This window comes from Clostridium algoriphilum (genome assembly GCF_020443705.1).
GTDB classification, from domain to species: domain Bacteria; phylum Bacillota; class Clostridia; order Clostridiales; family Clostridiaceae; genus Clostridium_AD; species Clostridium_AD algoriphilum.
In genome coordinates, this window is record NZ_JAIZZK010000005.1 from 57,672 (window position 1) to 173,014 (window position 115,343).

Annotated in this window: 110 protein-coding genes, 7 tRNA genes, 2 riboswitches and 1 other annotated feature (1 of these 120 only partly in view); of the genes, 99 read left to right on the forward strand and 18 right to left on the reverse strand. The window is 31.0% G+C overall.

The genetic code is table 11. The features are described from left to right. The first annotated feature begins 93 nt into the window (after positions 1–93). The 6 genes from LGK95_RS06225 (at position 94) to LGK95_RS06250 (ending at position 7,501) form a co-directional block, all read left to right on the forward strand. The gene (locus LGK95_RS06225; RefSeq protein ID WP_226123321.1) at positions 94–1,161 is read left to right on the forward strand and encodes a mannose-1-phosphate guanylyltransferase; all 1,068 of its coding nucleotides are present in this window, start codon (positions 94–96) and stop codon (positions 1,159–1,161) included. A gap of 404 nt (positions 1,162–1,565) precedes the next feature. Beyond that, the gene (locus LGK95_RS06230; protein ID WP_226123322.1) at positions 1,566–2,963 is read left to right on the forward strand and encodes a beta/alpha barrel domain-containing protein; all 1,398 of its coding nucleotides are present in this window, start codon (positions 1,566–1,568) and stop codon (positions 2,961–2,963) included. Positions 2,964–3,015: 52 nt separating this feature from the next. Beyond that, a complete protein-coding gene (locus LGK95_RS06235) occupies positions 3,016–4,950 on the forward strand; it encodes an aconitate hydratase (RefSeq protein ID WP_226123323.1) in 1,935 nt (644 codons plus the stop codon). Positions 4,951–4,954: 4 nt separating this feature from the next. Beyond that, positions 4,955–5,968 carry an isocitrate/isopropylmalate dehydrogenase family protein gene (locus LGK95_RS06240; protein WP_226123325.1) on the forward strand — a complete coding sequence of 338 codons (1,014 nt, stop codon included), beginning with the start codon at positions 4,955–4,957 and terminating at the stop codon, positions 5,966–5,968. A 193-nt stretch (positions 5,969–6,161) separates the two neighbouring features. Next, on the forward strand, positions 6,162–6,842 hold the full coding sequence (locus tag LGK95_RS06245) for a pseudouridine synthase (protein WP_226123327.1): 681 nt from the start codon (positions 6,162–6,164) through the stop codon (positions 6,840–6,842). A 113-nt stretch (positions 6,843–6,955) separates the two neighbouring features. Continuing rightward, positions 6,956–7,501 (forward strand): NADH peroxidase, encoded by a 546-nt coding sequence (locus LGK95_RS06250; protein ID WP_226123329.1) that lies wholly within the window; start codon positions 6,956–6,958, stop codon positions 7,499–7,501. A 49-nt stretch (positions 7,502–7,550) separates the two neighbouring features. On the opposite strand, the gene LGK95_RS06255 is transcribed toward LGK95_RS06250, so the two are convergent. After that, positions 7,551–7,877 (reverse strand): DUF1540 domain-containing protein, encoded by a 327-nt coding sequence (locus LGK95_RS06255; protein ID WP_226123332.1) that lies wholly within the window; start codon positions 7,875–7,877, stop codon positions 7,551–7,553. 606 nt (positions 7,878–8,483) lie between these two features. Between LGK95_RS06255 and LGK95_RS06260 the strand changes: the two genes are divergently transcribed. Then, the gene (locus LGK95_RS06260) at positions 8,484–8,930 is read left to right on the forward strand and encodes a hypothetical protein (protein ID WP_226123334.1); all 447 of its coding nucleotides are present in this window, start codon (positions 8,484–8,486) and stop codon (positions 8,928–8,930) included. Between the two features lie 52 nt (positions 8,931–8,982). Here the strand turns inward: LGK95_RS06260 and LGK95_RS06265 are convergent, their stop codons facing one another. Then, on the reverse strand, positions 8,983–9,765 hold the full coding sequence (locus tag LGK95_RS06265; RefSeq protein ID WP_226123336.1) for a 3'-5' exonuclease: 783 nt from the start codon (positions 9,763–9,765) through the stop codon (positions 8,983–8,985). 319 nt (positions 9,766–10,084) lie between these two features. On the opposite strand from LGK95_RS06265, the gene LGK95_RS06270 reads away from it, so the two are divergent. From LGK95_RS06270 to LGK95_RS06285, 4 genes are all read left to right on the forward strand, one after another. Continuing rightward, the gene (locus tag LGK95_RS06270) at positions 10,085–12,244 is read left to right on the forward strand and encodes a DNA topoisomerase III (RefSeq protein ID WP_226123338.1); all 2,160 of its coding nucleotides are present in this window, start codon (positions 10,085–10,087) and stop codon (positions 12,242–12,244) included. A gap of 190 nt (positions 12,245–12,434) precedes the next feature. Further along, complete coding sequence (locus tag LGK95_RS06275) at positions 12,435–13,157, forward strand: CAP domain-containing protein (protein WP_226123339.1); 723 nt, start codon at positions 12,435–12,437, stop codon at positions 13,155–13,157. 207 nt (positions 13,158–13,364) lie between these two features. After that, positions 13,365–13,817: a pyridoxamine 5'-phosphate oxidase family protein gene (locus LGK95_RS06280; protein ID WP_226123341.1), complete on the forward strand. Its 453-nt coding sequence runs from the start codon at positions 13,365–13,367 to the stop codon at positions 13,815–13,817. 44 nt (positions 13,818–13,861) lie between these two features. Beyond that, on the forward strand, positions 13,862–14,704 hold the full coding sequence (locus LGK95_RS06285; RefSeq protein ID WP_226123343.1) for a CPBP family intramembrane glutamic endopeptidase: 843 nt from the start codon (positions 13,862–13,864) through the stop codon (positions 14,702–14,704). Between the two features lie 106 nt (positions 14,705–14,810). Here the strand turns inward: LGK95_RS06285 and LGK95_RS06290 are convergent, their stop codons facing one another. Both LGK95_RS06290 and LGK95_RS06295 read right to left on the reverse strand, forming a co-directional pair. Then, complete coding sequence (locus LGK95_RS06290) at positions 14,811–15,083, reverse strand: spore coat protein (protein WP_226123345.1); 273 nt, start codon at positions 15,081–15,083, stop codon at positions 14,811–14,813. Between the two features lie 22 nt (positions 15,084–15,105). Further along, positions 15,106–15,315 carry a hypothetical protein gene (locus LGK95_RS06295; RefSeq protein ID WP_226123348.1) on the reverse strand — a complete coding sequence of 70 codons (210 nt, stop codon included), beginning with the start codon at positions 15,313–15,315 and terminating at the stop codon, positions 15,106–15,108. Positions 15,316–15,602: 287 nt separating this feature from the next. On the opposite strand from LGK95_RS06295, the gene LGK95_RS06300 reads away from it, so the two are divergent. The 5 genes from LGK95_RS06300 (at position 15,603) to larB (ending at position 21,100) form a co-directional block, all read left to right on the forward strand. After that, complete coding sequence (locus tag LGK95_RS06300; RefSeq protein ID WP_226123349.1) at positions 15,603–16,634, forward strand: glycosyltransferase family 4 protein; 1,032 nt, start codon at positions 15,603–15,605, stop codon at positions 16,632–16,634. Between the two features lie 4 nt (positions 16,635–16,638). Then, entirely contained in the window at positions 16,639–17,628 is a 990-nt protein-coding gene (locus tag LGK95_RS06305; RefSeq protein ID WP_226123350.1) for a lysylphosphatidylglycerol synthase transmembrane domain-containing protein, read from the forward strand. A 67-nt stretch (positions 17,629–17,695) separates the two neighbouring features. Beyond that, positions 17,696–18,880 (forward strand): glycosyltransferase family 4 protein, encoded by a 1,185-nt coding sequence (locus LGK95_RS06310; RefSeq protein ID WP_226123351.1) that lies wholly within the window; start codon positions 17,696–17,698, stop codon positions 18,878–18,880. 131 nt (positions 18,881–19,011) lie between these two features. Further along, positions 19,012–20,301, forward strand: a complete 1,290-nt coding sequence (gene larC / locus LGK95_RS06315) for a nickel pincer cofactor biosynthesis protein LarC (RefSeq protein ID WP_226123352.1) — start codon at positions 19,012–19,014, stop codon at positions 20,299–20,301. A 52-nt stretch (positions 20,302–20,353) separates the two neighbouring features. Then, positions 20,354–21,100: a nickel pincer cofactor biosynthesis protein LarB gene (larB, locus tag LGK95_RS06320; RefSeq protein WP_226123353.1), complete on the forward strand. Its 747-nt coding sequence runs from the start codon at positions 20,354–20,356 to the stop codon at positions 21,098–21,100. 92 nt (positions 21,101–21,192) lie between these two features. On the opposite strand, the gene LGK95_RS06325 is transcribed toward larB, so the two are convergent. Continuing rightward, the gene (locus LGK95_RS06325) at positions 21,193–22,323 is read right to left on the reverse strand and encodes a glycosyltransferase family 4 protein (RefSeq protein ID WP_226123354.1); all 1,131 of its coding nucleotides are present in this window, start codon (positions 22,321–22,323) and stop codon (positions 21,193–21,195) included. A 211-nt stretch (positions 22,324–22,534) separates the two neighbouring features. Here LGK95_RS06325 and LGK95_RS06330 point away from each other — a divergent pair, with 211 nt between their 5' ends. The 4 genes from LGK95_RS06330 to LGK95_RS06345 are packed head-to-tail and all read left to right on the forward strand — an operon-like array spanning position 22,535 to position 25,671. Beyond that, on the forward strand, positions 22,535–23,545 hold the full coding sequence (locus tag LGK95_RS06330; RefSeq protein WP_226123355.1) for a CotS family spore coat protein: 1,011 nt from the start codon (positions 22,535–22,537) through the stop codon (positions 23,543–23,545). A 4-nt stretch (positions 23,546–23,549) separates the two neighbouring features. Then, positions 23,550–23,789 (forward strand): hypothetical protein, encoded by a 240-nt coding sequence (locus LGK95_RS06335; RefSeq protein ID WP_226123356.1) that lies wholly within the window; start codon positions 23,550–23,552, stop codon positions 23,787–23,789. A gap of 29 nt (positions 23,790–23,818) precedes the next feature. Continuing rightward, positions 23,819–24,583 (forward strand): hypothetical protein, encoded by a 765-nt coding sequence (locus LGK95_RS06340; protein WP_226123358.1) that lies wholly within the window; start codon positions 23,819–23,821, stop codon positions 24,581–24,583. 32 nt (positions 24,584–24,615) lie between these two features. Continuing rightward, a complete protein-coding gene (locus LGK95_RS06345) occupies positions 24,616–25,671 on the forward strand; it encodes a CotS family spore coat protein (RefSeq protein WP_226123360.1) in 1,056 nt (351 codons plus the stop codon). Positions 25,672–25,757: 86 nt separating this feature from the next. Here the strand turns inward: LGK95_RS06345 and LGK95_RS06350 are convergent, their stop codons facing one another. Next, a complete protein-coding gene (locus LGK95_RS06350; protein ID WP_226123362.1) occupies positions 25,758–26,888 on the reverse strand; it encodes a glycosyltransferase family 4 protein in 1,131 nt (376 codons plus the stop codon). Between the two features lie 139 nt (positions 26,889–27,027). On the opposite strand from LGK95_RS06350, the gene LGK95_RS06355 reads away from it, so the two are divergent. The 14 genes from LGK95_RS06355 (at position 27,028) to rho (ending at position 42,264) form a co-directional block, all read left to right on the forward strand. Beyond that, positions 27,028–28,032, forward strand: a complete 1,005-nt coding sequence (locus tag LGK95_RS06355; protein ID WP_226123364.1) for a CotS family spore coat protein — start codon at positions 27,028–27,030, stop codon at positions 28,030–28,032. Between the two features lie 141 nt (positions 28,033–28,173). Beyond that, positions 28,174–29,088, forward strand: a complete 915-nt coding sequence (gene yabG, locus LGK95_RS06360) for a sporulation peptidase YabG (RefSeq protein ID WP_226123366.1) — start codon at positions 28,174–28,176, stop codon at positions 29,086–29,088. Between the two features lie 195 nt (positions 29,089–29,283). Further along, positions 29,284–29,541: a Veg family protein gene (locus LGK95_RS06365; protein ID WP_226123368.1), complete on the forward strand. Its 258-nt coding sequence runs from the start codon at positions 29,284–29,286 to the stop codon at positions 29,539–29,541. Positions 29,542–29,896: 355 nt separating this feature from the next. Beyond that, complete coding sequence (locus LGK95_RS06370; RefSeq protein ID WP_226123370.1) at positions 29,897–31,459, forward strand: DUF3794 and LysM peptidoglycan-binding domain-containing protein; 1,563 nt, start codon at positions 29,897–29,899, stop codon at positions 31,457–31,459. A gap of 321 nt (positions 31,460–31,780) precedes the next feature. Continuing rightward, on the forward strand, positions 31,781–32,623 hold the full coding sequence (gene ispE / locus LGK95_RS06375) for a 4-(cytidine 5'-diphospho)-2-C-methyl-D-erythritol kinase (protein WP_226123373.1): 843 nt from the start codon (positions 31,781–31,783) through the stop codon (positions 32,621–32,623). A 278-nt stretch (positions 32,624–32,901) separates the two neighbouring features. Continuing rightward, positions 32,902–33,531, forward strand: a complete 630-nt coding sequence (gene spoIIR / locus LGK95_RS06380) for a stage II sporulation protein R (RefSeq protein WP_226123374.1) — start codon at positions 32,902–32,904, stop codon at positions 33,529–33,531. A 74-nt stretch (positions 33,532–33,605) separates the two neighbouring features. After that, on the forward strand, positions 33,606–34,976 hold the full coding sequence (ypeB, locus tag LGK95_RS06385) for a germination protein YpeB (protein ID WP_226123376.1): 1,371 nt from the start codon (positions 33,606–33,608) through the stop codon (positions 34,974–34,976). A gap of 234 nt (positions 34,977–35,210) precedes the next feature. Next, positions 35,211–36,242, forward strand: a complete 1,032-nt coding sequence (locus LGK95_RS06390) for a D-alanine--D-alanine ligase family protein (protein WP_226123378.1) — start codon at positions 35,211–35,213, stop codon at positions 36,240–36,242. A 37-nt stretch (positions 36,243–36,279) separates the two neighbouring features. After that, on the forward strand, positions 36,280–37,263 hold the full coding sequence (locus tag LGK95_RS06395) for a tRNA 4-thiouridine(8) synthase ThiI (RefSeq protein WP_226123381.1): 984 nt from the start codon (positions 36,280–36,282) through the stop codon (positions 37,261–37,263). A 14-nt stretch (positions 37,264–37,277) separates the two neighbouring features. Continuing rightward, complete coding sequence (locus tag LGK95_RS06400; RefSeq protein ID WP_226123382.1) at positions 37,278–37,697, forward strand: DUF1934 domain-containing protein; 420 nt, start codon at positions 37,278–37,280, stop codon at positions 37,695–37,697. 159 nt (positions 37,698–37,856) lie between these two features. Beyond that, positions 37,857–38,144, forward strand: a complete 288-nt coding sequence (locus LGK95_RS06405) for a ribose-5-phosphate isomerase (protein ID WP_226123385.1) — start codon at positions 37,857–37,859, stop codon at positions 38,142–38,144. Between the two features lie 302 nt (positions 38,145–38,446). Further along, entirely contained in the window at positions 38,447–40,051 is a 1,605-nt protein-coding gene (locus LGK95_RS06410) for a CTP synthase (protein WP_226123387.1), read from the forward strand. Positions 40,052–40,259: 208 nt separating this feature from the next. Further along, a complete protein-coding gene (locus LGK95_RS06415) occupies positions 40,260–40,616 on the forward strand; it encodes a hypothetical protein (RefSeq protein WP_226123389.1) in 357 nt (118 codons plus the stop codon). A gap of 178 nt (positions 40,617–40,794) precedes the next feature. Next, a complete protein-coding gene (gene rho, locus LGK95_RS06420; protein ID WP_226123391.1) occupies positions 40,795–42,264 on the forward strand; it encodes a transcription termination factor Rho in 1,470 nt (489 codons plus the stop codon). A gap of 166 nt (positions 42,265–42,430) precedes the next feature. On the opposite strand, the gene rpmE is transcribed toward rho, so the two are convergent. After that, a complete protein-coding gene (gene rpmE, locus LGK95_RS06425; protein ID WP_226123393.1) occupies positions 42,431–42,649 on the reverse strand; it encodes a 50S ribosomal protein L31 in 219 nt (72 codons plus the stop codon). 183 nt (positions 42,650–42,832) lie between these two features. Between rpmE and LGK95_RS06430 the strand changes: the two genes are divergently transcribed. The 10 genes from LGK95_RS06430 (at position 42,833) to upp (ending at position 50,481) form a co-directional block, all read left to right on the forward strand. Next, positions 42,833–43,417 carry a thymidine kinase gene (locus LGK95_RS06430; protein WP_226123395.1) on the forward strand — a complete coding sequence of 195 codons (585 nt, stop codon included), beginning with the start codon at positions 42,833–42,835 and terminating at the stop codon, positions 43,415–43,417. 2 nt (positions 43,418–43,419) lie between these two features. After that, positions 43,420–44,325 (forward strand): DUF1385 domain-containing protein, encoded by a 906-nt coding sequence (locus tag LGK95_RS06435; RefSeq protein WP_226123397.1) that lies wholly within the window; start codon positions 43,420–43,422, stop codon positions 44,323–44,325. 97 nt (positions 44,326–44,422) lie between these two features. Next, the gene (gene prmC, locus LGK95_RS06440) at positions 44,423–45,277 is read left to right on the forward strand and encodes a peptide chain release factor N(5)-glutamine methyltransferase (protein ID WP_226123516.1); all 855 of its coding nucleotides are present in this window, start codon (positions 44,423–44,425) and stop codon (positions 45,275–45,277) included. Positions 45,278–45,400: 123 nt separating this feature from the next. Beyond that, positions 45,401–46,483 (forward strand): peptide chain release factor 1, encoded by a 1,083-nt coding sequence (gene prfA / locus LGK95_RS06445; protein ID WP_226123399.1) that lies wholly within the window; start codon positions 45,401–45,403, stop codon positions 46,481–46,483. Between the two features lie 52 nt (positions 46,484–46,535). Beyond that, a complete protein-coding gene (locus LGK95_RS06450; protein ID WP_226123401.1) occupies positions 46,536–47,111 on the forward strand; it encodes a hypothetical protein in 576 nt (191 codons plus the stop codon). A gap of 90 nt (positions 47,112–47,201) precedes the next feature. Further along, on the forward strand, positions 47,202–47,930 hold the full coding sequence (locus LGK95_RS06455; protein ID WP_226123403.1) for a ZIP family metal transporter: 729 nt from the start codon (positions 47,202–47,204) through the stop codon (positions 47,928–47,930). A gap of 70 nt (positions 47,931–48,000) precedes the next feature. Beyond that, on the forward strand, positions 48,001–49,047 hold the full coding sequence (locus tag LGK95_RS06460; RefSeq protein WP_226123405.1) for an L-threonylcarbamoyladenylate synthase: 1,047 nt from the start codon (positions 48,001–48,003) through the stop codon (positions 49,045–49,047). A gap of 54 nt (positions 49,048–49,101) precedes the next feature. Continuing rightward, positions 49,102–49,284, forward strand: a complete 183-nt coding sequence (locus LGK95_RS06465; RefSeq protein ID WP_226123407.1) for a hypothetical protein — start codon at positions 49,102–49,104, stop codon at positions 49,282–49,284. Positions 49,285–49,374: 90 nt separating this feature from the next. Further along, a complete protein-coding gene (rpiB, locus tag LGK95_RS06470) occupies positions 49,375–49,824 on the forward strand; it encodes a ribose 5-phosphate isomerase B (RefSeq protein ID WP_226123409.1) in 450 nt (149 codons plus the stop codon). A 27-nt stretch (positions 49,825–49,851) separates the two neighbouring features. Then, complete coding sequence (upp, locus tag LGK95_RS06475) at positions 49,852–50,481, forward strand: uracil phosphoribosyltransferase (protein WP_226123411.1); 630 nt, start codon at positions 49,852–49,854, stop codon at positions 50,479–50,481. Positions 50,482–50,550: 69 nt separating this feature from the next. Here the strand turns inward: upp and LGK95_RS06480 are convergent, their stop codons facing one another. Both LGK95_RS06480 and LGK95_RS06485 read right to left on the reverse strand, forming a co-directional pair. Then, entirely contained in the window at positions 50,551–51,096 is a 546-nt protein-coding gene (locus tag LGK95_RS06480) for an NADH peroxidase (RefSeq protein WP_226123412.1), read from the reverse strand. A 317-nt stretch (positions 51,097–51,413) separates the two neighbouring features. Next, positions 51,414–52,109 (reverse strand): Crp/Fnr family transcriptional regulator, encoded by a 696-nt coding sequence (locus LGK95_RS06485; RefSeq protein WP_226123413.1) that lies wholly within the window; start codon positions 52,107–52,109, stop codon positions 51,414–51,416. A gap of 139 nt (positions 52,110–52,248) precedes the next feature. Here LGK95_RS06485 and LGK95_RS06490 point away from each other — a divergent pair, with 139 nt between their 5' ends. The 19 genes from LGK95_RS06490 to mreB all read left to right on the forward strand — a co-directional run bounded on the left by LGK95_RS06490 (position 52,249) and on the right by mreB (position 69,709). Further along, the gene (locus LGK95_RS06490; protein ID WP_226123414.1) at positions 52,249–52,977 is read left to right on the forward strand and encodes an ATP-binding protein; all 729 of its coding nucleotides are present in this window, start codon (positions 52,249–52,251) and stop codon (positions 52,975–52,977) included. Between the two features lie 220 nt (positions 52,978–53,197). Continuing rightward, a complete protein-coding gene (locus tag LGK95_RS06495) occupies positions 53,198–53,686 on the forward strand; it encodes a deoxycytidylate deaminase (RefSeq protein WP_226123415.1) in 489 nt (162 codons plus the stop codon). 51 nt (positions 53,687–53,737) lie between these two features. Beyond that, on the forward strand, positions 53,738–54,766 hold the full coding sequence (locus LGK95_RS06500; protein ID WP_226123416.1) for an MraY family glycosyltransferase: 1,029 nt from the start codon (positions 53,738–53,740) through the stop codon (positions 54,764–54,766). Between the two features lie 72 nt (positions 54,767–54,838). Further along, positions 54,839–55,966, forward strand: coding sequence for a non-hydrolyzing UDP-N-acetylglucosamine 2-epimerase (gene wecB, locus LGK95_RS06505; protein WP_319001906.1), 1,128 nt, complete (start codon positions 54,839–54,841; stop codon positions 55,964–55,966). A gap of 655 nt (positions 55,967–56,621) precedes the next feature. Further along, positions 56,622–56,996, forward strand: a complete 375-nt coding sequence (locus tag LGK95_RS06510; protein ID WP_226123417.1) for an ATP synthase subunit I — start codon at positions 56,622–56,624, stop codon at positions 56,994–56,996. Positions 56,997–57,000: 4 nt separating this feature from the next. Beyond that, positions 57,001–57,681 (forward strand): F0F1 ATP synthase subunit A, encoded by a 681-nt coding sequence (locus LGK95_RS06515; protein ID WP_226123419.1) that lies wholly within the window; start codon positions 57,001–57,003, stop codon positions 57,679–57,681. 33 nt (positions 57,682–57,714) lie between these two features. Then, positions 57,715–57,957, forward strand: a complete 243-nt coding sequence (atpE, locus tag LGK95_RS06520; protein ID WP_226123421.1) for an ATP synthase F0 subunit C — start codon at positions 57,715–57,717, stop codon at positions 57,955–57,957. 60 nt (positions 57,958–58,017) lie between these two features. Continuing rightward, positions 58,018–58,503, forward strand: coding sequence for a F0F1 ATP synthase subunit B (locus LGK95_RS06525; protein WP_226123422.1), 486 nt, complete (start codon positions 58,018–58,020; stop codon positions 58,501–58,503). A 1-nt stretch (position 58,504) separates the two neighbouring features. Next, positions 58,505–59,038, forward strand: coding sequence for a F0F1 ATP synthase subunit delta (locus tag LGK95_RS06530; protein WP_226123423.1), 534 nt, complete (start codon positions 58,505–58,507; stop codon positions 59,036–59,038). A gap of 15 nt (positions 59,039–59,053) precedes the next feature. Beyond that, entirely contained in the window at positions 59,054–60,571 is a 1,518-nt protein-coding gene (gene atpA / locus LGK95_RS06535; protein WP_226123424.1) for a F0F1 ATP synthase subunit alpha, read from the forward strand. Positions 60,572–60,665: 94 nt separating this feature from the next. Beyond that, positions 60,666–61,520 (forward strand): ATP synthase F1 subunit gamma, encoded by an 855-nt coding sequence (atpG, locus tag LGK95_RS06540; protein WP_226123425.1) that lies wholly within the window; start codon positions 60,666–60,668, stop codon positions 61,518–61,520. Positions 61,521–61,535: 15 nt separating this feature from the next. Then, positions 61,536–62,933 carry a F0F1 ATP synthase subunit beta gene (atpD, locus tag LGK95_RS06545; protein WP_226123426.1) on the forward strand — a complete coding sequence of 466 codons (1,398 nt, stop codon included), beginning with the start codon at positions 61,536–61,538 and terminating at the stop codon, positions 62,931–62,933. Positions 62,934–62,977: 44 nt separating this feature from the next. Beyond that, positions 62,978–63,376, forward strand: coding sequence for a F0F1 ATP synthase subunit epsilon (locus LGK95_RS06550; protein WP_226123427.1), 399 nt, complete (start codon positions 62,978–62,980; stop codon positions 63,374–63,376). 358 nt (positions 63,377–63,734) lie between these two features. After that, positions 63,735–64,454, forward strand: a complete 720-nt coding sequence (locus LGK95_RS06555; protein WP_226123430.1) for a YwmB family TATA-box binding protein — start codon at positions 63,735–63,737, stop codon at positions 64,452–64,454. A 27-nt stretch (positions 64,455–64,481) separates the two neighbouring features. After that, positions 64,482–65,747, forward strand: a complete 1,266-nt coding sequence (gene murA, locus LGK95_RS06560; RefSeq protein WP_226123432.1) for a UDP-N-acetylglucosamine 1-carboxyvinyltransferase — start codon at positions 64,482–64,484, stop codon at positions 65,745–65,747. A gap of 320 nt (positions 65,748–66,067) precedes the next feature. Beyond that, positions 66,068–67,129: a stage II sporulation protein D gene (gene spoIID / locus LGK95_RS06565; protein ID WP_226123434.1), complete on the forward strand. Its 1,062-nt coding sequence runs from the start codon at positions 66,068–66,070 to the stop codon at positions 67,127–67,129. Positions 67,130–67,388: 259 nt separating this feature from the next. Next, positions 67,389–68,174, forward strand: coding sequence for a M23 family metallopeptidase (locus LGK95_RS06570; protein WP_226123437.1), 786 nt, complete (start codon positions 67,389–67,391; stop codon positions 68,172–68,174). 120 nt (positions 68,175–68,294) lie between these two features. Further along, the gene (spoIIID, locus tag LGK95_RS06575; protein ID WP_226123439.1) at positions 68,295–68,549 is read left to right on the forward strand and encodes a sporulation transcriptional regulator SpoIIID; all 255 of its coding nucleotides are present in this window, start codon (positions 68,295–68,297) and stop codon (positions 68,547–68,549) included. Between the two features lie 125 nt (positions 68,550–68,674). Continuing rightward, positions 68,675–69,709 (forward strand): rod shape-determining protein, encoded by a 1,035-nt coding sequence (gene mreB, locus LGK95_RS06580; RefSeq protein WP_226123441.1) that lies wholly within the window; start codon positions 68,675–68,677, stop codon positions 69,707–69,709. A gap of 127 nt (positions 69,710–69,836) precedes the next feature. Here mreB and yyaC read toward each other — a convergent pair whose 3' ends face one another. Then, positions 69,837–70,391: a spore protease YyaC gene (gene yyaC, locus LGK95_RS06585; RefSeq protein ID WP_226123442.1), complete on the reverse strand. Its 555-nt coding sequence runs from the start codon at positions 70,389–70,391 to the stop codon at positions 69,837–69,839. A 339-nt stretch (positions 70,392–70,730) separates the two neighbouring features. On the opposite strand from yyaC, the gene LGK95_RS06590 reads away from it, so the two are divergent. From LGK95_RS06590 to LGK95_RS06655, 14 genes are all read left to right on the forward strand, one after another. Next, a tRNA-Thr gene (locus tag LGK95_RS06590) sits at positions 70,731–70,805 on the forward strand. Between the two features lie 5 nt (positions 70,806–70,810). After that, a tRNA-Tyr gene (locus LGK95_RS06595) sits at positions 70,811–70,895 on the forward strand. A gap of 24 nt (positions 70,896–70,919) precedes the next feature. Then, a tRNA-Val gene (locus tag LGK95_RS06600) sits at positions 70,920–70,995 on the forward strand. Positions 70,996–71,027: 32 nt separating this feature from the next. Further along, a tRNA-Thr gene (locus LGK95_RS06605) sits at positions 71,028–71,102 on the forward strand. 5 nt (positions 71,103–71,107) lie between these two features. Next, positions 71,108–71,192 (forward strand) — tRNA-Tyr (locus LGK95_RS06610). A gap of 105 nt (positions 71,193–71,297) precedes the next feature. Beyond that, positions 71,298–71,398, forward strand: a riboswitch (SAM riboswitch). Between the two features lie 83 nt (positions 71,399–71,481). Next, positions 71,482–72,657, forward strand: coding sequence for a methionine adenosyltransferase (metK, locus tag LGK95_RS06615; protein ID WP_226123444.1), 1,176 nt, complete (start codon positions 71,482–71,484; stop codon positions 72,655–72,657). Between the two features lie 293 nt (positions 72,658–72,950). After that, positions 72,951–75,191, forward strand: coding sequence for an SF1B family DNA helicase RecD2 (recD2, locus tag LGK95_RS06620; RefSeq protein ID WP_226123446.1), 2,241 nt, complete (start codon positions 72,951–72,953; stop codon positions 75,189–75,191). 36 nt (positions 75,192–75,227) lie between these two features. After that, positions 75,228–76,256 carry a hypothetical protein gene (locus LGK95_RS06625; RefSeq protein ID WP_226123448.1) on the forward strand — a complete coding sequence of 343 codons (1,029 nt, stop codon included), beginning with the start codon at positions 75,228–75,230 and terminating at the stop codon, positions 76,254–76,256. Between the two features lie 125 nt (positions 76,257–76,381). Continuing rightward, positions 76,382–76,909: a ComF family protein gene (locus tag LGK95_RS06630; RefSeq protein WP_226123450.1), complete on the forward strand. Its 528-nt coding sequence runs from the start codon at positions 76,382–76,384 to the stop codon at positions 76,907–76,909. Between the two features lie 475 nt (positions 76,910–77,384). Further along, positions 77,385–77,936: a ribosome hibernation-promoting factor, HPF/YfiA family gene (hpf, locus tag LGK95_RS06635; protein WP_226123452.1), complete on the forward strand. Its 552-nt coding sequence runs from the start codon at positions 77,385–77,387 to the stop codon at positions 77,934–77,936. A 219-nt stretch (positions 77,937–78,155) separates the two neighbouring features. Continuing rightward, positions 78,156–80,657, forward strand: coding sequence for a preprotein translocase subunit SecA (secA, locus tag LGK95_RS06640; RefSeq protein ID WP_226123454.1), 2,502 nt, complete (start codon positions 78,156–78,158; stop codon positions 80,655–80,657). A gap of 120 nt (positions 80,658–80,777) precedes the next feature. Further along, positions 80,778–81,891, forward strand: a protein-coding gene (gene prfB / locus LGK95_RS06645) for a peptide chain release factor 2 (protein ID WP_226123456.1) whose coding sequence is annotated in 2 segments (ribosomal slippage) — positions 80,778–80,855 and positions 80,857–81,891 — 1,113 coding nt in all. Because the reading frame shifts where the segments join, the coding sequence is not laid out codon by codon here. Between the two features lie 174 nt (positions 81,892–82,065). Further along, entirely contained in the window at positions 82,066–83,550 is a 1,485-nt protein-coding gene (locus LGK95_RS06650; RefSeq protein ID WP_226123458.1) for an alanine/glycine:cation symporter family protein, read from the forward strand. 204 nt (positions 83,551–83,754) lie between these two features. Further along, positions 83,755–84,519, forward strand: coding sequence for a MerR family transcriptional regulator (locus tag LGK95_RS06655; RefSeq protein ID WP_226123461.1), 765 nt, complete (start codon positions 83,755–83,757; stop codon positions 84,517–84,519). Positions 84,520–84,584: 65 nt separating this feature from the next. Here LGK95_RS06655 and dhaS read toward each other — a convergent pair whose 3' ends face one another. From dhaS to LGK95_RS06670, 3 genes are all read right to left on the reverse strand, one after another. Beyond that, positions 84,585–85,160, reverse strand: a complete 576-nt coding sequence (dhaS, locus tag LGK95_RS06660; RefSeq protein ID WP_226123463.1) for a dihydroxyacetone kinase transcriptional activator DhaS — start codon at positions 85,158–85,160, stop codon at positions 84,585–84,587. A 251-nt stretch (positions 85,161–85,411) separates the two neighbouring features. Further along, positions 85,412–86,848 carry a proline--tRNA ligase gene (proS, locus tag LGK95_RS06665; RefSeq protein ID WP_226123465.1) on the reverse strand — a complete coding sequence of 479 codons (1,437 nt, stop codon included), beginning with the start codon at positions 86,846–86,848 and terminating at the stop codon, positions 85,412–85,414. Between the two features lie 287 nt (positions 86,849–87,135). After that, the gene (locus LGK95_RS06670; RefSeq protein WP_226123467.1) at positions 87,136–88,476 is read right to left on the reverse strand and encodes a M28 family metallopeptidase; all 1,341 of its coding nucleotides are present in this window, start codon (positions 88,474–88,476) and stop codon (positions 87,136–87,138) included. Between the two features lie 199 nt (positions 88,477–88,675). Here LGK95_RS06670 and LGK95_RS06675 point away from each other — a divergent pair, with 199 nt between their 5' ends. Both LGK95_RS06675 and LGK95_RS06680 read left to right on the forward strand, forming a co-directional pair. Continuing rightward, positions 88,676–90,838, forward strand: coding sequence for a Tex family protein (locus LGK95_RS06675; RefSeq protein WP_226123469.1), 2,163 nt, complete (start codon positions 88,676–88,678; stop codon positions 90,836–90,838). 64 nt (positions 90,839–90,902) lie between these two features. Continuing rightward, a riboswitch (FMN riboswitch) is annotated at positions 90,903–91,016 on the forward strand. 89 nt (positions 91,017–91,105) lie between these two features. Further along, entirely contained in the window at positions 91,106–91,741 is a 636-nt protein-coding gene (locus tag LGK95_RS06680) for an ECF transporter S component (RefSeq protein ID WP_226123471.1), read from the forward strand. An 83-nt stretch (positions 91,742–91,824) separates the two neighbouring features. Here the strand turns inward: LGK95_RS06680 and rimI are convergent, their stop codons facing one another. Genes rimI through tsaE form a run of 3 tightly spaced genes read right to left on the reverse strand, consistent with a single transcriptional unit; the run spans position 91,825 to position 93,435 of the window. Then, the gene (gene rimI, locus LGK95_RS06685) at positions 91,825–92,274 is read right to left on the reverse strand and encodes a ribosomal protein S18-alanine N-acetyltransferase (protein ID WP_226123472.1); all 450 of its coding nucleotides are present in this window, start codon (positions 92,272–92,274) and stop codon (positions 91,825–91,827) included. Next, positions 92,267–92,980 carry a tRNA (adenosine(37)-N6)-threonylcarbamoyltransferase complex dimerization subunit type 1 TsaB gene (gene tsaB, locus LGK95_RS06690; RefSeq protein ID WP_226123473.1) on the reverse strand — a complete coding sequence of 238 codons (714 nt, stop codon included), beginning with the start codon at positions 92,978–92,980 and terminating at the stop codon, positions 92,267–92,269. Before tsaB ends, rimI begins: the two co-directional genes overlap by 8 nt. Further along, positions 92,977–93,435 (reverse strand): tRNA (adenosine(37)-N6)-threonylcarbamoyltransferase complex ATPase subunit type 1 TsaE, encoded by a 459-nt coding sequence (gene tsaE, locus LGK95_RS06695; protein ID WP_226123474.1) that lies wholly within the window; start codon positions 93,433–93,435, stop codon positions 92,977–92,979. Before tsaE ends, tsaB begins: the two co-directional genes overlap by 4 nt. A gap of 193 nt (positions 93,436–93,628) precedes the next feature. Here tsaE and LGK95_RS06700 point away from each other — a divergent pair, with 193 nt between their 5' ends. From LGK95_RS06700 to LGK95_RS06760, 13 genes are all read left to right on the forward strand, one after another. After that, a complete protein-coding gene (locus LGK95_RS06700) occupies positions 93,629–94,249 on the forward strand; it encodes a CBS domain-containing protein (RefSeq protein ID WP_226123475.1) in 621 nt (206 codons plus the stop codon). 134 nt (positions 94,250–94,383) lie between these two features. Next, positions 94,384–94,459 (forward strand) — tRNA-Trp (locus LGK95_RS06705). Between the two features lie 31 nt (positions 94,460–94,490). After that, positions 94,491–94,566, forward strand: a tRNA-Trp gene (locus tag LGK95_RS06710). A 111-nt stretch (positions 94,567–94,677) separates the two neighbouring features. Next, complete coding sequence (locus tag LGK95_RS06715; protein ID WP_226123476.1) at positions 94,678–95,658, forward strand: NAD(P)/FAD-dependent oxidoreductase; 981 nt, start codon at positions 94,678–94,680, stop codon at positions 95,656–95,658. Positions 95,659–95,853: 195 nt separating this feature from the next. Beyond that, positions 95,854–96,119, forward strand: a binding site (T-box leader). 153 nt (positions 96,120–96,272) lie between these two features. Continuing rightward, positions 96,273–97,184, forward strand: a complete 912-nt coding sequence (gene cysK, locus LGK95_RS06720) for a cysteine synthase A (protein WP_226123477.1) — start codon at positions 96,273–96,275, stop codon at positions 97,182–97,184. Between the two features lie 186 nt (positions 97,185–97,370). Next, entirely contained in the window at positions 97,371–97,955 is a 585-nt protein-coding gene (gene epsC, locus LGK95_RS06725) for a serine O-acetyltransferase EpsC (RefSeq protein ID WP_226123479.1), read from the forward strand. Between the two features lie 14 nt (positions 97,956–97,969). Further along, a complete protein-coding gene (queG, locus tag LGK95_RS06730; protein WP_226123481.1) occupies positions 97,970–98,962 on the forward strand; it encodes a tRNA epoxyqueuosine(34) reductase QueG in 993 nt (330 codons plus the stop codon). Positions 98,963–99,000: 38 nt separating this feature from the next. Further along, positions 99,001–99,708 carry a lysophospholipid acyltransferase family protein gene (locus LGK95_RS06735; protein ID WP_226123483.1) on the forward strand — a complete coding sequence of 236 codons (708 nt, stop codon included), beginning with the start codon at positions 99,001–99,003 and terminating at the stop codon, positions 99,706–99,708. A gap of 143 nt (positions 99,709–99,851) precedes the next feature. Beyond that, entirely contained in the window at positions 99,852–100,487 is a 636-nt protein-coding gene (gene nth, locus LGK95_RS06740) for an endonuclease III (RefSeq protein WP_226123485.1), read from the forward strand. Positions 100,488–100,577: 90 nt separating this feature from the next. Next, complete coding sequence (locus tag LGK95_RS06745) at positions 100,578–101,168, forward strand: DUF1836 domain-containing protein (RefSeq protein ID WP_226123487.1); 591 nt, start codon at positions 100,578–100,580, stop codon at positions 101,166–101,168. A 33-nt stretch (positions 101,169–101,201) separates the two neighbouring features. Continuing rightward, a complete protein-coding gene (pepT, locus tag LGK95_RS06750) occupies positions 101,202–102,428 on the forward strand; it encodes a peptidase T (RefSeq protein ID WP_226123489.1) in 1,227 nt (408 codons plus the stop codon). 345 nt (positions 102,429–102,773) lie between these two features. Then, a complete protein-coding gene (locus tag LGK95_RS06755; RefSeq protein WP_226123491.1) occupies positions 102,774–104,090 on the forward strand; it encodes a S1C family serine protease in 1,317 nt (438 codons plus the stop codon). A gap of 138 nt (positions 104,091–104,228) precedes the next feature. Then, a complete protein-coding gene (locus LGK95_RS06760; protein WP_226123492.1) occupies positions 104,229–104,420 on the forward strand; it encodes a hypothetical protein in 192 nt (63 codons plus the stop codon). Between the two features lie 121 nt (positions 104,421–104,541). Here LGK95_RS06760 and LGK95_RS06765 read toward each other — a convergent pair whose 3' ends face one another. Further along, a complete protein-coding gene (locus tag LGK95_RS06765) occupies positions 104,542–106,533 on the reverse strand; it encodes a fructose-1,6-bisphosphatase (RefSeq protein WP_226123494.1) in 1,992 nt (663 codons plus the stop codon). Between the two features lie 468 nt (positions 106,534–107,001). On the opposite strand from LGK95_RS06765, the gene LGK95_RS06770 reads away from it, so the two are divergent. The 3 genes from LGK95_RS06770 (at position 107,002) to LGK95_RS06780 (ending at position 109,689) form a co-directional block, all read left to right on the forward strand. Then, entirely contained in the window at positions 107,002–108,018 is a 1,017-nt protein-coding gene (locus tag LGK95_RS06770; protein WP_226123496.1) for a MarR family winged helix-turn-helix transcriptional regulator, read from the forward strand. Positions 108,019–108,224: 206 nt separating this feature from the next. After that, positions 108,225–108,794, forward strand: coding sequence for a LemA family protein (locus tag LGK95_RS06775; protein WP_226123497.1), 570 nt, complete (start codon positions 108,225–108,227; stop codon positions 108,792–108,794). 94 nt (positions 108,795–108,888) lie between these two features. After that, positions 108,889–109,689 (forward strand): TPM domain-containing protein, encoded by an 801-nt coding sequence (locus LGK95_RS06780; RefSeq protein WP_226123518.1) that lies wholly within the window; start codon positions 108,889–108,891, stop codon positions 109,687–109,689. A 72-nt stretch (positions 109,690–109,761) separates the two neighbouring features. On the opposite strand, the gene LGK95_RS06785 is transcribed toward LGK95_RS06780, so the two are convergent. Continuing rightward, on the reverse strand, positions 109,762–110,373 hold the full coding sequence (locus tag LGK95_RS06785; protein ID WP_226123499.1) for a DUF4230 domain-containing protein: 612 nt from the start codon (positions 110,371–110,373) through the stop codon (positions 109,762–109,764). A 257-nt stretch (positions 110,374–110,630) separates the two neighbouring features. Between LGK95_RS06785 and LGK95_RS06790 the strand changes: the two genes are divergently transcribed. The 4 genes in view from LGK95_RS06790 to LGK95_RS06805 are tightly spaced (at most 12 nt apart) and all read left to right on the forward strand, a layout consistent with a single transcriptional unit that may run on beyond the window. Beyond that, a complete protein-coding gene (locus tag LGK95_RS06790; RefSeq protein ID WP_226123500.1) occupies positions 110,631–112,406 on the forward strand; it encodes a proton-conducting transporter transmembrane domain-containing protein in 1,776 nt (591 codons plus the stop codon). A 12-nt stretch (positions 112,407–112,418) separates the two neighbouring features. Then, a complete protein-coding gene (locus LGK95_RS06795) occupies positions 112,419–113,348 on the forward strand; it encodes a respiratory chain complex I subunit 1 family protein (protein WP_226123501.1) in 930 nt (309 codons plus the stop codon). A gap of 11 nt (positions 113,349–113,359) precedes the next feature. Further along, positions 113,360–113,971: a hydrogenase gene (locus LGK95_RS06800; RefSeq protein WP_226123502.1), complete on the forward strand. Its 612-nt coding sequence runs from the start codon at positions 113,360–113,362 to the stop codon at positions 113,969–113,971. A gap of 11 nt (positions 113,972–113,982) precedes the next feature. Continuing rightward, positions 113,983–115,343, forward strand: partial view of a proton-conducting transporter transmembrane domain-containing protein gene (locus LGK95_RS06805; RefSeq protein ID WP_226123503.1) — the 5' portion only. 100 nt of this gene lie beyond the right edge of the window; only the first 1,361 of its 1,461 coding nucleotides appear in the window; it begins with the start codon at positions 113,983–113,985; the stop codon falls past the right edge of the window.

Below are 115,343 nucleotides of genomic sequence, written 5' to 3' on the forward strand. Positions count from 1 at the left end.
AGAGTAAATGTAATGTAACAACATTATAAATTATTTTCACAACATAGGCATATGTTTCATAAAATAAAATGAGTAATAATTTGGGGTGGTATTTTGTTATACGTACTAATATTAGCAGGTGGGAAAGGAACAAGACTTTACCCACTATCTCGTGCACAAAACCCTAAGCAGTTTTTGAATATTATTAATAATAAGAGCTTTTTAAGAAGCACTGTGGATAGAATAAAATGTTTAGTTGGCAATGAAAATATCTATGTAGTTACTAATGAAGAGTATTTTGAAAAAATTTGTAATGAGCTACCAGAAATCAACAAATCGAATATATTTGTTGAACCTAGTAATAAAGAAACTGCTACTTGTATTGGTCTATCTGCTGCCAAACTATTAAAACAGGATAAGGAAGCAACCATGATAGTGCTACCTTCTGATCATTATATAGAAAATGAAAAGGAGTTTAAAGAAACTGTTTTGCAAGGAGTAGAAATTGCTAATAAGAAAAGAGGGCTAGTCACCATAGGTGTACAGCCCACAAGACCAGAAACTGGTTATGGTTATATAGAAATGGGAGATAGGGTAAATGGTGATATGCCTACCTTTAAAGTAGAAAGATTTTTAGAAAAACCTAATGCTGAAGTAGCTAAGGATCTCTTATTAAAAGGAAATTTCCTTTGGAACAGTGGTATGTTTGTATGGAGAGCAGATGTGTATTTGCGTGAGATGGATAAATATTTACCTAAGATGTATAAGCGTTTAATGACTATATATCAAGCATTAGAAACTGATGAAGAAAGTGATACGATTAAAGAACAGTACAATGAAATAGATGGAATTTCAGTGGATTTTGGTATAATGCAGAAAACTAGAAAGGCATTTGTTATAAAATGTGAGTTTGTGTGGGATGACATTGGAACATTTGCATCGCTTTCAAGATTTTTAAACAATTTACGTGGTAACAATGTTTTAGGTAATACATTTATGGAAGAGAGTGAAAACTGCTCAGTATTTGGTAAAGATAGACTGATAATTGGTTTTGGTATAAAAGACCTTATAATTGTTGATGCAGGTGATGTTATATTAGTTATGGATAAGAATAAGGATCAAGAAATTAAGCATTTGGTTAATGAACTAAAAGAATGCGAAGAAACTGAAAAATTCATATAAATTAATTTTAATAGGTTCCACCCATAGGTGGGGCTTATTTATGTCATGTAAACTTAGGACATAGAATACATAAAACAAAGATTGTAGATAAAATTAAATCAGAAAAAATTAAGTGATAAATACAAGGAGCATACCAAGGCTAGTGGTTTAAAGAATGATATAGCAATAATCTCATATTAAAGTATGAATAAGTGAACTGTTAATAGGTTTATTTTCCATGTAAAATATTATTAAGAAAAATGATGGGTATACACTACGAGATTGCAATATATCTTTACAAAACTATTTAAAAGCTATATAATTAGCATTAAATTGAAATTTAAATATGGATAAGAGTCATAAAGTTTGGAATTATATGCAGCAGCTAAAGATGCAAATAAGGGGGAAAAGGGGGAAAATAAGAAATGAAAGACGTTCAATCAACAAATAATAATAATCCTAAAAGGGCAATAAGTAAATTTAGGTTGAAAAATGTAGAACATCCTAAGTTGTTTAAAGATATATTCCCATACTCAGAAATTCCTAAGATCGTTTTTGGTAAGGAACAGATTCCAATGTCTATACCTGAGGATATTTGGATTACGGATACTACATTTAGAGATGGGCAACAGTCTATGGATACCTATACTGAAAAGCAGATAGTTAAAATATTTGACTATCTACATAGACTTGACAATAATTCTGGTATAATTAGACAAACTGAATTTTTTCTATATACTGAGAAGGATAGAAATGCTGTCAAGAAGTGTTTAGAAAGAGGATATAAATTTCCAGAGGTAACTTCTTGGATAAGAGCAAACAAAGAAGATTTTAAGTTGGTTAAGGATATGGGACTTAAGGAAACCGGAATGCTTATGTCGTGTTCTGATTATCATATATTCAAAAAACTCAATAAAACAAGGCAAGAGGCTATGGATTTATATGTATCACTGGTGGAAGAGGCTATAGAAAATGGTATAGCTCCAAGATGTCATCTAGAAGATATAACTAGGGCTGATTTTTTTGGATTTGTAATTCCACTAGTACAAAGACTTATGGAAATTTCCAAAAAATCTGGTATTAAGGTAAAGATTAGAGCCTGTGATACATTAGGACTTGGATTACCATACTCAGGGACAGAGCTACCAAGGAGTGTACAACATATTATAAATGGATTGATAGTTTATGGTGGAGTCCCTTCAGAATATCTTGAGTGGCATGGACATAATGATTTTTATAATGTAGTTCCAAACGCTACAACAGCATGGCTTCATGGATGCTCTGCTATAAATACTTCACTTTTTGGTATTGGTGAGAGAACAGGTAATTGTCCACTTGAAGCTATGATTATAGAGTATGGTCAATTAAGAGGGAATGTAAAAAACATGAATCTTAAGCTAATAAGTGAAATTGGTGAATACTTTGAAGGCGAGTTTAAATATAGTATTCCACCTAAAACACCATTTGTAGGTAGTGAATTTAATGTTACGAGAGCGGGTATACATGCAGATGGAATATTAAAAGATGAAGAAATATATAATATTTTTGATACTGAAAAAATATTAGGTAGGCCAATAGTTGTTGCAGTTAATGAACATTCAGGGCATGCAGGTATAGCAGCATGGGTTAATACTTATTTTAGATTAAAGGATATAGATAAGATAGATAAAAAAGATAAAAGAATTAATATTATGAAAGATTTGGTAGATGAGCAATATGAGACAGGAAGAACAACTGTAATGAAAAGTGAAGAACTAGAATTAATTGCAAAGAAGATCATTCCACAGTTAAGTGTAAAAGGACAAGACACGGAAGCTTGTTGATATAGGTTAGATATTGTAAGTTCTATTTATATATAAAAAATGGAGGGATATCATGGCATATACTGTTGCGCAAAAAATAATTAAAGCACATTTAGTTAAGGGCGAAATGATTACTGATAGAGAGATAGCTATTAAGATAGATCAAACCTTAACTCAAGATTCTACAGGTACAATGGCGTATCTTCAATTTGAAGCTATGGGGATTGATAAAGTTGAAACTAAGAAATCTGTTGCATATATAGACCACAATATTTTACAAACTGGTCCTGAAAATGCAGATGATCATTTATATATACAGACTGTTGCAAAAAAACATGGCATATATTTTTCTAAACCAGGTAATGGGATATGTCATCAGGTTCATTTAGAAAGATTTGGTGTTCCAGGAGAAACTTTACTTGGATCGGACAGTCATACCCCCACTGGTGGAGGAATAGGAATGCTTGCTATAGGTGCAGGAGGACTAGATGTTGCTGTTGCAATGGGTGGTGGAGAATATTATATAACAATGCCTAAAATTGTTAAGGTTAATTTAACAGGAAAGCTTAGCCCTTGGGTTGCAGCTAAGGATATAATACTTGAAGTATTAAGACGTTTAACAGTTAAGGGTGGAGTCAACAAAATATTTGAATATGCAGGTGATGGACTAAAAACTCTAAGCGTACCAGATAGAGCAACTATAACAAATATGGGTGCAGAGCTTGGAGCTACCACTTCATTGTTTCCTAGTGACGAGATAACGCATAAGTTTTTAAAAGCTCAGGATAGAGAAAAAGATTTTGTAGAGCTTAAAGCAGACGATGGAGCAGTATACGATGAGACAGTTGAAATAGATTTAAGTAAAATAGAGCCTCTTGTTGCTTGTCCTCATAGTCCAGATAAGGTAGTTCTTGTATCATCTTTAAAGGATATAAAGGTAGACCAAGTGTTAATAGGAAGTTGCACTAATTCATCTTATGTTGATATGATGAAAGTTTCAAAAGTGCTCTTAGGTAAAACTATACCCGAGGATATGTCACTTGCTATTGCGCCGGGTTCAAAGCAAGTTTTAAATATGTTGTCTAAAAACGGTGGACTTGGAGATATGATTGATGCGGGTGCAAGAATACTCGAAAGTGCATGTGGTCCATGTATAGGAATGGGTCAAGCTCCTTCAACAGGTGCAGTATCACTTAGAACATTTAATAGAAACTTTAAAGGAAGATCTGGAACGGTTTCTGCGAATGTTTATATTGTAAGTCCAGAAGTTGCAGTTGCATCGGCACTTACAGGACATATAACAGACCCAAGAGAACTCGGTGAGGCAATTATTGTACCAATGCCAGAAGAATTCTTGATTAATGATAATTTAATAATAAGCCCAGCTGAAGACGGCAAAGATATAGTGGTAAAAAGAGGCCCTAATATAAAGCCATTCCCTAAAGCAAAAGAGTTAATAGGAAATGTGGAAGGTAAAGTTCTAACTAAATTAGAGGATAATATTACAACGGATGATATAATGCCATCTAATGCTAAATTACTTCCATTTAGATCTAATATCCCATACCTTGCAGAGTTTTGTTTAACACCTAGCGATGCAGAATTTCCAGCTAAGGCTAAAAAATATGATGGTGGAATTATAGTAGCAGGTTCAAACTATGGTCAAGGATCAAGTAGAGAACATGCAGCACTTGCACCGCTTTACTTAGGTATTAAATTCGTTCTTACAAAATCATTTGCTAGAATTCATAAGGCTAATTTAATTAATAATGCTATAATACCATTGGTATTTAAAGATGTTAAAGATTATGAAAATATAGATATGATGGATGAATTAGTTATTGAAGATGCTGCTGAGCAGATTAAAAAAGGCGTAGTTATTGTAAAAAATATAACAAAAGGGTCTGAGTACATAACTTTACCTGAAGTAACGCAAAGAGAAAAAGATATGCTTATACACGGCGGATTAATAAACCTTATGAAAAACAAGAGAAAAGGAGGGGTTTAAAACTATGAAGCATAATATAACACTTATACCCGGTGATGGAATAGGACCAGAAGTAACATCAGCTGCCGTTAAGATATTAGAAAAAAGTGGAGTAGAAATTAACTGGGAAACAGTACGTATGGGTGCGGAAGTTATAGAGGAGTTTAACACTCCTATTCCTTCCTACGTTTTAGAAAGCATTAAAAAGAATAAAGTTGCACTTAAAGGACCTGTAACTACACCTGTTGGTACGGGGTTTAAAAGTGTTAATGTTACATTAAGACAGGAATTAGATCTATATGCTAATATAAGGCCGATAAAAACACATGAAGGTGTTCCATCAAGGTTTGGAGATGTAGACTTAATAATAGTTAGAGAAAACAGTGAGGATTTATATGCAGGTATAGAGCATATGATTACAGAGGATATTGCTGAGAGCATAAAGATAATAAGCAAAAAAGCTAGTGATAGAATAGTAGAATATGCTTTTAAATTAGCAAAAGAACAAAATAGAAAAGAAGTTATAGCTGTTCACAAAGCAAATATTATGAAGCTTTCTGATGGACTATTTTTAAGATGTGCAAGAAACGTAGCAAGTAAATATAAAGATATAGCTTTTGGAGATGTTATAGTTGATGCTATGAGTATGAAGCTTGTAATGAATCCAGAAAAATATGATGTGCTTGTTATGCCTAACCTGTATGGAGATATACTCTCTGATATGGCAGCGGGTCTAGTTGGAGGTCTAGGACTAGTTCCAGGTGCAAATATTGGAGAAGAAGGTGCAGTTTTTGAGCCGGCTCATGGATCGGCTCCAGATATAGCCGGGCAGAACATAGCAAACCCAACTGCCTGTATTCTATCTAGCGTAATGATGCTAAGATATATAGGAGAAGTAGATGCGGCAGATAAAATAGAGAAAGCCGTGGAAGCTGTTTTAAAAGATGGAAAACATTTAACTTGTGATTTAGGTGGCAACACTGGAACTCGCGAGTTTACCCAAATCGTCATTGATAAGATGGAAGAACAAACCAATTAATGTTTGTAAAATTTCAACATATATCAAAAAATAACTCATGAGCAGATTGCTTATGGGTTATTTTTTATAGAAAGATGTTATAGTAATATAAAGTATAACGTTTATAACATGGTTTAAAATGCAAATGCATTCGGTATAATAATTGGAATGGAATTTATATTTTAGGTGAGTAGTGAAAGGATAAAGATTTATTATGAGAATAAATAAACTTTTTAGCAATTATGGTATTTGTTCAAGAACTGATGTTAATAGACTTGTAGAGGAAAACAGGATAATAGTAAATGGAAAACTTTGCTTGCCTGGACAGTGGGTAGAAGTAGAGGATAATATTCTCCTTGATAATGATAATATTAAGGCGAGAGATAAGATTTATATTGCACTAAATAAACCAGCGGGTATTACTTGTACTGCAGAAAAGTCAGTAGAAAGCAATATAATTGATTTTATAAATTTCCCGGGGTATATTTTCCCGGTTGGTAGATTGGATAAAAATTCTAAGGGATTAATATTAATGACGAATGATGGTGAATTGGCGAATAATATTCTAGAGTCTAAAAATGAACATGAGAAAGAGTATATAGTAACTGTGAATAAGCCTTTTGATGACTTTTTTATTAAAGGAATGTCTGAAGGTGTTCAAGTTTGCGCAGTTATGACTAGACCTTGCAAAGTCATTATGGTTAGTAATGATACTTTTCGTATTATTTTAACCCAAGGACTAAATAAACAAATTCGCAGAATGGCAAAGGCTTTTGGATATACAGTTATAAGCCTTGAACGAACTAGAATTATTAATATAAAAATAAGTGGGATAGATGTTGGATCGTGGAGATACCTTACCGAGATCGAGGTAAGTGAATTAAGTAATCTCTAGACCGAATATGTTGGTTATAAACCTACTAAAATTAATTTTATAATCTTTGACTAAAATATATAAAAAAGGAAAATACTATATTGATTAAAGTATGTTTCCTAGGAGGATTATAAATGAAAAGATTTGTGTGCACCGTATGTGGATATATACACGAAGGAGAACAGCCACCGAAAGTATGCCCGATTTGCAAGGCTGATTCAAGTAAATTTAATGAGGTAAAAGATAATTTAATATGGGCAGATGAACATAAAGTTGGTGTTACAGCAGATATTGATAGTGAGATTATTGATGACTTAAGAGCTAATTTTATAGGCGAATGCACAGAAGTTGGTATGTACCTTGCTATGTCTAGGCAGGCAGATAGAGAAGGCTTCCCAGAAATTGGCGAAGCATATAAAAGAATTGCATTTGAAGAAGCAAATCATGCATCTAGATTTGCAGAGATTTTGGGCGAAGTGGTAAAGCCTAATACTCAGGAAAATTTAAAGGCACGGGTTGAGGCAGAGTATGGAGCATGCGCTGGAAAGAAAAAGCTTGCAGACCTTGCAAAAGCGAAAAATCTTGATGCTATTCATGATACAGTACATGAAATGTGCAAAGATGAAGCAAGACATGGAAGAGCCTTTAAAGGACTATTAGATAGATATTTTGAAAAATAGATAAAAGTAACCTCTTAGTATAGATACTAAGAGGTTACTTTTATAAAACCTACTGTTTATCTGGTTTGAAAGTACAGCAGTCGGTTTCTGTATAGAGATTAACTGAATCACCATTAACATCTATAGATTCAGCATTACAAAGGTTGTCAGCGTTATAGGTGCAAGTACCTACGTTACAGGTAATTGCATTACATTCATTACCTTTATCATTAATGTTATTTGTAAGTTTGCTATAAAGTTTAACATCCATAAATGTAGCACAACAAGTGTCATCATTTTTTTTTGCGCTTTTTCCACCTACATTAATTATGTTAGCAAAACATGTGTTATCATTGTTATGGGAGCAATTTGCAACACCGCAGTTAATCTTTGACATTATATCTCCTCCTTAATGTATCTACTAAGAAGTTTAACCATAATGAAAAGAAAATATCTATAATTCAGATTTTAATATTGTTTAAATAAATAATATTAAGATTTATTTAGAATTAAGCGCTATTACTTCTATGAATGTGGTATAATGAAAATAATGTAGTAAAATAAACATGTGTGTTCTAGAGAAAATTGAGTTGTTAATAAAAAATTAGGGAATATTGAAGTTATATATAATTTAAAATCCCTTATAAGGCATGAAAAAAATAGGCTAGTATGCTGACTGGTTATTTTTTTAAGATGCCTAATTAGAAGAAAGAGGTGTCCTATCATAAAAAACGGAAATGAAAACAAAACAGAAATTAAAACAGAAACTACTAAAGTTGAAGTTAAATTAAACAAATATCAGACGCTAGAAGAAATTACATTTTTAAAAATAGTTAAAAAAGATGGCACAACCATTGATTGTAAAATAGATACTGAGGATTTACAAAGGGTACTCGAAAAAGGTCGTTGGTTTGCAGAGTGGAATAAGGATTTTAATAATTTCTTAGCACAAAATCTAGGTAGTTATTATATCGAAGAAAAGAAATATAGAAGAAAGCAAAGTTTGCAATCATTTATATTAGATGTTCATCCAAAAGCACCTGTAAGACATATTAATGGAGATACTCTAGATAATAGAAAATCCAACTTAGAAGTATATGATCAAAACACAAAGAATAGTTATGAAGCATTAGATGAAGATTCTGTTGCTGTAATATTAAGAGACAGATATGGTAAAGAGAAATCAAGAACAATAATTGATAAAGAAGATGTAAATAGAGTAGTCAACAATGGTTATACATGGGTCCTATTTAAGAAAGACATGGAACCTTATGCTGTAGCAAATACTCCTGAAGGAAAAATTTATTTAAATAGATTTATAATGGGTACAACTGAAGACATGGTTACTCATCCTATAAATCTTAATACATTAGACAATAGAAAAGCTAATCTAGAGAATAAAAATGCTAATGTAGAAGATGTTAAATTAAATGAAGAAACAGAAAACTAATAAATAATAAAATTTATAAAGATCAGTATAGGAAATAGCGCTATACTGATCTTTATTTTTTTAATTTCGGATCAGAAACAATATTAATTTGAAACTGGTTTGTTTTACCCATAATGTATGCTAGTTTAATTATTGATTTTTCATCAACAGTCATTTCGCGCTCAAACATTTTTTCAAATTGTTTTGTTAAGTTGTGAAAGTCTATTTTGTAATTTTGAGTTTTAGATCTCTCTAACAATGGACGTTTATCATGATTATATATGCTAGTTTTAATATCTGCGTTGTAAATTTTCTTAAATACTTCTGCAGTATAATAAGCATCATTTAAAGCATTATGGAACTTATTTTCAATAGGTACTTCTAGTAACTCGGTTGCATTACTCAGCCCGATATTAATTCCTTTTTTGCAGTTGAGTGCATTTGATGCATAGGACTGAATGTTAATGAATTCTGTAGGAACTATGGTGGCATCTAATTCATAGTATTCAATATTCCTAAATAGTTCTTTTATATCGGCTACTCCCCATACGCATAGTACGTTTTTATCAGCTTCAATGAATTTTGAGAAATTTTCATACATTTCTTTTAAAGATTTACCTTTATCTAATTCATCCATTGTTATGCCAGTAAGTTCTTTTACAAAAGGGTTAAGAGCAGGATATATTTGAGGTTTTACTAAAATATCAAGAGTTCCTATTGTTTCTAAATTATTATTTAGTTTTACAGCTCCTATTTGAATTATTTCAAAAGGACATTTAGGGTTTATTGTATTTTTAGTTTCTTTTGAAAAATTATATCCTTGGTTAAATTCTAAATCAAATACTATATAATTCATTTAATTACCTCTAAACTTATATTATTATATTATGGATTTTAATAATGTATATTATGAATTTAAATAATATATATTATGAATTTAAATAATATATATTATGTAGTATATCATTTATGACAATAAAAAACATCTCCATTGCTATGTCTTTAACAACAAAAATTGAACATTACATATAAAGTGGTTTATAATAAGTATAGTTACAATATTATATATTTTAGATATTTACATCTACTGGTATTATAATTTTTTAATAAAAATAAATAAATAGAACTGGGTAAATCTCAGTAAATTATTTAATATATGAGAGGAAGTTTTATGAATGGGAAAAATATTAGTGCTTGCAGAAAAACCGTCAGTTGGACGTGAATTAGCAAAAGTCTTAAATTGCACTCAAGGTGGAAATGGATACTTAATGGGGGCAAAGTATATTGTGACTTGGGCACTTGGACATCTTGTAACACTAGCTGGCCCAGAAGACTATGATCAAAAATATAAAAGCTGGAAAATGGAAGATCTCCCTATGTTACCTAAAGATTTAAAACTGGTAGTTATTAAGGAAACTTCTAAGCAATATAAGATTGTGCGCGAACTTCTTAAAAGAGCTGATGTAGATGAGCTTGTTATTGCAACAGATTCGGGGCGTGAGGGAGAGCTAGTTGCGCGTTGGATCATTCAAAAGGCAGGATTTAGAAAGCCTATTAAGAGGTTATGGATCTCCTCTCAAACTGAGAAAGCAATAAAGGACGGATTTGCAAATCTTAAACCTGGAAAAGATTATGAAAACTTATTTTGGGCAGCGCAATCAAGAGCAGAAGCAGATTGGTTAATAGGACTAAACGTAACTAGGGCATTAACTTGTAAATATAATGCTCAATTGTCGGCTGGAAGGGTCCAGACACCTACTTTAGCACTTATTGTTGATAGAGAAAATGAAATAAAAAAATTCATTCCAAAGGATTACTGGACAGTAAATGGTAAGGTAAATGGTTTTACAGTTCATTGGGCAAGTAAAAACGGAGACTCACGTACATTTGACAAGCAAAAGGCAGAAGAAGTCGCAGCTAAAGTAAACAATCAAATGGGCACCGTCGTAGAGCTAAATAAAGCATCTAAAAAAGAATTGCCTCCACTTGCGTATGATTTAACTGAGCTTCAAAGAGATGCAAATAGAAAATTTGGATTTTCAGCAAAACAAACTCTTAATATAATGCAGAAATTATATGAAAATCATAAGATATTATCTTATCCAAGAACAGACTCTAGGCATATTACTACAGATATTGTAGCAACGCTCATGGATAGGTTAAAGAGTATAGCGATAGGACCATATGAGAAAGCGGCTAGAAGCATAATAAAAGGTAGAATACACACTACAAGTAGACTTGTGGATAATAGCAAGGTATCAGATCATCATGCTATAATTCCAACAGAGCAGCATGTAGATTTATCAAGCCTTAACAAAGAAGAAAAAAGCATTTATGACTTAGTTGTAAAAAGATTTTTAGAAGTTCTAAGTCCAGCGTTTGAGTATGAGCAAACTACTGTGAAAATAAAGGCTAAGGGTGAAACTTTTTCTGCAAAAGGAAAAATAGTTAAGTCAAAGGGCTGGAAAGAAATAAGTAGTTCTAATGAAAATGAAGACAAAGATCAATCTCTACCACCGATAAATAAAGGTGAAGAAGTTAAACTTACTTTAGTTAAATCTGTAAATGAGAAAACAAAGCCACCTGCTAGATATAATGAAGCAACATTACTTACAGCTATGGAACATCCAGGAAAAGATATCCAGGATGAAAGTCTTCGAGAAGCTTTGGATAATACTTCAGGACTTGGAACACCAGCAACAAGAGCAGATGTTATTGAAAAATTATTCAACATCTTTTATATGGAGAGAAGAGGTAAAGAAATTTTTCCGACCTCAAAAGGAATACAGCTAATAGGTTTAGTTCCTGAGGAATTAAAATCGCCTGAACTTACCGCTAAATGGGAAAAGCAGCTTCAACTTATAAGCAAAGGAAAAGCTAATTCTATGAATTTCGTAAAAAGTATGAGGGAATATGCAGTGAAGCTTGTGAAGAACGTTGTAGCTTCAAGTGAAATATATAAGCATGACAACGCTACAAGAGTTAAATGTCCTGAGTGTAGTAAATATCTCCTTGAAGTTAACGGCAAAAGAGGGAAGATGCTCGTATGCCCAGATAGGGAATGTGGATATCGTAAGGGTGTATCACAAATTTCTAATGCACGTTGTCCTACTTGTCATAAGAAAATGGAGATTAGAGGCGACGGGGACAATAAAATATTCGTTTGTGGTTGCGGTTATAGAGAAAAGCTTTCAGCCTTTAACAAACGCCGTGAATCAGAAAAAAGTGCTTTAAATAAAAAAGATGTTAGTAGATTTTTGAATCAGCAGAATAAGAAGGATGAACCTATAAATTCTGCTATGGCAGATGCTTTTGCCAAGCTTAATTTAAAATAGTAAGAAATAAGATACAAAGGGTTTAGTAAAACAAAAACGACAGAATAAGTACAAATATGAGCAATTACGACATAATATTACAAAATAACCATGAATAAAAGATGCGAATACCTCACTTAGATGATAGTATGGGTATACAAAGAGAAAAACTTACTTTGTATATTAAAATTAGGAAGGTGAGGTACAAAAGATGAAGAAAAATTTAAGAACACTAATATTAACTTTAGGTATTTTAGCAACAACAGGAATAGGTTCAACGGTGTATGCTCAAGATGTTAACACCACTAATTGCACAATTAAGGCAGGAGAAAGTATACAACAGATATGCGCTAAGTATGGGGTTAAAGCTTCAGATTGTTTAGTTGTTAAATCTCAGGTAAATACTCCTTGCAAGGCAACACCTGCAAAAGCGACACCTACAAAGGCGACACCTACAAAAGCAGCACCTGCAAAAGCGACACCTACAAAGACGGCAGCTACAAAAGCAGTGCCTACCAAGGCAACAACTGCACCAGCTACGACAGCAAATAACAAATTAGAAAAAGAAGTAGTAACATTAGTTAATAAGGAAAGAGCAAAACAAGGACTAGCTTCTTTAAAAGATAATTCACAGCTTGCGAGTGTAGCTAGAACTAAGTCGCAGGATATGGTAGATAAAAACTATTTCGATCATACATCACCAACTTATGGCTCACCTTTTGATATGATGAAACACTTCGGTATTACATATACAGCAGCTGGTGAGAACATTGCAATGGGTCAACAAACCGCATCTTCAGTAATGAGTTCTTGGATGAATTCTCCAGGGCACAAAGCTAATATTTTAAGTAAGGATTTTACTGAAATAGGAGTTGGAATAGCAAAAGATAAAAGCGGAGCTATTTATTGGACTCAAGAATTTATAGGAAAATAAATAATCGAGTATTAATCTGTGTTTCTAAGTATTGGGTTTTCCAATATAAGAGACACAGATTTTTTTGTGTTAAAAACTAATTTAATTGGATAGTAATAGATGTTATCTATAGAAAAATTTGCATTAAGTTAATATAATAATGTATAAAATGTATGTTACACTTAGAAATACGATATGAGAAAGTGAAGTGAAGATGTAATGAAATCAATGAGAAGAGTTGAAAGGCAAATGAGTGAGGTGGAAGCCCTTGAACTTTTAGCAACGAGCGAATATGGTATATTTGCTACCTGCACAGAGGAAAATCAACCTTATGGAGTACCATTAAGTTATGTGCTTATAGACAGAAAAATATATTTACATTGCGCAAGAGTCGGAACTAAACTAGATAATATTATTCTAAACAATAAGGTTAGTTTTACAGTCGTTGGTAAAACAAAGATTTTACAAGATGAATTTAGTACAGAGTATGAAAGTGTCATAGTATTTGGACGCACAACATTTCTAAAGGACGAAGAAAAAGATAAGCCTCTAATGGAGTTTATAAGAAAATATAGTCCTGAATTTATAGAAGAGGGACGGATATATATAGATAAAGCTAAGGTAAAAACTACATTGATTAAAATAGAAATATGTAGTTTAAGTGGAAAGCATAGGGTATAAATAATACGTATATGCGTATAAATATAAATAGAAAGTGTGATTAAATGGAATTCTTAGAAAACTTAGAAAATGGAAGCACAAATATTAAAAAAATGGGAATTGTTAAAGCTCTATTTGTAATGTTTCTATCAATTTTATTGGAAGTATTTGGTCAAGTACCAGAAGAGATTACAGATTTATTCTCTGGGAAATATGAAAAAGCACTCCCCTATGTAATTTTTGTTTTTGGTGTATTGGTTAAATATTATGTTGTTATCATTTTACTTAAATGGCTTAGCAATAAAGAAATTGAACAAAAACCTAGATATTACTTAAATCTTGCAAGTTTTCTCAATGCAACACTTATGGTTATAGCCTTTCGTATAATATTTGATAACAGTTTAACTTTGTGGATAGGTTCAATATCTATACCAAATATTATCAATGAAGGATTTAATGAGTTTCGTGTTTCGTCAATTATATCTATATTTAGTGTTATGATTGTAGCACCTATATATGAAGAAATTATTTTCAGAGGAATATTGTTAAGAGGAATGGCTAAAAAAATTAATCCTAATATAGCAATTGTAGTATCTGCATTATTGTTTGCAATAGTGCATATAAATATTCCTCAAGGTATAAATGCATTTTTTCTAGGACTTGTTCTTGGATTTATATATTTAAAATCAGGATCAATTTATTTAAGTGTGTTTTCACATTTCGTAAATAACCTTATGGCACTTTCGGTTTCTTCGTTTTTTTCATCAATAGGAGGAAAGTATGCTATTGGAATTCACGGAATGTATTTAATTATAGGAGTTATATTTTTAGTCATAGCTTTCAGTGGACATAATCAAAACAAAATTAAGAATAAATCCGATATATATAAAGAATTTATGGAAATTTAAATATTATTAACTAGAAATGTAAAATGTATTAAATATAATTTTATAAGTACATAAAAAACCTCTAACATATTTATATGTTAGAGGTTTTTTAATATAATAAAGATAATTATCTTAATTCATTCATTAGTTGGTTAGCTTCATTTTTTAATTGTTGCACTTCGTTATCTGCAGCATCTTTTGTAGGATACCAGCCCTTTTGTTTCATAGCATCAAATATCATATATTGTATATTTTGATTATTTTTAAAATTATCAATTAATACGTTTCTTAAATTTGCGCAAGAAGATTCGGTTATCCCTGTACTGTACGCTGTAATAGATTGTTTCTCAGTAGCAAGCAAATCCTGCATTAAATCTTTTTCAGTCATTCCTGTATTCATGTAATATCCCTCCATTTATATTTTATTTGTGAGAATCAAGGTAAGTTTTTAATGTATTAAAATTCTGTTTATGAGTTTGACTAGCTTCATTGCAAAGATTCTTTAAATTCTGATCTGCGCATTGTGAACCATATTCATTAAATTTTTTGTTAAGCAATGACTCATACCCTAATTGATCTTTAATTACTTTTAAGTTGTTACTTTCTAATTGTTTGTTTTCATTATTCATCATATCCATTACCTCCAGTCTTTTTTAAAATATCACAAGAGTATTATCTACTTTTTACATTAGAAATATGAGTGGTAAAATAATGAAAATAAAACATATAATTAAAATATACCTTACACATAATTATTTAATGTTAAAATAAAAAAAGTTGGGCAAAATTAATTATAAACAGGTTTTTATAGCTAAATGGTAAAATTTAAGAAAACTTTAAGGTAATATTAATCAATACTTAATAAAAATAGAGTACAATAAATGTATTAACAAGGTTATATTAGATAGGAGTGACTATTATGCCTACTATAAATATGCTATCATCAGCAGATAAAATCAAAGGTCAAGGGGTAGGTTCAGCTTACTTAGAGCAAGTAAATCTAGTCCAAAATGGATTAGATAAAGAATATAAAGTAGTAATAAATAAAAGAGCAAGAACCGAAATAATGCATTATCATACTATTGACTTCAAGCATTATTTAAGTATACCTTTTGCTAAGAGAAAAGGTGTAACTGTGGGGTATGTACATTTTTTGCCAGAAACTATTGAAGGTAGTATTAAGTTGCCTAGATTTATTGAAAAGATTTTTTATAAATATATCATAAGTTTTTATAACGGTATGGATTATTTAGTTACTGTTAATCCTAACTTTATACCTAAGCTTGAGGCATACAATATTGATAAAAAGAAAATCACGTATATTCCTAATTATGTTTCAAGTGAAAAATTTTATAATATCACTAATGAGGATAAACTTATTGCAAAACAAAAACTTAATATTGCAAAGAATTCTTTTGTTGTTCTTGGAGTAGGTCAGATACAAACAAGGAAAGGCGTCATTGATTTTATTAATATAGCAAAAAAGCTTCCTGAAGTACAATTTATTTGGGCTGGTGGTTTTTCTTTTGGGAATATTACTGATGGATACAAAGAATTAAAAAACGAAATGGATAATGCACCAAAAAATATATTATTTACAGGGATAGTTGACAGAGATTTGATGAATGATATATATAATGTATCAGATGTTTTATTCATGCCATCTTACAACGAGCTTTTTCCTATGTCAATACTCGAAGCAATGAATACCTACACTCCGATATTATTAAGGGATTTAGAACTATATGAGGATATACTATTTGATTATTACTTGAAAGAGCATGATAATGAAGGATTTATAAGTGCAATAAAAAAACTAAAAAATGATTCGAGTTATTATGAGAATGCTAAAAACAAAGCTATAAGAGGACATAATTTCTATTCAAAAGAGAGTGTACTTGATATGTGGAAAATATTTTACAAAAAGGTTTGGAGAATAAAGGGCAGGTAAATTAATGAAAAATTATAAACTTAATTTTTTTATAGGAATTGGTTCTGGGATTATATTTATTTTGCTCATTATATTGTCGCACGGTTGGGTGGATTTAATTCATCAAATAAAAAATTTGCAAATTCGATGGATAATTGCAGCAATATTTTCAATGGTGTTGTATTGGATATTTGAAGCCAAAACATTGCAAAGTATTATTTTTTTAATTAAAAAAGACTATAAATTTAAAAAAGCATTTAAAGTTACTATGATAGGACAGTATTTTAATTCAATTACACCATTTGCATCTGGTGGCCAGCCAATGCAGTTATATGCACTTACAAAACAAGGACTTGGGGCAGGTAATTCAGGGTCGGCACTTATGATTAAATTTATTATCTATCAAACAATATTAACTATTTACTCATTAATTCTTATATTCTGGAAAGCTAGTTTTTTTAAAAGTAAGATGAGCAACTTGTTTTATTTAATAGGGATAGGATTTATAGTTAATGCAAGTATAATTATATTCCTTGTTATATTTTCTAAATATCGTAAATTAACACATAAATTAATATTAGTTTTATCTAAGATATTAGGGAAATTTAAATTAGTAAAAGATACAAACAAAATTCAAACGCATATTAATAATAATTTGGATCAGTTTCATGATAATATGGAGATAGTAAAACACAGTAAACGATTGTTAATTAAACCTGTTTGTTATACAACATTTCAATTAACCATAATTTTTATTATCCCTTATTTTATTTATCTTAGTTTTGGTATGAGTTATGCTAACATAGGTAGCATGATAGCTGGAACTGCATTTGTAATGATGTTAACAGCGTTTATACCATTGCCTGGTGCCGTTGGTGGAGCAGAGGGGGCATTCTATATGTTTTTTAGTTTGTTTTTCGCATCTAATAATATAATGGCTGCTATATTATTATGGAGATTAATTACATTTTACTCCTGTATAATCTTTGGTTTTTATGCGTTTATGAAAGATTAAGGGAAATAATAATGCATATTAAATAGAGAATTTTTAAATAAATTATAGTATTTAAAGGGGAATGATTATGAATATTGGAATTTTTAGTGATACTTATTATCCGCAAGTGAGTGGGGTAGTTACGTCAACTATGATACTAAGAAATGAGTTAATCAGACTTGGGCATAATGTAACCATCATTACAGTTACACACCCGGATGTAGAGGAGCAGGAAGGCATCATTAGATTGCCTAGCATACCGTTCTTCTTTTTACCTTCTCAAAGAGTTGGGATGATATATTCACATAAAATTATGAATAAAATAAAAAAACTAGACCTAGATATAATACACACACAAACAGAATTCAGCATAGGTATATTTGGAAGAATTGTTGCAAAAAGGTTAGATATTCCTGTTGTTCACACTTATCATACTATGTACGAGGATTATATTCATTATGTATCACGTGGTATAATGCTTAAGCCTGCTTCTCAATTTGCAAAGAAGGTAAGTAAACTATATTGTAGAGATTGTAGTGCGATAATAGTACCAACAATAAAAGTAAAAGAGGCATTAGAGCAATATGGTTTAAGAAGACATATAGATGTAATACCTACAGGGGTTAATATTGAACCATTCGAAAGAAGTAATTATGATGAACAACTTATCAAAAATGAGAAGAAATCTTTTGGAATAAATGAAAATGAACCAGTGATATTGTTTATTGGGCGTATTGCAAAAGAAAAAAGCATAGATGTAATTATAAATAGTATGAGTGAATTAACAAAAAAAATAGCGAATTGTAAATTGCTCATTGTAGGTGATGGCCCTGAACGTGAAAATCTAGAAGTGTTAACTAAAGAGCTAGGAATTTCAGAGTCTGTTGTGTTTGCGGGTGAGAAACCCTGGGCGGATATAGGCAAATATTATCAAATGGGAGATGTGTTTGTAGGGGCATCACTTACTGAAACCCAAGGTTTAACATTTGCTGAAGCTATGGCAGCACAAGTTCCTGTGGTGGCCAAATATGATAAAAATTTAGATGGTATAATAAATGACAAAATTAATGGAAGAGTTTTTTATAATGATGAAGATTTAGCTGGAATATTATTCGGCATCTTAAGGGATAAAGACGGGCGCGATCTTATGGTAAAAAATGCTTACAATGGAATAGAACCATTATCATCTAAGTGTTTTGGAGAAAATGTTGAAAAAATCTATATGGAAGTTGAAAAACAAAATTATATGTTAGCAAATCAAAAAGTAACGTAATTAATTTATGAGAAGAGAGTTGTAAAAACAATTATCTTCTTTTTATTTTAATTTTTTTTATATATATTTATTTTATAATTTTTATTTATTTGGTACAATTAAATAAATACAAAAGAAATGGAGTAGATGAAATGAAAATACTATATTATGATTGTTTTTCTGGTATTAGTGGTGACATGAATTTAGGAGCATTACTAGATTTAGGTATAGATAAGAAGTATTTAATTGACGAATTAATCAAACTAAATTTAGATGGATATGAAATAAAAGTATCAAGAGGGATAAGAAAAGGAATAGAGGGTACTAAGGTAGATGTAGTTTTACTGGATCATCAGCATGATGAAGGTGTTCCTCATCATGAACATAATCACGATGAGGATGAAGCTGCGCACTTTCATGAAGATGATAACCATAGCAATCATCAGCATCGAAATCTTAAAGATATAAAAGAGATTGTAGAGGTCAGTGATTTAAGCTTAAAAGTAAAAGAACTAAGTATGAAAATGTTTATGAAAATCGCTCTAGCTGAGTCAAAGGTTCATGGAAAGCCATTATATGAAATTCATTTTCATGAGGTAGGAGCTGTAGACTCCATTGTAGATATAGTAGGGGCTGCTATTTGTTTGGATTATTTAAGTGTTGATAAGATAATGAGCTCGTCAGTTGAACTCGGTGGTGGGTTCGTTAAGTGTGCTCATGGACTTATACCAGTGCCAGCACCTGCTACTGTCGAAATATTAAAGGGAATTCCAGTAAAACTTGGAGCGGTTCTCTTTGAAACCACAACACCTACAGGAGCAGCAATTCTCGCAGCAAATGTGGTTGAATTTAAAGATAACAATAATTTTATAATAAATAAAATAGGATATGGCATAGGTAATAGAGATACTGAAATCCCTAATGTACTAAGAGTTATGTTAGTAGAACAAGAAAATAAGGAAGTGAAATATATAAATAAATTGGAAGGAGTATATAAAGCCAAAGATGTTAATGAAATATTTGAGCATATTATTGAATGCAATATAGATGATATGAATTCAGAATTATATGAATTCATCATTGATAAGCTTTTTAATGAGGGAGCCTTGGATGTATATTTAACTCCAATTATTATGAAAAAAGGAAGACCAAGTATAAAAGTAAGTGTTTTGTGTAAGGATGAAAAAGTGGATAAGATAAAAGAAATTTTATTTAGAGAAACTACTACATTTGGTATTAGAAGTTTTAATGTTAATAAGACAAAACTTCAAAGAAAGTTTATTAAAGTAAGTACTAGTTATGGTGAAGTTACAGTCAAAGAAGCTTACTATAAAGGTGAAAAAATAAAAAGTAAATTGGAGTACGAAGAATGTAAGAAGATAGCTCAAAGTTTAGGATTTCCTATAAGTAAGGTATATAATCAATTAAAAAACGAAATATAAATTAGGTTTGTATGCTACAAAATAAACGTAAAGATAAAAAAGGTGGGTATATATGAATTCAAAAGAAATGAAAATATTTCTTAAATCTATTAAAAATGGTGATATATCCATTGAAGATGGTATGGATAAATTAAAAGATTTCTCCTATTCAGATTTAGGATTTGCAAAAATAGATAATCATAGAGAACTTAGAGTTGGCTACCCAGAGGTTATATATTGTGAAGGTAAAACTGTGGAGCAGATAAAGGACATTGTTAGTTTAATGATTACTAAGGATGTAAACATTCTTGGAACAAGGGCATCTGGGGAAATGTATGACGGGGTAAGGCAGGTCTGTGATGATGCCGAGTACAATGAACTTGCGAGAACAATTGTAATTAAGAGGAAGGACGTTGAAATTCAAAGTACTTATATCGCATTAGTAACAGGAGGAACTTCTGATATACCGGTTGCAGAAGAAGCTGCAATTACTGCAGAAATTTTTGGGAACAAGGTCGAAAGGATTTATGATGTGGGAGTAGCAGGCATACATAGGTTATTTGAGAACCTAGATGTTATAAGGCGTGCTAGGGTAGTAATTACAGTGGCGGGAATGGAAGGTGCTTTAACAAGCGTTGTCGGAGGATTAGTTGATAAACCAGTTATTGCTGTTCCGACAAGTGTAGGATATGGAGCTAGCTTTAAAGGGCTTGCTGCACTTTTAAGTATGTTAAATAGTTGTTCTAGTGGAGTTAGTGTTGTTAATATTGACAACGGCTTTGGAGCAGGATATTTAGCAAGCATAATTAATAAATTATAAATTATAAATTATAAATTATAAATTATAAATTAAATATTAAAGAAGGCTTGCATATTAATTATGCAAGCCTTCTTTAATGTAAACTAATTATATTAAGAAGTAGATCCAGAATTGTGTATGCTGTCATACACTTTAAGGGTGCTACGTGCAGTATTTTGCCATGAGAATTCTTTGGCTCTTATCAATGCCTTAGAACTAAGTTCTGTTCTTAAACTTTCATAACTTAACAAATTGCCTATTGCGTTAGATATTTCTGAAATATCATATGGATTAATTAAAATTCCGCCATCACCAACTACTTCTGGGATAGATGTAAGACTAGAAGCGATTACGGGGGTGCCACAGTTCATTGCCTCTAGAGGTGGTAGTCCAAAGCCTTCGTAATAAGACGGATATATGAAAGTATCACAGCAGTTATAGAATAGAGGTAAATGATCCTCAGGTACATAACCAGTAAAAATAACATTAGATTCCATTTTTAATTCATTTGTAAGTTTTACTAACTTTTGATCAGGGTCTTTATAGTCACCTACAATAACTAAATCATATTTCTTATTTAAATCCTTATATACTTTAGAAAAAGCAATTATGGCAGATGAGATATTCTTTCTTTCGCTGAAACCACCTAGGTAGAGTATAAATGGATTTGCTAAATTATATGCTTTCTCTAGAAAATTTTTACAATGACATTTGTCTAAAGGCATATATTTTTTATCAGCAGCCAAGGGAGTTACAAAAACCTTACGCTCATCTATTGGAAAGAATTTAAGAATATCCCTTTTGGAAAATTCAGATACTGTTATTATTCCATCTGAACCACCTATAATTATTGGCATCTCTTTTAAAAACTTAAGCAAATATCCTTTGCCGACTGTCTCTGGCATAACGTATGGAATTAAATCATGTATAGTGACAATTTTTTTGCAAGTTATTTCTTGCGAGAAACCTATGCCGTTTTGGGGCATATGATATACGTCTATGTTTTCTTTTGTAATATTTTCTGGGAAATAGTAGTCTTCAAAGAACCTTTGGTGTTTTTTAGAGGTCATTACTACTTTGCAGTTATCTTTTTTTATGCTCTCATAATTATTACCTGACCAAAAAACATGGTAGTCATTAACGACATCTATGTTAAGTAAATTTTTCAGTACATTTTCTGTATAAGTTCCTATACCAGTGCCGCTATATAAATTGATGCCCCTAGCATCAATTGCAATCTTCATAGGTTTCACTCCTTAATATTATTAAAAAAACCCTATACTCAATGAAATCATTTAAAAAACTCTTCACTTATTTATTAAATTTATTTAAAAGATAATATATATTAATATATTATTTTAACTTAAAAAGTGTGCTATATGAGCAAATATAATTAAGCACAAATTATTCAAGAAGTTCATATATTGCAATAGAACAATATTTTGGAGGCATGACTTGGAAATCCAGGAATTAAAGGAGATAGTAAAGGATAATTATTCTCTTTCTATTAATAATATAAAAAAAATAAAGAATGTTTGTAAAATAGAAAGTAAAGAGGGTATGTACTGCTTGAAAATCATTAATTATGAGTTTAAGCATTTTCTATTTATTGTTGGTGTTATAGAACATTTACAAAACAATGGTTTTCAAAATATACCGAAAATTATTCCTACTAAATGTAATGAGAAGTATATAAAACTTGAAAACAAATATGCTTATTTAACGCCTTGGGTAGACGCAAGAGAATGTGATTATGATAATCCAGAGGAAATAAAATTATGTTCATCTAAACTTGCACAGCTCCATATAAAAAGTTTGAATTTTAAAGTTAAACCTGATATGAAACCTAGAATAGCATGGCTTAAATGGATAGAAACTTTTAGGACTAGAGAAAATGAGATATTAGATTTTAAAAGAAGAATAAGTGAAAAAGAGAATAAGACTACATTTGATAATAACTACTTAAAGATAATGCAGGATGAGTTTGCACGGGGTAATAGATCGATAGACAATCTGTGTAAAAGTAAATATATTGATAAGATGAAAGAGGAAATTAAACATAGGGGATTCTGCCACCATGATTATGCTCATCATAATGTATTGATGGAAAAAGGTGGAGGAATCAGCATTATTGATTTTGATTATTGCATTTTAGATACTCATTTACATGATTTAAGTAGCCTTCTGATAAGAAGAATGAAAAATGGCAAATGGAGCCTTGAAAACGCACTAACTATAATGGATGAATATGATGCTACAAATTTAATATATAGGAGTGATATAGAAGTGATGGCAGCATTTATGGAATTCCCCCAGGAATATTGGCAAATAGGTATTCAATATTATTGGGAAAAAAAGAATTGGGGAGAGGAGTTTTTTTTGAAAAAGCTTGAAAAGATGCAGGAAGATATAGTAGAAAAACAAATTTTTATTGAACAATTTAGAAAAATAAAATATGGGAGGTAATATTATGGGAAAGAGTAGAAAAGATATGGGCGCGGATGATATTGAAAATGAGAAGAGTGAAATTGAGAAAATGGAAGTACAAGAATCCTCTGTAGAGGATTATGATATGAAACTTGATAATATGAAAGAAGAAGTAAAAAAGCTTAAAAAAATAAGAAGAAGGCAAAAGAAACTTAATGAGTTAGAATTTCAGCAAAGAGAGATATTAAAAAAGATGGACAAAAATCGTAAAAGAAATAAATAAAGTAATAGATTGAATTTGAGGTGGTGCGAGTGGCAATAAGCATCTATAATGATTTTTCTGACTATATGGTGTTTAAAGGTATCAACAATGTAGATGTAATTGATTTTGAGTATAAAAATATAGAATTAGAAATAATTGAAAAATTAGTAATAAGGCAATTTGGCGCTATTTATGCTTTTCATAAAAAATCTTTAGGTTTTGATGGTTACCTCAGGAATAGGCTAAATAACAATACAGGAAAAACAATAGAAGAATATAAAATCTCTGTTAAAAAGCTTTCTTGCGATATAAATAATATTAACAGAGAGGTACCTAAAAATGCTTACGAAAAATTAATTATTAAATATGGGGACGAAATTATTATTAGAGGGGAAGAATGCATTAAAACTGTATATGGTGCAAATTATTTAGAAATTTTAACAAGAAGCATGAGGCGAGGTGAGATATGCCTAGGAAACACATCTTTCCGGAACCTTAGACAAAATAATTCTATTGAAGTGGTTAGTTTTGAAAATTGCAGTTACAATATGGTGGAAATGGATTGTTTCTTTCTACTTAGTAAACTAAAGAGAAAAGGGTTAAACCTTAATTTTCATAAGTTAGCAGAGGAGTTCTGCTATATCGAAGGATTGGATAAGTCTAGCTTGAAATTTTTATTAGCAGTAATATCTTACCCTCATGAATTCATGAAATGTTGCAATAGGTATAGATCAGGTAAAAGGATGTGGCATGAGGATAGGTTTTCTGAGAAAATTATAAAAGCGATAGTTCAAGATGGAAAATCTTTGTTGTAAAGCAGTTAAGTTAGAATTAGAGAGGTGACGATATGTTAGATATTAGATATAAAGATAAGGCGTATTTAAGTAAATATGATTTAGATGTAAATTTATTTAACGAATTTGACCTAGTGGTTTATGATGTTATTCCAGTAAGAAAAGTATTTATACTTAATACTGACAAAGGTGATAAGGTTTTAAAAAAAGTTAACTATAGTATAAAGCAGCTCGAATTTATTAATTACGGTATTGAGTATATTAAAAATAATAATTTTAATAGAATCATTGAATTTGAAAAGACTAAATCTAACCTTATATATGTCCTTTGGAAAAGTGATATATATTGTATAATGAATTTAGTAGAGGGCAGAGAATGTGAGTATAGTAATCCAGTGGATGTAATGCTTACGTCTAGAGCAATAGCTGAGCTTCATAAAGCTTCACAAGGGCTTATAGATGAGGATGCATTTAAAAAGCTACTCCAGACTAATGAGCAGCGATACTCATGTGGTAAAATGATAGAAAATTTCAGTGAAAAATTAAAGGAACTCATGTTTTTCAAAAACATAGCAACTTTAAATGAAAATAAAAATGAGTTTGATTGTATATTTTTAGAACATGTACAATATTATGAGGAAAATATAATAAAAAGCATAAATATACTTAAAGGTTCGCAGTATTACAATTTATGTAAGGATAAAGAGAAAATAGTATTTTGTCACCATGACTTGGCTCATCATAATATATTAATTCATAAGGAAGAAGTATATTTCCTAGATTTTGATTATGCAGTTATAGATTTAAAGGTACATGACATTTGTAATTTCACAAATAAAGCTATCAAAGATTTCTGTTACGATATAGACAAATGCAACAGTATATTAAGCGAATATACATCAATAAATCCATTAGATGATAGGGAAATTAAGGTATTATATGGAATGCTTAGCTTTCCAGAGGATTTTTACAGTATATCTAGAGATTACTACACAAGAAAAAAACAGTGGAGTGAACAAATATTCTTGAGTAGATTAAAAAAGAAAGTAGAATATAAAAAAGATAGAGAAGAATTTTTGGAATCCTTTAAAGATTATTATAATTGTTAGTTAAGAAGCCCCCATAATGTTAAATACACTATGCGGGGCTTAAATTTTGAGGATTTGAAAGTAAAAACGCTTTGAAGTAAAGGCATTTATTTAAATTTTCCTAGTATATTTTGATATGCAAGTAGAGTATCTGCAGCTGTATGTTCCCAAGTTAGTGTCGAGGCTCTTTCTAATCCTTTAGTTATAAGGGAATGTCTCAAATCATCATCATTAAGCACATTATACATTTTTTCACTTAATTCATTAACATTATATGGATCTACAAGTAGAGTTGAGTCCTTAACTATCTCAGGTATTGAGGTAACATTTGATGTGATTACAGGCACTCCACAAGCCATTGCTTCAATTGGTGGTAATCCAAAACCTTCGTAAAAAGAAGGATATACAAAAAGCTCACAAGCATTATACATGAAGGGGATATGGTTCATAGATATAAACCCTGGAAAAATTACTTTATCTTCAATATGCAGATCTTGTGCTCTTTTTTTATAAATATCGTATGATTTACCTTTGTTACCTGCAACAACTAATTTAATATCTCTTTTTAGTTTTGGTAGGAGTAAGCTAAAAGAATTAAGTAATCCAAGAATGTTTTTTCTAGGGCTAAATCCTCCAATATATAGAATATAGTCACCTATAATAGAGTAATTATCTTCGATGATAGACTTACTAAGATTTTTATTGTAAGGTTTATAAATATCCTCACTAGCTAAATAAGTAACATATATTTTATCCGGTGGAAAGTTAAACGCCTTAACAATATCCTGCTTTGAATACTCTGATACTGTAATTATACCGTCACATAATGGAATAATATTAGGTAATTTCTCATTAAATATTTTTAAATATTGTTCACCAACTGTATCTGGCATTTTATAAGGAATAACATCATGCAGTGTGATAACGAAAGGACAATCTTTATTTGTTGGCAGTCCAATACCATTTTGAGGAACGTGGTATATGTCCATAGACTTGTCTATTAATGGGTTAGAGATATTCACCTCATTCCAAAAATTATTCTGATTAACTTGCTTTATATTATTTATATGGAAATTTTTTTTAAAAGGTATGTCTAATTTACAATCATCTGGGACAAAAAGCAAATAATCATTGTAATTGTCAATTTTATTTAAAGAGTGAATCAGTTGGTAAGAATATGTGCCTATACCAGTTCCTCTATACCATTTTGCTGCTCTAGCATCAATTCCAATTTTCATTTTAAGACTCCTTAAACACTAATTTAATATATCAATATATTTTATTATATTAAAAGAGAGCATAAATGTTGTTAAAATATACAAGTATTTATTCTAAAATAAAATATTAGTAATATAAATTATAAGGGGGGTGAGTAATATGATGAGGGAATTTGAAATCGAAAGACAATATGGCATTAAAATAGAAAGTATACGTCCCAACAAGGGAGTGTATTTTCTGAAGACAAATGACGGAGCTAAGTGTCTAAAGAAAATCAGTTATGGGACACAAAAACTTTTGTTCGTTTACGGAGCCAAAGAGCATCTTGCAAATAATGGATTTGACAAGGTTGATAGATATTTTTTGAACACTGAAGGAAATCCTTATGCATTAGTTAATGAAGATATTTACACACTGTCGACGTGGATAGATGGTCGTGAATGTGACTTTAACATTGAGGAGGAGTTAGTTGAAGCTTCAAAAAACTTAGCTTTGATGCATATTGCGTCAAAAGGGTATGATCCGCCAGAAAATAGTAAGCTAAAAACAGATCTTGGAAGATGGCCACATTTGATGGAAAAACGAATAAAATCCTTTGATAAGATGCAAAGCATGATTAGGAAAAAGAAGAATAACAAAACTGATTTTGATATGAATTATATAAGAAGTATGGAATCTCAAAAAGAACTAGGCAAAAGAGCTATGGCTATATTAGATGACTCTAGGTACTTTGATATATGTAGGCTAACTGAAGAAGAAAAAGGGTTTTGTCACCATGATTATACTTATCATAATATTATTATTGACAAAAATAATGATGTTAATATAATTGATTTTGATTATTGCAAAAGAGAAGTAAAAGCATACGATTTATCTAATTTTTTAATCAAAATGCTTAAAAATCAGGATTGGGACATAAAATATGCTGAAATAGTATTAGAGGCATATAGCAGTGTAAATCCTTTGTCAGAAGAAGAGTACAGACTTATATATGCATTTTTAGTATTTCCACAACGATATTGGAGACTTTGCAATAGATATTATTATAATGAAGTCACATGGATTCAAAATACCTTTAACAAGAAGATGGAGGAGTTAATTTCTGAAAAAGAAAAGTTTATGGTATTTATTGAAGATTATAAAAGGGTATTTAATCAGAAGTAGTGTCAACAATGCTATTTATAGCATGCGACATACTATTTATTAAAGTTATGTAAATATAATTTTTACATAACTTTTTTTATGCTCACCTATTATCTATATTTTCATAATATATATTATGAGTCTAATTATGGAGGTGGCATTGTGAAAATAGGAGACGTTGTTGTAAGGAAATCTTACGGTGGTGACATTACCTTTAAAATTATAGATATTGTGGCAGGTGATAATACTTATACGTATTTACTTAAAGGAATAAATCTAAGGATAGAAGCAGATTGTTTAATAGAAGATTTGGAATTAGTATCAGAAGACATCGTTTTTGAAATTGATAAGGTGTTTAATAAGAAGGTAAATGCATCAATTAAAAAGATATTAATGAGTAGAAATGGAGGAACAAGAGGTAATAGGCCAGCGGCTATAGATCTTAAAGGAAAGATTAAAGAGATGCAATTAAAACAAGAAAAGTATAAAGATTATAAAAATAAAGATATGATGTTTGGAAGACCAGGGAAAGTATTACACGTTGATGGGGATGCAGAATATTTAGAGGTTTGCTTAAAAACATATAAGCAACTATCTTTAGATGCTGTAGGTAGAGTAATATCAGAAAAAAATCAACCGAGTGAAATAGTAAATTTAGTCAAAGAGGTTAAGCCAGATATAGTCGTAATTACAGGGCACGATGGCATGGTAAAAGGGATAAAAGATTATATCAATTTAGATAACTATAGAAACTCAAGGTACTTTGTAGAGGCTGTTATGGCTCTTAGAACCTATAATAGTAACTATGATGATTTGGTAATATTTGCAGGAGCATGTCAATCCTGTTATGAGGCAATTTTAGATGCCGGTGCTAATTTTGCTAGTGCTCCGAACCGCGTCTTAATTCATTGCTTAGATCCTGTTTTAGTTTCTGAAAAAATCGCATATACAAATATAGAAAGTGTTGTAGCTATAGAAGATGTTATACAAAACACCATAACAGGAATTACAGGTATAGGTGGATTACAAACTAGGGGTAAGTATAGAGAGGGATTTCCTAAGTCACAGTATATATAAAAAATGGTATGGAATTATAATGTATTAAACTTATGCAAGCTAAAGGCTCATAAACTAAATAAAAATTAGTTAGATGTAGAAAAATCCATTAAAATGCATTTTCTTAAGAAAAAATCAATATTGACAAGATTGTTATAGTAGTGATAAAATATTTAGTTTGCTTGACAAAAAAAAATATATAGGGTATAATATAAAATGTGGAAAGAGGTGTTTGCTTTGGAAAAAATAAATGTATTGACTTCAATAAAAGATGAAATTGAAAGTCATGTTGGCGAAAGAGTAACATTAAAAGCTAATGGTGGAAGAAGGAAGATTCTTGTAGATAATGGAGTTATCGAAAAGACATATCCAAACATTTTTGTTATTAGACTAGAAAAAGACACCCACAGGACAGTGACGTATAGTTATTCAGATGTTTTGACAAAAACGGTTCAAATAGTTTTTGCAGGATAAGGCGATACTGTATTATAGTATCGTTTTTTATATTTATATATTAATCTTAGATTAAGAGAGTAGATAACAAGCCAGTTATAATAGTAAAGTTGCTTGCTACTTATTTTTATGTGTCGTATATAAGATTAACAAAGCATATATTATTTAAAATGCATTTAGTTAGCAATAACAGTGCGTTTTACATAATATATGCTTTTGTTTTTTTGATTTGAAAAATATGATGAATTTTGCAATACGAATTTTAAAATCAAATATCATATTATGGACACTATTTATATATATATTATATAGTAGGTATTTTAGGAGGGTAACAACCCATAAATGCTACCCCAATAAAAATACGAGGAGGTATAATATGGAAATTAATTTAATAAGAGAGAACATAGAATATGAACAACTGTTAGGAGAAAATACTGTTGATACAGTGGTGAAAGAAGAATTTGTAATACCGGATACTCATCCAGATGTTAAGGAAATTCTTATGCTAGATGTCAAGGCACTTATAAACTCAAAAGAAATAATAGAGGATAAGGTATACTTAGAAGGGCAAATTCAATATAATGTAATTTACATTACAAAAGATCAAGAACGATCAGATGTTGAAAATGTTGTATATAGCTCTAAATTTTCAAATACAGTAGATATAATGGGCGCAATGCCTGAGATGCTTTGTGATACTGAATGTTTTGTAGAACATATGGAATGCAGAATAGTTAATGAGAGAAAAATATGTTTAGAGGGAATCTTAAAATCCAAATCAGAGGTATATAAAAATTTCAGTTTTCAGATAGTTAAGGATATCGAAGCAGTTAAGGATGTTCAATATCTAAAAAATCCTACTAGCATAGACAAAGTTATAAGGAATTTTACTGGGGAGCTTATAGGAAAAGCTAATATAAAAATTCCAATGGAAAAACCAGAAATAGCTAAAGTTATAAAATATGATGTTAATATTCATAAAAAAGAAGTTAAACTGTATGATGGTAAAATTCAAATTAATGCTTATGCATTTATTAATATGATATACAAGGGTAAAGATAGCAGAGAACTAATATATATTGAACATGAAGTTATGTTAAACAAAGAGTTAGAATTTGATGATGTAAGCTCGAATATGGACAATTTTACAGAATTTAAGGTAGAAGCTATGGAGTATGACATTAAGGAAGATGATTTAGGAGAAAAAAGAATTATTGACGTAGAGTTTATGATAAATACAAATACAAGAGCTATGCACAAAGAAGAAGTGGATATGATTGAAGATGTATATTCACCTACTACAAAACTTGATATGGATAAAAAAGATTTTGATCTTAATATAATGCAAGGGCAATTACTAACTGAGACATTAGTTAGGGGAGACATAGAATTAGATAATAACAAGGCAAAACCTAGTAAGGTCATTATGTGTAATGCTAGTGTTTGCATAACGGATAAAAAGGTAATTGAGGATAAGGTTATAGTAGATGGTATAATGAATGTAACAGTATTATACAGAAGTGATGATGAAGAAAAATATTTATCAGCTGTTTCTGAAGAAATTCCTTTCAGCTGTGGAGCTGATATATTAGGCGCTAAAATTAATATGAGTAGCATGTGCAAGGTTGCGCTCGAGAATATAAATGTAGATATTGAGGCAGGAAATATGGCTGTAAGAGCTGTAGTCAAAGTGTATGCACGTGTAAACTATATGGTGCAAAAGAAATTTTTAGTTGATGTTTACCCAGTTGAAGGAGAAGCACCTGAGAAAAAAGCTAGTATTACTATTTATGTGGTTCAGGTTGCAGATACCTTATGGAAAATTGCTAAGAAATATAATACTACAATACAAGAAATTGCAAGAGTAAATCAAATAGAAGATACTAATGTTATAAAAGTTTCGCAAAAACTTATAATACCAGGTAGAATAGTTATATAAAAATAAAACCTGGTCTAATTATAAATCAATCGTACAATTATTATATCGTAATAAAACTCTCATGTGTTATAAAAACACATGGGAGTTTTATTATTTTTGGGCTTTTTATTTTGAATTATATGTAGCAATATTAAATTTGTTGTAATATACTATTTTTAATAAGAACATTTCACAAGCAGAGGACCATCTTATATAAGCCTCAAAATATATTAAGTTGGATTAATCAATTATTATTTGGGTTGCTTTAGAAATTTTTAATTGAGCCGTATTTGTGAATTAGGCCATTTTGGTGGATGCTTAATAAAGAGTTGGAGGAAGATCATGTTAGTAAAAGCTTATGGAAAAATAAATATATCTTTAGATGTAATAGGTAAAAGAGAAGATGGATATCATTTACTTAAAATGATTATGCAAAGCGTAGATTTATATGATTCTATGTCCTTTAAAAAATGTAATAAGGGTATTAATTTAAGTTGTAATAAGCCGTACATACCTATAGATGATAAAAATTTGGTGTATAAAGCTGCAAAACTTTTTATGGATACTTATGATATTCATGAAGGTATAAATATATATCTTAGAAAAAACATTCCCGTAGCGGCGGGTATGGCAGGTGGAAGTGCAGATGCGGCAGCTGTTTTTAAAGCACTTAAAGAAATATTTAAAGTAGATGTAGATGATAATGAACTTATGGATTTAGGGGTGAGAATCGGTGCAGACGTTCCTTATTGCATAGTGGGGGGGACCGCCTTGTGTGAAGGAATAGGTGAAATTATTACACCATTAAAACCTTTCAAAAATTATATCTTAGTATTGGTTAAGCCTAATTTTGGGGTATCTACTAAGGAGGTTTTTAAAAATTTAGATATTAGTAAAATTTTTAAGCATCCGGATACAGAAGCATTAATAAAAGCTATAGAACAAGAAAAATTACAGGAAGTATGTAACAGCATGAAAAATCTACTTGAAAATGTTACGTTAAGAAAATATCCAGTTCTCAAAAGAATAAAAGAAGACATGGTTAAAATGGGTGCAATGGGTTCAATGATGAGTGGGAGCGGACCAACAATATTCGCTTTCTTTGATGATATGTTGAAAGCTCAAAGATGTTATGACAAATTTAAAACCCAATATAAAGAAGTATATATAACTAGAACAATATAAGCAAAATTTTATAACAAGAAATAAGAACGTGTAGGATCCTTTGTGGATTTTGCACGTTTTTATATTTATATTCATTTGTTAAGTGAATATTTTTTGCAAGTGTCGTAAAAACTAGTTAGAGAAAAGTATAATTAAAAAATATTAATGTATAAGTTTTTTTAAAATTTACATTATTTTACTAATTAAAATAATGTGGCAGGAGAAAAGTAAATCGGTGAATACAATTACATAATATGGTAATAATATTAATATAAATTATTGTATCTGGGGGGGTAAACATGAAAAATTTTATATTAACAAGTATTACTATAATAATTATAATTTCTATAGCTTTAAATGGAAATAATGCACCTGTGAAAGCCAGTCAAAGTGATATAGCTGGTAAACTTATAAGGTTTCATGTAATAGCTAATAGCGATGATAAAATAGATCAAAAGTTGAAATTAAAAGTAAGAGATTCCGTTTTAAAGTATATATCACCCAAACTTAAGAATTGCACAAGTATAGAAGAGTCAAGAAATGTTTTAAATAAAGAAGATAAAAATATTAAAAAAATTGCAGAAACTATAATAAAAAGAAATGGGTATGAGTACTCAGTAGCGACTGCTCTTTCAAAGGAAAACTTTCCAGTTAAAACTTATGGAAATATAACTTTGCCTCAAGGTGAATATGAAGCTTATCGAATAGTAATTGGAACGGGAAAAGGTCAAAATTGGTGGTGTGTTATGTTTCCACCATTATGTTTTGTAGATATTACAAAAGGAGATGTGTCCTACCAAAAAACAGAAAAAGAAATGAAAACAGTTCTATCAGATGATGAGTACAACTTGGTTAATAATACAGAAACCAGTAAAAAAATAGTTGTTAAATTTAAACTAGGAGAAATTTTTAGTGAATTATTTGGTTAGAAAAACAAAAGACTACTATGAGAATAATAATTGATAGTTGTTATCTACTCGTATAAATACCAGGAGGGAAATATATGAAAATGCTAAAGAAAAGAATTTTGTATACAAGTATTGTAACTATAATTGTTGTGTTTTCAACTACTTTTGCTATATTAATGTTTTTGGAGAGGTTAGATTATAGAAATTATCTTCAAGGTCAATATAGTAAGAATATGTATGATCTTGTTAGTTCTGTACAAAATATAAGAGTAAATTTAGGAAAGTCAGCTATTGTCGGCTCTAGAGAACAAAGCATTATAGCCTTTGAGGAAATCTTTAGATATTCAGCCACTGCAAATGATAAATTGCATTCGCTACCACTTGACCAACAAGTAGTTGGGAATACTAGTAAATTTTTGACTCAAGTAGGGGATTACTGTTTTACGTTAGCAAAGGCATCATCCGAAGGAAAAGAACTTGATAATAAAGAATATGATAAAATTGATGAATTGGAGGCACAGTCATATACACTTCAGGAACAATTAAACGGAGTGCTTTCTGGAATAAATGAAGGGAATGTAAAATGGGGAGAAATCAGAAAAAAAAGTAGTGGTGTATTTGCAAAAGCTGGGGATGATCTTGTAACTGAAAAATTTAATGGTATTCAAAAGCAAATAGTTCAATATCCAGCATTAATTTATGATGGCCCTTTTTCTGATAATATATTAGAAATAAAGCCTAAGGTAATGTCCCAAAAAGAGGTAAGTAAAAATGAAGCAACTAAAGTAATAGAAAACATGTTTGGAGCAGATAAAATCGTAAGTATTGAATATAAGCCACAAAAAGGGAAGACTACAATACCTGCATATACATTTTACGTAACATTTAAAGGAAAAGAGAAAAGTGAAGATAAGACAGTAATAGAAGTAAGTAAAAATGGAGGCAAAATAGTATATTTATTAGAGAATAGGGCCATAGGAAAACCAACTTTGGATATTAAGAAAGCAATAGAAGGTGGAAGTAAGTTTATTAGTAAAATAGGTTATAAGAATATGGAACCTACTTATACGTTAAATTATGATAATACGGTGGTAGTAAGTTATGTATATAAACAAGGAAATGTATCAATTTATCCAGATCAAGTTAAGCTTAAAATTGCACTAGATAATGGTAGTATTTTAGGAATTGAGTCTGAAAAATTCCTAGTATCCCATGTTGAAAAGAGAGAGTTGCCAACACCGAAAATAACTGCATTAAAAGCACAAGAAAAAGTTGGAAAGAGGCTAAAAATAAGTAAAGTTAGTTTGGCAATTATTCCTACGGAGACTAATAAGGAAGTTTTGTGCTATGAATTTTTAGGCTCATATAAGGGAAAAAACTTCATAGTATATATTGATGCGAGTACTGGGTATGAGCAAAGAATAATAGAAATAATAGACACCCCCAATGGAAAATTAACTATTTAGATAAGGGAGCTAAAAAGGATATATGTTCATATAATGAACATATATCCTTTTTTATTTTAGTTGCGTTTGTAATTTTAAGAGTGTTATTATAGAAGTGAAGTTTTAAAATAAAGAGTAATAGATAAAGATTATATAATATTAAAAAATTTAACAAAGTTAATATTAAATTTCTTAGTAAACTTGTGATTTTATTATTCATAAAATAGTTATTATGGTTATAAGGAGAGGGCGTCAATGAAAAAGAAAATAGCAATATTATTTGGTGGACAGTCCACAGAACATGAGGTTTCGAGAGTATCGGCAACATCAGTATTGAAAAATATTGATCAAACAAAATATGATATATATCCGATAGGAATTACTAAGGAAGGTCTATGGTTTGAGTATACTGGTAAATTGGACAATATAGAGAGTGGAGAATGGGAAAAGGACGAATATTTTAAAATACCAGATGGTCAAAAGATTATCTTTAATAAAGAAGTAGATGTAGTATTTCCAGTGCTTCATGGTTCGTTTGGAGAAGATGGAACTATCCAAGGTATGTGTAAAATATCTAATATTCCGTGCGTAGGTCCTGGGGTAATGTCTTCTGCTATTTGCATGGATAAAATATATACAAAATTTTTACTGGAAAAATTCAATGTGAAACAAGCTGATTATGTGGTAATAAATGCGCATGAGTATAAGGAAAATAAGGACATAATAATAGATAAAATAGATAAAAAATTGGGTTATGATGTATTTATCAAACCATCCAATGGAGGTTCTTCTGTAGGTATAACAAAAGCACATAATAAAAGCGAATTAATACTTGGAGTAGAAGAAGCGTTAAAATATGATAGAAAAGTTTTAGTTGAAGAGGCCATAAATGCAAGAGAAATTGAGGTCGCTATACTCGGTAATGATTATCCTAAGGCATCTATCCCAGGAGAAGTAATTCCAGCAAAAGAATTTTATGATTATGAAGCTAAATATAATAGTGAAGCATCTAAGCTTTTGATACCTGCATCGCTATCTGATGATAAATTACAAAAGGTTAAAGAGGAAGCTATAAGAATTTATAAGATACTTGATTGTGCTGGCATGGCAAGAGTGGATTTTTTAGTTGATAAAGAAACAGAAGATGTTTATTTAAATGAAGTAAATACTATACCGGGCTTTACTAAAATAAGCATGTACCCTAAAATGTGGCAAGCTACAGGGAAAACATATGTGGATCTTATAGATGAGCTTATTGAATTAGCTATAAACAGAAATAATAGATAATATATTTATTAAATTACAGTAAGAAGGGAGAAGTTTTATGACAACAGCTTTGGCTATGATTTCTGGAGGCCTTGATAGTACACTAGCGGCAAAGATTGTAAAGGATCAAGGGATAGAAGTTATTGGGATATGCTTTAAATCTAATTTTTTTGATGAAAAAAATGCATTGAAAATGGTAAAACAAATAGATATACCGTTAGAAGTTGTAGATTTTTCAGATGAACATTTTGAAATGGTAAAGAGTCCGAAACATGGGTATGGTAAAAACATGAATCCTTGTATTGATTGCCATGCTATGATGATGAGATATTGTGGACAATTATTAGAAAAATTTCATGCTGATTTTATCATAACAGGGGAAGTTTTAAACCAAAGGCCTATGTCTCAAAACAGATCAGCCTTAGACATAGTGAAAAATGAATCGGGTATAGGACATAAAATCTTAAGACCATTATGCGCAAAGAATCTTAATCCTACTCAAATGGAGATAGATGGTTTAATAGATAGAGAAGCTCTTATGGATATAAAAGGAAGAAATAGAAAGGTTCAGATGGAGATGGCAGAAAAATTTGGTATTCTTGATTATCCATCACCTGCTGGTGGATGTAAACTTACGGAGCCTAACTATTCTTTGAGACTTAGTGACCTATTAGAACATAAAGAAGATACATCTAAAAAAGATCTAGAATTATTAAAAATAGGAAGACATTTCAGAAGATCTAAAGGTGCTAAAATAATATCTACAAGAACGGAGGAAGAAGGAGAGCTATTAGAACAGCTTTTAACCCAGGAAGATTTAATGTTTATAGCTAAGGACTATAATGGTACAACGGTTGCTATAATCGGCAAGGCAACTGTCCAGGACATTGATTTTGCAGCAGGAATAACGGCGAGATATTGTAAGGGGAAGGATGAAAAAATTATAACTATTAGTTATGGTGGATATGGTCATCTTCAAGATAGGTTTATAGATATAAAACCTTTAACAGATGAAGAACTAAACAATTATATTTTAATATAGCGAGGTGCAAGTTAATGAAAAAAAATTCAATAATTTCAGTTGTTAGCAGACAATCTGATAATGAAGATGAAGGTGAGTCAATTGAAGTGGTGACTCCCGGTAAGTTTTATAAAGAAGATAATTGTTATTATGCAGTATACGAAGAGACTGAAATATCAGGAATGGAGGGGACTACTACTACATTTAAAATTGAGGAAGAAAAGTTTACACTTATAAGGACTGGAACTACTAATACTGAAATGAAATTCAAAAAATATGTAAGAGACTTAACTTTATACAATACACCTCATGGAGCCTTAGATCTTACAGTGGACACAAAAGATTTAAAAATGAACGTTGATAAAAATGGCGGAGATGTATTTATAGATTATGATATGATAATAGGAAACCAACAAGTTTTAAGTACAACTTTGCAAATAAACATTAAAGCATAAAAAATGAAGGCTATGTTATATATAACATAGCCTTCATTAAAATAACGTTATTGTGTATGAAAAATTTATATTATAATTTTATTCTAATGATAGTTTTTATTAATTATTGTCAATAATTTAATTAACGAAACAATGTATATAGAATTTAGGAGTGGTTTAATGTTAAAAAATATTGATTATGATAAGATAATAGAAGCTATTTGTTATGTGAAAGGTATAAAAAGGCATGAATCATTAAAGATATCAAAAGATAGAGAGTGTAAATATATTTTGTTTTTATTGTTAAAAAAATATAAGTGTGGGGATGCAGAGAGCGTTTATAAGAAATTTCTAATTTCAAGCAAAAGAGCTGTTAATTATGGTTTGAAAAAGGCAGAGGAACAATTTTTTATTAATAAGGAATTTAGAGAAATGTATTTTGAAATAGAAAATGTATTGAAGGAGTAAAATAAAATGTATGTTAAAGATTTAAAATTTAACTTAATAAAATTTAAAAAGAAAAGAAAAACAAAAAAAACACTGGTGAATGAATAAAAAGTGTGATAAGATATTAATATTGTTTTTAAAAAAACCTATACCATTATATTTATAGGGTAATTTCTATTATAAAATTGTAAAGAACATTTGTCAAGCTATTTAAAAAATATTAATATAAACTCTTTTAAATTTTACATAGTCATATATCAACAATATTAGAAGAAAAAAGATTAACAACTTACAATGAGCAATAAAACATAGGAGGAGTAATGATGAGTACTAAGTACATATTTGTCACTGGTGGTGTAGTTTCATCTCTAGGAAAAGGAATAACAGCAGCTTCACTCGGGAGGCTTTTAAAAAATAGAGGACTAAGGGTTTCTATTCAAAAATTTGATCCATATTTAAATGTCGATCCAGGGACTATGAGCCCATATCAACATGGAGAAGTTTTTGTTACAGACGATGGAGCAGAAACAGATTTAGATTTGGGTCATTATGAAAGATTTATTGATGAAAACTTAAGTAAGAGTAGTAATGTAACTACTGGAAAAGTATACTGGTCAGTTATATCAAAAGAGAGAAGAGGAGATTTTTTAGGTGGTACAGTACAAGTAATACCACATATTACTAATGAAATAAAAGAAAGAGTCTATAGAGTAGCTAAAGAAAAAGATGTAGATGTTGTTATAACTGAAATTGGTGGAACTATTGGAGATATTGAATCTTTACCGTTTTTAGAAGCTATAAGGCAGGCAAAATATGAAGTAGGAATAGAGAATGTTTGCTTTATACATGTTACATTAATACCATATTTAAGAAAAGCTGGAGAGCTTAAAACAAAACCTACTCAACATTCTGTAAAAGAACTTAGAAGCATAGGTATTCAACCAGACATCATTGTATGTCGATCTGAAAAGGAAATATCTGCAGATATGAAGGCTAAAATTGCCATGTTCTGTAATCTGGAAGCAGATTCTGTAATTCAAAATTTGGATGCTGAAAATTTATATGAAGTACCACTTATGCTACATAATGAAGGATTAGATACCCTAGTTTGTAAAAAACTAAAATTAGACTGTCATGAAATAGATAATAGCGCATGGATTAATATGGTAGAGAGATTAAAGAATTTATCAGGAAATGTGAAAATAGCACTAGTCGGAAAATATGTAGAACTTCATGATGCTTATATTTCAGTGGTTGAGGCATTGAGTCATGGAGGGCTTTCTAATGACACTAATGTAGAAATTAAATGGATAAATGCTTGTGATGTAACATTTGAGAATGCAAGTGAAATATTAGGCGATGTTGACGGGATATTGGTTCCAGGTGGATTTGGTGACAGAGGAATAGAAGGTAAAATTCAGGCAACAAAATATGCTAGAGAAAATAAAGTACCATTCTTCGGGATATGCCTTGGGATGCAGTGTGCTGTTATAGAGTATGCAAGAAACGTAGCAGGACTAAGTGGAGCTAATAGTTCAGAAATTGATGAACAAACTAAGTATCCAGTAATAGATTTAATGCCTGATCAAAAGGATTTAGATGAAAAAGGGGGCACTATGAGACTTGGATTATACGCTTGTAAATTAACAAAAGATTCTAATGCTCATGAAGCGTACAGTGATGAAGTGATATATGAAAGACATAGACATAGATATGAATTTAATAATGAATATAGAAAAGCAGTAACTGATGCAGGACTTATCCTTACAGGAACAAGCCCAGATGAAAGATTAGTTGAAATAGTTGAGATTAAGGATCATCCTTGGTTTGTTGGAGTTCAGTTTCATCCAGAACTTAAATCTAGACCTAATAACCCACATCCGCTGTTTAGTGAATTCGTTAAGGCAGCGATTGAACATAAAAAATAATATATTTGAAGGGCTACATTAAGTACTAGTAGCCTTTTATTTTTTTTGTCGTGTATTAATTATTTATATATTATAAGCTATTACATTTTCATAAATAAAATTGCATATAATTTCAAAGAAAAGTAGCAGGAATTTAATTAAATTTATAGAATTTATTAATTAACACTGCAATGAAATTAAATGGATTTAGAATATGGAGGTGAAGTAATTGATATTCGATACTAATATTGCTATGGCTTTAAAGAATTCTAGTGGTGAGTACAAAATTTGTGAATTTACGATATTTGAGATAGAGAGTATGCAAACTGTATTTCCCTCTATAGACGTTAAAGTCCATAAAGGAAATGAAATAGTAATTGTGGTTAAGTGCTCACTATGTGGTGAAAAGCATTTTTATTATTATGACATTAACGAACTTTTAAAAAGGAATATGGTAATAGGAGGATGTGAGCAATTAGCTCTGCCTATTTTCTTGATTGGGAAAAATCATAAAGTTATAGAAAAAGTAATTGAATATAGGAAGAATATAAAGAAAATATACACTTTAATTCAAGAGAAATGGTAAGTGATAATTGGTTGCTACTATGCAATTTTAATATAGTGGATTAAAAATGTTAAATAGGATATAATTAGAATAATATATCATTTCAAGAAAATTCATTGGATAGTAAAATCGTTTTTAAATTCCCATGATATTTATTAAATAGATATTATATATGAAATACCCTTCGGAGGTGCACATTTTGATAAATAAAGATATCGAGAATATGACAGTAGTCGAGCTTCGGGAACATTCTAAAGAACTCGGCATTAAAAATATTTCAAAACTTAAAAAAAGTGAATTAATTGAGGAAATAAAGAAGCTAACGCCAGTTTCTATGCAAAAAGATGGGGTTACCTTAAGAGAAAAGATCAGTCCTAAAAGCACTTCTACTGTTGAGAACAATATTACAGAAAATTCGGAAAAGCAAGTCGAAACAAAACCAATTCAAGAGCCAAAAGTAATCAAAAATGAAGACATTGATACAGGCTTTAAAAATCAAAATGAAAATAAAAAAGAAAAATTGCAAGAAATGATAAATGAATCAGGCTCAGCAAGAGGAGTTCTAGAAATAATTGAGAACAATAGTTATGGTTTCTTAAGAGGAAATAATTATTTATCAGGTCCTGATGATATTTATGTTTCACCATCTCAAATCAGAAGATTCAACCTGAAAACAGGTGATGAAGTAGAAGGTAAAGTTAGAATACCTAAGGAAGGTGAAAAGTTTAAAGCTTTATTGTATGTACAAGGAGTAAATGGAGAAAATCCTGATAGAGCTGTGGGCAGAAAACCTTTTGAAAGATTAACTCCTATATACCCTACACAAAGATTGACATTAGAAACAAATGCAGCTGACTTATCTTCAAGAATGATGGATATAATTTCACCTATAGGTAAAGGGCAAAGAGGCATAATTGTAGCACAGCCAAAAGCAGGAAAAACAACACTTCTTAAAAAGATTGCTAACAGTATCTCTATAAATCACCCAGAAGTAAAATTAATTGTTGTTTTAATAGATGAAAGACCGGAAGAAGTTACTGACATGCAGAGATCAATTAAAGGCGAAGTAATTTATTCAACTTTTGATGAAGAACCAGATCATCATACAAAGGTAGCTTATATGGTACTTGAAAGAGCTAAAAGAATGGTGGAACAAGGTCAAGATGTAGTTATTCTATTAGATAGTTTAACTAGGCTTTCTAGAGCGTATAACCTGACTGTAACCCCATCGGGAAGAACTTTATCTGGTGGATTAGACCCTGGCGCACTTCTAATGCCGAAGAAATTTTTTGGTGCAGCTAGAAACATTGAAGAGGGTGGAAGTCTAACTATACTCGCAACTGCTTTAGTAGAAACGGGAAGTAGAATGGATGATATGATTTTCGAGGAATTTAAGGGTACAGGCAATATGGAAGTTCACTTAGATAGAAAACTTCAAGAAAGAAGAATATTCCCAGCGATAGATATATACAAATCAGGAACAAGAAGAGAAGACTTATTACTTACTAAAATTGAGATGGAGACTATATATAGTTTAAGAAAGATAATGTACAGGGAGGGTAATGCACTAGGCGTAACAGAAAAACTCCTAAATATATTATCTACAACTAAGAGTAATGAGGATTTTTTAGAAATGATAAATAAGAACTTTGAAGTATTAGCTAGGTAATGTAGATTTAAATAGGTATTATAAATTATTTTAACGACATTCAATATGATGATATAATTGCTGCCTTATCTTATTAAGTGTCGTTCTACTTATTAAGTGGATTAATATAATTTATATTTATATATAAAAAAGTGGAAAAGATAATTAAATCTTTTCCACTAATATATTATTCTACATCTTCATTTTTTATGTTAAATTTCTTCATGAATCTATCAACTCTTCCACCAGCATCAATATTCTTTTGCTTTCCAGTGTAGAATGGATGGCAATTAGAACATACGTCTACTTTAAGTTCTTGTTTAGTAGATCCTGTAATAAAAGTGTTTCCACATGCGCATTTAACAACTGTATCTTTATGGTATTCTGGATGTATTCCTTCTTGCATATTTTTCACCTCTTTCAAAATAAATATATACCCGTATTGTCAACTATTCAATTTTATCATATAATTAATAATTAAGTCAATAAGAATTATATTAAATTTTACTTTAATTTATAATATATTTTTGATAAAATATATATAGTTGGATTTTTTTAAAACATTGATTAACAAATTGGAGGTAAAAGTATGTACGGACCCAAAGATCATGGTTGGATTGAAGTCATTATAGGACCTATGTACAGTGGAAAGTCAGAGGAACTTATACGTAGGATAAGAAGAACCAACATTGCGAAGCAGAAAGTACAAGTGTTTAAACCTCAAATTGACAATAGATACAGTAATACAGATGTTGTTTCTCACTGTGGAGCCAAGGTAGAAGCGGTTCCTGTTAAGGATAGCTCTCAAATATTAGAACTCTTAGATGCAGATACACAAGTTGTTGCCATTGATGAGGTGCAGTTTTTCGATAAAGATATAATTAGTGTAATTACGACACTCGCAGATGACGATAAAAGAGTAATATGTGCAGGGTTGGATATGGATTTTAAAGGAGAACCTTTTGGGCCAATACCACCACTTCTAGCTATTGCAGAATTTGTGGACAAAATTCAGGCTATTTGTGTTGTGTGTGGTAACCCCGCAACTAGAACTCAACGTTTAATAAATGGAAAACCAGCAAGATATGAAGATCCCATCGTTTTAATTGGAGCTACAGAATCCTATGAAGCTCGGTGTAGGAAATGTCACATTGTTCCTAGGGAAGGGGTGTAAATATGGCTAAACATATTAATGTTGGAGGTCAGGCAGTTATTGAAGGTGTTATGATGAGAGGAAGTAATGGCATTGCCACTGCCGTGAGAACTGCGCAAGGAGAAATAGTTGTTGAAACAAATATTTATACATCATATACCAAAAAGAATAAATTATTAGGTTTACCAATAATAAGAGGATTTATTTCTTTGATTGAGTCCTTAGTTATAGGTGTAAAGACTTTAAATTATTCTGCTTCTTTTTTTGAAGATGAAGAGGAACCCTCAAAATTGGACAAATGGATAAAAAAAATGTTTAAAGAAAAAAGTAATGATGTAATAATGGGAATATCCCTTGTTATTTCGCTAGCTATATCTATAGCACTATTTTTTATTTTACCTACAATAGTTGCTAATCTTTTTAGTAAAATGGGTGCAAACACAATGGGTATGAATATTGTAGAAGGAGTTATCAGAGTTCTGTTATTTTTAATATACGTGTATCTAATAGGCAAAATGGAAGATATTAAGAGAGTATACCAATATCATGGTGCGGAACATAAAACAATATTTTGCTATGAAAACGAGGTTGAATTAACTCCTGAGAATGCAGCTAAATTCGGCAGACTACATCCAAGGTGTGGTACAAACTTTTTGTTCCTAGTTATGATAGTTAGTATAATAGTGTTTTCTTTAACAGGTTGGAATTCGATTGGGGAGAGAATAATGTACAGGATTGTGTTGCTTCCTTTAATTTCAGGGGTAAGCTATGAAATTATTAAATGGATGGGGAAAAGTGAAGGCTCTTTAGCTAAAATCCTTTCTTATCCAGGACTGAAGCTACAAAATCTAACTACAAGAGAACCGGATTTATCTCAATTAGAAGTGGCAATAAAAGCTCTTAAAGTAGCAGAGGGTATTGTGGATTAGCTAAAGAAAAATATAAATATAAACACATTACGTTAATTATGAATGTAGTCGGTAGAAAATTAATAAAGGCGGAAAATATGAATGAAGGTGTTAAATAATTAATATAGGAGAAATACTTCGAGAGGCATATGGAATTTTAAAAAAAGTTGAAATTGAAAGCTATATATTAGATTCGCAGCTTTTGTTATGCAAGGTTTTAAATAAGGATAAATTGTTCATAATGATTAATAGAGATTTTAATATTGATAAACAACAGGAAAATGAGTTTTTAGGGTTGATTCAATTAAGAAAAGATAAAATGCCTATAAAATATATCCTTGGGAAATGTGAATTTATGGGTATGGATTTTATAGTAAGGCCAGGGGTTTTAATACCGAGGCCTGATACAGAAATATTGGTTGAGGAAGTAATAAAGCATATAAAAGAGAACGGTTATATTGATATATGCGACGTCTGTAGTGGAAGTGGAGCTATTGGCATTGCGATAGCTGAATTCATTAAAGATGCCAATGTGTCGCTGTACGATATATCTCCAGAAGCTTTAGCTGTGTCGGCATTAAATATAAAGAAATTCAACTTATCTGTTAGGGTTAATGAGGAGGTTAGTGATTTATTACAAGTAGCTATTGATCAAAATAAGAAGTTTGAAGTAATAGTCTCTAATCCTCCTTATATAAGACAATCAGTTATTCCTACTTTGATGGAGGATGTAAAAAACTATGAGCCGGTTATAGCTCTCAGTGGTGGAGAGGATGGTTTGGAATTTTACAGGAGAATTGCAGAACAGAGCTTAAATGTGTTAAAAAAAGGAGGGCTTCTAGCTTTTGAAATAGGATATGATCAAAGGGAAGAAGTTACAAATATTCTTTTGAAATCGGGATTTATGGCGATAAAATGTATTAAGGACTTATCGGGAAATGATAGGGTTATTGAGGCTACATTAATGGATTAGGTAAGCTATCTTGGCGGGTTAAGCCATTAATGTAGAATGATTATTAATTGGGTATGGTTTGTATTTTACATCTGATTGTGATATAATTAAATAATGTGAAAATATATATACGGAGTGATAAAAATGTTAGATATGCTTGATTTTACGGAAAACAAATATGATGAACTTTCAATAAAAATTAGTGATCCTTTGGTTATAGCTAATCAAAAGGAATGGCAGAAATTGTGCAAAGAACATGCAGGTTTAGAAATAATTGTTACAAAATATAGAATATATAAAAAAGCTAAACAAGAGATAGAAACAAATAAAGAGATGCTTAAAGAAGAATCTGAAAAAGAAATGAAAGATATGATTCAAGAAGAAATTAAAGAATTAGTTGAAATTAAAGAAACTACGCAGGAAGAGTTAAGAATTTTACTTTTGCCTAAGGATCCAAATGATGAGAGAAATGTATTTGTTGAAATTAGAGCAGGGGCTGGTGGAGACGAAGCAGCTTTGTTTGCAGCAAATTTATTTAGGATGTATACAAGATATGCAGAGCGTAATAAATGGAAAGTTGAAGTAATGAGTGCTAATGAAACTGATATTGGTGGATTCAAAGAAGTAGTATTTATGATAAAAGGTGAATCTACGTATAGTAAGTTTAAATATGAGAGTGGAGTGCATAGGGTTCAGAGAGTCCCTGACACTGAATCGAGTGGAAGAATCCATACATCTACGGCGACTGTTGCAGTTCTGCCAGAGGTTGATGATGTAGACATAGAAGTTAGTGCAAATGATTTAAGAATAGATGTGTTTAGAGCATCTGGTAATGGAGGACAATGCGTTAATACTACTGATTCGGCAGTAAGGATGACGCATATTCCTACAGGACTTGTAGTTTCTTGTCAGGATGAGAAATCACAGTTAAAGAACAAAGAAAAAGCTTTAAAAATACTAAAATCTAGATTGTTTGATAGAGCTGAGGCTGAGAGATCTGCAGGAATAGCTGAAGAAAGAAAGAGTCAAGTAGGTACGGGAGATAGAAGTGAGAGAATAAGAACATACAACTATCCTCAAGGTAGGGTAACAGATCATAGAATAGGGTTAACGTTGTATAGGCTAGAAGCATTTCTTGATGGAGACATAGATGAAATGATGAATAACTTAATAACTGCTGACCAAGCAGAAAAGATGAAAGCTATGGGAAATAATGATACTGAATAATTTATTTGAGTAAATTGAAGCGAAAATATTTTTATAAATGAAGGGTGTAGTTATGAATATAAATAAAGCCATTAGAAAGCAAAAAAGAACTTATAAACGGTTTATGCTATCAATGTGCTTTATTTTTGTTCTATTACCAATTGTATTGATTATATCAAAGGTTATAAATATGTTTTTTATTACATATTTACTTTGCATAGAATTGATGATTGTTTTTGTTATACTTTTTAGGTTTAACGAAGAATATATTGATTTCAAATTGGATGGGTATAAAATTAGTATATGGTGTGGAATTGCAAAGACTAAATTTATTATTATATGTAAAAAAGTTAGTTTAGTTCATGTTGAAGGTTATGGTATAAACTTAGCAATTATTATAATAGTGAAGTCTAAGTTTAGAAACAAAAAAAATTATCCTGTTGATATTAATTTTTTAGAGAAATACCCTTATGTAACTTATATGTATAACAAAATTAAAATCCTTAATCCAGAAGAAAATTATTTCTGTTTTATAATTAATAATGGTGGATTTAAGAAATACATGCTGCTAGATGAATTGTATAAATTTTGTGAGCAAGCAATATTTTCTGATGATGCTATAGATATTATTAAAGAATATAGAGATTGAAGCATAAACCCCCACATGCATAAATAAAATCATTATATAGAGATATAGAATAAAACTTAAGTATATTTCTATAGAAGTGGGGGTATTAATTTGAAAAGTAGTATCGTTTTGGTGATTATTTTTTCAGGAATAATGGCATTAATTGGCACCATGCTAGGGGCGATATTAGGTGTTGTTATGAATAAGCCTTCAAGAAAATTACTGGGAAACATCATAGGATTTGCATCAGGACTTATGCTTTCTATAGTTGTATTTGAACTTATTCCGGAAGCTAAAAATAAAACAGGTATTTTTGGAACTTTAATGTTTTTAATTTTAGGTATTATTATTGTTGTAATAATAGATAAAATGAGTAATTTAAGCAGCAATATAAAATCACAATATACAAAAGTGGCATTTATGGTTGCTGTGGGTATAATGATTCATAATTTTCCGGAAGGGCTCGTAATGGGATTTGGTTTTGCTAATGGAGATAACTTAGGGCTCAAAATGAGTTTAATAATTGCAATACATGATGTGCCAGAGGGGCTAGCTGTGGCAGCGCCACTTATGCTCTCGGGAATAAAAAGTAGCAAAATATTGTTTTTTGCTTTCCTAACGGCACTTCCTACTGCTATTGGTGCCTGGATAGGAATTTATATTGGAAGCGTATCGGTAGAGGCACTGGGTAGCGCTTTAGCTTTTGCCTCTGGGGTTATGTTATATGTAATTTATGGAGAAATGATTCCGCAGTCTAAAAAACTTTGGCCAGGGACTACAAGTACATTGGGAATTCTCTCAGGAATGATAGTTGGTTTGTTGATGATTAATGTGATTTAATGGCATTAGAACAAATTATACTAGTTAAGGTTTAAGGCAATTAGTGGAGTTTTAATTAAGAGGTGTATAAATGGATACAAAGATTGTAATAATAGACGAAAATAATATTAATCAAAATATAATTAATCAGGCAGGGACGGTTATAAAACAAGGCGGATTAGTTGCTTTTCCTACTGAGACAGTCTATGGACTTGGGGCGAATGCCTTAGATAAAATAGCTGTAGAAAAGATTTTCAAGGCTAAAGGGAGACCTCAGGATAACCCCCTTATTGTTCATGTTGCTGATTTAAACATAGAGTCTTTAGTTAAAGAAATACCGTTCATTGCAAAAAAAATTATGAAAAAATACTGGCCCGGACCAATAACACTTATTTTTGATAAGTCAGATTTAATTCCGAGTACTACAAGTGCGGGGCTTGATACTGTAGGTATAAGGATGCCATCAAACATCGTTGCAAGAAAACTTATTGAGGCAGCAGGAACACCTATTGCAGCTCCATCAGCCAATATATCGGGGAGACCTAGTCCTACTGATGTAGAAAGTTGTATTGAGGATTTAAGTGGGAAGATTGAGTATATTCTAGGTGGGGATAAAAGCACGGTTGGTCTTGAGTCAACAATAGTAGATTGTACTTGCACTCCTTTATGCATACTTAGGCCGGGAGCTATTACCATTGAAATGTTAAGAGAAATAGATGAACATATATATATCGATAAAAATATAATGTCTAACCCAAAAAATGACTTTAAGCCTAAGGCGCCTGGGATGAAGTATAGGCATTATGCACCAAAATCTCCAGTAAAAATTATTTGTGGAAATTTAGAAAAAACAGTTGCAAAAATCAATGAGATAGTGCAAACTAATATGGGAAATAAAAAAATAGGAATTATAGCAACAGATGAAACAAAAAATAAATATCCTTACGGCACCGTTATTTCATTAGGTAGCAGAAATAAACCTAATGATGTGGCGAGAAATCTATTTGAGGTTTTAAGAAGCTTTGATGATGTAGATGTAGATTTGATATTGTCAGAGGCATTTGAAGAAAAAGGTATAGGTGTTGCTATAATGAATAGGCTTAAGAAATCTGCAGGTTTTGATATAATTAAAGTTTAGAAAATAATAATTTTTATTTAGAATTTATTCTAGAGGACTACAAGGAGGATTACTATGGATATATTATGTGTTTGTAATGAGAAAATGCTAAAAAGCGTTATGCTAGAAGCTATTTTTAATAAAATATGTATTATAGACAATATAACCTCCAATGTTAAATACATTTCATTATACATAAAAAAAATCAACGATCTAAAAACAATAGATTTTTATTGTTCCATGATAAAAGGAAGATAAGGTATTTAAGTAATTTATTTAGATGCTGATATCTTCTTTTTTTGTAGTATTATATATTGCTAGCAAAGTATTTTATGGAGGTGTTTTATAATGAAAATAGCATTAGGTTGCGACCATGGAGGATTAAGCTTAAAAAAAGAGATAATTAAGCATTTGGAGAGTAAAAATATTGAGGTAAAAGACTTTGGAACTTATACTGAAGATTCTTGTGATTATCCAGAATATGCATTAAAAGTTGCAGAGGAAGTAGTGGCGGGAAACTGTGAGCTTGGTGTATTAATATGTGGTACAGGTATAGGAGTAAGCATCTCTGCTAATAAAGTGCCTGGGATAAGAGCTGCACTATGTAGTGATACTTTTAGTGCTCATGCAACACGCGAGCATAATAATGCTAACGTACTTACTCTAGGTGCACGAGTTGTTGGCACGGGCTTAGCTCTTGACATAGTAGATACTTTTATAAGTGCTAAATTTCAAGGAGACAGACATCAAAGAAGAATTGACAAAATTGCTGATATTGAAAAAAAATATTCTAAATAAACATCTAAAAATTAGGAGGAAATACATATGAGTAAAGTAACACAAATTACGCATCCACTTATACAACACAAATTGGCATACATAAGAGACAAAAACACAGGTTCGAAGTATTTTAGAGAGTTAGTTGAAGAGGTTGCTATGCTTATGGCTTATGAAGTTACACGTAACATACAATTAGAAGAAGTAGATATTGAAACGCCTATTTGTACTACTAAGTGTAAAGTTCTAGCTGGAAAGAAAATGGCAATAGTACCAATACTCAGAGCAGGGCTCGGAATGGTTGATGGCATGTTAAAACTTATACCAGCAGCTAAGGTTGGGCACATAGGAATGTATAGAGATGAGGAAACACTTCAACCAGTTGAGTATTTTTGTAAGCTACCTCAAGATATTAGCGAGAGGGATGTGATTATTACAGATCCTATGCTTGCTACAGGAGGTTCTGCAATAGATGCCATATCAGCTCTTAAGAAAAGAGGGGCGAAAAATATAAGGATAATGTGTCTTATAGCTGCACCAGAAGGAATTAAGGCTGTTATGGATGCTCATCCGGATGTGGACATATATGTAGCTTCGATTGATGAAAAATTAAACGAAAAAGGATACATTGTACCTGGTCTTGGTGATGCAGGAGATAGATTATTCGGGACTAAATAATAAGTTAAATTGGAATAAATAAAAAGCAACTTACAGGTAATTATCTGCAAGTTGCTTTTTATTTTAATATTATTTAAAATATCTATTAAGTAATCCCTTAAATGCTGATCCGTGACGTGCTTCATCTTTACACATTTCATGTACTGTATCGTGGATTGCATCGTAGTTAAGTTTTTTAGCTAAAGTAGCTAAATCTTTTTTACCTTGACAAGCTCCGTGTTCAGCATCAACTCTCATTTCAAGATTTTTCTTAGTATCAGCTGTTACTACTTCTCCAAGCATTTCAGCAAACTTTGATGCGTGATCAGCTTCTTCAAATGCTATTCTCTTATAAGCCTCTGCAACTTCTGGAAATCCTTCTCTATCTGCTTGACGGCTCATTGCTAAATACATACCAACTTCAGTGCATTCTCCAACAAAGTTAGCTCTTAATCCTTCAACAACCTCTGCGTCTACTCCTTTAGCAACACCTATTTTATGTTCATCTGCCCATGACATATCATTATCATTCTTTTCTACAAACTTATCATTTTTAGCACCACAGACTGGACAAACAGCAGGTGCAGAATCTCCCTCGTGAATATAACCACATACTGTACAAACAAATTTCTTCATATTAATTTCCTCCTCGTATTCTTTTGGGTTATAACAATTATTAACTGTTATTCCCTTAGTATTCATTGTAAGTTAATTAAAAGTTATTAAGTACTTATATTACAAAAATAATTGTTTAAGCACATGATTATAAATAAAACTAGTAAGAAGCTTGTCTATAATCATGTGTCATGTATTAGACACTTTAATTTACTAAATAAATAAAAAATTTAGATTTAACCTTTGCTACAATTACTACTATACAACAACGGATAACAATTATCAAGTAAAATTAAATATCTTTTAAGAAAAGATTTCGAGTATATTCGACAATTATATTAAATTAGTATCTTTTCAATTCCATCTAAATCTTTTATTTGGACTGAACTTTTATTAAAAGCTATTAGGCCATCGTTTTTCATGTTAACGAATTCTCTTGAAAGCGAGGGTCTTTGAACACCTAGATGCTCAGCAAGATCTTTCCTAGACATTGGGAGAATAAGATCTAATGTTTTCTGAATTTCGTATTGAGAAAGTAAGTAATTAGATATTTTTTGTCTTAGTGTTTCAAAAGAAAGTTCTTTTATTTTTCTATTTAATAAAAGAATTTTACTCGATAGTAATTGCATGAAGTTATTTAATACTTTAGGATAGGAGCTACACATAGCTATAATATCTTTTTTTGAAATATATAGTATTATTGAACCTTTATGAGATACTATAGTAGCCGGGTATATATTTGTTTCCGAAAAAGCTATTGCTTCACCGAAAATTTTACCGGTATTTAATTTTGCAAGTGTTACAATTTTTCCGCTTGCATAATGTTTTTGAACTTCAAGTTCACCTTTAATTACAATTCCTAAAGAGTTACAGATATCGCCTTCAAGTGCGACTATGCAGGTATGACAATCAGCACAGTTTTTACAGTCGTCGATTATGGAATAGTTTATATTTGTAATTAAATTTTGTAATTCATGCAGTGTTAAACCTTTAAATAGAATACACTGTTTTAAATAATCTATTAGTTTATCCATTAAATCACCCTCGAATTTTTATTTTGGTAACGTGAGTTACATATTATCATTAGTAATTTTAATATAATTAGCGTATGCAGTCAATTAAAAAGTAAATTATTCACATTAATATATATTTAAAATTTTAGGAGGCGTTAGTATGAAAAGGGATATTATAAATATCAATGAAGATAAATGTAATGGTTGTGGATTATGTATAAGTGCTTGTCATGAAGGAGCCATAGAGCTAGTTGAAGGAAAAGCTAAATTAATAAGTGATGAATATTGCGATGGATTAGGAGATTGTCTGCCTCGGTGTCCTACAGATGCTATTAAAATAGTTAAAAGAGATGCTGCGGATTATGATGTAGTGGCTGTTGAAATAAAGAAGGAAAAAGCTAGTGAAAAGGAAAATTTACCTTGTGGATGCCCTGGTACAATGGAAAAAACTATAAAAAGAAATGTGAGTCTTAATGGAGGGAAGCCATCAACTAAGATAAATGATGGAGATAAGGAAGAGGTGAATTCTCAATTAAATCAATGGCCTGTACAGTTACGGTTAGTTAATTCAAAAGCTGGTTTTTTAAAGCAGGCTGATATATTAGTTGCTGCAGATTGCACTGCTTATGCTTATGGAAATTTTCATAAGGAGTTTATTAAAGGAAGAGTAACATTAATAGGTTGTCCAAAGCTCGACGATAATGACTATTATAGAGATAAAATGGTAGAGATATTAGAAAATAATGATATTAAGAGTATTACGGTAGTTAGAATGGAAGTACCATGTTGTACAGGTATTGTCAATTCTGTAAAGGCGGCTATGCTTCAAGCTAAAGTGATAGTCCCATATAAGGAAGTAACTATTAGCGTAAACGGAGCAATAATTTAGTTTTTGTTGTAGACAGCTGCAAAATAAATGCTTGTTAATTAGAAGTATATACATATGTATATGCTTCTTTTGCATTATTGTAAAATAACTATATAGTTCACTTAATACTTTAAATATTTAATGTTTTAGTGTAAAATGACAGTGATTGATTATTAGATTATAAATTGAGTTTTTGATTTTTCATCTACATAATTAAAATATATTTATATGAGGTATAATCATGGAAAGAATCGATAAAAATAATTATTATTTGGATATATGCGAAACAATATCTGAGCGAGGGACTTGTTTACGTAGAAATTTCGCTGCTATAATAGTAAAAAATGACGAAATTATATCTACTGGGTATTCAGGAGCGCCAAGAGGAAGGAAGAACTGTTGCGACCTAGGTGTTTGCAGAAGAGAAGAATTGAAAGTCCCAAGAGGAACAAGATATGAGCTTTGTAGATCGGTACATGCAGAGCAAAATGCCATTATATCTGCTCGCAGGCATGATATGTTAGGTGCTACTTTATATTTAGTCGGGAAAGAGGTAAGTACTGGTGAACTAGTTATAAATGCATCGCCATGTTCTTTATGTAAGAGATTTATAATTAATTCAGGTATAGAGAAGGTAATAATTAGAGATAACAAAATACAATATAAAATTGTGTTTGTGGACGAATGGATAGAAAATGATGACTCAATTCAAGGTGATGGTGGATATTAATTATGAAATTATTAAATAAAAATACTGTTTGTGTGAAAGAAAGGTTTTTTTATGAGTAACATTTATATATTAGCAATAATTACAGCTTTAATTTCTATTGTAGCCACTCCTTTAGTAAAGATACTAGCAGTAAAGGTTAACGCCATTGATGTGCCTAAAGAAGCAAGGAGAGTTCATACTAAGCCTATTCCAGTTATGGGAGGGCTGGCTATATACATAGCTTTTGTTATAGGAACAATTTTATATAATGGTATTTTAACAGCTTCCCAGACTGGTATAATTATTGGCGTAACAATTATCGTTATTGGTGGAATAATTGATGATATTAAAGAGTTAAGGCCTAAATACAAACTTTTAATACAGGTTATAGCTGCTATATGCCTTTTAATATCTGGCGTAAAGATAACGGTCGTAACTAATCCTTTTGTGGAATTTTATCCCTATTTAAGTATGGGTTGGATTAACATTCCAGTGACAATAATATGGATTGTGGGTGTGACCAATGCTTTTAATCTAATAGATGGGTTAGATGGATTAGCCGCTGGTATAGCATTTATATCCTCGGTTACTTTAATGATAGTTTCTATACTTAATGGAAGGCTAGAAGCTGCATTTTTAACTGCGGTCTTAAGTGGAGCAATATTAGGTTTTTTACCATATAATTTTAATCCCGCTTCTATTTTTATGGGAGATACGGGTTCTCAATTATTAGGATTTCTTTTAGCAGCTATTTCAATTGAAGGCGCTATTAAATCCGCAACTGCCTTTGTAATTGCAGTGCCAATTTTAGCATTTGGATTACCTATATATGACACACTATTCGCTATGATTAGAAGGAAAGTCAATGGAAAATCTATAATGCAAGCGGATAGAGGGCACTTACATCATCGCCTTTTGGATATGGGACTTAGTCAAAAGCAAGCGGTTATTATTATGTATTTTATAAGTGCTGTGCTTGGCGGAATTGCAATTATAGCTATGCAAATTAGCACACAGAGGGCATACTTCTTGCTAGCGTTAGTAATAGTTATAATAGTTATAATAGCTTGGAAATGTGGCATTTTTGAGCAAAAAGAGTGATACACATGTAGCGGTATATAATAATTTAAATACATATAAAATATAAATTTAATTTAAACAGGGGGTAATCTGGTGGAAAACATTAAGGTCATGGCAATATTTGGTACAAGACCCGAGGCTATAAAGATGGCACCTTTAATAAAGGAATTAGAAAAAAGTTCTCAAGTACATTGCATTGTATGTGTAACAGCGCAGCATAGAGAGATATTAGATCAAGTATTGGGGATTTTTAGTATTATTCCGCAATATGACCTGAATATAATGAAAGCAAAACAAACTTTAACAGGGATAACATGTTCTGTTCTTCAGGGGCTTGAGGAAGTTTTACTAAAAGAAAAACCTGATATAGTACTAGTGCATGGAGATACAACAACAACTTTTGCTGCTTCTCTTGCGGCTTTTTATAGGAAAATACCTGTTGGGCATGTAGAAGCAGGGCTTAGAAGTCATAAAAAATTTTTCCCATATCCGGAAGAAATCAATAGAAAGTTAACTAGCGGTTTAACAGATTTACATTTTGCACCTACTACAACCTCCAAAGAAAATTTATTAAGTGAGGGAGTAGAAAAGAACACTATTTTTGTAACAGGCAATACGGTTATAGATGCTATGAAATATACTATTGAAGAGGATTATGTTTTTGAAAATCGTGAATTAAATAAGATTGATTATAAAAATAAAAAAGTTATAATGGTTACGGCTCATAGAAGAGAAAATTGGGGAATGGGAATAGAAAATATATGTAAAGCCTTGAAAATAATTTCTGAAGAAAATAAGGATGTAGAGGTATTATATTTGGTTCATCCAAATCCAGTTGTGAAAGATATGGTTAACAGTATTCTAAGTGGCGTTGACAGAATACATTTACTTCAGCCTATAGACACGAAGGAAATTCATAATTTAATGCGAAAATGCTACCTTGTAATGACGGATTCAGGAGGAATTCAAGAAGAGGCACCACATCTAGGTAAACCAGTATTGGTGCTTAGGGATGTTACCGAGAGAGTAGAGGCAGAGCGGGCTGGTACAGTAAAACTAGTGGGTATAGACATAGATAAGATTGTATCTAATGCTAACAAGCTTTTACGTAATGAAGATGAATATAATCAGATGAGTAAATCTATAAATCCTTATGGAGATGGTAATGCCTCTGCCAAAATAGTAGATGCATTGTTAAATTATTTTAAAAAAGATAATTAATTAGATAAATGAAAGAGACACTGGCGGAAACTAATAAATAATATTGTTAAAATTTAGTTTTATACTTGATTTTTTAGCTTTTTACAAGTAAAATAGTATAAAATAAAAGTTTTGGAATTGAAAACAACATTATCCATTATTAAACAAGAGTTAGATTGAGATGTAATTTTTATTGCTTTATGTCGTATTCGAAAGCTTATACATGCTAAACTACATAAAATGCAATGTATACTATTTTTGATTAATGGTAAAAATGATTTTAAAAGTAAGTAAAATTAAACGATTTTGACGCAAAAAAAATAATGCGTGCAATTGTTCTAAAAAACAATACAAATTGTGGCATTAATAGATTTATCTAAAAAATATATGAAAATTTAAAAATTAATAAATATCTTAAATAACAAACCGCATAGCGGAATATTGTGAATATTGGCAATGCTTTTAGAAATAAAACTATTCAATAAAGCAATAGAAAATTAGTTATTATGTACTAAATTACATTAATATTAAGATATACAGAGGAATCATAATATATTAATGCTAAAACAGCTATATACTATTTTATATTTCAAAAATTAGCTAAATATGAGATTTTATTTATGAAATTTAGTGGACTATAATTGATATGTTGTTAAATGATGAGGAGAAGGAAAAAGTGAATAGTGATTTCAAAAATATGTTCAAAAAAATTGCTTTATATGATTTTTTTGTTTCTTTGGTTTTTATTACTATAATGTACTTTACAGCTAAATCATATGTATTGTTTTTTTCATTAGGGGTAATAATAGCATTATTAAATTTTTATGTTAATGGTATTACAGTAGAATATTCTCTTAATAATAAGAATACAAAAAATAGTTGGATAATAGTAGTAGGATCTTTTATAAGAGTTTTCTTGGTGAGTGTTATTGGGTTTACCATAGGTAGACATAATATGTTCAATATAATTGCATATATCTTCGGATATAGTGCACAGTTTATATCTTTATTATATTACGGAATGAATAATAAGAACATTGAAGGGAAGTGATTTAATGGAAAAAATAGTGCCGTTATTTCATATTAAATTCTTTGGTTACAGTATTGGAATAGTAGAAAGTATATTTGTTCAGTGGTGCATAATTGCAATAATAGCGATATTATGTGCGTGCCTTACAAGAAACTTGAAGATAATTCCTAATAAGAAACAGAATATAATAGAAATAATTATGGATTTTATAAACAATCTCGTTAAAGATAATATGGGAGAAGAATATATGGGCTTTGTACCGTATATAGGAACAATAGTAATTTTCTTAAGTATTGTAAATCTCACGGGTTTGATAGGTGTTACACCTCCAACAGTAGATTATAGTGTAACATTAGCATTAGCATTAATAACATTCTTTGTTGTTCAATGGTATGCTATTAAAAAAATAGGCCTAGGCCACTATTTTAAAGGGTATGTTGAACCATATGCATTTATATTACCTATTAATTTAATAGAGAGAGTTATGTTGCCAGTATCGTTAAGTTTTCGATTATTTGGAAACATGACTGCAGGTGTTGTCATAATAGATTTGGCATATAAGAGTCTAGGGAGTTTTACTGGATTTGCACAATTACTTTTACCAATACCGTTACATTTTTATTTTGATTTATTTGATGGTATCATTCAAATGGTTATTTTTGTTATGTTGACTATGGTTAATATTAAGGTCATAGCAGAACACTAAATTTAGTTTTTTAAAATTAAGGAGGAGTATTATATGGTTTTGGATTCAGCAACATTAATTACAGGAATGTCTGCAATAGGCGCAGGTCTTGCAGCGATAGGATGTATAGGCGGGGGAATAGGAACAGGTAATGCAGCGGCTAAAGCTGTAGAAGGGGTTGCAAGACAACCAGAAGCTAGAGGATCTATCATTAGCACATTAGTTATAGGTGCTGCATTCTCAGAAGCGACAGCTATTTATGCATTCTTAATAGCATTAATTTTAGCATTTAAATAATATGGTATATATCAAAATGAAAAATTTTGAAATTAGGCTTAAAGGGGGCTTTAATAGATCATGAATTTGAGCGTACAATTATCTACAATTATATTCACTATGATAAATTTTATTATATTGTTATTTATCCTAAAGCACTTTTTCAGTAAGCCATTAAATAAGATAATGGATGATAGAAAAGATGGAATAAATAAATCTATTAAGAATGCTAAAGATAATGAAGAAAAAGCAGAAATTTCTAGAAAAGAAGAAGACCGATTATTACATGAGTCAAAGACAAAAGGAAGAAAAATAGTAGAAGAATATAAAGCTAATGCTCAAAATATTTCTCAGGAAATTATTGACGAAGCGAAAAAAGAGTCAATTATACTAATGGAAAGATCAAGAGTTGAAATCGAAAGAGAAAAAGAGAAAGCCGAAAGTGAAGTTAAAAAACAGGTTATAGATTTATCTTTAATATTGTCTGAAAAAGCCTTAGAGCAGCATATAGATGAAAAAGAACATAGAAGATTAATTGAGGACTTTATCTTTAAGGTAGGTAGTTAAAATGTATGAACACTTATATAAAAGATATGCACTAGCACTATATGCAGTTGCTGAGGAAAAAGGTAAAGTAGAAGAGTATTTAAATGACTTGAAAGAAATTGTTTTACTTATGAAGAACGATGACGAGTTTTTAAAAGTTATTAAATATCCCCAAATAAGTATTTCAACAAAAAAGGATATGTTTGTTAGAATTTTCAAGGGTAAAATTGATGAAGAGCTTCTTAACTTTTTACTTATACTTATAGAAAAAAAGAGAATATTATTTATTGAAGAAAATCTTAAAGAGTTGGAAAAAATCCACTTAGAGCGCAATAATACTTTGCTGGCTGAGGTTAAAACAGTAGTACCTCTCATGGAAACAGAAAGGGAAAACTTGCGTACTAAATTATCTAATATGTATGATAAAAAGATTGTATTTGAAGAAAAACTAGATGAAAAGATTATAGGTGGAGTATATATTAGGGTTAACGATGACGTTATTGATGGAACTGTAAAGAATAAATTAAATGAAATGAAAAAAATAATGTTTAAATAGGAATGAGGTGAGTTTATGAATATAAAACCAGAAGAAATAACATCTATCATAAAAAAAGAAATAGAAAAGTATGAAAACAAAATTGATACTGTTGATTCAGGCACAATAATACAAATAGGTGATGGAATTGCCAGGGTATATGGTTTAGATGAATGCATGGAAAACGAACTTTTAGAGTTTCCTAATGGAGTACTTGGTATGGCATTAAATCTAGAACAGGACAATGTAGGATGCGTACTTCTTGGACCACAAGATGGTATTAAAGAAGGTGACGTAGTAAAAAGAACTGGTAGAGTTGTTGAAGTCCCTGTAGGGGAAGCATTACTTGGAAGAGTTGTAAATGCTTTAGGTGTACCAATAGATGGTAAAGGCCCTGTTAAGACTACAGAGACAAGACCGGTTGAGGTAGTAGCACCTGGAGTTATTGAAAGACAATCAGTTAAAGAACCACTTCAAACTGGAATTAAAGCAATAGACTCTATGGTACCAATTGGAAGAGGGCAAAGAGAACTTATAATAGGAGACAGGCAAACAGGTAAAACTGCATTAACAATAGATACTATTATAAATCAAAAGGGCAAAGATGTTATATGTATATATGTTGCCATAGGTCAAAAGCAATCTACTGTTGCACATATTGTTAATACATTATCTGAAATGGGAGCGTTAGATTATACAATAGTCGTAGCGTCGACTGCTTCTCATTCAGCTCCACTTCAGTATCTGGCACCTTATGCCGGATGCAGTATGGGTGAATTTTTTATGCATAACGGTAAAAATGTATTAATAGTATATGATGATTTATCTAAGCATGCGGTTGCTTATAGGGCTATGTCACTATTACTTCGTAGACCACCAGGCAGAGAGGCATATCCTGGAGATGTATTCTACATTCATTCAAGATTACTTGAGAGGGCTGCAAAACTTTCAGATAAACTAGGTGGAGGATCATTAACTGCTCTTCCTATAATAGAAACACTTGCAGGAGATGTTACTGCTTATATACCAACAAATGTTATTTCTATAACAGATGGACAAATATTTCTTGAAGCTGAATTGTTTCATTCAGGACAAAGACCTGCAGTTAATGCTGGAATATCTGTATCAAGAGTTGGTGGAAATGCTCAAATAAAAGCTATGAAACAAGTGACAGGAACTTTAAGGCTAGAACTTGCTCAATATAGGGAACTTGCGGCTTTCGCTCAGTTTGGAACAGACCTTGATAAAGATGCTAAGATGAGGCTGGAAAAAGGAAAAAGATTATTTGAAATATTAAAGCAGAAGCAATACTCACCCGTGTCGGTAGAAAAACAAGTTATGATTTTCTTTGCGGGTAGCAATAACTATCTTATTGATGTTCCAGTTCACCAAGTAACAAGATTTGAAAGTGAATTTTTGGAGTTTATGGATACACATCATAGAGAAGTAGGCAAGGCGATAATTGAGAACAAGAAAATAGATGATAAAATAAAGAAACAACTTATTGATTCGATAGAAGAATTTAAAAAAGTATTTTCAGTTGAAGAAGACTAACAATTTCTCATTAGAAATTAGTTAGTGAAGCACCGTTAGGTGATAATTAACTTGCCTTTATAATTTGTTTATGAAGGCTAAAGAGAGGTGAAACATGGCAGGTAAGGGTCTTATTGAAATTAAACAAAGAATAAAGTCCATAACAAATACTACTAAAATCACCAAGGCCATGGGACTAGTTGCCACATCTAAATATAAGAAAATAAAAAATAAAGTAGATACTAACAATAAGTATCTAATTAAGCTTGATGAAACTTTTAAGCAGGTTGAAGATAACTATGAAGGTGATAGTATCTATATAAAAGGAAATAAGAGTAACAAGAAACTGTATGTTGTATTAACTTCAGATACAGGTCTTTGTGGAGGGTTTAATTGGTCAGTAGTAAACACATTTACCGAGAGAGTAAAAAGTAATAAGGAAGATTACAATATAATTATTGTTGGTCAAAAAGGAAGAGCATTACTTAAAAAACTTAATTTTGAGACTGTTGCAGAATACGTTGAAATTGAAGATGTTCCTACTCAAAAAGAAGCTTCTACTATTATTAATCATGCACTTACTATGTATAGTAGTGGAGAGGTTGGTGAAGTTTACATAGTTTATAAAAAACTTATCTCAGCCGTGAAAAATGAAGTTAGAGTTGAAAAGTTACTTCCTCTAAGTTTTGATGTTGGAGAGGATAAGACTAAAGAATATGTGAGTATCGAGTCAATTGATGAAGATGCAATGTATAATATTACTTCATTATATCTAAGTGGTAAAATGCTAAATTCAATGCTACATTCAAAAGCAACTGAACACAGGTCTAGAATGGAGTCAATGGGTTCAGCTACTAACAATGCTAATGATATACTCGAAAAACTTAATTTAACATATAACAGAAGTAGACAAACTGCAATTACACAAGAAATTTCAGAAATAGTTGGAGGAGCAGAAGCTCAAAAGTAAAAAGGAGAGAAAACAATGCCAGGACATATAGGAAAAGTTGTTCAAATAATAGGGCCTGTTATAGACATAAAGTTTGACTCAGACAGTCTTCCCGATATTTACAATAGTATCGAAATTCAGATGAAAGATAGAATAGTTGTAGCTGAAGTTGAGCAGCACGTTGGTGACGATGTTGTAAGAGCAATAGCTATGGAAAGTACAGAGGGGTTAAGTCGTGGGCTTAAGGCTACTGACACTGGGAATCCAATAAGGGTACCAGTTGGGGATGAAGTACTAGGAAGGTTATTTAATGTTCTTGGAAAGCCTATGGATGAACTAGGAGAAGTTAAAGTTGATAAATATATGCCTATTCACAGACTAGCCCCAACATTTGAAGAACAGTCTGTTGAACCGGAAGTGTTTGAAACAGGTATTAAGGTAATAGACTTAATTGCACCATATCAAAAAGGCGGCAAAATTGGTCTTTTCGGTGGTGCAGGAGTTGGTAAAACGGTTCTAATTCAAGAACTTATGAATAATATTGCAAAAGAACATAACGGAACTTCAGTATTTACTGGAGTTGGTGAGAGAACTAGAGAAGGTAACGATCTTTATAATGAAATGAAAGAATCAGGGGTTATAGCTAAAACAGCTTTAGTTTTTGGACAGATGAATGAACCACCTGGTGCTAGAATGAGAGTTGCGTTAACTGGTCTTACCATGTCAGAGTATTTTAGGGATAAAGGTCAGGATGTACTTTTATTTATAGATAATATATTTAGATTTACACAAGCTGGTTCAGAGGTGTCTGCACTCTTAGGAAGAATACCAAGTGCTGTTGGTTATCAACCAACACTCGCTACTGAAATGGGTCAATTACAAGAAAGAATTACATCTACAAAACAAGGGTCTATTACGTCTGTGCAGGCTGTATATGTGCCTGCAGATGATTTAACTGATCCGGCTCCAGCGACTACTTTTAGTCATCTTGATGCAACAACAGTGCTGTCTAGAGGAATTGTTGAACTAGGTATTTATCCAGCAGTAGACCCACTAGACTCTACTTCAACAATGCTTGATCCTAGAATAGTAGGGCAGGAACACTATGATGTTACAATTAGGGTTAGACATATATTAGAAAGATATAAAGAACTTCAAGATATTATTGCAATACTAGGAATAGATGAATTATCTGAAGAGGATAAAACAGTAGTGTTAAGAGCGCGTAAGGTTCAAAGATTTTTATCTCAACCATTTACGGTAGCTGAGCAATTTACTGGTATGAAAGGTAAATTTGTGCCTGTAAAAGAAACCATAAGGGGTTTTAAAGAAATCCTTGAAGGAAAGCATGATAAATTACCTGAAGCAGCATTTATGTTTGTTGGGTCTATCGACGAGGCAGTAGAAAAAGCAAAAACTATGGATAGTGAATAAGAAATTTTCAAGAATATATGCATAGAAAGGTCGGGGGTGTTTATATGAAAAATCATATAAAGCTTATTATACTTACTCCGGAAAAGGAATTTTATAGTGGTGAAGTCTTGAGTTTAAATACGGAGAGTGATGAAGGTAGAGTTGGTATACTTGCGAACCATGTTTCTATGATAACTCCATTAAAACCGACGGTGACAACATTTACAGAAGTGAATGGTAAGGAGCTAAAAGCTTTCACATCAACGGGGGTTTTAAGAGTGCTTCAAGGCGAAATAGAAATGTTATGCGACGCATGTGAGTGGCCAGAGGATATAGATGCCGAAAGAGCAAAACGAGCTGAAGGAAGAGCAGAAAAAAGATTGAGTAAAGCACATGGAGTAGGTTTTAAAAGAGCTGAAAATGCTATATTAAGATCACTTATGAGAATTAAAACAAAAGGTTAGATACTATTAAATGGAGATATTAAATTATCTCCATTTTTTTTTATGTCTAGAACTTTATTGAGTGTATGAAGTATATAAAAAATAAATAAGTCAAAGTTATTAGAACCGTATTTAAAACACGTTAATAAATTAAATTAAGCACAATTCTAATAAAATATTATATATTAATAGTATAAAGAATAGATATATTTAATATTAATTCTTTGAATGCCCCCTACCTATATAATAAATAAAATAGCCCTCTTCACACTTGTGCTGGGGGATGGTTTTATTAATAATATGTCTATAAAAATAGTTATTTATAGAATAGAAAAATAAATTTTGGTCAACAATTTAAATGAAGGGTAGGGGGATTAAAATGAAAAGAAAAAGCATTGCACTTTTATGTATAGTATTAAGTATAATCATTTTACAAATTAATGTTAGATTCTCAAATGCGCACGAAAAATCTAATTTATTTGATGAAATATTACTTCAAACTAAGAGTAAAACAGTAGAATACGGATTAAAAACATGCTTTAGTACAGGAATAGGGCGAGAAGAAATTTGTAATTATTTAATTAAGGTTTTAGAACTTAATAATAAAAATATAAAATTAAGTATCACAAAAAATATTAATTCCTATTGCATTAATTTTTCTGGAGAAAATGTTGAAGGATATATAGGGGCTTTAAAAAACAATAATATTAATGATATAACGATAAATATAAGTAGAATAGATAATAAAAATGGACTAGTTGCTCTAAAAAACAAGGTTAGTGTTAGCATTGGATATAGAGGTAATAACATTAAGTATTTTCAATATTTAAAGGCGAAAGTTGGAGAGAGTAGTGCAAAAAATAAAATAGAAGATAATTATAGTCTTAATAAGAGAATAATTAATATATTAAAATCTCATGGAACTGAAAATATTGAAACAGTTGATTTAAACAATGGGTTAAGTACTGTAGCATATACTAAAGAATACGATGAGAAAATAACCAACAACAAGTTAATTGATTTTAATTATGCGGTTTGTAATTATTCGTCTGGTAGATATATTATTATAGGTACACCGGAAATAATAACAACTTATTAAAAATTAACAATATAATGGAGGATAAGAATGGATAAATTAGTTATAAAAGGTGGGAATAAATTAAAAGGTGAAGTGAATATTAGTGCAGCTAAAAATGCAGTCCTTCCTATACTGGCAGCAACAATATTGAACGGAAATAGTTGTACAATTACAAATGCTCCTATGCTTGAAGATGTATTTGTAATATGTGATGTATTGAAATCTCTTAAAGCGGATATTAATATAGATAAAATTAATAATACGGTTAAAATAAATACTGCTAATATATTTGATAGTGGAGCTAACGATGAATTGGTCAGAAAAATGAGAGCATCTTTTTTAATAATGGGTCCTATGCTCGGAAGATTTGGAAGTTTTAAAATATCGTTACCAGGTGGGTGCAATATTGGAACTAGGCCAATTGATCTTCACTTAAAAGGATTATCCGCTTTAGGTGCAGAGGTAATAGTGGGACATGGATATGTGGAAGCGAAAGCGAAAAAACTAATAGGCAGCAACATATATTTAGATTACCCGTCAGTTGGGGCTACGGAGAATATAATGATGGCTGCAACGCTTGCAGAAGGAGAAACAATAATAGGAAATGCTGCTGAAGAACCCGAAATTGTTGACTTGGCAAAATTTTTAAGAGCTATGGGAGCACATATTGATGGAGAAGGAACAGACACTATAAGAATTTTAGGAGTTAAAGATTTTAAAGAAGTTGTTTATAAACCAATATACGACAGGATAGAGGCAGGTACATTTATGATAACTGCTGCAATAACAAAGAGTTTGGTTAAAATTAATGGAGTTGATGAAATTCACTCAAAACCAATAATTGCAAAACTTACAGAAATGGGAGTAGCGATAGAAATAAATGACAACAGTATAATAGTTGATGGCAGGAAAAAGTTAAATCCAATAGATATAAAAACTATGCCATTTCCAGGATTTCCGACAGATATGCAAGCCCAGATGATGAGTTTACTATGTACTGTAAAAGGTACAAGTATTATTACGGAGACTATTTTCGAGAATAGATTTATGCATGCCGTGGAATTAAAGAGAATGGGAGCAAATATAAAAATAGATGGTAGAAGTGCTGTAATTGAAGGCATAGACACGTTTACTGGATCAAAAGTTACAGCTACAGATTTAAGAGCAGGAGCAGCACTAATACTTGCAGGACTTACCGCAGAGGGCACGACTACGATAAGTGATATATATCATATAGATAGAGGATATGTATCAATTGAAGAGAAATTAAAGGGGTTAGGCGCAGATATAGATAGAGTGCATTTTAATAATTAATAAGGAAATTTCAAACAATAAAAGTTTGAAAAACGTATAAGAATATATAAAATTATATAAGACGTATGGTGGATTATTTTCAATCTAAAAATTAAAAGAAGTGGAATATATTTTTATTTTTATATTCCGGTTCTTTTATGCAATGGACCTAAAAAGAATAGACTAGCAAGCTTACTAGTTTCTTCTTTTTAGGCTTTTTTTTGTTTGAAATTATATCGATTTTTTTATAGGTGATTCTAATAATTTATTAGAGTAATAATTTCTATAGATTTTTAATATGTATATAGTAAAACTTGTTTTATAACGAGGGGGAGAAAAGAATGAGAAAAGTGCTTATTACAGTACATTTAAAAAACTTTCTTATACTGATGACTGCATTTGTTGCCTTTATAGTAATTACTTCTGTTTTAATAGTTGGAGTAGGGAACAATGAAAAAGTAAATATAAATAAAAATAAAAATAAAAACTCTGTAAATAAGTTAGAGAATAATAAAAAAACTATTGTTAAATATGAGTCACTTCCTAAAATAACCAAGGTTAAAGTATATATGACAAAAGAAAAGACTGTAAATGAACTTGATCTAGAAGAATATATAACTGGGGTTGTTGCTTCGGAAATGCCAGTTGGGTTTTCTGGGGAAGCTTTAAAGGCTCAAGCGGTGGCAGCTAGGACCTATGCTTTAGCTCATGTTATGGAAGCAGGTGGCACAGCATGTAAAAATGGTAAGGGTGCTGATTTATGTGATACAGTACATTGCCAAGTTTATATGATTAAGGATGAGCGTATAAAAGTATGGGGAAAAGATAAAGGAGAAGAATATTGGAATAAAATTAAATTAGCAGTTGAAGGTACACGGGGACAAGTATTAACTTATAATAATAAATTGGTAATGGAGCCCTATTATTTTTCAACTAGCAGTGGAAATACAGAAAATTCTGAGGATGTTTTCAGTACTAGCATACCTTATTTAAGAAGTGTAGAAAGCCCAGGTGAAGAAAAAACAAAAAATGCTAAAAGTACTAAAAGCTTTAAATATAAGGCATTAAGTCAAATTATAAATAGCAATTATTATAATGCTAATGTAAACACAGGTAATATTAAGAAACAAATAGCTGTAATTAGCAGAACTGATGCAGGAAGTGTCAAAAATATTAAGGTAGGAAGTATAACCATGACAGGTAGTAAATTTAGAACTATGTTAGATTTAAAATCTTCAAATTTCCAAATAAAGTTTAATTTAAACGGAATAGAAGTAGAATGTAGTGGATATGGACATGATGTAGGAATGAGTCAAAATGGTGCAAATGCAATGGCTAAGGATGGAAAAAGTTACGTAGATATATTAACTCATTATTATCAAGGCACTGCTATATCTAAATAAAAAGTTATATGTTTAGGCTGTTTATCCTATGCAACAAAGGGATAAGCAGCCTTATTTGTTATGAATATAAAGTTATAGGTATAAATATAATTTAGAGTAAATAGCATAGGATATACAATGAATTTATGATCTATATTTTTAATTGAAAAGCATTTATAAATAAAAAAAATATCAAAAAAATGAAACAAATGTAAAAAAAGTTAAAATTATATGTATGTTTTAATACATTATGGACAAAAATACAAATGGAGGTGTTTGTATGGATAAGAACGCAAACAATAAGGCATTGAACTTTTTTAAGAAGGAGGGTTTTTACGTAATTTTATTTGTTTGTTTATGTATAGTAGCTACAGTGGCATCTATAACAGCAAATAATAATAAGAAACTTTCAAGCAATCAAGAAGTGTCGCAAAAAGAACAAGCTAATGCAGCAAATGTATTAAAAAAACAAAAGGAATACGAGGGTGCTCTGCAAGTGAAAGAAGAAAACTTAGCTAAGGCTAAGGCTAAGGCTCTTAAGGCAGTACCTAACATTAAAAAGGCAACAACAGAAAATGTAGCAACGACTTCAGTTTCTAAAATAACAAATGCTCAATTCTCAAAACCTGTAGTTAATGGATTGCTCGCTAGGGCATATTCAAAAGATATAGATTCAGTAGTATATAAGACTACTGATAGTTATAGAAATAACTTAGGTATCGACATTCAAGCTAAAATAGGTACACCAGTTGTAGCTGTAATGGATGGAATAGTCAAAGAGGTTGGCACTGACGTTAATAGTCAAAATGGTAAGATGGTTGAAATAGATCATCAAAATGGCTTCGTTACTAAATATACTAGTTTAGATGAAAAAATATTAGTAAAAAAAGGTGATAAAGTAACTAAAGAACAACAAATTGGTTCTGTGGGAAATACTAGTTTAAACTCATATAAAGAAGATTATGGTTCTCATTTGCATTTTGAGGTTTTACAAAATAGTAAGAATATTGATCCTGCTAAATATGTAAAATATGAAAAATACCAAACTACAGCAACTAAAAAATAACCAATAACCATCTCAATTAGCCATTTTTCCTAAATATATGGTCAGATGACTAATTGGAATGGAATTTAAAAGCAAGGTATTGCATATTTATAAATATAGAAGGGTTTAGGAGGTAACACTTTGAAAGACTATATTGAAGATCGAGTATTAGAAGTTGCAAAGTATATTATTGAATCAAAGGCTACAATAAGAAGAACCGCCAAAGTGTTTGGAGTTAGCAAAAGTACTATACACAAAGACATGACGGAAAGGTTGCCTACAATAAATCCCCAAATTGCTAACGAAGCAAAAACAATTTTGGATATAAATAAAGCCGAGAGACATATCAGGGGTGGACGTGCAACTAGATTAAAATACAAGGCAATAGAAGGATAAAAGCACTTCAAACTAAAAACTATAAAAAATATTAATTATAATAGAGGAATTTTTATGGCTTTATAGAATAGAGTTTAGTATAATTTAATTATAGAATATACTAAAGAGCAGGAGTGAGTTTTGAAATGTTTTTTTTTAGAATGGGAACAGATATGGGAATAGACTTAGGTACAGCTACAGTGCTTGTATATATCAAGGGTAAAGGTGTCATTTTAAAAGAGCCTTCTGTTGTTGCCATAGATAAAAACAATAATAGAGTATTGGCAGTCGGAGAAGAAGCTAGGCAAATGATAGGAAGAACGCCAGGAAACATTGTGGCAATACGTCCTATGAGGGACGGTGTTATTTCAGATTATGATATAACTGAAAAAATGTTAAAGCATTTTATAAAGAAGGCTTGTGGGAAAAAAAGGCTATCTGCTCCAAAAGTTGTGATATGTGTCCCTTGCGAAGCAACAGAAGTGGAAAGAAGAGCAGTAGAAGATGCAGCTAGAAATGCAGGTGCTAAAAAAGTTCAACTTATAGAAGAGCCACTAGCAGCGGCAATAGGAGCAGGACTCGATATTGCTAAAGCAAGTGGAAATATGGTTATTGATATTGGTGGAGGGACTACTGATATTGCAGTTGTTTCTTTAGGAGGCATGGTTGTACGTGAATCAATTAAAGTAGCTGGAGATAGGTTTGATGATGATATTATAAAATACATCAGGAAGAAACATAAGTTAATGATTGGTGAGAGAACGGCAGAGAATTTAAAAATCAACATAGGTTGCGCTTATGTGCAAGAAGAGAATGCAAGTATGGAGATTAGAGGACGAGATTTAATTACGGGTCTCCCAAAAAATTTAGAAGTATCATCGGAAGAAATGAGAGAAGCTTTAAAAGAGGCGGTATATTCAATAGCAGGATGTGCTCATTCTGTGTTAGAAAAAACACCACCTGAGCTTTCAGCAGATATAGCTGATAAAGGTATAGTTATGACCGGTGGAGGTTCACTGTTAAAAGGATTAGATAAACTTATACAAGAGTTTACTAAAGTGCCAGTTTATTTGGCTGAGGATCCAATTTCATGTGTAGCACTCGGGACAGGAAAAGTGCTAGACTATGTGGATAAATTAGACAATTCTTTTAATGGAGGAGACAAATACCTAACAGATTAAAAAGTGTAAACAAGCTATAAAAATAAGCAATACAATTATTAGTTTAATTGTATTGCTTATTTTTATATTGAACGAGATTTACTAGATTAAGGTTATTGTTAATTTACTTTAAACAAATCACAGAATATTAAACGGTACTTGAATCATTTTCTTTATCAGTAAGTGAATACAGATAATATGAATGCAAAAGGGATCTGCTTAAAACATTAGCAATTTCCATTACCAGACTAAGTCTTATATTTCTATTAGTGAATAACTCACTGTCATCACTTGAGTCTACAATACCTATTAATGAAAAATTGCCTACTTTAGGAAGTGTTTTACCTACACCTTTACCAGGATGTATTGGATAATCTCTAGCTTGGAGTTCACCGATACTCGAAATATCGCCTAAACATGCGTCTACACCTATTATAGTACAATTTGGATGCAGTGCGTTTATTTCAGATAATTTACTATCTATGTTTAAGGCATGAATCGGATTGTCTATAGTACCATATACAGGCAATGGAAAGGAGCTATTTTTTAAAAATGTACCAACTAAAGGGCCTAGACAATCACCTATACATCTATCGGTGCCTATGCAAACAACTAAAGTGTTTTTATCAATATGGTCTTTTAGAAAATTAGAAATTGTATAGTAGGCTAAAGGATCTTTATAATGTGTTTTTGTTTTACTCAAGAAATATACCTCCTTAATTGCTCTGGAGGAAAATAATTATAAATTAGTTTCCTATGAATAATTTATATGAGTAAATTCTGTGTATTATTATGATAAAAGAATAAAAAAATGTTAATTTCCAAATAATCTATATATATTATTTTATAACCATGATATCAAGATCTACAAATAAGAACAATTTTAGAAAAGTGGATTAATGCTTAATATAGAGTAAATGTGTGAATAATATAGTAATGTAGAGAAGACTAGTTTTAGAGAGAGTATATGGACTTGAAATAAATTTATTAAAGTTGTATAATAATTCTTGTCGACACGATAAAACGATAAAAAATATAATATGCTGGCATGGCTCAACGGTAGAGCAGCTGACTTGTAATCAGCAGGTTGTAGGTTCAATTCCTATTGCCAGCTCCATAAATGGAGGAGTTCCCGAGTGGCCAAAGGGGGCAGACTGTAAATCTGTTACGTAATGTTTCGATGGTTCGAATCCGTCCTCCTCCACCATTTATTATAGTTATCATAAGTTTTGGGAGCATAGCTCAGCTGGGAGAGCATCTGCCTTACAAGCAGAGGGTCACAGGTTCGAACCCTGTTGTTCCCACCATAACAATTTCTTATACAATTGAATAAATTCATGCTGGCATGGCTCAACGGTAGAGCAGCTGACTTGTAATCAGCAGGTTGTAGGTTCAATTCCTATTGCCAGCTCCACATATGGAGGAGTTCCCGAGTGGCCAAAGGGGGCAGACTGTAAATCTGTTACGTAATGTTTCGATGGTTCGAATCCGTCCTCCTCCACCAAAAGACATCTTAAGGTGTCTTTTTTGATTTTGTTCTTATAACATATAGGTCTTGTTGACATTGTAAAATGTATATGTTAATATAAATAAAACTTAATATTGATAACTCTTATCAAGAGAGGTGGAGGGAAAAAGGCCCTATGAAACCCGGCAACCGGTGCAATGCACAATGGTGCCAATTCCTGCAGATAGTCTGCGAGATAAGTGAGATGGTTAAAACACCTCTTCTTATTTTAGAAGAGGTTTTATTTTTTATAAAAAAATTTTAAACATTAGAAAGGAGAATTATAATGAAAAGATTATTTACATCAGAATCTGTTACAGAAGGACATCCAGATAAAATCTGTGACCAAATTTCAGATGCTGTACTTGACGCTATTTTAGAACAAGACCCTTATGCTAGAGTCGCTTGTGAAACAGCGGTTACTACAGGAATGGTTTTAGTTATGGGAGAGATAACAACTGATTGTTATGTAGATGTTCCCAAAGTTGTTAGAAGTACTATTGAAGGTATAGGATATACTAGAGCAAAATATGGTTTTGATGCTAGCACATGTGCTGTAATTACATCTATTAATGAACAATCAGCAGATATAGCCATGGGAGTAGATGAAGCTTTAGAATCTAAGGCAGGTGAACTTTCAAAAGTTGACGCAATAGGTGCTGGAGACCAAGGTATGATGTTTGGATTTGCAACCAATGAGACACCAGAGTTCATGCCACTACCAATTTCAATGGCTCATAGATTAGCAAGAAGATTAAGTGAAGTAAGAAAGAATGGTACATTAGATTATTTAAGACCAGATGGGAAAACTCAAGTTACTGTAGAGTATGAAGACAATAAGCCAGTGAGAATTGATACCATTGTTATTTCAACTCAACATGGAAAAGAAGCAACCCATGATCAAATCGAAAAAGATTTAATAGAGAATGTAATAAAACCTATAGTTCCAAGTGGTTTATTAGATGAGAAAACTAAATATTATATAAATCCTACGGGCAGATTTGTAATCGGGGGACCACAGGGTGACTCAGGTTTAACCGGAAGGAAGATAATAGTTGACACTTACGGAGGATATGGTAGACATGGCGGTGGAGCATTCTCTGGAAAAGATGCAACAAAAGTAGATAGATCGGCTGCTTATGCTGCAAGATGGGTTGCTAAAAATCTAGTAGCTGCAGGAGTTGCAGATAAACTAGAAATAGAATTAGCATATGCTATAGGTGTAGCTAAACCAGTATCTATAGAGGTTGAAACCTTTGGAACGGGAAAGATTTCAGATGACAAAATTGTTGCTATAGTTGAAAAAGTATTTGATTTAAGGCCTGCTGTAATTATAAGAGAATTAGACCTTAGAAAACCTATTTACAAACAAGTAGCAGCTTATGGACATTTTGGAAGAACTGATCTAGATCTTTCATGGGAAAAACTGAATAAGGTTGATGAAATAAAAAAATATATGTAATGAGATAAAAAGAATAAAAAAGGGGATAACAATTAATGATTGTTATCCCCTTTTTGTATAAGCAATAATAAGTTTTTGAAGACGTTCTCAAACACTCTAATAATTATAAATAATTTAGTGGGTGTAAAAATATAGTGGATTATTATTTAGCATTTTGATAAAATTTAAGATAGGGGTATACTAAAGATGGTAAATAATAAATAAACTACATATGATATAATACTAATAGTGACACTAATTGTATTATTATCACTATTAGTATTATATACGATTTTATAAATAGGGGAGATTTTATGCCAGAAATACAAGGAACAATTGAAGATGTAGTATTTCATAATGAAGACAATGGGTATATAATTGCTCATTTAAATGATAATAAAAAACAAATTACTGTGGTAGGCATTGTGCCATACGTAAGTGAAGGACAGAATCTTAAATTAGATGGAGAATGGGTTAATCATCCTCAATTTGGCAAACAGTTTAAAATAAATCATTGCGAGGAAATCATACCTAGTTCACTTATGGGTATAGAAAAGTATTTATCTTCAGGAGTTATACAAGGAATTGGACCTGTAACTGCTAAAAAGATTGTACAACGTTTTGGTGAGGATACTATGAATATATTAGATAACGAAATAGAAAGGTTAAAAGAAATCGATGGTGTAGGACAAAAAAAAATTCAATTAATATTTGAATCTTATTCTAAGCAAAGAGAAGTTAAAAGTATAATGATATTTCTTCAAACATATGGAGTAACACCAAGCCAATGTGTAAAAATATATAAAAAATATGGAGCGGATTCTATAAAGGTGGTACAAGATAATCCTTATGTGTTGACTGAAACCATTGCTGGCGTAGGATTTAAAATTGCTGATAAGATAGCGAGAAGTTTAGGCATAGATAAAGAATCACCCTTTAGGATACAAAGCGGAATTAATTATGTGGTTAACGAATTTTGTGCTATTGGAAATACTTATATGCCACTTGGAAAATTATATAAACAGGCTAAGAATATTCTTGGCGTTACTGACAAGGAAATAGAAGAGAATATATATGATAATGTTTTGCAAGGAAAACTTAAGGTGGAAAACATTGATGAAGAAGACTGTGTATTCACTATGCCTTTTTATTATTGTGAATTAGGTATAACTAAAAAAGTTATAACTTTATCTGTAGAAGAGTATGACGAATTGGAAATAAACGTAGAAGAAAAGATTAATAACTTTGAAGAAGAAAAAAACATTAAATTTGCAGAATCCCAAAGAATTGCTATTTGTGGTGCTATGGAAAATAGTATAGAAGTTATAACTGGAGGACCAGGTACTGGTAAAACTACTATAATAAATTGTATTATAGAGGTATTTGAAGAAGCAGGAAAGAAAGTATATATGGCTGCTCCTACAGGCCGAGCGGCTAAAAGAATGACAGAAGCTACTGGACGAGAAGCAAAAACAATACATAGATTACTTGAGCTTGGAGTAGGTGGTGATGATGGATCACAGTTCTCTAGAAGTGAGGAATCACCTTTAGATTGTGATGTACTCATTGTAGATGAAGCATCAATGATAGACATAATGCTCATGAACAGCTTATTAAAAGCTATTACCATAGGAACGAGACTTATAATAGTTGGTGATGTTGATCAATTGCCATCTGTTGGACCAGGAAATGTACTAAGAGATATAATTGACAGTAAATGTGTTAAAATAGTTAAACTTAAGGAAATATTTAGGCAAGCACGTGAAAGTATGATTATTGTCAATGCTCATAAAATTAATAATGGTGAGATGCCTATCTTAAATAAAAAAGATAAAGATTTTTATTTTATTGAAAATAATGAACCAGAGAAAATATTAGATAGTATAATAACATTAATCAATACAAGATTACCAAATTTCAACAAACAGTGGGATAAGATGAAAAATATTCAAATACTTTCACCAATGAGAAAAGGAATACTCGGCATAGAAAATTTAAATGAAAGACTTCAAGGAATACTAAATCCCAAATCTAAAGATAAAAAGGAAAAAGAGTATAGGAATACTATATTTAGGGTGGGGGATAAGGTGATGCAGATTAAAAATAATTATTCTATGAAATGGCATAAAATGAGTGCAAAAGCTGAAGATGGATCTGGAATTTTTAATGGTGATGTTGGGTATGTTGATGACATTGATGAAGATAATGAAAATGTTGTCGTTATTTTTGATGATGATAAACGTGTAGAATATGAAGGCGTAAATTTGGATGAACTAACACTCGCCTATGCTATAACGATACATAAGAGTCAAGGGAGTGAGTTTGAGGTTGTAATTATGCCAATGTTTATGGGACCTCCACTTTTAATGAATAGAAATCTGCTTTATACAGGTATAACAAGAGCAAAAAACATGGTTGTTTTAGTGGGAGAAAGAAAGGCTATTAGCTTCATGAAAGATAATAACAGAAGTTTTGAGAGATATTCTGCTTTAGGATTTAGAATAAAGCAAATAGTAGATGCTAACATTGGAAGTGACGAAGATCAGCTAAGCTAATTTAAAACAAATCTTTAACTATAAAGGAGATTTTACATGCTTTATTACGCAAAATTAAACCTTAGTAAGGTAAAAGATGAAATCAGTAAAGAGATTTTAAAATGCCAGATAAACGGCAAAAAAAGAATTGATGTTGTATCTGCATTTTACAATTCCTCTGATATATTTCTAAGAACTATAATTTCATATGTTAATGACAAGAAAAATATATTGTATATAACTAATGAAGATGAACGTTGTATTGACATTATATATTATATAAATAAATTTAGTAATTTAGGTCAATATACATATTCTACTGAAACAAATTATATCAGTGTAAATGAATATTTACATATATGTAGTCATGAGAATGCATTAAAACTAAAAGAGAAATTTGATTTGGTTATTTATAATGATATTAGAAGTTTTCCTAAGTACAACAAACAGCAAATAAAGAAAATATTATTGAAAATGTGTAAAGTAGATGGTACATCTATAGCTTACTGTGTGGAAAATGTTTTAAGTGAGGGAAATACAATTATGTTTCCATTAAAAAACACTAATATACCAATTATAGAGCCTCGAATCATAACAACTAGAATAAATCTTAGTATGGATATACCTCTAGTAGTTTATGAATATCTAAATTGGTCAATTATATCTAATAGGAAGGTAATAATTTTTACACCAGATGAGGAAAAAGCAAATGCGGTATTTGCGTATTTAAGTAATTTTAAAAAGAAGTTAAGTGAAAATATATTTTTATTCATTAGCAAAAAAAGTGATGAGTCTATTAAAGTTAATTTTATGAACAAAGATAAGGGAATAATAGTAACTAATGATTTCGAAGAAACTTACCTAGAATTCCATTCAGTTGATGTTATAGTTTATTTTGCTGATAATATTAAATTTAATCATAAGCAATTATTATGTTTATCAAGTAAGGTTGGAAGGTATGAGAATACGCAGGGGGGAGAGGCTATATTTTTAGCTAATGTAGAAACTGTCCAAATGGATAAAGCTAAAACTATAGCTAGAAAATTTAATGAGAAAGCGTGGGAAAGAGGATTATTAAATATATAAAAAACATATTCTATTGTTTAGCTGCGCTTATATATTCGGGTGATGAACAATGTGTGATTTGTAAAGGCTATAGCGAAGAAAGTGATGCCTTATGTAGCATATGCAGGAAAAAATTACGGCGATGTATGGACAATTTTTATATTGGACATGATGAAGAATTATATCAGGTTAGGTCAGTGTTTTATTATTCGAGTATTGTAAAAGAGCTAATAATTAGACTTAAATATAAGAACGATTTCATATGTGGCGAAATTTTAGCTGAATATATGTTACAACTTGTAAAGAAGAGTGATTTACAGTTTGACCTAATCTCTTATGTACCTATGACTAAAAAAGGTTTGAAAAATAGAGGATATAACCAAGGCGAATATTTAGCAAATTACTTGTCAAAATCCTTGGATATTCCAGTAGTAAGCAGTCTAATAAAAACTGAGAATGTTAAGGATCAAATAGGACTAAGTGGTGAAGAACGTTGGGATAATATGAAAGAGTGTTTTGAAATTAAAGAAAATGAACTTATGAAAAATAAAAATATATTACTTGTGGACGATGTTATAACTACTGGTGCTACAGCATTTCATTGTGCACGAAGACTAAAAGAAAATGGAGTAAATAATATATTTATATTGACTATAGCTAAAAGTAATGTATAATACGTATTGTAGTAAGTTAGGTTTGTGGTTGAAAGTCGATGCCAGTCGCAGGCGAAACGATCCACGTAAGTTAAACAAAGTTTAGTGAGCATGGTGCGGCTTAGAGGTTAGTCCTGCCGTTTAGTAGACGAGAGTGTGAGTAGTGAGAAGGTAATTCTGGGTAGCAAAAGCTCCAGCAGGCGAGTGTGGGGTCAAAGACCAGGTCAACTAACTTAATATATAAAAACTCCTAATGTAATGTTAGGAGTTTTTATTTTATAAAGTAAGTAAAAATATAAATAATAAATAATGTAATTTAATAAACAGAGGAATATTAAGGAATATTAAGAATGCAAACTTTAAATTACTTTAATATTGTGTGAATTCTGATTTTAACGGTTGCTATTTATTAATTAAAGTAATAAAATTAACTTATTAAACATATAATATGCTTATATATTAAGCAATATGTATATATTAGAGAGGGGCTGTACGTATGAAAGTTAAAGTATTAGGAAAGAACATAGAGATAACAGAAGCCTTGAAAAATATGATAGACAAGAAAATAACAAGATTGGATAAATATTTTAATCCGGATGTGGAAGCACAGACAACCTTGAGTGTTCATAGGAACAGACATACTATTGAAATTACGATTCCTTTTAATGGAGTAGTTTTAAGAGCAGAAGAGCAAAATGAAGATATGTATACTGCATTAGATATTGTTGTTGATAAGTTAGAAAGACAAATAAGAAAACACAAAACGAAATTGGAGAAAAGAAATAAAGGAAATTCTCTTAAATTTCAGGGCATACCACAGTATGATAATAGTGAAGATGGTGGTGTAGATCCGAAGATAGTAAAAACAAAGAAATTTGCTTTTAAACCTATGTCAGCAGAGGAAGCAGTACTTCAAATGGAGTTAGTTGGACATAGTTTCTTCGTATATATGAGTGATGGTAGTTCAGAAGTAAATGGTAATTCAGAGGTAAACGTAGTATATAGAAGAAAAGATGGAAATTATGGTTTAATAGAACCAAAATTATAAGATAAAAAAAGGATTAAAGTAGTTATATTTACTTTAATCCTTTTTTAACTCTAAAAGTATAACAATGGAGAATCATTAACAATTAGTTTGCAATTTTTATGAAATTATATAAGTTAAATGTCAATAGCTTAGTGATATAAGTTGAACGTCAACAGGTAAAGTGATATAATTTAAATGTATATTTAGAAAGTCTTTAAAAGAATAGTGAGGATGTAAAGTATGAAATTTTTTGACAAGTTATTTGGTAGTTATAGTGATAGAGAAATAAAAAGAATAATTTCAACTGTAGATAAAATAGAAGAATTAGATTCAGAAATGACTAGTTTAAGTGATGAAGAACTTAAAGCAAAAACAGAAGAGTTTAAAACCGAATTAAGTAATGGTAAAACTTTGGAAGATATATTACCTGAAGCATTTGCAGTAGTTAGGGAAGCTTCATGGAGAGTTCTTAAAATGAAGCATTTTAGGGTTCAATTAATTGGAGGTATAATACTTCATCAAGGAAGAATAACAGAGATGAAAACTGGTGAAGGAAAGACGCTTGTAGCGACGTTACCTGCATATTTAAATGCATTAACAGGAAAAGGCGTTCACATAATTACAGTTAATGATTATCTTGCAAAAAGAGATAGAGACGACATGGGAAGAATACATGAATTTTTAGGTGTTTCTGTGGGTGTAATTGTTCACGATATAGACCAAAATCAAAGGAAAGAAGCTTATGATTCAGATATAACTTACGGAACAAATAATGAATTTGGATTTGATTATTTAAGAGACAATATGGTTGTTTATAAAGAAGAAAGAGTTCAAAGAAAACTAAACTTTGTAATTGTGGATGAGGTCGACTCTATATTAATAGATGAAGCTAGAACCCCACTCATAATATCTGGAGAGGGAGAAAAGTCAACAGATTTTTATAAAGTTGCAGATTATTTTGTTAAGGGATTAATAAAAGAAGAAGATTATACAATAGATGAAAAAGCTAGTGCCGTCATATTATCTGATGCAGGGATAGATAAGGCAGAAAAGTTTTTTCACATAGAAAATTATGCTGATGCAGAAAATATGGGTATACAGCATCATGTAGTTCAAGCTTTAAAGGCAAACTTCATAATGAGAAAAGACAAAGATTACATGGAGAAAAATGGCGAAGTTATAATTGTAGATGAGTTTACCGGAAGACTTATGGAAGGCAGAAGGTATAGTGATGGACTTCATCAAGCTATTGAAGCAAAAGAAAGCGTAAAGATAGAGAAGGAATCAAAAACCCTTGCAACTATAACTTTTCAAAACTATTTTAGAATGTATGATAAATTGTCAGGTATGACTGGTACTGCTCTTACAGAAGAAAATGAATTTAGAGAAATATATGGGCTAGATGTATTAGTAATACCTACCAATATGCCGTTAACAAGACTTGATAATGCAGATCTTGTTTATAAAACTGTTAATGGAAAGTATAAAGCAATAGTCGAGGAAATAGTTGAAACCTATAAAACTAAGCAACCTGTTCTTGTAGGTACTGTTAGTATAGAAAAATCAGAGTTAATATCTGAGATGCTTAAAAAAAGAGGAATACCTCATCAAGTACTAAATGCTAAATATCATGAGAGGGAAGCGGATATAATAGCTCATGCAGGATCACTTGGAATGGTTACTATAGCAACTAACATGGCTGGTCGTGGTACAGATATTAAGCTTGAAGAAGGTGTTGTTGGAGTTGGTGGACTCAAGATAATTGGGACAGAAAGACATGAATCTAGGCGTATAGATAATCAACTTAGAGGTCGTGCTGGTCGTCAAGGCGATGCTGGAAGTTCAAGATTTTACATATCACTGGAAGATGATTTAATGAGGATATTTGGTTCTGAAAGGCTTCAAGGAGTTGTAGAGAAATTAGGATTAACTGATGAGGATGCAATTGAAAGCAAAATGGTAAGTGGAGCTATAGAAAGTGCTCAAAAGAAAGTTGAAGGAAACAATTTTGATATAAGAAAAAACGTTGTTCAGTATGATGATGTAATGAACCAACAAAGAGAAATAATTTATAAACAACGAACTGAGGTACTTCAAGGAGAAAATATAAAAGGTCAAATTGAAGATATGATAAAAGATGTTGTTGTTTCTGCAGTTGATTCACATATCAGTGGGCTTGAGGAAAGTTTTGATGAAGAATTAGTTAAATTAGTTAATTATCTTGAAGAAATATATCTTCCTAAGGATATGATTTCACCAGAAGAACTTGGTAAAACAACAAACGATGAAATTAAAGAAACTCTTTTAGGTGTAGCGAATAAAAATTATGCACAAAAGGAAGAACAGTTTGGAGAAGAACAAATAAGAGAAGTTGAAAGAGTTATTCTTTTAAGGGTTGTAGATAGTAAATGGATGGATCATATTGATGCAATGGAACATTTAAAGCAAGGTATTGGACTTAGGGCCTATAAGCAACAAGATCCAACACAGGCGTACCAAATGGAAGGTAGTGACATGTTTGCTGAAATGATTGATAACATTAAGACAGAAACTGCTAAATACTTATTCCATGTGGAAATAGAAAAAGCACCTGAAAGAGAAATGGTTGCAAAAATCACATCAACAAGCCAAGATGACTCTCCTAAAAAAGGGCCAACTAAAAAGGAAGCTAAACCAGGAAGAAATGATGAATGTTCTTGTGGTTCAGGCAAAAAATATAAAAATTGTTGTGGTAGAGGATAATTATAAAAGGGGTAAGCAAGAATCTATTGCTAACCCCTTTTATAAGGTGTTAGCAAATAAAAAACAAATGATGATGGTAATGTATTTTATGTATTTAATATAATGAAAGAGGTGTTATAGGTGATAGTACTAGTAGAGGAAGTATTGAGTCAAATAAATGTATTGAAAAGTAACGTAGAAGAAATTAAGGTGTCTCTTTGACATAACAACTATGGAAAGACAATTAGGAGAGTTTGAGTTTATAATGCAAGAGTCTAGTTTTTGGGAAGATATAAAAGTGGCTCAACAAATTACTCAACAGGCTAAGGGGATTAAAGATAGAATTGATAGGTATAATTTATTGATTAGTAATATAGAGGATTTAGAATTGCTAATAGAACTAAGTCAGGAGGAAGATGATGATTCATCCCTTGCGGAAATAAAAACTGACCTAAAAGAATTAGCTCGTAGCGCCGACAGGTTTAGAATAGAAATTTTATTATCTGGAGAATATGATAAAAATAATGCTATATTAACTCTTCATACTGGTGCAGGGGGAGTTGATGCTCAAGATTGGACAGAAATGCTGTATAGAATGTATTCAAGATGGTGTGAGAAGAAGGGATATAAGATCGAAGTTTTAGATTATCAGCCATCTGATGAAGCCGGTATTAAAGCAGTTACATTAAAAATAATTGGTGAATATGCCTATGGATATCTAATGGCTGAAAAGGGTGTGCACAGGTTAGTAAGAATTTCGCCTTATAATGCAAATGGCAAGAGGCAAACTTCATTTGCGTCTTGTGAAGTACTGCCAGAGCTTACTGAAAGTCAGGATATTGATATAAAAGCTGACGACCTCAGAATAGATACTTATAGGTCTGGAGGTGCAGGAGGCCAACATGTAAATAAAACTGACTCAGCAATAAGGATTACGCATATTCCTACAGGTATTGTAGTTCAGTGTCAAAATGAGAGAAGCCAGCATAGTAATAAGCAAACTGCAATGAAAATGCTCATGGCTAAACTTTTAGATTTAAAAGAAAGAGCTAAAAAGGATAGAATAGAAGATCTAACTGGGGATCTTAAAGAGAATGGTTGGGGAAGTCAAATTAGATCCTATGTATTTCATCCATATAATCTGGTTAAGGACCATAGAACTAATATAGAAACAGGAAATGTAGATGCAGTTATGGATGGCGATATTGATATATTTATTGAAGGATATTTAAGGCGAAGTAATAAACAATCATAAAAATTATTTGCATTACAAAAGTTGGTAACATTGTTACAAACTTTTGTTTTTTTTGTTAAACTTACACCCTAACTAATGGGCAATTTATACATTGAAACGCTTTCAAAGTTGTGATACTATTCATTAGTATAAAAATTCACATACATATCATTATAAAAAAATAGGAGGATGTTCATGGAAAACGTTGTCTATGCCTTAAGCGCACTCATATGGAGTAAAGCACTCATCTATTTATGTCTAGGTGCAGGTGTTTATTTTTCAATAAGAACTCGATTTCTTCAAATTAGGCATATTAAGGAAATGGTTAAATACTTATTTAATGGTGGAGACTCAAGTGAAGGAGTAACTTCCTTTCAAGCCTTCGCGATGTCAGTAGCCGGTCGTGTTGGCACAGGTAATATTGCAGGTGTTGCTACTGCCATAGCAATGGGAGGCCCTGGCGCGGTTTTCTGGATGTGGGCTATTGCATTTCTTGGTGCAGGTTCATCATTTATAGAATGTGCTCTCGGTCAAGTTTATAAAGAGGAAATTAATGGGGAATATCGTGGAGGTCCGGCCTACTACATAGAAAAAGCTATGGGAGTAAAATGGTATGCAATTGCGTTTGCAGTTGCAACTGTAATTGGTTGGGGATTTCTTGGACCTTCAGTTCAATCGAACAGTATTGCAGCTGGTGTAACTAATGCATTTGGCATTAGTCCAGTTATAAGTGGCGCAGTAACTACAATATTACTTGCGTTTATAGTATTCGGTGGAACAAAGAAGCTTGGAAAGGTTGCTGAAATAGTAGTTCCTTTTATGGCGATGGCATACATTCTAGTTGCATTAATAGTGCTTGCAGTAAATATTACTGCGGTTCCTCATATGTTTGCTTTAATAATTAAAAGTGCGTTTGGTGCTACTCAAGCTTTTGGAGGTATCTTAGGATATGCAATCCAATGGGGAGTTAAAAGAGGAATTTACTCAAATGAAGCTGGACAGGGAACTGGACCTCAATCTGCGGCAGCTGCGGAAGTATCCCACCCAGCAATACAGGGTTTAGTTCAGGCTTTTGCAGTTTATTTTGATACATTATTTGTATGCTCCGCAACTGCATTTATGATTTTATCAACAAACAAATTTAATGTTATAAATCCTGCAGGTGGATTTATAGTAAATAATGTACCTAACATTGCAATAGGACCTGGGTATACCCAAGCGGCAGTTGGAACTGTATTTGGAGGATTTGGAGCACCTTTTGTTTCCATAGCATTATTCTTCTTTGCATTTACAACACTAATGGCATACTACTATATAGCAGAAACAAATCTTACTTATCTAATTAAAGGTTCTAAACATAGTAAGATATATATTAATATACTAAGGGCGGGAATCCTTGCATCAACTTTCTACGGATCTATTAAAACTGCTGAAGTTGCTTGGGCACTTGGTGATATTGCTGTTGGTACCATGGCATGGCTTAACGTTATAGCTATGTTAATTCTTGGAAACATTGGCATTAAGGTTTTAAAAGACTATGAAGAGCAAAAGAAAATGGGACGAAATGCAGAAACATTTATATTTGATCCTAAAAAATTAGGGATTAAGAATGCAGATGCATGGTATGTATTTAATGAAAGAAGAGCTAAGAGGGCAAATAAAAAAAATAATTCTAAATAAACAATAGTTTGCTTCTGAAAGTCCAGTAGAATAATTAATTATTCTACTGGACTTTTTATTTTGGTATATGCTTGTAATGAATACATTTAAAAAAATATCATATCTAGAATTAGACGTTTTAACATTGATTTTAAATGCTGAGAAATAATCATTGACATTAACGTAACGTAAAGGTATATAGTTGATTTATAAGGAGGTAATAACGTGGAATATACAGTGCAAAAACTAGGAAAAATTGCGGGAATTAGTACTAGGACATTGAGATACTATGATGAAATAGACATTCTTAAGCCTGCTAGAATTAATACCTCTGGCTATCGCATATATGGTGAAGTAGAGGTCAATAGGCTACAGCAAATTCTTTTTTATAGAGAATTAGATATGAACCTTGAAAGTATTAAAGATATATTAAGCAAAGCATCATTTAACAAAGTAGAAGCACTAACTGAACATCGCATTAAGCTTCTTTGTAAAAGAGAGAGATTAGATTCATTAATTTTAAATATTGATAAATCAATAGCATTAACTGAAGGGAGAATTAATATGACTGATAAAGAGAAATTTGATGGGTTTAAACAAAAAATAGTTGCTGATAACGAAAATATGTACGGCGCAGAAATTAGAGGTAAATATGGTGATGAGGTCGTAGAAAAGTCAAATAATAAAGTGAAAGGTATGACTAAGATTCAAGTTGAGGAGGCTACAAGACTTTCTGCTGAAATTATAGATCTACTTAATGAGGCGTTTAAAACTGGAGACCCTGCAGGGGTATTGGCTCAAAAGGCAGCAGACATGCACCGACTGTGGCTTTGCATTTATTGGGATAAATATACTAAGGAGGCGCATGCTAGTATTGCTCAGATGTATGTGGATGATGAAAGATTTACTGCGTATTATGATGAAAAACAGCCGGGGATAGCAAAGTTTCTTAGAGATGCAGTTATAGTTTATACAACAGATAAAAAGTAAATTAAAGAATAATGTATTAAAAGTAAGTTAATACATCATTCTTATTGTCTTTTAAATATTTATATTTATTTATCATGGTGATAATTAGAAAATCTAGTTAAAGCACCTAACATACTTCCTTCAACTACATCATTTAGTTTGCTCACCAGTTTTTCTGGAGATTCTTTCATTCTGTCTTTTATCCATTGTACTGTTATACCTACAAAAGCATGAGTGTAAAAGTCCGCTATAAAATTTTTATCAGCAGTTGTTACTTTTAGGTTAGAGGAAATGTCATTTACAACTCCCATAATAAGATCATAGGTTTTTTCAAAAAGATATCCATCAAAAGCATTTTGCCCCGGAGTATTAAGAGCGTTAATATAAAAGGACTTGTTATTAATAAAATATACTAAAATTTTATGCATACCATCAGTCCAGTGGGCATAGTTTTTACAGTCTGATATGCTTTCAATACCCTCACTATAATATATCCAGTTTACAAGATCGAATTTATCCTTGAAATGATAATAGAAGGTTTGCCTGTTAATGCCACAGTTATTAACAATTTCATGAATTGTTAATTTAGCTAATGGGATTGTGACCATTAATTTTTTAATGGATAATGCAAGAGCTTTTTTAGTTATTTGAGATTCTGACACTATTTTCACCTACAAACATGTGTATTAGTAAAATATAATAATGTACAAAGGCCTTAAGTATATTACTAATATTATTATAACAAAAACAACTCAAGCATTCAACGAAAAGGATAAGTACGCATTTTTATAATTATTTATAGAGTTATAAAAAGTTCTAAATAGATGCAATGAAATTAAGTTTAAAAGGAAATGAAAATAAAAATCGTCTCCCTTTTTAAAAAGGTGAGACGATTTTTATTTATGTTTTAAATTTAATAAGCTCTTCCCCAGATAACATTAGCTTTAGCTGGTTTTCCACAACATAAGCAAACATCTGCATCATCTGATTGGTCAAATGGCATGCATCTAGATGATGCACCAGCAACTTCTTTTACTTTTTCCTCGCAAGCGAGTTCCCCACACCATGGGGCATTAACAAACCCTAAAGTTTTATCAAGAAGTTCTTTTAATTCTTCAACGGTTTTTGCATTGAAGGTTTTGCTGTTTTGTAAATTTCTAGCCTTTTCAAGTAAGGATTTTTGTATATCTGCTAAAAGTTCAGGAACTTTCGTTTCAAGTTCTGACATTGGCACAAATATTTTTTCACGGGTATCTCGTCTAACGAGTACCACTTGATTCTTTTCTATATCTTTTGGGCCAACTTCAAGGCGAAGTGGAACACCTTTCATTTCGTATTCGCTAAATTTCCATCCAGCCATTTTATCGCTAGTATCTATTTTTACTCTAGCAAGCTTTGATAACATATTTTTAAGTTCTGTTGCTTTTTCGATTACGCCTTCTTTATGTTGTGCAATTGGAATGATCATAAGTTGAATAGGTGCTATAGCTGGTGGTAGTACTAAACCATTATCATCGCCATGGACCATAATTAAAGCTCCGATAAGCCTTGTAGACATTCCCCAAGAAGTTTGGTGAACATAAGCAAGTTTGCCGGTTTTATCTGTATACTGAATGTTAAAGGCTTTAGCAAAACCGTCTCCAAAATTATGAGAAGTACCACATTGAAGTGCTTTGCCATCATGCATTAAACTTTCAATTGTATAAGTTTCACTTGCTCCAGCAAACTTTTCTTTTTCTGTTTTCTTACCTTTTATAACTGGAATAGCAAGGGTTTCCTCGCAAAAAGTTGCGTATATATTAAGCATTCTAAGGGTTTCCTCTTTTGCATCGGCTTCGGTTGCGTGGGCAGTATGACCTTCCTGCCATAAGAATTCTGAGCTTCTAAGAAAAGGCCTTGTGGTTTTTTCCCATCTTACGACAGAACACCATTGATTATATAATTTAGGAAGATCGTTGTAAGATTGAATTATTTTTGCATAGTGATCACAAAATAATGTTTCGGACGTAGGCCTAACGCAAAGCCTTTCTGAGAGTAGATCATTACCTCCGTGTGTTACCCAAGCAACCTCCGGTGCAAAGCCTTTAACATGATCTGCTTCCTTTTGAAGTAAACTCTCAGGTATGAACATTGGCATATATACATTTTCATGACCTGTATCTTTAAACATTTGATCTAATATTTTCTGGATATTTTCCCATATTGCATAACCGTAAGGCCTGATTACCATGCAACCTCTAACGCTTGCATAATCTGCAAGTTCCGCTTTTTTTACGATATCTGTATACCATTTTGCAAAATCTACGTCCATAGAGGTAATAGATTCTACAAATTTTTTTTCTTTTGCCATAATTATTTTCCTCCTATTTACTAAAAACTTTATTATACTAATTTAAAATTAATATTTTAAAAATAAATACAAAAAAACCCGCATCCCTATAAGGGACCGAGTGTTATCGGTGGTACCACCCTAGTTGATATAAAAAATATCTAAGAAAAGACATAAGTTATAACAATATTTTTCTTATATTGGGTATCTTCACTTCTGATAATAGGGCACTTTAAATTAATCATAGAATAAAAATAATAATATGTCAAGAAAACAATTGCTAAATATTCTTAATGCCCTCATATCTATTAACTATCTTTACTAATTTTTTTATAAAGAGCAGAAAATATTAAGATCCCAATTATAGAAATAAGAAAACACTCTTTATAATACGCAATTATGAAGTTGTCTTTAAAAGTATATTTAACAATTTCCTTAGAGGCTACATTATAACATTCCTCTATAGCATTGATACTTATATGATCATAAGTATCATTTGGTGTGTGTATACGCGTCATATCATTGTCACAAAAGGTTATTGCATCTATATTCTGGTCCCTAAAGCATTTATGATCACTGGCATCTTCAAACAGATAATTAAAATGTATTTTTTCAGCTTTGCAAGTGTTGGAAACTGATTTTATAAGAGGCGATTTAACAGTGTCTTTTTTTCCACCCACTATGCAAAGATCAGCATTGTTATGACTTCCGATCATGTCAAAATTGAATACTTTGCTCCCTTTTATATTATCTTTATATTCTTTTATAAATTGATTTGAACCTAAAAAACCAAACTCTTCTGCGTTAAATCCTAAAAATAGAATACTCCGGGAAGGTTTGCCAAGCGAAGTTAGATATTTGCTCATTTCTAGTATGAAAGAAACACCTGATGCATTATCTAAGGCACCACTATATATAGTACCATTTAAATCCGTACCTATATGGTCAAAGTGTGCAGAAACAATTACTGGTGGAAGAGAAGTGTCGGTGCCTTCTAAGTATCCCATAACATTATTTATACTTGTTTCTGAGGCCTCAAAAGGAATATAACATTTAACGGTGTTATCGCCTAATAAACTTTTAAGCGATGTAAGGGTCTCTTTAGTAACCATAATATACATGTTGTATTTGGAATCATGCATAAAAGAACTTCTAAAGGACAAATCATTACCGCGTGGAACAAAAAATATAAAAGGTCCGTTAGCAGTATTAATTTGAAGTGAATTATCTGTTATTGAGTTGACATTACTTTCGCTAAAAGTTAATTGATTTGTTTTAAAGTTCAACATATCTTCTTTAAAATCTTTGCTATAAATAAAATCTTTTACTATATTACCATTTTTGCCTAATACCCTTAGATAAGGATTATTGTTTAATTGCTTAGGATATAGGACTTTAAAGTTTTGTAGTTCTTTGCCTTTATAGGGTTTTAACCCGTTGTTTTTAAATTCTGTGTTAATATAAGTAGTGATTTCCTGATTTTCTAATGTGCCAGGTAATCTACCCTTGAACTGGTCTGATGAGATATATTTTATGTATTTGTACACATTTGTAGAATCAAATCTATATAGGGTATAATACAAATGAGTGCTATAAAATAATAATAAAAGAAAAAATGCTAAAAAATAAGAAAATACTAATTTTTTCATACATTACTCCTATAAATTTCTATGTTTTATATAGATATGAAGATGAAATTCATGGTATGATTGAATATGTTAATTTCAGTTGTTTAAACTTAAAATACAAATTATGTGAGGAGGATTGGCTATTAATCATATGATAATAAATAAACCAACATATTGCTAATATTTATTTGAATGTGACGATCATGATAGTCAAAAAAAAATGGGGAATATAAATAGTAGATTAATTAAAGAATTTTCAATAACAATAGAGCAGGCGGAAAGTGTAATTCAATTATTAGATGAAGGGAATACAGTTCCTTTTATAGCTAGATATAGAAAAGAGAGAACCGGTGGACTTGATGATATAATACTTAGAAACTTTACGGAGAGACTTATATATCTTAGAAATTTAGAAGAAAGAAAAGTGGATGTAATACGTTTAATTGGTGAGCAAGAAAAGCTAACAGAGGAAATTGAAAGATATATAACTAAATGCGAGACTCTTACAGAAATAGAGGATATATATAGACCATTTAAACCTAAGAAAAGAACTAGAGCTATTATTGCAATTGAAAAGGGTCTCAAGCCTCTTGCTGAAGTTATTGCAGGTGGTGAGCTTAAAACCGATATAAATGAGTATGCACAAACATTTATAAACGAAGAAAAACAGGTGATTAGTGTAAAAGACGCACTTCAAGGTGCTGGTGACATTATTAGTGAAATGATATCAGACGAAGCTGATTATAGAAAGTGGATTAGGGGTCAAGTACATAATTTTGGTAGCGTAGAAACTAAGGGAAGCTCTGAGGAAACTACTCCATTTGAAATGTATTATGAGTATAAAGAAGGGGTTAGAACTATACCACCACATAGAATTCTTGCTATAAATAGGGGCGAGAATAGTAAGATACTTTCTGTGAAAATTAAAGCTGATAATGACAAAATCATTGAGTACTTAAGAACTAAATGTTTAAAGGGGAATAGTGAAACTGATAAGTATATAGAGCTAAGTATAGTTGATTCTGTAAAAAGACTCATATTCCCTTCGATTGAGAGAGAAATAAGATCAGAATTAACAGAAAAAGGTGAAACTAGCGCAATAGAAATATTTAAAGCTAATCTAAAGGCTTTACTAATGCAGTCACCTATAAAAGGGAAAGTAGTGCTTGGTTTTGATCCTGGATTCAGAACTGGATGCAAAATAGCGGTGCTTGATGATACTGGTAAGCTTTTAGATATAGCTACCGTATATGCTACTGCAGGCAGTAAGGATGGAGTCCAAAAATCAATTGCTATTATTAAAGAGTTAGTAATTAAACATAATGTTGAAGTAGTATCCCTTGGTAATGGAACGGCTAGTCGTGAGTCTGAAGAGATACTAGCACAGATAATTAAAGAACTTAAAGAGGAATGCTCTAAAGATCTATATTATGTTATAGTTTCAGAAGCGGGTGCTTCTGTTTATTCAGCGTCCGAGCTTGCATCTAAAGAATACCCAGATATAGATGTATCTATAAGAGGAGCAATATCAATTGGGCGTAGGCTTCAAGATCCACTAGTGGAGCTTGTAAAGATTGATCCAAAAGCTATTGGAGTTGGGCAATACCAACATGATGTTACACCTAAAAAGCTTGATGAATCCCTAAAAGGAGTAGTTGAAGACTGTGTTAATGCAGTGGGTGTAGATCTTAATATTGCAACACCATCTTTATTGTCTTATATATCAGGTATAAATACTACTATAGCTCAAAATATTGTAGCGTATAGAGAAGAAAATGGTAAATTTAAGGTTAGAAAAGAATTATTAAAGGTAAAAAGATTAGGGGCAAAAGCATATGAACAATGTGCAGGATTTTTAAGGGTTATGGAAAGCAAAGAGGTTTTAGATAACACCTCAATCCATCCCGAGTCATATAATGCTACCAAAAAATTATTAGAATTCCTAAACTATTCAAAAGATGATCTTAAATCTTTAAATTTTAAAGATATGGATGATAGGATAAAAGATATTAATTTTAGCGAACTCGCTGAGAAATTAGAAACAGGGGCACCAACTCTTAGAGATATTATTAAAGAAATTAAAAAGCCAGGTAGAGATCCAAGAGAGGAATTACCTAAGCCAATACTCAAAACAGGAGTAGTTCAAATGGCTCATCTTAAACCAGGAATGAAACTTATGGGTACGGTTAGGAATGTATCTGACTTTGGAGCTTTTGTTGATATTGGAGTTCATCAGGATGGTTTAGTACATATAAGCCAGTTATCAGATAAATTTGTGAAACATCCATTAGACGTTGTAAAGGTTGGAGATATAGTAGAGGTTAGCGTGATAGAAGTTGATGAAAAAAGAAAAAGAATATCACTATCAATGAAAAATTTATAATGTATATCTTGCTTTTTTTATAAAAAATATATATAATTAAATTATAAAAATTAAAATAAAATTTAATAATCTTCAGGGCGGGGCGAAATTCCCCACCGGCGGTAAAGCCCGCGAGCCGTAAGGCTGATTCGGTTAGATTCCGAAGCCGACAGTAAAGTCTGGATGAAAGAAGATGCGATATATATATGAATTCGCCCTGACATATTTTGTGTCAGGGTTTTTATTATATCAATCACTAGAAGATAAATTTAATTAGGGGGTATAAAAATGAGAGACGAAAAACTTATTAGACTTATTAAAATTTCACTTTTATCTGTTATGGCATTTCTTTTAATGTACATTGAATTACCGTTACCGATATTTCCAGAGTTCTTAAAAATTGACATTAGTGATTTGCCAGCGCTGCTAGGGGCTTTTGCATTGGGACCAGTAGCAGGAATTATTATTGAACTCTTTAAAAATATATTACATGGAATGCTAGCAAGTAAAACGGCATTTATAGGTGAACTTGCTAATTTCCTAGTAGGATCGTGTTTGATATTAGTATCTGGATATATATATAAGGCTCGAAAAAGTAAGGGTGGGGCTATCGTTGGGTTACTAATAGGAGTAGTTTGTATGTCAATATTTGCATCTGTATTAAACTATTTTGTTATATTACCACTATATGAAACAGTATTAGGATTTCCAATTGCTGCCGTGGTGGGAATGGGATCAAAAATAAATCATAATATAAAGGACTTAAATTCTTTTGTTATATGGATGATTATTCCGTTTAATTTTCTTAAAGGAATAGTAATATCAGTAATGACTTTAGCTTTATATAAGAGTGTTTCTCCTATACTTCATAAGGAGAATATTGAGAGTAAATACAAAAATAAAAATAGACAACAAAATATTTAGTTATATTATTAAAAACTAGTATTTATAAACGGGTACCTACTGTGTAGGTACCCGTTTATACGTTAGTTTATTTATCTTGCCTATTATAAGTTTCGGTTCCACATAATTACTGCATCTTCTCCGTTATCTTCATAATAATGTCGCCTAAGCCCTTCTTTTTCAAAACCATATTTTTCATATAAGTTTATGGCAGTAAAGTTAGAACTTCTGACCTCTAATGTTATTCCTGTGACTTTATGTTTTCTGCAAATTCTAAACAAAGCTTCCACAATTATGTCTCCGCCTCCATGACCACGGGCCTCAGGGTGCACCGCAACATTAGTAACATGGGCCTCATCTATAATTATCCACATTCCTCCATAACCGACTATAGAATTTCCCTTTTTTAATACAACATATTTAGCAAATTTATTATCTAGTTCACTTTGGAGTGATTCTAAACTCCATGAAATAGGAAAGCTTAACTCACTAATATTGAGTATAGATTTAATAGATGATGCATCCATTGGGTAAATTTTAAAATCATTATTCATTTTTCTTTTGCCTCATCTTTTCTTCGTACTCACGCTCAGCTTGAGGTTTTCGTAGGTAAATAGGTACCGATGCATATATGTCATCGAATGTTCCGTTAGATAGAAGGTTAAGACCTAATTCTCCAAGTGAAGATGCTTTAGCTAAGTTTAAATGAGCTGGTGCAAAGTATACCTTAGGTAAATGGGTTATGAGTTTTTCTTTGAATTTTACGGTTCCATCTCCTACAAAGGAAATATTGCAATCCTTCTCTTTAAGCATATTTATTAGCTCATCAATTGAAATATTAACGTAGTCGCTAATACGATTAAGTTCACAATTTTCAAAAGTATATAAGGCTGTATATACATTATCTCTTAATGCATCTAATATGGGACAGATAATTCCATCTGTATATGCTAAGTTGTATGCTAAAGAGTCTAATGTAGATACAGTTACAAACGGCTTTTTAGTGCCTTGGCTTAACCCTTTGATGGTAGCCATACCTATTCTAAGGCCTGTAAATGAACCTGGTCCTTTTGAGGCCACAAAGCCATCAATATCAACTATACTCATTTCTGTATTTCTGAATAATTCATCAATTATAGGCATAAGTATCTGAGAATGCTGTTTTTTATAATTAAATGTTATTTCACCAAGGACTTTGTTATCGTCAAGGATTGCGCAAGTTGCTGATTGCGTAGCAGAATCTAGACTTAAAATTTTCATAGTTTTATCTCCTTTATATAATCGTATCTTTTATCAGAATATTTCATATGAATTTTTCTGAAATTGTCTCCAAGTTTAGGAAGCTTTTCTATAGTTATGGTTAAGTTATTGGGTGGGATTAGTTCTTCAATGTAGTTAGCCCATTCAATAATACTAACACCATCACTAAATATATACTCATCAAAACCTATAGCTTCTATTTCATCAGGGTCATTAACTCTGTAGACATCAAAATGATATAATTTTAACCTGCCTGTATATTCATTTACTATTGTAAAAGTAGGACTTGTAATAGTGTCTATAATATCTAAGCCTTTTGCAATTCCCTTTGTTAAATGGGTTTTGCCAGTGCCTAAGTCACCTATTAAGCAAATTATGTCACCTGAATTTATAAGTGATCCAATTTGTTCTCCTATCTTATAAGTTTCGTCAACTGTTGTTACTATGTATTCCATAAGTTTCACCTCACTAAATATTTTATCCTAAAACATAAAAAAAGAAAAGGTAATCTAGGAGTTTGCTAATAATATAAAGAATTTTTTAGAAAACATATTAAATTATAATTTATAAATTAGAGACAATTACTTATACTTAAATTACAATATAATGTATAATAACTTTATATACCTAAATAAGGAGGGCAAAATAATGTTTGTTAATAATTTGATGCTGTTAAAAGAAAAATTAACTACGGTAACACGAAAAACAACAATAGGTAAAGCTCTAGAAATTATGGAGCAAAATAAATTTTTATCAGTCCCTGTGGTTGAAGGCAGTAAATTCTATGGATCAATTTCAAAAGAAAAGATTTATACTTATTATTATGAAAAAAGCATTGATAAAAACTGTTTGCTAACTGATTTTATAGTTGAAAATGTAATGAGGACCAATGTTCCAGTTATCAATCCAATGCAACAAGTTGAAGAAGCAGCACATTTTTTAGAAACAAGAAGTGTTTCATTTGTTGCTGTAGTGGATAGCAATGGAGATTTTGTTGGCATAGTTACACATCATGCTATATTCCATCAGTTTACTGAATTATTTGGGGCGGATAAAGGAAGAAGATTAGCTGTAATAGCGTTTGATATTCAAGGTCAGATTTCTAAACTTGCAAAGATAATAACTGAAAATAAAGGTGACATAATTAGTTTTGTAGTTATTGATCCTAAAAGTCTCACAGAGGTTAAAGAAATTATTATAAGACTTAAGACCTTAAATTTTGATGGTATTGTTGCAAAGGTAAAGGCTGCAGGTTTTAAAGTAGAATAATTCCTTTATAGTAAAGTAAATAATAAGAAACGTGGAATGATAGATCGTATATTTATTCTGTGTTTCTTATTAAAATAAAAACATAATAACTCTTGCATTTTTTATAAACACATGATATAATATGGATGTATTTTAGGGGTATAGCTCAGTTGGTAGAGTAGTGGTCTCCAAAACCATTGGTTGTAGGTTCGAGCCCTACTACCCCTGCCATTTATACATTTTTATATTTAAAAGTTAATAAAGGGGTATGGCTCAATTGGTAGAGTAGTGGTCTCCAAAACCATTGGTTGTAGGTTCGAGTCCTACTACCCCTGCCAAATAAAACCTGTGAAATTAATTTCACAGGTTTTTACGTTTAACAATAAATTTAATATTAGGCATCTAAGAGGAATAACATGCTAAGATGCCTCGCAACTGGAGGGTATGTAATGCATCAATATGACATAGTAGTAATTGGCGGAGGCCCTGCAGGTCTTTCAGCTGCTATTTCAGCTAAAGAACACTATAAAGGTAATATTCTAATTTTAGAAAGAGAAAATCAATTAGGAGGAGCCTTAAATCAGTGTATTCATAATGGATTTGGTAAAAATATATTTAGTGAGGATTTGACAGGAACAGAATTTGTCCAGAAATATGTAGATAAAGTTAATGAACTAAAAATTTCATATAAATTAAACACTACTGTTTTAAATATAAATAACGCTAAAAAAATTAGCGCAGTGAATGCATATGATGGAGCTTTTAAAATTGGAGCTAAAGCTATAGTAATAGCTTCTGGCTGTAGAGAGAGGCCAAGAGGTTTTTCAAATCTGCCGGGGAGTAGATGCGCAGGCATTTACACCGTGGGGTGTGCACAGAAATTTATAAACATAGAGGGATATATGCCAGGGAAAGAAATAGTTATATTAGGTACAGGTGATATCGCATTAATAGTAGCAAGAAGACTAGCAATCGAAGGGGCAAATGTTAAAGCTGTAGTAGAAAGTAAAGAGTTTATTAAAGCAATTGATAAAAAACTTAGCGCTTTTCTAGATGATTTTAACATACCACTTAGAAAAAAACACAAGGTGATTTCTATCCAAGGTAAAAGTAGGATTGAAGGTATAACGCTTGTAAAGTTAGATAGTAATAATGAAGTTATTAAAGATAGCGATGAATATATTTCTTGTGATTCATTACTTTTATCTGTAGACTTATATCCCGATAATGAATTAGCAAAACAAGCAAAAATAATAGTTAATGCGTCAAACGGACAAATCGAATTAAATAAGAATTTTGGAACTAATATAGAGGGCGTTTTTGCCTGCGGTGCTGTAGCCCATGGGTATGATTGTCCTGAAAATGTGGTAAAACAAAGCTATGATATAGGTGCTCGTACTTCAGAATATATAAAAAAAATTGAAGGTTAGCAGGTTAAGTTTTCTTAATAAAACATGAGATATCTAAAAAACTGTTAGTTCATTCTAATAGTTTTTTTTATTCTTAGCCTTTAAAGCACAGAAAAACTATATGGAGGTAAAACACAAAAAAATACTATTGACATAATTTAATCTTAAGAATATAATAAAGAAAAGTAATTCATACTGAAATACTAGGAAATACTAAAAAATACTAAGAAAAAGGAAAGTAATATAAGAAGAATTTACAGAGAGAGAATCTAAAGTTGAGAAGATTCTTATTGGAAACTTTTATGAAGTGCCCTTTGGAGTTATGCACCGAAATAGTCACATAAATGTGACTTTGGTAGGCTGCATCGGGATTCGCCCGTTATAGTGATAGAGCATAACGATGTGCTTGAAAAAGTGGCTTTATAATCACTTTAGTGATTATAACTTAGAGTGGGACCACGAAGTAAAACTTCGTCTCTAATAATAGAAGGAGTTTTTTTTGTACCCAAAAACTTTTTAAATAATATACTATTAATTATATATATGTCGCTTTTTCATTTTAGGGAATTGTACGAATGTTTAAATATGAATAGCTTTAACAGGAATTATTTATTTTAAATTGGAGGGATATTATTATGATGTATAACAATGTTTTAGATATGATAGGGGAAACACCTGTATTAAAATTAAATAGATTAGTTAAGAGTGATATGGCTGATATATTTGTAAAGCTTGAAAAATATAACCCCGCTGGAAGTATAAAAGATAGAGCGGCTCTCGGAATGATAGAGAAAGCTGAGGAACTAGGCGTATTAAAAGAAGGATTTACTGTAGTTGAGCCAACTAGTGGAAATATGGGAATAGCTTTGGCTATGATTGGAAGAATTAAAGGATATAATGTAATCATTGTTATGCCAGATAGCATGAGTGTTGAAAGAAGAAACTTAATTAAGGCATATGGTGCACAACTTGTGCTTACAGATGGTTCAAAAGGTATGAAGGGTGCTATAAATAAAGCTAAGGAAATAGCAGAGGGAAAACCTGAGTTTTTTATACCACAACAATTTGTTAATATTGCTAATCCAGAAAAACATTATGCAACTACTGCAGAAGAAATTAACAGTGATGTAGCGGATGCAGATGTTTTTGTAGCAGGAGTAGGAACTGGCGGAACAATTGCTGGGGTAGGCAGAAGATTAAAAGAAATTAATAAGGATATTAAAATAGTTGCAGTTGAACCAGAAAAATCACCTGTATTATCAGGAGGAGAACCAGGTCCACATAAAATACAAGGAATAGGAGCAGGTTTTACACCAGATATATATGATAGTAGTGTAGTTGATGAAATAATAAAAATATCGGATGAAGAGGCTTTCGATATAGCAAAACGAATGGCCAAAGAAGAAGGTATCTTGGTAGGAATATCAACAGGGGCTAATATTGCAGCTGCTATAAAAGTTGCTAAGAAACTAGGCAAGGGTAAAAAGGTAGTTACTGTTGCACCTGACGGGGGAGAAAAATATATTTCAATGGGTATATATGACTAGATTCCTATAAGGTGAAAACATTTATTTCTACTCTATAGATAAATAAGGCACATCAAAATAGGCTAACATACTGGCTTTTATTTATTTAAATGTGCTAGTATGAGAGTTTAAAAATATCCGAATTTATATTTAAATATTTAGATTTGGATATTTACAAACTACAAATCTATAGGAGGGAATTTTCATATGTTTAAAATGTTAAAATATGATATTAATAATATAGTAGAAAAAGATCCGGCAGCTAAAAATTGGATTGAAGTTATATTATTATATCCTTGTATTCATGCTATAATTATATATAGAACAGCACATTTCCTATATAATCATAAAAGATTTTTTTTAGCTAGAGCTATATCGCAATCAGCTAGGTTTTTTACTGGAATAGAAATTCATCCAGGGGCTGTAATAGGAAAAGGATTGTTTATAGATCATGGGACAGGAGTAGTTATTGGAGAGACCACAGAAATTGGAGATAATGTAACATTGTATCAAGGCGTTACGCTAGGTGGAACAGGCAAAGATATAGGTAAAAGGCATCCTACTTTAGGCAATGATGTTATAGTAGGAGCTGGTGCAAAAATATTAGGTCCTATTAAAATAGGAACAGGTAGTAAAATTGGTGCTAATGCTGTAGTCTTAAAAAATGTATTACCAAAGGCTACTGCTGTAGGAATACCCGCTAGAGTTATTTTTGTGAATGCTCTGACAATAATTGAAGTTAAGGACTATGCAGGTAATACTAAAAGAATATATAATGATATGGTAATATAAAAGGGACTGACAATATGAGTAATAAAGAAGAAATAATAGAGTTTTGTAAAGAAAATGGTTTAGACGTAATAGGATTTAGCGAATGTAGGACTTTTCATGAGCTAAGTCCTTATTTTAATAAAAGAAAGAAACTCGGACTAGAGAATGAGTTTGAGGAGTCAATTGTAGATAAGAGAATAAATCCATTTTTATATATGCTAGGCGGAAAAACTATAATCTCTATAGCGTTTCCCTATCTATATGATACAGATCAAAATCAAGATACATATTTTTCGAAATATACGCTAGGAAGAGATTATCATATTGTTGCGATTAAATATATGGAGAATATCTGTAAATTTATAGAAGGTATGGGCGCAAAGGCCATAAGCCTCGTGGATAGCAATGCACTACCAGAGAGGTATATCGCCAGCCTTTCCGGGGTGGGGTTCATAGGAAAAAACAACACTTTAATAACACAAAAGTATGGATCATATGTGTTCTTAGGAGAAATAATAACAGATCTAGTAATAGAGCCTGACAAGCCTCTAAAACAGACATGCGGTAACTGTGAGATATGTTTAGAAGCATGTCCTACAAAATCAATAGTAAGTGGGGAATTGGGGATAAATAACAATGCTAATATATGTTTATCCTATATAACTCAGAAAAAAAATATAGAGGACTCTTGGTTTGATAAATTGGATGGCAGAATATTTGGATGTGATACTTGTCAAAGCAGATGTCCTTGCAATCAAAACATTGAATTTAGTCTTATTAAAGAGTTTAAACCTTATAAATATATGGAAAAAGTTGATTTAAAAGTTTTAATGAATATTGATAATCAGTTATTTAAAGAAAAGTATAAAATAACTTCTTGTGGGTGGAGAGGTAAAAATATTATTAAAAGGAATGCAATAATTAGTGCAATTTATATGGAAAAAAATAGAAATATAAGCGGAGAGAAGGATACATCACCTTATATAAGAGATTATTATTATAGACTTTTAAGGCTTTTCAAATTATAATAACTGTATAGTTACTTTTTATGAAAGGTGGAATTTAGATGCTTTCGCAAACGATGTTAAGAATAATAGAACTTTTGCCAGATAGAATTGTATCATTTATAGCAAATAAGTTAATAGATTCATACATTGATAAGTATGCAAACATTAAAACTCACGGTATGGAGACAATAAAGGACATAAAGTCTCCCATAATTTTTATATGCAATCATTTAAGCAATGCAGATGGAATAGTTATGAATAAATTATTAAAGGACAACAATGTAACCTTTGTTGCTGGTGTAAAGCTAACAGATAATAAGCTTACTAAATTAGGCTTTTTTGTTGCAAAAACTATACAATTAAAACCTAATTCTGCAGATAAAGAAGCGATATCTAAAATCGTTAGTACCCTAAAACAAGGCAATAATATTATGATTTTTCCTGAAGGGACGAGAAGTAGAAACGGAAAAATGATAGAGGGCAAAAGGGGCCTTATACTAATGGCCAAATTATCAAAGGCAACAATTGTTCCAATGAGTATTTGGGGGACAGAAAAGTTATTGCCAATTAATGATAGTGACATGGCATCAGAAAAATTTAATTATGCAGATGTACACATTAATATTGGTGAGCCTATCACCCTTGCAAGCAAAAGTCAAGATGAAGATAAAAATGAGTATTATGATAGAGTTATGAATGAAATAATGTGTAGTATAGCTGTGATGCTTCCAGAGCAATATAGAGGAGTATACTCCAACTGCAAGTGATTAAAATATACGTTGTTGCCTCATATATGAGGTTAGCAGCGTATTTTTATTAATTGTTAAAGTGTAAGATTATATTTATATATAATGTGGTAAGATAATCTGAAGAAGAAGATGATGTAATAAGTATAAAGTAGGTGATTTACATGAATAAAAAAACAATTAAAGAAGTAATTGAAATTCTTAATGAAACGTATGAGGGAGTAAAGTGCGGTTTGGATTTTACAACTCATTATGAGCTTTTAGTATCAACCATACTATCAGCACAATGTACAGATGTCAGGGTGAATATTATTGCAAAACAGTTGTACAAGGAATATAATACACCACAATCTATGATTACTTTATCAGTTTCAGAACTTGGAGAAAAAATCAAAAGTTGTGGATTTTATAATAATAAGAGCAAAAATATTTTAGGTGCTACAAAGCTTATATTAGAAAAACATGAAGGCAAAGTACCAAATACTATGGAAGAATTAATAGAGTTACCGGGAGTTGGGAGAAAAACTGCAAATGTCGTTTTATCTAATGCTTTTGGAATTCCTGCGATAGCTGTAGATACCCATGTTTTTAGAGTATCTAAGAGAATTGGACTTGCGTCGGGGAAAAATGTTGAAATAGTAGAACAGGAGCTTATGAAAAATATTCCTAAAAAAATGTGGAGTGATGCACATCATTTTATTATATGGCATGGAAGAAAAATATGCAAAGCTAGGAAACCTAACTGTGAGATATGTCCTGTAGCACCTTATTGTGAATATTTAAATGGAAAACATAAGTAATTATAAGGATGAGATTTATCTTCAGTATTAATAAGTGTAGCCATAGATTACTGGTAATTAATGCTATATAATGGAGGTGAGGTGGAATAAATGAATTATAACAAGGAAAGTCTAAATAAACTGGTTGAAGAAATTACAGGATCAAAAGATATAAGCATAGTAGAAATACCATGCGTGGATTTATATATGGACCAAGTTACAACTTTTTTTAATGAGAAGCTTGGAAGCCTTAAAAGGAATGAAGACGATAAGATCCTTACAAAAACTATGATTAATAATTACACTAAAGGTAAAGTTTTGATGCCAGCAAAAAATAAGAAATATACTAATGAACATATTATTCTGCTGACGCTTATCTACAATATGAAACAGACGATATCGATTAATGATATTAATACAATATTTGATCCTATAATTGATTTAAAAGCTCTAAAAAGTATAAGAATTCCGTTAGAAGATTTATATAATAACTTTTTAGATATAAAAGAAGTTCAAAATAAAGAGTTTGCACGTGATATAAATAAAGACACCGAATATATAAAAGAGAAAATTGATGAAATGGGAAAAGAAGATGGAGAGTTGATAGAATTAATATTAATGGTTTTGTTACTTATAAATAAAGCTAATTTGCAAAAAAGAATGGCAGAAAAATTAATTGATAGTTTTCTTAAGAAAGAATAGAGATTGTATTGTAAATCATAAGGAGATGAGTTTATGTCAAAAGTTGTAGAAAAATTTTTAAAATATATAAGTTATGATACTAAATCTAATGAGGAATCAACTACTGTACCAAGTACAAATGGTCAAATGATACTTGCGAGTGAGTTAGTTAGTGAACTAAAAGGAATGGGATTAAAACAGGTAAGTGTAGATGACAATGGATATGTAATGGCTACAATACCGTCGAATGTAGATAAGGATATACCTATTATAGGATTTATAGCACATATGGATACCGCTCCTGATATGTCAGGCAAAAATGTTAAAGCTAAATTTGTTAAAAATTACGATGGAGAAGATATAATATTAAATAAAGAAAATAATATAATATTATCGCCAAAGGATTTTCCAGAATTAAAAAATTACTTAGGAAAAACTCTTATTACCACAGATGGAACTACGTTACTTGGAGCTGATGATAAGGCCGGGGTATCAGAGATAATGGCTGCCGTAGAATATTTAATGCAAAACCCAAGTGCTTTGCATGGCACTATTCGTATTGGATTTACACCGGATGAGGAAGTAGGTCGCGGTGCTGATATTTTTGACGTAAAGAAATTTAGTGCAGATTTTGCATACACTATAGACGGAGGAACTATCGGTGAATTAGAATATGAAAATTTTAATGCTGCGGGAGTAAAGATTTGTGTACATGGAAGAAATGTACATCCAGGTTCAGCAAAAGGAAAAATGATTCATTCTGCACTTATAGCAAATGAATTCGTAAATTTAATGCCACAAAACGAGACGCCGGCTACTACAGAAGGGTACGAAGGGTTTTACCATTTAATTAGCATTAATGGTGAAGTTGAGGAAACAAAACTCCAATATATTATAAGAGATTTTAATAGTGAAAGTTATGCAAATAGGAAATCATTTATAAATAATGTCGCACTTAAGCTAAATGATAAATATGGTAATGGAACAGTTGAAATAGAAATTAAGGATCAATATTTTAATATGAAAGAAAAAATAGAACCAGTTAAACATATTGTTGATACGGCTTTTTTAGCTATGAAGGAAGTAGGGATAAATCCTATTATGGTACCTATTAGAGGTGGTACAGATGGTGCAAGGCTTTCCTTCATGGGACTTCCAACTCCAAATATATTTGCAGGTGGACATAATTTTCATGGTAAATATGAATTTATACCTACGTTTGCTATGGAAAAGGCTGTTGAAGTAATACTTAAAATAATCGAGTTATATGCTACTAAATAAGATATACTATCTAGCTTAGAAGTAGTAAGTTAATAATTCTTAATAAATATAAAATTACTCTTGCTATAAATATAGAAAGAGTAATTTTATTTTAAAGTATAGATTTTAGAAATGGAATAGCCGATGTTAAGTTGTTTTATAGGAGCAAATAAAAAATCATTAAAAGGTTATTAAAGGTTTGTTAACAATTATGTTACCAAATTGTAACATAAAAGTCTTAAAATATAATCAAAGAAAAAATATTGTTTGAAATATAAATAAGAATATAGATTAATATTTTATTGTAACAAAATATTAGAGAATTACCTATATCTGCTCACAGATATAAACAGGGAGGAAAATAGTATGGACGAAGATAGTAATGGAACCAATACAACGAATGGAAACATAGATGAGAGTAATGACTCAATTGGTAAAGATAATAACGAGGGAAACGGAAATACTATGATAAATCAGTCTAATGATGAGTATAAAGAAAAACCAAATCAAACAAAGGATTTTATATTAGAAAGTGACAATTACAATAATAAAAATAATAAGGAAGTTAAAAAAAACAAAGGTGGTATGAGAAAGAGAATACTATCATACATATTTATCGGTGTAATCTGCTCTACACTAGGTGGTATAGGTTCAGCCATTGTAACAATAAAGATAATGAATAATATGAGTACTACAGCCGTTCCTAAAGTGGCTAGTACAAAAATCTCTAATAATACGAGTTCAAATATTATAAATACTAAAAGTACTCAAGATTTAAGTGTACCTGAAATCGTGAAAAAAGTAAGTTCTTCAGTAGTTGCAATTTCTACCAAAAGTTCTAGTGAAAGTAGCGACTTTAGTGGAAAGACTTCAGAGCAAGAAGGGGTAGGAACTGGCATAATTTTCAATGTAAGTGGATATATTTTAACAAATTATCATGTTATAAGTGGTGCCCAGAACGTTAAAGTTACACTTAGTAATGGAAAAGAAGTTTCTGCAAAAGTAATTAATTATGATGCTGCAGCTGATGTAGCGGTAATTAAATTGCCCGATGGAACTAAAGTTCCAGGTGTGGCTGAATTCGGAGATTCAGACATGCTTCAGGTAGGAGAATCGGTAGTCGCAATAGGAAATCCGCTAGGAAAAGAATTTTTGGGATCTGTTACTACAGGAGTTGTGAGTGCAGTTAATAGGCAAATAAGTATTGAGAATAAGAACCTAAAATTTATTCAAACAGATGCAGCTATTAATCCGGGTAATAGTGGTGGACCTCTTGTAAATTCTAAGGGGCAAGTTATAGGTATAAACACTGCTAAAATAGGTCAGGAAGGGGTAGAGGGATTGGGATTTTCAATACCAATTAATACAGTAAACCCTAAGATGGATGCTTTAATCAAACCAATTCTTAACATAGGAATTTCTTGTAGGAATATAACTCAAGATATTTCTAAGGAGTATAATATCCCAGTGGGAGTATATATATCGCAAATTCAAGACTTTAGTGCAGCAGAAAAATCTGGGATAAGATCTGCGGATATAATTACTAAATTTGATGGTAAAAAGATTAAAACTGTAGAGGAAATAAATAAGATTAAAGCTACACATAAAGCTGGTGATGTAATCAAAATAGAATTGGTTAGAAGTGGAAAGACAATAAAAATAAATTTAACACTTTCTATATAAATTAAATTAGTGATTGTATAAAAAGAAACTAGGAACTATGTAATTCCTAGTTTCTTTTTAATTATTAATGAATTATAAAATATTAAATACATAAAAAAATATGGTTGTGGGAAAATACTAATGAAGGAGTGATGAAAAATGGAAATGAATACTAGAGACACAATAATGAAGAAATTATTAGATGCGCAAGAGAATACTAGAGATTATCAATCATTTGCAAGGGAGGTATCAGAAGAAGAAGTAAGCAATACGTTTAGGGAATTTGCAGAACAATCGGCAATGCAAGCTCAGAAGTTGCAACAATTGTTAAACATACAAGATGGAAAATAGTAATCATAGGTAAAACAACTACTCATAACCCATATTATGTTGTAGTTCACATACCTTAATAAGCTTAAAGCCACTTGTCCATTAATGGGCGAGTGGCTTTAAATTTAAGAATTATAAAATGTTATCGTTGTTCTTTTATAAGTCCTTTCCTATAGGCTATAAGGAGCAACTCTAGATCTTTGATTTGATCTTTGATTTCAGCACCTACATCTGTATCTATTACTCGAATACGATTTGTGGATTTTTCTAGAACTATAGTGGAAGAAATAATATCCTTACCTTCATCAATAGCCTTTTGTGTTGATTCAAAAGGTGCATGGGATGCCAAAAGTAATCCATAAGAATTATATATAAGCGTAAATCCTGCTATGCCCGTTTCTGGCTGGTAAGCCTTAGAAAAACCACCATCAATAACTAAAAGCTTGCCATTAGCTTTTATAGGACTCTCACCTTGTTTGGTCTTTACGGGAACATGACCATTTATAATGTGTGAATCAGTTGTACTTAATCCAAATTCAGATAATATATTATTGCACACCGTTTCGTCATCCCTATATTTATAGTAAGGATTTTTAATTTCTTTATGAGAAGTTTTATCATCTATGAAATACCTTTCAAAGGTAGCCATTTTATCTTTACCAAATAAAGGAGAATTACAGCCACACCATAAATACCATATGTGATCTAGTGCATAAAGCTTAGATTCAGAACCTGCTTTTCCGAAGTAAGCTTCTCTTGCTAAGCGTTCAGTTCTATCTATATATGATTTTCCACTGTAAACTATGTTATCTATTTTCATTTTTTTAAAACTACCATCTTCGCTTAGTGATACACAACCATGGTAAAGCAAGTTAGAGTTATATTTTGAATACATGCTACCCTTAGTATACAAAAAACGTATATGTTCTTGAAGCTTGTCACTATTTAAGAAGGAAGATTTAAGTCTTTCGATAAGTTCTCTTTCATCTTGAGTTAATTTATAGGGATCCTTAGGGTCAATAGTTGGGAAATTAGTATCATTTAGTTTATAGACTTTTCCATCAACATTAATGGTACCGTTTTCAAAATTTATTTTGCTAAGAAGTAGTCTGGATTGCATTTCATAATGAGGACGTCTTTTTATAATTTCACCTTCTAGTTTAAATTGAATTATAGATATAGCTTTATGCATTCGAGACATTAAAGTAAGGTCTTTTTCTCTATAATTATTTTCAGGAAAAACTTTAGGTTTAAAGGATTTACATGGGTCATCATTATAAAAATCTAGAGCAAAGGTTGCAAGTGGCAATAAGTTAATACCATAACCGTCCTCAATGGTATCTAAATTTGCATACCTGGTTGAAATACGAAGAACATTGGCGATGCAACTCTCACAACCAGCCGCTGCGCCCATCCAGAGTATATCATGGTTACCCCACTGTATATCGATAGAGTGGTAGTGTATAAGTGTATCTAAGATTATATGGGCTCCCGGTCCTCTATCAAAAATATCGCCTATTATATGAAGTCTGTCTATAGTAAGTCGTTGGATTAGGTTTGAGATAGCAATTATAAATTCTTTAGCTCGTCCAATTTTAATTATGGTTTCAATTATTCCATTATAATATTCTTGTTTATTAAAGGTACTCTGCTGTTCATGAAGTAATTCCTCAATAATGTACGAAAAATCTGCAGGTAGTGCTTTCCTTACTTTAGATCTAGTATATTTAGAGGAAACAATTCTACAAAATTCAATAAGTTTATAGAGAGTAATCTTGTACCAATCTTCTATGTCTTCTTCTTCTTTAAGTGAGATCTCTAATTTTTGTTCAGGATAATAGATAATTGTTGCTAGTTCTTTTTTTTCACACTCTCTAAGTGAATTGCCGAAAATATCGTTAATCTTTCTTTTAATTACGCCAGAGGCATTCCTAAGTACATGAGAAAAAGATTCATATTCTCCATGAATATCTGATAGAAAATGCTCAGTTCCTTTAGGTAGATTTAAAATAGCCTGTAAATTTATAATTTCTGTACAAGCATCAGGAATCGTGGGATACTTGCTAGCTAGTAATTTAAGATATCTCAAATCTTCTTCTAAAGTATCAATAGATGTATCACTAGAAAATATCATTTTTGACTCTCCTTTACAATTACAATAATTTTATTGGTATAGCCTACTTACTTTGAAGGATATACTTAACATTATAATACATTATAGGGTATTGTAATACTAAAACCAAATTTTTTTTATTTTAATTATACAATGGTTTACAAATCATATCAAATGTATAACATTTAAGCAAATATCTAATTAATAATATGAGAGATACGAGGGTGATATTAACAAACTAAATATGGTTTATGACTAATGTTTGTATATAAAATCAGGCAAAATTATATGATTCAAATAACGAAAGTACACTGGCTAATGCCAGTGTACTTTTTAATACTCCTAGTTAATTATAGAATTAATATGATTACATAACTCAATATATTCCTGTTGATTTGATATTATATTTTTGTTACAATGTTTTATGATATAAAAGCACATGAAAATAATAATTGATATAAATGCTATTGGCATATAAGGGGATATTTTATGAAGCGAAACGAGTATTTGTTTAATATACATTCGTTATACAATGAAGCAAGATATGCTTTTTTGAAAATTGAGTCTAATTACGCAAGGACGGTGGAGGAGTCAGGTATAACGTTGCCACAGCTTAGAATTCTTTGGATAATTAAAGTGTTTCCAGGGATATCACTAAGTAACGTTGCAAGGATAGGATGCTGGAGTTCTCCAACTGTCAGCAATATGATTAAAATTTTAATGAATAAAAAATTAGTATTTAAAGAAGAAACTATTAATAAAAAAGTATATAAATTTCAACTAACAGAAAAGGGTAATTGGTTTATTAATATAAATAAACAAAATAAGAAGAAAAAAATTTATCTATTTGACTTGATAGGATTATATTCTCATAAAGAACTGGATTTTATAATTAATATATTTACTCAGATTATAATAAAAGAAAAGAAAGAGTTTATTTTTGAATATATTGAAAGACTTAATGAAATGAATTTGAAAATTGATTTAGGGGGTTATGATACAAATACAGTCGGTATTATAAAAAAGACAATTGCGTTATATAATCTTTTAAGAACATTCATATTAACTATTAAAAGCAATCACTGCGGACCGCTTAAGGAATTTAATATAACCTATGCTCAACTTAGAGCTTTATGGATAATTGCAGCATTTCCAGGTGTTACATCCAGCGAATTAAGTGAAATTAGCTTTTGGTCACCATCTACAGTTCATGTAATAGTAAAAAATTTAAATAGTAAGTATTATATCCATAAAGAAAAAGCCTTAGTAAAAAATGCCCATTACTTAGATATATCAGAAGCAGGTGAATCATTAATAATAAAAGATTATATAAAAAATCAAAAGAATTTATTGATATTTGAGGAATTAGAAGATATAAGTTCTAAAGATATTTTAAAATTTAATCGTCTTTTAATTAGAATGAATAATAGATTAGGAAATTATAAAACTGAAGAATATGTAAATAAATCTTTTGCGATTATTGAGAGTAAGGCGCTTGTAAATTAAATGGTTAATAAAATATTTATAAGTATATAATGCATTAAAAAATATTTTTGAAATTATACATAATTTTAAAGAATTATTAGCAAATTAGTATAGTACCCTTAATAAATTCATAAATTATAATATGAGTTAAGTTTAAGTTAATAATTACTTGCATTTAATAGTCAATAATTATTAAATACTCTATGAAATAGAAAGGTGGTATAGAAATGAATAGAACGTTAAGAACGGTTGCAATAGTTGTAGCAATATTTCTAGTAATAACAATGCCTATCATTGGAGGCTACAACAAAATCGTAAGTTTAGATCAAAAAGTAAAAGTGACAGAAGGAAACATAGATACACAATTGCAAAGAAGGTCCGATTTAATTCCTAATTTAGTCCAGACAGTTAAGGGTTATGCTTCTCAGGAAAAGGACATTTTTATAAAAGTAGCTGAAGCTAGGGCTAAGCTTGCAGGAGCAAAAACGGTACCAGACAAAGCTCAAGCAGATAGCGAACTTGGAAGTGCGGTTTCAAGGCTTTTAGTAATAGTAGAAAAGTATCCAGATTTAAAATCTAGTCAGAATTTTAGGGATTTAACAGTAGCTCTAGAAGGGACAGAAAATAGAATAGGCATATCAAGGCAGGATTATAATAAAAGTGTTGATAATTATAACACTACAATTAAAAAGTTCCCTACTTCAATCATTGCAGGAATTTTTAATTTTGATGACAAGCCTTATTATAAAGCCAGTGAAGCAGCTAAAGTAGTACCAAAAGTTGACTTTACTAAGTAGGAGATAGAATATGAAGACTTTTTTAATTAAATTAATTAGGAACATTCATAATTTGCGAACCAATACGCCTATATCTACGTATATAAAGATAAAAATGAAGTTAAGAGTTATTTTTGTACTTTTAATAAGTATACTTTTTCTGAGTCAGATAACAGGTATGAATTTGGTGAATGCAGAGCCAAAATTTCCGAAAGCTACAGAATTAAAATATGTTAATGATTATGCTAAGGTAATAGACAATAATTCTGCACAGTATATTTTATCAGTAGGCAGGGAATTAGAAGCTAAAACAGGTGCTGAGGCTACTGTTGTAGTTGTAGATTCTCTGCAGGGAGAAACTATAGAGACCTATGCTAATGGCATTTTTAGAAGTTGGGGTATAGGCCAAAAAGATAAAAACAATGGGTTATTAATTTTATTGTCAATGAAAGAAAAGCAGTGGAGAGTAGAGGTAGGTACAGGGCTAGAAGGCGCTGTTACTGATATATATTCTGCAAGAGTTATGAACGAGCTTGCAGTTCCCAAATTTAAGCAAGGAAAGTATGGCGAGGGATTTAAGGCTGCATATTCAACCCTTGCCGATAATATAGCTAAAGAATATAATGTTAAATTAGAAAAGAACGTTAATGTACAACAAATAAATCAAAATGAAAAAGGTTCTAATATGCCCAATAAAGGTAGTGGAATATTATTTATAGGGTTTATTGGATTAGTTATTCTTGATTTTATTTTTAATAGGGGAAGAATAACTAAATTTATTCTGACATTGCTATTTTGGAGTTCAATTGGTAGACGTGGTGGAGGAAATGGTGGAGGTTTCGGAGGTTCTGGAGGTGGATCTGGAGGCTTTGGTGGTGGGTCATCAAGTGGTGGAGGATCTTCTGGAGGCTTCTAATATAATATATGTTCAAAACATTAATCTTAAAACTTATTTTTTATATAAGTTTTAAGATTATTTTTTTATTAGTTATTTAAAAATTATTTTAATATTTTCAAAACCCATATTTAATAAAATACCTTCCAAAAGTGCTTTGGCGGTAGCATTGGCTCCATCTAGAAATCCTGTTTTTAGTAAATTAGCTTCAACCCTACTTTTTTCCTTGGTTAATTCATTTATCATATCTTTCATGCTTAGTTTATTAAACATTGAGGACTTTTCATCATAAACAAATAAATCTTCAGTATTTATTGAATTATCAAGAATTTTAGCTTTTTTCAAATTTACAATAATACTTTTTTTATTAACAAGAACAGTTATATCTTTTAGATCTACCCCAGCTTTTATATATCCACTATATTTTACTAAGAATGATTTTTCAGTAAATGGAATAGAATAGTCTTCAAATTTTCTAGTGTTTTTTACAGCTAATATATTAGAGTAATTATATTTTACTGTGGATAACTCGGAAATTTTCGACAGTTTTTCAACAATCATAGTAGAATTTATAACTTTATCATTATTAATATTGTGTAACATGAAATAAATCATTATTACCCAAATTGATAAGCTTAGAAAAGCAATTAAGAAAATAAGCTTCTTTATGTGTTTTATAGGTTTACACTCTAAATGTGAATGCATATTAAAACAACTCCTCACAATATTGAACCGCATAAAATTAAAGGGAAAAATGTATAGTAATGGACTGCGGTTAGTGCCATTTTAATTAATAATTTAGCTGAATTTGATGGATAAAAGTAAATTACACGCGCAACAGCTAAAATTTGACACGAACAATCAATTAAAATTAGTTGTTAACATACGCAAAGTAAGTTATAATTAGGTGTCACATTTCAACATTCGAATGATAACTAAATTTAACTAGGAGTTGATAACACGTGTTACCATTAATTAATTTTCAAAATGATTGGCTTTCGACATACTTCGTATTCATTATAATTTTAATATTTATACCTGTGGCAATTTATACAAAGGGCTACATAATGGAATATAAGAAACATTATTCGTCAAATTATATGGTGGCTTTAATAGTCTTGTTTGTAGCTTCAATGATAGGGGTTGTTGTTTCTGACAATTCAATAAGTTTTCTTGTGTTTTGGGAACTTATGTCTATATCATCGTTTTTCCTAGTGATTTATGAATATATGCATAAGGGAAATTTAAAAGCTGGAATATTTTATTTCGTAATGACACACGTAAGTGGACTATTTTTAATGATGATGTTTGCGTTCTTGTATAAATATACTGGTAGTTTTGATTTTAGAGAAATTGTCAAAGTTTCTATGGATTTTTCATCAAACCAAAAGTACATTATATTTATACTTGCATTATTTGGGTTTGGGGCGAAGATGGGTATAGTTCCACTTCATGCATGGCTTCCCAAGGCTCATCCAACAGCACCATCTAATGTTTCTGCTCTGATGTCAGGGGTAATGTTAAAAGTTGCTTTATATGGCTTTATTAGAGTAATATTTATGTTCCTTCAAAACACACCACTAAATTGTGGAGTGATAGTACTTATAGTTGGAACTATTACTGCAATATTTTCAATTCTAAATGCTTTATTACAAAACAACATAAAAAAGCTATTAGCATATTCTAGTGCAGAAAACATAGGACTTATTTTCGCTGCGCTTGGAATAGCAATGATACTCATCAATTATGATTTGAAAATGCTAGCTTCGTTAGCTTTGACGGCAGCTTTACTTCATTGCCTTAATCATGCAATTTTCAAAAGTCTTCTGTTTCTAAATGCTGGAAGTGTATTGTATGCTACCGGTACTAAAAATATGAATGAACTTGGTGGACTACATCAAAAAATGAGATTTACTGCAATTTGTACATTTATTGGAACCTGTGCTATTTCAGCAGTACCACCTTTTAATGGCTTCGCAAGTGAAATACTTATACTTAGAAGTTTTATTGAAGCGATAACTAAAGTAAGCAATATCTGGGTTATAATATTAATCTTTAGTTGTGGTGTTATTGTAGCATTAACAAGTGGAGCGGCCTTTTATGCTACTGTTAAATCTTTCGGTATCACTTTTCTTGGAAAACCAAGAACTAATAAAGCAGTACATGTAAAACAAATTCCATTATCTATGAATATTGGGCAGGGAGTACTTGCTATGCTTACTATAGTTACCGGAGTATTTTCACCATATATAATAAACAAAATATCTTACTTTACCAATAGTATGTTAGGAATTAGTGGAAAAAGTCCTAGTTTTAAAAATGAAACTGAGATAATAGTATTCACTGTAATATTACTTTGTATTACATTTATAGTATATATGTTCAATAAACTAAATTCATTAAACAAAAAACAAGAAATTAATGATACTTGGGCTTGTGGTTATAAAAGCGATGAACCTTATATACAGTATACTGGAAATGGATTTGTTCAGCCTGCCGCAAAAATTTTTGGAACAATCTCAAATTACAACAAAAAAGTTAGTTATAAACAAAGTATACATATAAGTCAAACTACTAGTGATGTAGTGGAAGATTATTTATATAAAACAAGTTTAAAAGCAGTTAATTATTTGACAACAAAAATATTAGAGATTAACTATGGGAAAATTCAATTGCATATTTTATATATCTTCATATCGCTAATAATTGCACTTGTTTTAGTTTTAAAATTTGTGTAGGGAGGAATTCATTTGAAATATAACTTAATTTATTTTATTCAAAGCCTATTGATTGTAGTTTTATCACCATTATTTATAGGAATATTAAAAAAGATGAAGGCTACACTTAGAGGATATAGGGGTTCATCTGTTGTGCAACCATATTATGACTTAAGCAAACTATTAAAAAAAGGAAGAATAATATCAAATAGAAGTTCTTTTATAACAACTATTGGTCCAATAGTTATACTCGCAAGCACCATAACAACAGCATTTTTTATTCCTGTCTTTTATACAAGCATGAGGCCAAGTATTGGAAACTTATTTATTCTTATGTTTGCGTTTGGAATAGTAAAAATGTTTACTGTATTAATAGGACTTGATAGTTCAAGTACATTTGGTGGTATGGGATCAAGTCGTGAATCGTTCATTTCAATGATGGTAGAACCTCTAATATTCTTTTTGTTGATATTTTTATATATTGAAACAAATGATTTCAATATTTTTCATATTTCATTTATAAATAGTAAAATTGTACACTATGATACTGCACATCTAATAACAATGGTAACATTTGTTATTGCTATACTTGCTGAAAATGCTAGAATACCTTTCGATAATCCCGAAACGCATTTAGAGTTAACGATGATGCATGAAGCTATGATTTTGGACTTATCGGGTAGCGATTTAGCATACGTTGAACTATCTTCATATATTAAGTTGCTCGTATACTTAATCGTCTTAATTAATTGTTTTATTCCTATTGGAATTGCAACAACATTTACTTTATCAGCATTGCTAATAGGTTTTGTAACATTTATATTCAAGCTTTTATTTTGTTTACTAGGAATTGCTATAATAGAAACAACTTTTGCAAAATCTAGGTTATTTAGAGGAGCAGAACTGTTTCCAGCTATGATATCTCTAGGCATTGTAGCAATTACTTTAATCTATGTTTTATAAGGAGAAGGATTATGATACAGGCTTTACTTACAATTATATTAATATCTAGCATTTTTATGTCTGGAGTTAGACGAATAAAACTAATTACAGCAGGATTTATATTTCAGTCAGCAGCTATTGGATTAATAGTCTTAAAGCTCGGGTATGAGACAGGAAAAGTGGATTATTATATTTTGGGATTTCTAACAATAGTAACAAAAGTTATTATAATACCACTAATAATTAATAAATCTGTAAAGAAATTAAAGATAAATAGGGAAATGGAACTAATAGTGAATGCATTTGTTTCTTATATTATAACTGGAATAGGGATTATGATAGCCTTTGGGATTTTAAACAAAAGCCAGGATAATTTTATAAAGACTGGAATTGCTCTATTTATTATAGGCGTTTTACTAATGGTCGCAAGAAAAAAAGCTATTACACAAATGATAGGATTCCTAATATTTGAAAATGGTATTGTACTCTTTGAAACATCATTATCCAAGATGTCTCTTGTAATTGAGGCGGGGATAGTTTTTGAAGGATTAATGCTTGCTCTTATTATGGGAATAATGATTTTTCATATAAATAGAACTTTTGATTCAATGAACACAGACTTTTTTGAAAATCTAAAAGAATAGTTGGTGAAATAATGTATATTACAGTACTTTGTATTTTGTTCTTAATTTTAATAATAACACCCTTAATATTTAAAAATATAAAAACTACAGGAATATTTACAATACTTGGATCTGTTTTTATTTTATGTATTGTACTCAAAATTATTACGCTTGTTTCTGGAGGGTATTCTCTTCATTATTTTAATGAATTCTTTTATATTGATAGTTTAAGTATTGTGCAGCTTTTGATTATAGCGTGTATAAATATAATCGTGAGCATTTACTCTTACAGATATATTCAAGATGAAATAAACGAGAAAATAATTACTCTTAAGAGAGGTAAATTTTATTATTTTTTATTTAACTTCTTTGTGTTTTTTATGATGTTTATTGCACTAACCAACAATATTGTAGCAATGTGGATTGGACTTGAAGGAACAACCCTTACAACTGCGTTTTTAATTGGATTTAACATTAATAAAAATTCGCTAGAGTCCGCTTGGAAGTATGTTATTATTTGTTCAATTGGTATAGGTATAGGTTTAATTGGTATACTTATTTTTGTTAATGCTTATAGCAATCAAGATACGGACCAGATATTAAAATGGTCTCACCTTGTAAATAACCCAAATCCACAAAGCACTTATGCAATTAAAATAGCTTTTACATTAATATTTGTAGGACTTGGTACAAAAGCAGGTCTTGCACCTATGCATACGTGGCTACCAGATGCTCATAGTGAAGCACCATCGCCAGTCAGCGCAATGATGTCAGGGGTACTATTGAATCTTGCACTGTATGTCATCTTAAGGTTCTATATTATAACGAAACATATACCGGGACTTCAAAATACCAAATGGTTGTTCATTGTTTTTGGATGTGTGTCTCTTATAATTTCATCTTTTAGTATTCTAAGACAACTTAACTATAAAAGATTACTTGCGTTTTCATCGGTTGAAAACATGGGTATTATAGCATTAGGACTTGGAATTGGAAGTAAAATTGCTGTTTTTGGTGCAATTCTACATTCATTAGTACATGCTTTTGGAAAGTCTATGTTGTTTTTAACTGCTGGAAATATACTAAATGCATACAAAACAAAAAGAATAGATAAAATAAATGCTCTAATAAAAACTATGCCAATAAATGCTGTATTTCTTATTTTGGGTATGCTTGTTATTACTGGAGCACCACCATTTCCAGCGTTCTTTAGTGAGTATTATATAATTGTAGGAACTGTTGAAAGTGGTAATTACGTTGTTACTGCACTGTATACCTTTTGTTTGTTATTGGTTTTTGCAGGATTTTTGCGGGTCTTTATTAAGATAGTTTTCAATACTGAACCTGGCGTTAAATATGTTAAAATGGAAGAGGATAAAAAGAATACATTGCC

What these genes read in the sequence shown, in the direction of transcription:
- LGK95_RS06515 (WP_226123419.1), top strand. Translation starts at nt 57,001, where the DNA reads ATGGAAAAAATAGTGCCGTTATTTCATATTAAATTCTTTGGTTACAGT.
- LGK95_RS06280 (WP_226123341.1), top strand. Translation starts at nt 13,365, where the DNA reads ATGAGAAGAGTTGAAAGGCAAATGAGTGAGGTGGAAGCCCTTGAACTT.
- LGK95_RS06525 (WP_226123422.1), top strand. Translation starts at nt 58,018, where the DNA reads ATGAATTTGAGCGTACAATTATCTACAATTATATTCACTATGATAAAT.
- LGK95_RS06755 (WP_226123491.1), top strand. Translation starts at nt 102,774, where the DNA reads ATGGACGAAGATAGTAATGGAACCAATACAACGAATGGAAACATAGAT.
- tsaE (WP_226123474.1), bottom strand. Translation starts at nt 93,435, where the DNA reads ATGGAATACATAGTAACAACAGTTGACGAAACTTATAAGATAGGAGAA.
- LGK95_RS06500 (WP_226123416.1), top strand. Translation starts at nt 53,738, where the DNA reads ATGAGTAACATTTATATATTAGCAATAATTACAGCTTTAATTTCTATT.
- LGK95_RS06630 (WP_226123450.1), top strand. Translation starts at nt 76,382, where the DNA reads ATGGACAATTTTTATATTGGACATGATGAAGAATTATATCAGGTTAGG.
- LGK95_RS06305 (WP_226123350.1), top strand. Translation starts at nt 16,639, where the DNA reads ATGAAAAATTATAAACTTAATTTTTTTATAGGAATTGGTTCTGGGATT.
- recD2 (WP_226123446.1), top strand. Translation starts at nt 72,951, where the DNA reads ATGCCAGAAATACAAGGAACAATTGAAGATGTAGTATTTCATAATGAA.
- nth (WP_226123485.1), top strand. Translation starts at nt 99,852, where the DNA reads ATGAATAAAAAAACAATTAAAGAAGTAATTGAAATTCTTAATGAAACG.
- LGK95_RS06785 (WP_226123499.1), bottom strand. Translation starts at nt 110,373, where the DNA reads ATGCATTCACATTTAGAGTGTAAACCTATAAAACACATAAAGAAGCTT.
- larC (WP_226123352.1), top strand. Translation starts at nt 19,012, where the DNA reads ATGAAAATACTATATTATGATTGTTTTTCTGGTATTAGTGGTGACATG.
- LGK95_RS06555 (WP_226123430.1), top strand. Translation starts at nt 63,735, where the DNA reads ATGAAAAGAAAAAGCATTGCACTTTTATGTATAGTATTAAGTATAATC.
- murA (WP_226123432.1), top strand. Translation starts at nt 64,482, where the DNA reads ATGGATAAATTAGTTATAAAAGGTGGGAATAAATTAAAAGGTGAAGTG.
- LGK95_RS06335 (WP_226123356.1), top strand. Translation starts at nt 23,550, where the DNA reads ATGGGAAAGAGTAGAAAAGATATGGGCGCGGATGATATTGAAAATGAG.
- LGK95_RS06780 (WP_226123518.1), top strand. Translation starts at nt 108,889, where the DNA reads ATGAAGTTAAGAGTTATTTTTGTACTTTTAATAAGTATACTTTTTCTG.
- LGK95_RS06680 (WP_226123471.1), top strand. Translation starts at nt 91,106, where the DNA reads ATGAGAGACGAAAAACTTATTAGACTTATTAAAATTTCACTTTTATCT.
- metK (WP_226123444.1), top strand. Translation starts at nt 71,482, where the DNA reads ATGAAAAGATTATTTACATCAGAATCTGTTACAGAAGGACATCCAGAT.
- LGK95_RS06760 (WP_226123492.1), top strand. Translation starts at nt 104,229, where the DNA reads ATGGAAATGAATACTAGAGACACAATAATGAAGAAATTATTAGATGCG.
- LGK95_RS06355 (WP_226123364.1), top strand. Translation starts at nt 27,028, where the DNA reads ATGATGAGGGAATTTGAAATCGAAAGACAATATGGCATTAAAATAGAA.
- prfA (WP_226123399.1), top strand. Translation starts at nt 45,401, where the DNA reads ATGTTAGATATGCTTGATTTTACGGAAAACAAATATGATGAACTTTCA.
- cysK (WP_226123477.1), top strand. Translation starts at nt 96,273, where the DNA reads ATGATGTATAACAATGTTTTAGATATGATAGGGGAAACACCTGTATTA.
- upp (WP_226123411.1), top strand. Translation starts at nt 49,852, where the DNA reads ATGAGTAAAGTAACACAAATTACGCATCCACTTATACAACACAAATTG.
- LGK95_RS06650 (WP_226123458.1), top strand. Translation starts at nt 82,066, where the DNA reads ATGGAAAACGTTGTCTATGCCTTAAGCGCACTCATATGGAGTAAAGCA.
- LGK95_RS06450 (WP_226123401.1), top strand. Translation starts at nt 46,536, where the DNA reads ATGAATATAAATAAAGCCATTAGAAAGCAAAAAAGAACTTATAAACGG.
- atpA (WP_226123424.1), top strand. Translation starts at nt 59,054, where the DNA reads ATGAATATAAAACCAGAAGAAATAACATCTATCATAAAAAAAGAAATA.
- LGK95_RS06495 (WP_226123415.1), top strand. Translation starts at nt 53,198, where the DNA reads ATGGAAAGAATCGATAAAAATAATTATTATTTGGATATATGCGAAACA.
- LGK95_RS06775 (WP_226123497.1), top strand. Translation starts at nt 108,225, where the DNA reads ATGAATAGAACGTTAAGAACGGTTGCAATAGTTGTAGCAATATTTCTA.
- LGK95_RS06285 (WP_226123343.1), top strand. Translation starts at nt 13,862, where the DNA reads ATGGAATTCTTAGAAAACTTAGAAAATGGAAGCACAAATATTAAAAAA.
- LGK95_RS06255 (WP_226123332.1), bottom strand. Translation starts at nt 7,877, where the DNA reads ATGTCAAAGATTAACTGCGGTGTTGCAAATTGCTCCCATAACAATGAT.
- secA (WP_226123454.1), top strand. Translation starts at nt 78,156, where the DNA reads ATGAAATTTTTTGACAAGTTATTTGGTAGTTATAGTGATAGAGAAATA.
- LGK95_RS06485 (WP_226123413.1), bottom strand. Translation starts at nt 52,109, where the DNA reads ATGGATAAACTAATAGATTATTTAAAACAGTGTATTCTATTTAAAGGT.
- tsaB (WP_226123473.1), bottom strand. Translation starts at nt 92,980, where the DNA reads ATGAAAATTTTAAGTCTAGATTCTGCTACGCAATCAGCAACTTGCGCA.
- LGK95_RS06700 (WP_226123475.1), top strand. Translation starts at nt 93,629, where the DNA reads ATGTTTGTTAATAATTTGATGCTGTTAAAAGAAAAATTAACTACGGTA.
- LGK95_RS06295 (WP_226123348.1), bottom strand. Translation starts at nt 15,315, where the DNA reads ATGATGAATAATGAAAACAAACAATTAGAAAGTAACAACTTAAAAGTA.
- rpiB (WP_226123409.1), top strand. Translation starts at nt 49,375, where the DNA reads ATGAAAATAGCATTAGGTTGCGACCATGGAGGATTAAGCTTAAAAAAA.
- LGK95_RS06390 (WP_226123378.1), top strand. Translation starts at nt 35,211, where the DNA reads ATGAAAAAGAAAATAGCAATATTATTTGGTGGACAGTCCACAGAACAT.
- mreB (WP_226123441.1), top strand. Translation starts at nt 68,675, where the DNA reads ATGTTTTTTTTTAGAATGGGAACAGATATGGGAATAGACTTAGGTACA.
- LGK95_RS06800 (WP_226123502.1), top strand. Translation starts at nt 113,360, where the DNA reads ATGATACAGGCTTTACTTACAATTATATTAATATCTAGCATTTTTATG.
- LGK95_RS06430 (WP_226123395.1), top strand. Translation starts at nt 42,833, where the DNA reads ATGTACGGACCCAAAGATCATGGTTGGATTGAAGTCATTATAGGACCT.
- LGK95_RS06370 (WP_226123370.1), top strand. Translation starts at nt 29,897, where the DNA reads ATGGAAATTAATTTAATAAGAGAGAACATAGAATATGAACAACTGTTA.
- LGK95_RS06350 (WP_226123362.1), bottom strand. Translation starts at nt 26,888, where the DNA reads ATGAAAATTGGAATTGATGCTAGAGCAGCAAAATGGTATAGAGGAACT.
- LGK95_RS06625 (WP_226123448.1), top strand. Translation starts at nt 75,228, where the DNA reads ATGCTTTATTACGCAAAATTAAACCTTAGTAAGGTAAAAGATGAAATC.
- LGK95_RS06670 (WP_226123467.1), bottom strand. Translation starts at nt 88,476, where the DNA reads ATGAAAAAATTAGTATTTTCTTATTTTTTAGCATTTTTTCTTTTATTA.
- LGK95_RS06345 (WP_226123360.1), top strand. Translation starts at nt 24,616, where the DNA reads ATGTTAGATATTAGATATAAAGATAAGGCGTATTTAAGTAAATATGAT.
- LGK95_RS06235 (WP_226123323.1), top strand. Translation starts at nt 3,016, where the DNA reads ATGGCATATACTGTTGCGCAAAAAATAATTAAAGCACATTTAGTTAAG.
- LGK95_RS06675 (WP_226123469.1), top strand. Translation starts at nt 88,676, where the DNA reads ATGGGGAATATAAATAGTAGATTAATTAAAGAATTTTCAATAACAATA.
- LGK95_RS06465 (WP_226123407.1), top strand. Translation starts at nt 49,102, where the DNA reads ATGGATATATTATGTGTTTGTAATGAGAAAATGCTAAAAAGCGTTATG.
- LGK95_RS06265 (WP_226123336.1), bottom strand. Translation starts at nt 9,765, where the DNA reads ATGAATTATATAGTATTTGATTTAGAATTTAACCAAGGATATAATTTT.
- spoIIR (WP_226123374.1), top strand. Translation starts at nt 32,902, where the DNA reads ATGAAAAATTTTATATTAACAAGTATTACTATAATAATTATAATTTCT.
- ispE (WP_226123373.1), top strand. Translation starts at nt 31,781, where the DNA reads ATGTTAGTAAAAGCTTATGGAAAAATAAATATATCTTTAGATGTAATA.
- LGK95_RS06745 (WP_226123487.1), top strand. Translation starts at nt 100,578, where the DNA reads ATGAATTATAACAAGGAAAGTCTAAATAAACTGGTTGAAGAAATTACA.
- LGK95_RS06310 (WP_226123351.1), top strand. Translation starts at nt 17,696, where the DNA reads ATGAATATTGGAATTTTTAGTGATACTTATTATCCGCAAGTGAGTGGG.
- LGK95_RS06460 (WP_226123405.1), top strand. Translation starts at nt 48,001, where the DNA reads ATGGATACAAAGATTGTAATAATAGACGAAAATAATATTAATCAAAAT.
- epsC (WP_226123479.1), top strand. Translation starts at nt 97,371, where the DNA reads ATGTTTAAAATGTTAAAATATGATATTAATAATATAGTAGAAAAAGAT.
- LGK95_RS06245 (WP_226123327.1), top strand. Translation starts at nt 6,162, where the DNA reads ATGAGAATAAATAAACTTTTTAGCAATTATGGTATTTGTTCAAGAACT.
- larB (WP_226123353.1), top strand. Translation starts at nt 20,354, where the DNA reads ATGAATTCAAAAGAAATGAAAATATTTCTTAAATCTATTAAAAATGGT.
- LGK95_RS06270 (WP_226123338.1), top strand. Translation starts at nt 10,085, where the DNA reads ATGGGAAAAATATTAGTGCTTGCAGAAAAACCGTCAGTTGGACGTGAA.
- LGK95_RS06275 (WP_226123339.1), top strand. Translation starts at nt 12,435, where the DNA reads ATGAAGAAAAATTTAAGAACACTAATATTAACTTTAGGTATTTTAGCA.
- LGK95_RS06570 (WP_226123437.1), top strand. Translation starts at nt 67,389, where the DNA reads ATGGATAAGAACGCAAACAATAAGGCATTGAACTTTTTTAAGAAGGAG.
- proS (WP_226123465.1), bottom strand. Translation starts at nt 86,848, where the DNA reads ATGGCAAAAGAAAAAAAATTTGTAGAATCTATTACCTCTATGGACGTA.
- atpE (WP_226123421.1), top strand. Translation starts at nt 57,715, where the DNA reads ATGGTTTTGGATTCAGCAACATTAATTACAGGAATGTCTGCAATAGGC.
- LGK95_RS06550 (WP_226123427.1), top strand. Translation starts at nt 62,978, where the DNA reads ATGAAAAATCATATAAAGCTTATTATACTTACTCCGGAAAAGGAATTT.
- LGK95_RS06365 (WP_226123368.1), top strand. Translation starts at nt 29,284, where the DNA reads ATGTGGAAAGAGGTGTTTGCTTTGGAAAAAATAAATGTATTGACTTCA.
- LGK95_RS06250 (WP_226123329.1), top strand. Translation starts at nt 6,956, where the DNA reads ATGAAAAGATTTGTGTGCACCGTATGTGGATATATACACGAAGGAGAA.
- LGK95_RS06405 (WP_226123385.1), top strand. Translation starts at nt 37,857, where the DNA reads ATGTTAAAAAATATTGATTATGATAAGATAATAGAAGCTATTTGTTAT.
- rimI (WP_226123472.1), bottom strand. Translation starts at nt 92,274, where the DNA reads ATGAATAATGATTTTAAAATTTACCCAATGGATGCATCATCTATTAAA.
- LGK95_RS06435 (WP_226123397.1), top strand. Translation starts at nt 43,420, where the DNA reads ATGGCTAAACATATTAATGTTGGAGGTCAGGCAGTTATTGAAGGTGTT.
- atpD (WP_226123426.1), top strand. Translation starts at nt 61,536, where the DNA reads ATGCCAGGACATATAGGAAAAGTTGTTCAAATAATAGGGCCTGTTATA.
- LGK95_RS06290 (WP_226123345.1), bottom strand. Translation starts at nt 15,083, where the DNA reads ATGAATACAGGAATGACTGAAAAAGATTTAATGCAGGATTTGCTTGCT.
- LGK95_RS06770 (WP_226123496.1), top strand. Translation starts at nt 107,002, where the DNA reads ATGAAGCGAAACGAGTATTTGTTTAATATACATTCGTTATACAATGAA.
- ypeB (WP_226123376.1), top strand. Translation starts at nt 33,606, where the DNA reads ATGAAAATGCTAAAGAAAAGAATTTTGTATACAAGTATTGTAACTATA.
- LGK95_RS06240 (WP_226123325.1), top strand. Translation starts at nt 4,955, where the DNA reads ATGAAGCATAATATAACACTTATACCCGGTGATGGAATAGGACCAGAA.
- LGK95_RS06530 (WP_226123423.1), top strand. Translation starts at nt 58,505, where the DNA reads ATGTATGAACACTTATATAAAAGATATGCACTAGCACTATATGCAGTT.
- queG (WP_226123481.1), top strand. Translation starts at nt 97,970, where the DNA reads ATGAGTAATAAAGAAGAAATAATAGAGTTTTGTAAAGAAAATGGTTTA.
- rpmE (WP_226123393.1), bottom strand. Translation starts at nt 42,649, where the DNA reads ATGCAAGAAGGAATACATCCAGAATACCATAAAGATACAGTTGTTAAA.
- LGK95_RS06395 (WP_226123381.1), top strand. Translation starts at nt 36,280, where the DNA reads ATGACAACAGCTTTGGCTATGATTTCTGGAGGCCTTGATAGTACACTA.
- LGK95_RS06230 (WP_226123322.1), top strand. Translation starts at nt 1,566, where the DNA reads ATGAAAGACGTTCAATCAACAAATAATAATAATCCTAAAAGGGCAATA.
- hpf (WP_226123452.1), top strand. Translation starts at nt 77,385, where the DNA reads ATGAAAGTTAAAGTATTAGGAAAGAACATAGAGATAACAGAAGCCTTG.
- LGK95_RS06410 (WP_226123387.1), top strand. Translation starts at nt 38,447, where the DNA reads ATGAGTACTAAGTACATATTTGTCACTGGTGGTGTAGTTTCATCTCTA.
- LGK95_RS06715 (WP_226123476.1), top strand. Translation starts at nt 94,678, where the DNA reads ATGCATCAATATGACATAGTAGTAATTGGCGGAGGCCCTGCAGGTCTT.
- LGK95_RS06480 (WP_226123412.1), bottom strand. Translation starts at nt 51,096, where the DNA reads ATGAAGAAATTTGTTTGTACAGTATGTGGTTATATTCACGAGGGAGAT.
- LGK95_RS06400 (WP_226123382.1), top strand. Translation starts at nt 37,278, where the DNA reads ATGAAAAAAAATTCAATAATTTCAGTTGTTAGCAGACAATCTGATAAT.
- spoIID (WP_226123434.1), top strand. Translation starts at nt 66,068, where the DNA reads ATGAGAAAAGTGCTTATTACAGTACATTTAAAAAACTTTCTTATACTG.
- LGK95_RS06735 (WP_226123483.1), top strand. Translation starts at nt 99,001, where the DNA reads ATGCTTTCGCAAACGATGTTAAGAATAATAGAACTTTTGCCAGATAGA.
- LGK95_RS06490 (WP_226123414.1), top strand. Translation starts at nt 52,249, where the DNA reads ATGAAAAGGGATATTATAAATATCAATGAAGATAAATGTAATGGTTGT.
- pepT (WP_226123489.1), top strand. Translation starts at nt 101,202, where the DNA reads ATGTCAAAAGTTGTAGAAAAATTTTTAAAATATATAAGTTATGATACT.
- LGK95_RS06325 (WP_226123354.1), bottom strand. Translation starts at nt 22,323, where the DNA reads ATGAAGATTGCAATTGATGCTAGGGGCATCAATTTATATAGCGGCACT.
- LGK95_RS06765 (WP_226123494.1), bottom strand. Translation starts at nt 106,533, where the DNA reads ATGATATTTTCTAGTGATACATCTATTGATACTTTAGAAGAAGATTTG.
- atpG (WP_226123425.1), top strand. Translation starts at nt 60,666, where the DNA reads ATGGCAGGTAAGGGTCTTATTGAAATTAAACAAAGAATAAAGTCCATA.
- LGK95_RS06300 (WP_226123349.1), top strand. Translation starts at nt 15,603, where the DNA reads ATGCCTACTATAAATATGCTATCATCAGCAGATAAAATCAAAGGTCAA.